Origin of the sequence: Microbacterium timonense (genome assembly GCF_900292075.1) — a bacterium.
Classification (GTDB): domain Bacteria; phylum Actinomycetota; class Actinomycetes; order Actinomycetales; family Microbacteriaceae; genus Microbacterium; species Microbacterium timonense.
In genome coordinates this window covers 169,892-284,276 of the sequence record NZ_OLMV01000002.1, presented here as the reverse complement: position 1 = coordinate 284,276, position 114,385 = coordinate 169,892, and the positions used below count along the sequence as shown (strand labels likewise).

Below are 114,385 nucleotides of genomic sequence, written 5' to 3'. Positions count from 1 at the left end.
ACGCGCATCCCGACGACACCGAGGTGCACATCATGAAGCGCCACTCGCACCTGTTCGACGAAGACGATCTCGCCAAGCTCATCGCCCACTGGACCCGGGTGCAGGCCGTGCGGGATGCCGACGGCCGGGGTGCGCGCGTCGCCGCCGATCATGTGCGGCTGGACAGCCCGCTGGTGAAGGGGTGGATCCCCGACCGGAAGGTGCGGTACCACCTCGCCGATCTCTCCCGCGACGGCTGGATCATCACCCTCGCGTACGCGCAGGCGCCCGCCTGAGTCCCACTCCGTCCGGTGCGCGGGGGACTACTCCTCGACGAGCTCGGGGAGGGCGGCCTTCAACTCGGCCAGCCATGCCCGCGCGTTCCCGTCCGACGGCGCACGCCAGTCGCCCCGCGGGGAGAGGGAGCCGGCGGGTGAGACCTTGGGTCCGTTGGGAATCGCCGAGCGCTTGAACTGCGCGAAGGCGAAGTAGCGCTGCAGGAAGACCTGCAGCCACTTCACGATGGTCGGCAGATCGTACGCGTAGCGGTCGTCCTCGGGGAATCCGGGCGGCCAGGCGCCGGCATCCTTGTCGCTCCACGCGTGTGCGGCGAGGTATGCGATCTTCGAGGGCCGGTAGCCGAACCGCAGCACGTGATACAGCGTGAAATCGTGGAGGGAGTAGGGTCCGATCCGGTCCTCCGTGGACTGCATCTTGCCGTCCTGCCCCGCCGGGACGAGCTCGGGAGAGATCTCGGTGTCGAGGACGGACTGCAGCACCTCGCGGGCGCGATCGCTGAGCTCGGTCGACCCGCCCTCGTCGCCGCGGTGCGAGATCACCCACCGGATGACGTGCTGGATGAGGGTCTTGGGCACGCCGGCGTTCACCGCGTAGTGGCTCATGTGGTCGCCGACCCCGTACGTGGCCCAGCCGAGCGCGAGCTCGGACAGGTCCGACGTGCCGATCACCATGCCACCGTGATGGTTCGCCAGCCGGAACAGGTAGTCGGTGCGCAGGCCCGCCTGCACGTTCTCGAACGTGATGTCGTGCACCGGATCGCCCTCGGCGAAGGGGTGGCCGAGCTGCTCGAGCATCTCGGTCGCGGCCGGCCGGATGTCGATGGTCTCGATCGACGCGCCGATCGCCTCGGCCAGCGCGATGGCGTTGGACTTGGTGTGGTCGCTGGTCGCGAACCCCGGCATCGTGTAGGCGAGGATGTCGCGGCGCGGCCGCCCCATGAGGTCCATGGCGCGCGCCACCACGAGCAGCGCGTGCGTGGAATCCAGCCCGCCGCTGACCCCGATCACCGGCTTCGGGCCGCCGATCGCGCGCATGCGCTGCACGAGCCCGGACACCTGGATGTTGAACGCCTCGTAGCAGTCCAGCGCAAGACGCTCGGGGTCGTCCGGCACGAACGGGAACCGGTCGAGGTTCCGTCGCAGCCCGATGTCGACGCGGGGAGGGTCGAGCTCGAAGTGGACGGTGCGGAAGCGGGCATCCGATCCCTCGGCGCGGCGGTTGTCGTCGAACGTCCCCTGGCGCAGGCGGTCCTGGCGGATCCTGTCGAGGTCGACATCGGCCACGGAGCGGCGCGGCCCGTCCGGGAAGCGCTCGGTCTCGACCAGCAGATTGCCGCCCTCGTAGATCATGGTCTGCCCGTCCCACGACACGTCGTTCGTGGACTCGCCCGCACCCGCCGCGGCATACGCGTACCCGGCCAGGCAGCGCAGCGACTGGGACTGGCACAGATCCTTGCGGTCCTCCGCACGCGCGATCGTGATGGGGCTGCCGCTGAGGTTCAGGAGCACCGTCGCCCCGGCGAGAGCGGCGTGCGACGACGGCGGGATCGGCACCCACACGTCCTCGCACACCTCGGCGTGCACCACGAGCCCCGGCACGTCGAGCGCCTCGAACAGCAGGTCCGGTCCGAACGGGGCCTCCAGGCCCCCGACGCGGATGTCCTGCCCTGCCTGGTCGTCGCCGGGCGCGTACCAGCGGCGCTCGTAGAACTCGCGGTAGGTCGGCAGATACGACTTGGGCGCCACGCCGAGCAGCTCGCCGCGGTGGATCACGACGGCGCAGTTGTACAGGCGGTTGCGGTGCCGCAGCGGGGCTCCGACCACCAGCATGGGCAGGAGATCGACGGATGCCTCGACCAGGTTCGCGACGGCGGCCTCGACGGCGTCCAGCACCGGGTCCTGCATCACGAGGTCATCGATCGCGTACCCGGTCAGGCACAGTTCCGGGAAGACCGCGACGGCGACCCCCTCGGCGTCGCACTCCCGCGCCGTCGCCAGCACCGCGTCGGCGTTGGTCGCCGGGTCGGCGATCGACAGCGGAATCGTGCAGGCCGCGACGCGGGCGAACCCGTGGCGGTACGCGCTCTCGAAGGGCAGGCTCATGCGCTCCAGTCTGGCAGGTGCGCCCGTTCGCGCGCCGGGGGTTGCGCTCACGCCCGAGTCCGTCGTCGGACCGCGCTCCTGCGTCGACCCGTCGCCCTCGGCCGCCGCCCGGCTCGGTTTGTGCGGAGAACACGCCGCTAACCCCGCACCGATAACGGCGTGTTCTCCGCACAAACCGCAGGGGGTGCCGACGCCGGGGCAGGGTCGGGGCGGCAGGGCATGCGATACATCGAGGACGAAGGCCGGATCGTCTGGAGCGCGAGCGACCTCAAGGCCGCCGCGGAATGCGAGTTCGCGTGGCTGCGCGCGATCGACGCCCGACTCGGCCGCGTCGCGGCGGTCGAAGAGCCCGAAGACCTCACCCTCGAGCGCGCCGGCCGGCTCGGCACCGTGCACGAGCGTCAGGTGCTCGCCGACTACGTCGCGCGGTTCGGCGACCGGGTGGTCCAGATTCCCGAGACGCGCTCGTCGGATGCCGTGGCGCTGGCCGATGCGGTCGCGCGCACGAACGCGGCGCTGGCCTCCGACGCCGAGGTGGTCTACCAGGCGGCCTTCGCCACCGACGAGTTCGTCGGGTTCGCGGACTTCCTCGTGCGCGATCCTTCGGCGGGTTCCGGGGCCGCCCGGCCCTGGCTCGTGCAAGACACGAAGCTGGCGCGCGGGTCACGGCCCTCATGCAGCTGGCGGCATACGTCGATCAGCTCGACCTGCTAGGCGTGCCGCGGTCACCGCGGGTGCAGCTGCTCTGGGCGACGGCAGCGTCAGCGAGCACGAGGTCGACGACCTCCTCCCTGTCTTCCAGCTGCGGCGCGCGCGCCTGGCCGCCCTCATCGCCGACCGGCGTCTGGACCTGGGCGCGGGAGACGATCGCCTGGGGCGACCCGCGCGGCGAACTCGGGGTCGTCGCGTGCGGACGCTGTGCGACCTGCGACGCCGAGGTGGTGGCATCCCGCGATCTGCTGCTCGTGGCCGGCATGCGCCCGGTGCAGCGCGAGCGGCTGCGCGCGGCGGGCGTCACGACGATAGAGCAGCCCGCCGACGCCCCCGCGGGCCCGCAGGCATGAACCTGACGTACGCTGTCGCTGGCACCCGCGCGGCTGCAGTTGAGAGCCCGGCACGCCGCCGTCAGGTTCCTGACCGCCCGCCGCCGTCGTGGCTGCCGCGGCGGTCGCCGTCGGCGCGTCGGCGACGACGACGGAGTCCGATGCCGCGCACCTCGGCTTCGCGCAGCTGGTCGAAGAAGCGGGTGCCGCGCCCGACACCGCGCCGCCGGTGCCGGTGTACGAGGTGGTGGCGCCCCAGGCGCTCGGGGCGCTGCCCCGCCCCGACCACGGCGACCTGTTCTTCGACTTCGAGGGCGACCCCCTGCACACCGAGCCGCCGCTGCCCGGCCAGCCGACGCAGTGGGGGATCGACTATCTGTTCGGCTGGGTCGACACACGGGAGCAGTACACGGCGCTGTGGGCGCACACGTTCGCCGACGAGAAGCGCGCGCTCGAGACCTTCCTCGACATCGTCAACCTGCGCCGGCAGCAGTACCCCGGCATGCACATCTACCACTACGCGCCCTACGAGCCCACGCATCTGCTGGCGATGGCCGCCCGGCACGGCGTGCGCGAAGCCGACGTCGACCGGCTGCTGCGCGACGGCGTCTTCGTCGATCTGTACCCGGTCGTCCGTCGCGCGCTGCGCGTGGGATCCCGCTCGTACTCGATCAAGAAGCTCGAGCCGCTGTACATGGGCCACGAGGTGCGCACCAGCGACGTCCAGAAGGGCGACGACTCGATCGTGCGGTATGTCGAGGCGCGCGCGCTGCAGGCGGAGGGCGCCGGCGCCGAGGCGGCGCTGGTCTTCGAAGACCTGGCCGACTACAACCGGTACGACTGCGTGTCGACGCGCCGGCTGCGGGACTGGCTCGTCGACCGTGCCCGCGAGGCGGCGCTCGTCCCCTCGCCCAACCCGGAGCCCGACGAGCGCGGGTACGAGCCGTCCCCGCGCGCCGCGACGCTGGATGCCCTGGCGTCGGAGCAGCCGGACGATTCCGTCGCCGCCCGCTCGCTGCATCTGGGAGCGGCGGCCATCGACTACTACCCCCGGGAGGCGAAGTCCTTCTGGGCGACGCACTTCCTGCGTCTTCGCGAGCCGGTCTCCCTGTGGGACGACACACGCGACGTCGTGGTCGTCGACGCCACGCGCAGTCGTGTACGCGAGGACTGGCACTTCCCTGAGAGCGGGCGAGGCGGCGAACGGCGCATCGTCGAGCTGCGCGGCGACGTCGCCCCCGGCACCCGGCTGAGCGAGGGCACCAACCCGTTCGCCCTGTACGAGCTGCCGGCACCGTACCCGTTCGAGGCGTCGCCGCGATGGATCCACTCTTACCGATCGGTGACCGTCGTGGAGGTGCTCGACGACGGAGCCGTCATCGAAGAGACCGCCGTCGACGGTGTCACCTGGAGCGGACTGCCGCTCGCCCTGACGCCCGCCGCACCGCCGGCCGCCGGCAACCAGCAGGCGGCGATCGACGCGTGGGCGGATGCGGTGATCGCGGCGGCCCCTGAGCTGCCCGCCGACCCCGCCACCGACATCCTCTGCCGGCGCCCGCCGCGCACCCTGGCCGGCTCCCTGCCGGCGGGCGAGGGTGACCTCGTGGATGCCATCACCCGCGCGGTGCGCGACCTCGACCGCAGCTATCTCGCCGTGCAGGGTCCGCCGGGAACCGGGAAGACCTACGTCGGCTCGCACGTCATCGCTCGGCTGGTGCACGAGCACGGCTACAAGGTGGGCGTCGTGGCGCAGGGTCACGCCACCATCGAGCAGCTGCTGGAGCGGGTCGTCGCCGCGGGCGTGCCCGCCGCCCACGTGGGGAAGGCGCCGAAAGACCCGGACGCCGGGCACGGGTTCACGGTGCTGCCGAAGAACGGCGTGGCCGCGTTCGTGGCCGAGCACGAGGCATCCGGCTATGTCATCGGCGGCACCGCGTGGGACTTCAGCCACGAGGGGCGTGTTCCGCGCGGCAGCCTGGACCTGCTCGTCGTCGACGAGGCGGGGCAGTTCTCGCTCGCCTCGACGATCGCCGTCTCGCTGGCCGCGCCGCGCCTCCTGCTGCTGGGCGACCCGCAGCAGCTTCCGCAGGTGAGCCAGGGGACCCATCCTGCCCCCGTGGACACGTCGGCGCTCGGCTGGGTGATGGACGGCGCCGACGTCATCCCGCCGGACTACGGGTACTTCCTGGCGCAGAGCCGCCGCATGCGGCCGGAGGTCGCCGCCCCCGTCTCGACGCTGTCGTATCGCGGCGAGCTGGAGTCCCACCCGTCGGCGGCGCTGCGCCGGCTCGAGGGTGTCGCGCCGGGGCTGATCCCGGTGCCGCTGCGACACCACGGCAACGCGACGCAGTCCCTCGAGGAGGCGGACGAGGTCGCGCGGATCGTCGCCGACCTCGTAGGCCGGGACTGGATCGACGTCGTCGCCGGCGACGGCGACGCATCGCAGCCCGCGGCCCCGCGCCCGCTCGCGCAACGCGACCTCATCGTCGTCACCCCGTACAACGCGCAGCAGGTGGCCGTCGAGGCGGCACTGGCGGCGGCAGGTTTCCCCGATGTGCCGGTCGGCACCGTCGACAAGTTCCAGGGCAGGGAGGCCGCGGTCGCCATCCTCTCGCTGGCGGCCTCGAGCGGCCGTGAGGCACCGCGGGGCCTGGAGTTCCTGCTGCTGCGCAATCGGCTCAACGTGGCGATCTCTCGCGCGATGCACACGGCGTATCTGGTGTATTCGCCGGGGCTGCTCGACGATCTGCCGCACACGCCCGAAGGCGTGGCGCGGCTGAGCGGATTCGCCCGGCTCGTCGGCGGGCAGCCGGGCCCCGCGTAGACTCGCGCTCACGCCGCATCCCCCGGCGGCGCCGACACCGCGCCGGCGATCCGCCCGACAGGAGCCCGCATGCCCGACGACGCAGCGCAGCAGTTCGAGATCGACCTCCCGCCCGAGCTCATCGGCGGCGCCTACGCCGACTTCGCCAACGTCTGGCACACGCCCACGGTGTTCGTGATGGACTTCCTCACGCTGGCGCAGCCGCCGCGGGAACAGGTCGACGCCGAGACGGGCCAGCGCCACACCGTCGTGCCGGCCCGGGTCGTCAGCCGCATCCGCATCCCTCCGGACCAGGTGTTCGAGCTGGCGAAGGCGCTCACCCAGCAGCTGGAGTTCTGGGAGCGCGAGACCGGTCGCCGCAATTCGCAGGAGCCGCCGCTGGGCGACTGACGGCCGCGCCTCCACGCGACCCGAGAGACGAGCGGCCGCTAAGCGCCCGTTCCCGGCCTGTCAACCCCTTTGGGAGGCCGATCGCCCGGCACGTAGCCTTGCCACGCGCCCCAGAGGCGCACAGGCGCGGCATCCGTTCGGCGAGGGGCGGATGCCGCGTCGCTGCGCGCGGCGCCGCTCGCCTCCGGAGTCAGACGGTGCCGTACAGGCGGTCGCCGGCGTCCCCGAGCCCAGGCACGATGTAGCCCTTCTCGTTGAGGCGCTCGTCGAGCGCACCGAGCACCAGGGTGACGTCGCGGCCGTCGACCTGCTTCTCGATCGCCGCGACGCCCTCGGGCGCGCCGAGCAGGCAGATCGCCGTGACATCCTGCGCACCGCGGCGGAAGAGGAACTCGATCGCGGCGCCCAGCGATCCGCCGGTGGCGAGCATGGGGTCCAGCACGAAGCACTGGCGGTCGCTCAGGTCGTCGGGCAGGCGCTCCGCGTAGGTGGAGGGGACGAGCGTCTCCTCGTTGCGCACCATGCCGAGGAACCCGACCTCTGCCGTCGGGATGAGCTTGACCATCCCCTCGAGCATGCCGAGTCCTGCGCGCAGGATCGGCACCACGATGGGTCGCGGATCGCCGATCCGCACGCCGGTCGTCGTGGTGACAGGTGTCTGGATCTCGACCTCTTCGACGCGCACGTTGCGTGTCGCCTCGTAGGCGAGCAGAGTCACCAGCTCCTCGGTGAGCTGGCGGAACACCGGTGACGACGTGCGCTGGTCGCGCAGCACCGTGAGCTTGTGCGTGATGAGCGGGTGGTCGGCGACGTGCAGGCGCATACGCCCAGGTTAGTGTCCGGCCGCCCTTCCCCAGGACAGGTGTTCCGGCGACGACAGGTCCGTTTCCGGGCCGGCGGCCCGTCTCCGCGAGGAGCACCCGTTGCGGGCAGCGGCAGGAGCGACGAGGAGCGCGGCTACGCTCGTGCTGTGATGTTCGACCCCGCCGACGTGGCCGCGATGGACCGCGCGCTGGTGCTCGCGGCGGCTGCGGGGCGCAGCGGCGACGTGCCCGTCGGGGCGGTGGTGACGGATGCCGCGGGCACCGCGATCGGGGGGGGGCGCAACCTGCGGGAGCTCCAGCACGACCCGACCGCCCATGCGGAGGTGGTGGCCCTGCGGGCGGCGGCGGCTGCGCTCGGCTCGTGGAACCTCGAAGGGTGCACGCTGGTGGTGACCCTCGAACCCTGCGTGATGTGCGCGGGTGCGGTGCTGCAGTCGCGGGTCTCGCGACTGGTCTTCGGGGCGTGGGATGCCAAGGCCGGAGCAGCCGGGTCCGTCTACGACGTGGTGCGCGATCGGCGCCTGCCTCATCGCGCCGAGGTCGTGGCGGGGGTGCGCGAGGCCGAGGCATCCGCCCTGTTGCGCGCGTTCTTCGACGCGCGCCGTTGACGGCGGAACCCTCCGCGGCTACCGGGGCAGGTGCGGGAGCACCTCGGTGCCGAGGTACTCCACGTGGGAGACGTCCTGCAGGTCCATCAGCTGGAAGTAGACGCGCTCTGCCCCCAAGGCCACGAGCCGCTCCACCTTCGCGACGATCTCGTCGCGGTCGCCGACGATGTTGACGTCGCCGCGGAGCTCCTCGACCGTGCGGCCGATGTTCGCCGCCCGGCGGTCGAGCTCGGCAGGTGTGGCGCCGGCGAGCGTCGGCAGCGCGATCGACAGCTTGAGGGAGCGCGGGTCACGGCCGATCCGCTCGCAGGCGGCCCGTACGCCGGCGAACTTCTCGGCCGACTCCCGCTCCGAGCGGAAGCCGATGTTGAACTCCGTCGCGAACCGCGCCGCCAGCTCGGGCGTGCGCCGGGGCCCCGCGCCGCCCACGATCACCGGCACGCGGTCCTGTACCGGCTTGGGCAGGGCCGGGGCATCCGACAGCCGATAGTGCTCGCCGTCGAAGCTGTAGGTGCCGCCGACCGGTGTGGACCACAGTCCGGTCACGATCTCGAGCTGCTCTTCGAGGATGCCGAACCGCTTGGCCGGGAAGGGGATGCCGTACGCCTCGTGCTCGCGCTGGAACCATCCCGTCCCGAGGCCGAGCTCGGCCCGTCCGCCCGACATGGCGTCGACCTGCGCGACCTGGATCGCGAGGAGTCCGGGCACCCGGTACGTCACCGACGAGACGAGCGTGCCGAGGCGGATGCGGGACGTCTCGCGCGCCAGGCCCGCCAGCGTCGTCCAGGCGTCGGTGGGTCCGGGCAGCCCGTCGCCGTCGCCCATGTGCAGATAGTGGTCCGAGCGGAAGTACCCGTCGAATCCCAGCCGCTCGGCCGTCTGGGCGAAGGCGAGCTGGTCGTCGTAGTCGGCACCCTGCTGGGGCTCGGTGAAGATGCAGTACTCCACGATGCGCGGCCTCCTGCGCTCAGTCCGCGGACTTGATGACGAACTCGGACGTCGGGGGAGTCGGATCGTCGCCGGGACGGTAGATGTCGGGCTCGAGGTAGATGACCCGGGCAGCGGGCACGGCCGCGCGCACGCGGGCCTCGACCCGGTCGATGTCGGCCGCGACGTGGGCCAGCGGCGCGTCCGAGGCGAAGCCGAGCTTGGCCGCGACCAGCAGCTCGTCGGGTCCGAGGTACAGCGTCTTGATGTGGATGATCTTCTCGATCTCGCCGCCGGAACGGATGGCGTCGACGATCCGCCGGTGGTCGGCCTCGGTCGCTCCTTCGCCGACCAGCAGGCTCTTCGTCTCGATGCCGAGGATGATCGCGATCACGACCAGCAGCGTTCCGATCATGAGGGTGCCGAGCGCGTCGAAGACGGGGTTCCCGGTGATGACCGTGAGGCCCACGCCGAAGAGCGCGAAGACCAGGCCGATCAGCGCGCCGACGTCTTCGAGCAGCACGACGGGCAGCTCGGGCGCCTTGGCGTGGCGCACGAACGACACCCACGACTGACCTCGCGCCCGCGTGTGGTTGCTCTCGCGGACGGCGGTGCGCAGCGAGAACGACTCCAGCGTGATGGCGACGACGAGCACCGCCAGCGGCACCCACGGCATCTCGAGCTCGTGGGGGTGCGTCAGCTTCTCGACGCCCTCGTAGATCGCGAAGAGGCCCCCGACGGAGAAGAGGATGATCGAGACGACGAACGCGTACACGTACCGCTCGCGGCCGTAGCCGAACGGGTGCTCCCGGTCGGCGGCCTTCCTCGCCCGGCGTCCGCCGAGCATCAGGAGGAGCTGGTTGCCGGAGTCGGCGACCGAGTGGATGCCCTCGGCGAGCATCGACGCCGACCCCGAGACGAACCACGCGATGAACTTCGCCAGGGCGATGCCGAGATTGGCCAGGAACGCCGCGAGGATCGCCTTGCCGCCGCCGGAAGCACTCATGCGGATGAGTCTACGGATGCCGCGCCCCTGGGTGCGGCTGCTTGCTCAGTCCGACGAGCGCAGGATGATGGCCTCGGTCGGCGGGGCCGGGTCGTGTGGCTGCCCGACGTATCCGATGACCGCGAGCAGCGCATGACGGAACTCGGCGGGCCGCTCCAGGTGCGGCGTATGGCCGGTGTCCTCGAGCTCGATCTCGGTCACCTGGCCCCCCGCGTCCGCATACCGCGCGAGGACGTCGCGCGTCTGCGACACCATCTCCTGAGGTGGTGCCACCTCCTCGCCCGGCCAGCCCGGGACGATGCCGAGCTTGCCGAGGTTGTTCAGGTCGTAGACCGACGCGTCGGACACGATCGGGTCGAGGGCCCCGTGGATCCAGAGGATCGGGAACTTGTCGGGCAGATCCACGATCGTCGACAAGTCGTGGTTACCCGGCGCCAGCGTGTTGAGCACGCCGATCTTGCCGGCGGCGAAGCCCGGCCAGTTCTCGCTCTTCTCCGCGTCGCCGGGATAGTTGCCGGTCGCGGTCGAGGTCGTGAGCATCGACTCGACCCAGACGTCCTCATGTTCGGTCTGGAAGCCTGGAGCCACATAGTGGGCGCGGAAGACGTTGCGGGGCGAGGTCGGCGCGTCGGTACCGGTGTCATGGTCGATCAGCCGCTGCACGAAGTCCGGGTTGGCGGCTCCGCCACCTGTTCCCGCGTCGTCGTCCGTCAGGCGCGTCCCGTCCCTGCGGGTGCCACCGAAACCGTACGGCGACACCGGCGCTTCGAGCGTGAGGCTGAGCACGGGATGGTCGAGCGCATACTGCAGCACGACGCTGCCGCCGAGGGACCAGCCGACGAGGTGCGCTGTCTGGACGCCCAGCGCCTCGAGCGTCGCGTGCACGTCGTCGCTGAAGTCGCGCACGCCGCGTGTGGCGTCGATCGGGGCGTGCTCGGTGCCGCCATAACCGCGCAGATCGATCGCGATCACGCGCAGATCGCGGGGGAGATCCTCCATCAGTTCTTGCCAGAACAGGGCCGACGAGACGTTCCCATGGACGAGAACCACTGTGCGATCAGGCGGTGTGCTCGGGTCGTCCGCCGTGCGCTCGAGCACGTTCACCGACAGGTCGGGCGTCTCGACGATGCGTGCGGCGATGCCGTCGAAGAGGGTCATTCGGGGTGCCTCCCACGTCCTGCGGAAGCTCCTGCGCCCCCGCCCACTCATGAGGATAGACCGGTCGCCAGACTTTGCGAATCACCTTTCATGTTGTGCATCCCGCGGACGGCGGCATCCATGTCATTCCTCAGCGGATGGCGGCGTCTGACCGGTGTAGAACGCGAAGGTGTTGTCGGCCGCGCGGGCGGCCGCGGCGGGATCGGCGCCGTCGGCGGCGTGGGCGGCACCCCACGCGTCGGCGGCGCCGCGGTAGAACGCCCGGCCCTCGTCGGTGAACGCCCACGCCTCCGCCTCTTCGGGCGATGGGCCGTTGCCTCCGCCGAGGTGCAGGGCGAGTCCGAGCAGGCCCCCGTCCCAGCCGACACCGGTCGCGCCGGGGCCGTACATCTCCCAGAACGCGGAGGGCACGTCGTCGACGTGCGCCACGTGCTCCAGCTCGAAGCGGGTGCTGTCGGCGCCGTCGGCGATCAGGCGCACGGTCAGCCACGTGACACCGCCGCCGTACTCCCACGTGACCTTGTAGTGCGCTGTCCCGTTCGCCGGGGGCACGCACTCTTGAATCTCGCCACCGGCGTTGTTCTCGATCTGATAGCGCCCGCCCAGGCGCAGGTCACCGGAGATCGGCAGGAACCATCGGGCGATCCGCGCGCCGGTCGTGACGGCGTCCCACACGTCGTCGAGGGGCGAGGGGTACGTCTGCGCGAGCGTCTGCACGCGCGACGGGAAGCCGTCGATGTCCTCGTCGGCGATCTCGCGCGTCACAGCGTCGAGCTGGCCCTGTACGTCGACCATGTCAATCCTCCTGAGTCTCGTTCTCGTTGTTGTTGTCGTCGTTGTCGTCGTCCTGGACGTTCGCACCGTCGCCGGCGGTCTGCGTGGCCGCAGGTGCGTCCCGCTCGCCCGCCAGCCGGCGCTCTCGTCGTCCGCGGGCGAGCTCTGTTCCCAGCGCGTCCAGGCGCGGTTGCCAGAACCGCCGGAACGGGTCGAACCACGCGGCCGCGTCCTCCAGCGGCTCCGGCGCGATGGCGTACAGGCGGCGGGTTCCCTCGGCGCGGACGCTCGCGAATCCCGACTCGCGCAGCACGCGGAGGTGCTGCGACACCGCGGGCTGCGAGATGCCGAACTCGCGCTGCACGTGGGCGCCGAGTTCGCCGGCGCTGCGCTCGCCCTCGGCGAGCAGCTCGAGCAGACGCCGGCGTACCGGGTCTCCGAGGATGTCGAGCGCGTGCATGCCAGTAATCATTGCGCGACAGCTTATATAAGTCAAGTCTGATACTACTCGGCCTCAGTCGTGCGCTCATAGGATGGCGCCATGGCACCAGAGACCCCGTCCCTCCCTCCCATCGAGCCGGCGCCGAGGATCGCGATGGGCGGGGCGATCGCGCGGGGACTGTCCCGGTCCGGTCTAGCATCCCGCGGCGTGGTCACCACGAACCGCTCGCGCGCGAAGGCCGCGGAGCTTCACGGACTCGACGACGTCACGAGCGTCGCGCTCGAGGACGCCCCGGCCGGCAACACGGATGCCGCGGCCGCCGCTGACGTCGTGCTCGTCGGGGTGAAGCCCGCCATGGTCCCCGACCTGCTGCGTGAGATCGCCCCGGTGCTGCGTCCGGGCACCGTCGTCGTGAGCCTCGCGGCGGGCGTCACGCTCGCGGCGTTCGAGCGGATCCTGGGTGAGGAGGTCGCCGTCCTGCGGTCGATGCCGAACACGCCCGCGCTCGTGGGCCGGGGCGTCACCGGACTGGCCGCGGGATCGACTGCCGGCGAGGCGGAGGTCGCGCTGGTGCGTCGCCTGTTCGAGACGGTGGGGGCGGTCGTCGAGGTGCCCGAGTCGCAGATCGATGCGCTGTCCACCATCTCCGGCTCGGGGCCGGCCTACTTCTTCCTGCTGGTCGAGGACTTCACTCGCGCGGCCGAGGCGAAGGGCTTCTCGCCCGCGCAGTCGCGGCTGCTCGCCGAGCAGACCTTCATCGGTACGGCGGCGCTGCTCGAGGCGTCGCAGGACGATCCGGCGGAGCTGCGGCGGCAGGTCACGAGCCCCAAGGGCACCACCGAGCGCGCCATCGCGGTTCTGCAGGACGCCCGTCTGGACGACGTCTTCACCGCGGCCACCGACGCGGCGCTCGCGCGTGCCAAGGAGCTGGCGGCAGGGGGCTGACCGTCGCCGCGCGTATCGCCCGCCCGGCCGTCAGCTCGGGTTCGCCCGGTCCATCCACCACTCGGTGAACGCGGTGGCACGGCCGTCGTCGGCCAGGGCGACGACCCACAGGTTGCTGTACGTGGTCCCGGAGGTGTAGCGGGTCTCGCCTTCGATGAAGACGAGGCGGCCGTCGGCGGCGATCACCCGCGCGTCGAAGGTCCAGGTGCCTGGCTCATCCCGTCGCTCCAGCCACGAGGCGACGATCGCCTCATGGCCCTGGATCGGTGCGGCCCACGGTTCGGCGCGATACTCCGCGTCGCCGGTGAAGACGGCGCGGATGTCGTCGGGATCGTTGGTCGTCCATGCCTGGCGGTACGCGCCGAGCCAGCGCTCGGCATCCGCGATGGTGCTCTCTCGATCGCTCATGCGGCCAGTGTCGCCCCGGGCTCCGACATCCCTGCTCGGCTCACCCCGCCGCGAGCTCACTGACGGAGGGCGAGCCGGTCAGCGCTCCAGCGACGCGAAGCGCTCGATGTCGGAGTTCGTGCCCGACACGATGATGAGGTCGTGGTTGGTGACGACGGTGTTCGCCTCGGCATAGCGGAACGGCTTGCCGGGGCTTTTCACCCCGACCACCGTCACGTTGTACTTCGTGCGCACGCCGGACTCGTTGAGCCCGACGCCGCGGATGAACTTCGGCGGGTAGAGCTTGGCGAGGGCGAAGTCGTCGTCGAAGCGGATGAAGTCGAGCATGCGCCCGCTGACGAGATGCGCGACGCGCTCGCCGGCCTCGCGCTCCGGGTAGATGACGTGGTTGGCACCCACGCGCGCCAGGATCTTCCCGTGCGACTGCGAGACCGCCTTCGCCCAGATCTGCGGCACCTTCAGGTCGACGAGGTTGGCGGTGATCAGGACGGATGCCTCGATGGACGAACCCACCGCCACCACGGCCACCTGGAAGTCCTGCGCGCCGATCTGCTTCAGGGCGTCGATGTTGCGCGCATCGGCCTGAACGGTGTGCGTCACCCGCTCCGACCACTTCTGCACCAGATCGAGGTTCTCGTCGATCGCGAGCACCTCGCGGTCCAGCCGATCCAGTTCGCCCGCACAGGCGGCTCCGAATCGGCCGAGGCCGATCACGAGAACGGGCGCGTCGCCCCTCATCCGCTCAACCAACGATGGGCCTTTCCACGGGCAGCGAATACAGCTGCGAACGGGATGTCGCGGCCACGGCCGCGGCGAGAGTCACTGTACCAACGCGGCCCATGACGATCGTGATCGCGAGCACGTAGATGGCCGGATTGGGAAGCTCGGCGGTGAGCCCCGTGGACAGGCCCACCGTGGCGAATCCGGAGATCACGTCGAACAGCACATCGCCGAGATCGGCCTTGGTGATCTGCGTGATGATGATGGTCGAGATCGCGACGATCGTCGCACCCCACGCCACGACCGACAGTGCCACGCGCAGCACGTCGCTCGGGATGCGGCGTCCGAAGACCTGGTTCGAGGCGCGTCCCTTCGCCTCCGACACGACAGCCAGAGCGATGACGGCGAGCGTGGTCACCTTGATCCCGCCGGCGGTCGAGGCCGAGCCGCCGCCGACGAACATCAGCATGCACGCCACGAGCAGGCTCGACTGGTTGAGTTCCCCGATGTCGAGGATCGCAAACCCGCCGGAGCGGGTCATCGCCGACAGGAAGAACGCCTGGAACGTGGTGTCCCAGGCGTCGTTGGTGCCGAGCGTCAGCAGGTTGTCGTACTCGAGCACGAGGAACGCGGCACCGCCCAGGAAGAACAGGGTCACCGTGGTGATGACGGTGAGCTTGGCGTGCAGCGACCACCGTCGCACATGCCACAGCTGCCTGCGCAGCGTGTAGATGACGGGGAATCCGATCGAGCCGAGGAACACCCCGGCCATGAGCACCGTCAGGAAGAAGTAGTCGTGGCGGAAAGGCAGCAGGCCGTCGGCATTGGGGGTGAAACCGGTGTTGGTGAACGCCATGGCGGCGTAGAACGGCGCCTCCCACAGCGCCACATGCCATGGCACCCCGGCGACGAGCAGACCGGGGTAGAGGAGGAGCGCCAGGCCCGCCTCGATGACGAGCGTCGAGAGGGCGACCGTGGCGAGCAGGCTGCCGATCTGGCCGAGTTGAACCGTCTGACTCTCGTTGACCGGGCCGCCATGGGTCCGCAGCGGATTGGTGTCGCTGGCGGCGATGAGCTTGGCCCGCAGACCGAGGCGGCGGGAGATGACCAGGCCCAGGATCGACGCGAGGGTCAGCACGCCGAGCGCGCCGATCTGGACCCCCACGAAGACGAGCACGTGTCCGAACGCGGACCAGTGGGTGGCCATGTCGACGGTCGCGAGGCCGGTGACGCAGATGGTGGACACCGCTGTGAAGAAGGCGTCGGCGAACGGTGTGGGCCGGCCGTCGGCGGCGGCGACGGGCAGGGAGAACAGCACCGTGAACACCAGGATCAGCGACAGGAAGATGATGATCGCGAAGCGCGCGGGCGAGCGCTGAGTCAGTTCGCGGAAGAACTCCATCACCGCATGGCCGAGGGTGCGCAGGACGCCCGCAAGGGAGACGGGGACGACACGCCTGCCATCCGTCATGCGGTGTCCTCCCCGGGATGCGAGCGCAGTACCTGCAGTGGATGAGCGGCGGTCGTGATCATGGTACTCCGCAGGGCTGCCGACTACTCTGAGCACATGGCGGACATCTTCGACGTGATCGCGGACGGTACGCGTCGCGACATCCTGCGACTGCTGCTGGATCGATCATCCGCCGGAGAGCGCGGCACGAGCGTGTCGCACATCGTCACCGAGCTGGGCGCCAGCCAGCCGACCGTCTCGAAGCACCTCAAGGTGCTGCGCGATGCGCATCTCGTCTCGGTCCGGGAGGAAGGGCAGCACCGCTACTACAGCCTTTCCGCCGCGCCCCTGGACGAGGTCGACGATTGGCTCGTGCCGTTCCTGGACGATCACGGCGCGGCAGCCGACGCCGCGCCGGCTGCGCTGCCGGATTCCGCGGCGCATGCTGCCGAGGTCGTGGGCCGCGCCGCGGCATCCGCCAAGCACGCCCTGGAGAACGCGCTGAAGCGCCTCCCCGGCCGCTGACGGCGACCGGGCAGGAGCGGATCAGCGCCGCCCGCTCTTGCGGCCGAACAGCCAGGCGCCCCACACCGCCGAGACGGCGAGGATGAGAAGGCACCAGCCGATCGCCCAGAGCGGCTCCGTCCCGAGCGGCGCGCCCATCAGGAGTCCCCGGATGGTCTCGATGATGGGTGTGATGGGCTGGTTGTCGGCCACCCACTGCAGCCACTCGGGCATGGTCTCGACGGGGACGAAGGCGCTGGACAGGTACGGGATGAACAGGATGATGAACCCGTAGCCGGACGCCGCCTCGGGGCTTCCCGCGGCCAGGCCGATGGAGGCGAACAGATAGGTGATCGCGAGGATGTACAGCGCGATGACGGCCGCGGCTGCGATCCATCCCACGAGGCCCGCGCTGGGGCGGAAGCCCACGAGGAGACCCACCGCGATCACGACTGCCGTCGCGACGAGGTTGCGGGCCAGGCTCGCCACGACGTGCCCGGTGAGAACGGCGCCGCTGCGCAGCGGCATGGTGCGGAAGCGGTCGATGATGCCGCTGGACATGTCGCGGGCGACGTAGGTCGCCGTGGTGGCGGCGCCGAAGCCCGCGCACAGCAGGATGATGCCCGGGACGACGTAGTCGACGTAGTCCCCGCCGGGCTCGATCGCGCCGCCGAACACGAAGGTGAACAGCAGCATCAGCATCACCGGGAGCAGGATCGCCAGGCTGAGCGACTCGCCGTCACGCAGGGACTGGGTGAGACTGCGGCGCACGAACACCGACTCGGCGGTAATTCCTCGCAGGTGCGGGCGGGGAGCGGGGGCGGTGGTGGTCATGCGTACTCCTTCGTGGTGTCGGCCGTCGCGGCCGACGCGGTTCCGGTGAGCGAGAGGAAGACGTCGTCGAGGGTGGGGCGGCGCAGTGTGAGCTCGGCACCGGGCTCGTCGTCGGCGCCCAGCTGGTCGATCGCCGCGCGGACGCTCGCGACGGAGCCGTCCGTGGGCACCTCGCGGAGCACCTCGCCGCCGGGGCTCGTGAGCACCACGGTGTCGGTGCCCACGAGGGCCTTGAGCTCGGCGGGAGTGCCGGTCGCGACGACGCGCCCCGCGTCCAGGAGCGCGACGCGGTCGGCGAGCTGATCGGCCTCCTCCAGATACTGGGTGGTGAGGAAGACCGTCGTCCCGGCTCCCGCCAGCGACCGGATGACGTCCCACAGGTCTCGCCGGCTGCGCGGGTCGACGCCCGTCGTCGGCTCGTCCAGGAACAGCACCTCGGGGACGACGACGAAGCTCAGGGCGAGATCGAGCCGGCGCCGCATGCCGCCGGAGTACGTCCGGACGGGTCGGGACGCGGCATCCGTCAGCGCGAAGCGCTCCAGCAGCTCGACCGCGCGCCTGCGGGCCGAGCGGGGTTTCAGGCCCGACAGTCGGCCCAGCATCACGAGGTTCTCGAGCCCCGTGAGCATGTCGTCGACGGCGGCGGACTGCCCGGTGAGGGCGATGCGGCGGCGTACCGCGTCGGGCTCGCGGGCCACGTCGAAGCCCGCGACGGTGGCCGTGCCCGCGTCGGGGCGCTGCAGCGTGGTCAGGATCGAGATGGTGGTGGTCTTGCCCGCGCCGTTCGCGCCGAGGAGCGCGAAGATCTCGCCGGGCTGCACGGCGAACTCGAGGTCGTCGAGGACGGGAGTGCGCCCGAAGCTCTTGCCGAGCCCGCGGACGCTGATCGCTGGTGCGCTCATGGCGGCATCCTTCCGTGTGAACTGTCTATTGAAGAAACTGTTTACGTCAGTAACTGTGTATGACCATAACACACTGTGTATTCGATAAACAGTCTTCCGCCGGTGCGGCATAGACTGGCGGCATGACGGATGCTGCCGAACTCGAGCTGCCCCGCGGAATCGCGCTCGCATGGGGCGTGGCGGCCAATCCGCAGCGCGGCCCGAAACGCGAGATGAGCGTGGAGCGCATCGTCGAGGCGGCGGTCGAGATCGCGGATGCCGAGGGACTGGGCGCCGTCTCGATGGCCGCGGTCGCGGCTCGGCTGGGGTTCACGCCCATGTCGCTGTACCGCTACGTCACCGCCAAGGACGACCTGATCCTGCTGATGCAGGAGGAGGCGACGGGACTCCCGTCGGAGGAGAGCCTCGCGGCGGGGGACTGGCGCACCCGGCTGATGGCGCTCTACCGGGAGCAGGTGGACCGTTACATGCGGCACCCCTGGGTGCTCGAGATCCCGATCACGGGGTCGCCGGCCACCCCCAACAGCGCGGCGTGGATGGATGCCGGACTCGCCGCGCTCGCCGACACACCGCTCTCGCACGAGGACCGGCTGGCCGTTCTGCTGCTGGTGACGGGAGCCGCGCGATGGACGGGGATGGTGCTGGCCGGGTACCAGCGCGTCGAACGGGAGGGCGCACTGCCGGACGCCGACATCACGGCCCGCGAGGACGCGCTGTACCGCACGCTGATCACGGCGGACGCCTACCCGCACCTGCGGGCGGCCATCGACGCCGGTGTGTTCCTGGACGAGAGGGACCCCTTCGCCTTCGGGCTCGAACGAGGCTTGGACGGCGTGGCGGCCTACATGGATGCCGTCGCCACGGGGGAGGGAGTGCCTCGCGCGGCCTGGGTGACACAGGATGACGCCGACATCGCCGACGACAAGAAGTACCGCGAAGCGCAGAAAGCCGTGCGGGTGGCCGAGAAGGCGCTGCGAGACGCCCGGAAGGTGCAGCGACAGGTCGCCCGTGAGGCGCGGGAGCGGCGAGGGCGCCAGCGCGCGGACTCCTGACAGCGACTTCCCACCGGTCCCAGGGGTCACACCGGTTTACACGCGTCCCCGCGGCGTTCTAGAGTGTGGGCAGAACTTCTGGGGAAGGGGATGGACATGGCGGAGCTGCCGGACGTGCGCTTCCTCACGGTGGCCGAGGTCGCCGAGATCATGCGGGTGTCGAAGATGACGGTGTACCGCCTCGTGCATGCGGGAGAACTGCCGGCCGTCCGCTTCGGCCGCAGCTACCGCGTTCCGGAGTCCGCGGTCACCGAAGCCCTGCAGCGGCCGATCGCAGACGTGGGCTGACCCGCCCCGCGCCGCCGCTCGAGGGGGTGTGCTCACGCACGCCCGCTCGTACAATGTGCGGCGTGGGCACGCTCGAGCCGGACGTCGTGCAGGACATCCGTTTCGCGCGCTCAGCCGACGGTGTGGGGATCGCCTACGCCGTCCACGGGCACGGGCCTCCGCTTCTGGTGGATGCCTGCTGGCTGAGCCACCTGCAGTTCGACTGGCAGAGCCCGGTATGGCGTCACTTCCTCGTCGACCTCGGCCGCGTCGCCACGGTCATCCGTTACGACGAGCGCGGTCACGGCCTCTCGGACCGGGGCGTGACCGACCACAGTCTGCAGGCGCGGGTGGCCGATCTCGAGGCGGTCGCCGACGACGCGGGCCTGGAGCGGTTCGCGCTCATGGCCATGGCGCAGGGCGGCCCGGTCGCGATCGAGTACGCGGCGAAGCATCCCGATCGGCTGACGCGGCTCATCTTCTACGGCAGCTACGCCGGAGCCACGGTGGGTGCCGGCCCCGAGGAGCTCGAGATGCTCGCGGCGTTCGAGTCGCTCATCCGCGTGGGGTGGGCCCGCCCGACGTCGGAGTTCCGGCGGGTGTTCAGCAGCATGATGATCCCCGGCGGCACCGAGGAGCAGATGCGCTGGCTCGACGATCTCCAGGTGATGGCGACGGATGCCGAGACCGCCGTCCTGTCGCGGGCCCAGCGGCAGGCGGCCGATTCCAGCGGGCGACTGCGTGAGCTTGCCCTTCCCACCCTGGTGCTGCACAGCCGCGGCGACCAGATGAACGAGTTCCATCACGCCCGGGAGCTGGCGGCGGGCATCCGCGGGGCGCGGCTCGTGCCGCTGGAGAGCAGCAACCACATCGTGCTCGCCGACGAGCCCGCGTGGCAGGTGCTCGTTGCAGAGGTGGCCGCTTTCCTCGCGCCCGACCGGGCGGAGCCCGCACCTGCGGGCGCTTCCGGCGACGGACTCGAGGCTTTGTCGCCGCGGGAGCGCGACATCCTGCGCCTGGCCGCGCACGGCCACGACAACGACCAGATAGCCCGTGAGCTCGTGCTGTCGGTGCGGACGGTCGAACGCCACCTGCAGAACGCGTACGCGAAGCTCGGCCTGCACGGTCGCACCGCTCGGACCGCGGCGGTCGCACTGCTCCTGTCGCGCACCTGACCCCTCGCCGCGTACGCGTCAGCCGCCATCGCGCCATGGCGAGCCTCCTGGTGATTGCGCGTCGGCGCCGATGCGGCGGCCCCGTCGGGATTCCTACCGTTGCGGTATCACTCACCGACAGGAGGAATCATGACCACTCCATCCACCACCGACACTCCCACGGACCAGGCCACCGCGGATGCCACGGCCGATCGCGCGCTCAAGGCGAAGCACGCCGCGATGTGGGCCAGCGGCAGCTACGCGACGGTCGCCGATGAGATCGTCGGCACGCTGGGCGCCACGCTCGTCGCCGCCGTCGACGTGCGCCCGGGCGACCGCGTGCTGGACGTCGCAGCGGGCACCGGCAGCTCGGCCATCCCCGCGGCACGCCGCGGCGCCGAGGTCACGGCCACCGATCTCACCCCCGAACTGCTCGAGGTCGGCCGCGCGGCCGCCGAGGCGCAAGGGGTCGAGCTGACATGGCGCACGGCGGACGCCGAGGCGCTGCCGTTCGGCGACGGAGCGTTCGACGCCGTCATCTCATGCATCGGCGTCATGTTCGCTCCCCACCACGAGCGCGCCGCCGACGAGCTCGTCCGCACCTCTCGCAGCGGAGGGCGCATCGGCGTGCTGAGCTGGACGCCTGCCGGTTTCATCGGGCAGATGTTCGCCACGATGAAGCCCTACGCGCCGCCGCCTCCTCCTGGGGCGTCGCCGGCACCGCTGTGGGGGCTCGCCGATCACGTGCGATCCCTCTTCGGGGACCGCGTCACCGACCTCACGGCCAGCCAGCAGCAGTTGCGGGTGGACCGCTTCGCCGACGGCGCCGCGTTCCGCGACTTCTTCAAGGCCAACTACGGACCGACGATCTCGGTCTACCGGTTCATCGCGGAGGACCCGGCGAAGGTGAAGGCCCTCGACGAGGATCTGGCCGCGCTCGGCGACCGTTTCGTCCACGACGGCGTCATGGAGTGGGAGTACCTGCTGGTGACCGGGCGACGGGTCTGAGAACCCATATGCGGCGCGGCCGGGCCCGGCACATCCGGGTCCGGCAGCGCCCGCGTCCGGTGCGCACCCCGGGGCAGCAGGGCGGGCTCAGCGGGCGGACGTGGGGCGATGCCGACGTCGGCTAGACTGGTCCGAGGCATTTTTCGTATCTGCTCGTTCCCGGGCGCCGCACACGCCGCGCCCAGACCCCGACATAGTGAGGTTTTCCGTGGGTTCTGTCATCAAGAAGCGCCGCAAGCGCATGGCGAAGAAGAAGCACCGCAAGCTGCTTCGCAAGACTCGCCACCAGCGCCGCAACAAGAAGTAAGCGGCATCCGCACCAAGCGCCCCCCGGGTCTCGAACCCGTCGAGGGGGCGCTTCGTGTCTGCGGGTGCGCCCGGAAAGGCTGACATGAAGTCCATCTCCGTTCACGAGCTCCGTGATCGTGTCGACGTCCCGCTGATCGACGTGCGCGAGGTCGACGAGTTCGCCGCCGGACATGTGCCCGGTGCCGTCAACATCCCGATGTCGGTCATCGGCGGGCGGCTGGGCGAGCTGCCCGACGGCGCCCTCGACGTCATCTGCGCGGGCGGCGGGCGCTCCGGGCGCGTGGCCGAGGCCCTCGAGGCCCGGGGCTACGACGTGACGAACGTCGACGGCGGGACCAACGGCTGGGTCGCCGCCGGATACCCCGTCGAGGCGTGAGCGCATGACGACGGTCACGCTCATCAGCAAGCCGGACTGTCACCTGTGCGACGTCGCGCGGGAGGTCGTCGAGACCGTCGTCGCCGAACTGCCGGAGGACACGATCGACGTCGAGGAGCTCTCGATCGCCGACGACCCCGCGCTGCATGCGCAGTGGTGGGAGAAGATCCCCGTCGTGCTCATCGACGGACAGTTGCACGGCCACTGGAGGGTCTCACCCGAACGCCTGCGCGCCGCGCTCGGCGGCTGAGCCGCGGCATCCGTTCTTCCCGCGCTGCGCGCCTACCGGAGCGTGATCGCGTGCACCTCACCTCCACCGGGGAGAACCGAGCCGACGCTGACGTACGCCGTGGTGCCCGAGATCGCGACGCCGTACGGCGCGAACAGGCCGGATACGACTGCCGGGTGCTGAGAGGCGCCGGCGACGACCCTGCGCAGCGAGCCGATCGGCGGGCCCTCGCTCAGCAGGCTGGTGTCGCTGATCTGCACGGCGTACAGGGTCTGGTGCTGCCATGCGAGGCTCGTCACGTTGCTCAGCCCTGTGGCGTACACCGTCGGCTGCTGGCCGGGAACGACACGCCAGATGCGGGATGCGCCGGCCGGGAACGGGTAGCCGACGAGCTGCGACACGTAGTAAGCGCCGTCGGGACCCACGACGACGTTCGTCGGCACGGCCTCCGCGGGAATCGGGTCGCCGCCCCCCGGCGGTACCGCGGGGGTTGGTGGCAGGACCGCCACCGTGGTGTCGGTGAGGTTGCCGCCGACGGTGACGATCGCGTTCGCGCCCGCATCCGCGACGGTCCAGCGCTTGCTGTTCACATCGACGAAGCCGCTCGGGTTGGAGTCGAGCTGAGCGCCGTCCGGGTTCGTCGCGTCCTCGTAGGCGGCGACGTCGGCCGCGACGGTGAGGGGCTGGCCGATCCTGCCCGTGAGGATGGTGCCGAGCGCCGCCCCGTCGGGACCGAGGAGGGCGCGCGCGTCGCCGTTGCCCCCGAGTCCGACGAGCACCGCGATGTTGTTGCCGCGCACGGTGACCGCGGACGGGCCGGTGGCACGGGATCCGTCGGCACCCGCGAGCGACGGCAGACCGGTCACCACGCGGGACTGCTCGCCCCGGCGGATCTGCGTCACCGCACCGGTGTCGCCGAGGCAGACCTGCGCCTCGGGATCTTCGGGGTTGGGCAGGCAGGGGCCGTCGCCGCCGCGCCCCGCCTCGGCCACGTAGACCGTCCCGCCGGCGCCGATAGAGACCTGGCGCGGATTGTCGAGTCCGGTCGCGACCGTGGACGTGGGTGGATCGGCGGCGACGGCGGGGCCGGTGGCCCAGACGACTCCCATCGCGGTCGCCGCCGCGGCGAGCAGGGCCAGTGCGGCCCGCGATCGATTGCTCCGATGACTCATTGGTGACCCCCCGAGGTCGCTCGCGAAAATGATGTGTCCCCGCCCTCGCGAACAGCTTCGCGACGACGGGGACACATCCGCATCGGGGTTCGCCCCCCAGCGAGTCGGACGGCGCTAGGGGGCCAGTCGCGTCGGCCCGCGGAAAAGGTAGGTGACCTCGCGGATCGAGTCCTGCCCGAGCAGCAGCATCAGCACTCGCGCAAGGCCCATGCCGAAGCCGCCGTGGGGCGGGGCGCCGTAGCGGAAGAAGTCGAAGTAGAAGTCGAGATGCTCCGGCTCCAGGCCCTTCTCCTTGGCCTGCTCGATGAGCACGTCGACGCGGTGCTCGCGCTGTGCACCGGTGGTGATCTCGACGCCCTTGAAGAGCAGGTCGTAGGACTTGGTGAGCCCGGTCTCCTCGTCGCGCATGTGGTAGAACGCGCGGATCTCGGGGTGGTAGTCGGTGATGAAGACGAACTGATGACCGTAGGTCTCCTCGACGTACGCCGAGATCTGCCGCTCGCCTTCGGGGTCGAGGTCGCCGTCGGTGCGCGGGATGTCGTAGCCGCGGCTCTTCACGATCTCACGGGCCTCGGCGAGCGGGATGCGCGGGAAGGGGATCGCCGGAACCTGCACCTCGATGCCGAACAGCTCCTCGATCTCGGCGCCGTGCTTGTCTTTCACGGCCTGGAACGCGGTCTGCAGCAGCTCCTCCTGCATGCGGGCGACGTCCTCGTGCGAGTCGATCCAGCTGATCTCGGCGTCGACCGAGGTGAACTCGGTGGCGTGACGCGAGGTGAACGACGGGTCCGCGCGGAAGGCGGGGGCGATCTCGAAGATCTTGCCGAATCCGGCGACCTGCGCCATCTGCTTGAAGAACTGCGGCGACTGCGCGAGATACGCGGTCTTCTCCTCGAAGTAGGGCACCTCGAACAGCTCGGCGTTGGACTCGGATGCCGAGGCCATGAGCTTGGGCGAGTGCACCTCGATGTAGTCGCGCTCGATCCAATACGTGCGGAACGCGTGCTCGAGCGTCGTCTGCACGCGGAAGATGAGGTTGTTGCGACGCTGCCGCAGGTCGAGGAAGCGCCAGTCCATGCGCTTGTCGAGTCCCGAGTCCGCGGCGATCGGCGTCTCGGGGAGCGCCGCTGCGGCGACATCCAGGGCGCCGATCTTGATCTCGACGCCGCCGAGCTTCACCCGCTCGTCGTGCTTCAGCTCGCCGTGCACCGTGAGGAATGTGCCTGTCGACAGGTTCGAGATGAGCTCGGTGAGGGCCAGAGCCGCGGCATCCTGGTCCGTGCCGTCTTCTGCGGGGCGCGTCGCCGGGTTGACCAGCTGCACGGCGCCGGTCTCATCGCGGAGGATGACGAACTGCACCTTCTTCTGATCGCGGACGGTCTCCACCCATCCGGACACCGAGACGGGTCCGTCGGCCAGACCCTGAAGTTGGTTGACAAGGATGCGTTCAGTCACGAGCGACAAGTCTAGTTTGACGCGGCACGGCTCAACGCGGCGTGTCCTCCCGGGGCCGGGCGGGCGGGGCGCATGGGATGAACAGGGTACCGAGCCGGAGGAGAAGGCATGACGCACGCGCGTCCGATGAGGGTCCTGGTGTGGGGCGAGAATCACCATGAGAAGCACGACGAGGTGCCACAGCGGCTCTACCCCGAGGGGATGCACGAGACCATCGCAGCGGGCCTGCGCGACCATCTGGGCGCCGCGGCGGTCGTCGAGACCGCGACCCTCGACGACCCCGAGCACGGGCTGACCGCCCAGCGCCTGGCCGAGACCGACGTCCTCTTCTGGTGGGGGCACATGCGGCACGACGCCGTCGATGATGCGGTCGTCGAACGCGTGCACCAGGCCGTGCTGGGCGGCATGGGGCTGGTGGTGCTGCACTCCGGCCACTTCTCGAAGATCTTCATCCGCCTCATGGGCACGACCTGCAGCCTGCGCTGGCGGCAGGGTGAGGATCGGGAACTGGTCTGGACGGTGGCGCCGACCCATCCGATCGCGGCAGGTGTGCCGCATCCCATCGTCATCCCGACGCAGGAGATGTACGGCGAGTTCTTCGACGTGCCGACGCCCGACGAGCTCGTCTTTGTCTCGAGCTTCAGCGGCGGCGAGGTGTTCCGCTCCGGCATGACGTACTCGCGCGGGCACGGCCGCATCTTCTACTTCTCACCCGGCGATCAGGACTACCCCGTGTACCACCAGCCGGAGATCCAGCGGGTGCTGGCGAATGCGGCGGGGTGGGCGTTCCAGGAGAGGCGCCGCGAGGTGCCGTCACTGACGATGCACCGTACCGGTCAGTTCGCGCTGCCGGGCTCGGACGGAGGGCGGTCGGCGTGAGGGAGGTCGTCCTGGTCGGGGCGGGTGCGATGGGTCGCGCCTGGATGGATGCCGTCGGCCGACGGCCCGACGTCAGGGTCAGTGCGCTCGTCGACGTGTCGGTGCCGGCTGCGCGCCAGGCCGCTCAGGAGCGCGGTTGGGACATCCCGTGCGTGGCCACGGTCGCGGAGGCGTTCGCCGCGGTGCGGCAGCCGGACATGCTCCTCAATGTCACGATCCCTGACGCGCACCGCGAGGTCAGCGAAGCGGCCCTGCGCGCCGGTGTGCCGGTGCTCAGCGAGAAGCCGGTGACGCCCACCGTCGCCGACGCCCTGGCGCTGGCAGCGGTCAGCGAACTTCACGGGACGCTGCTGGCGACCAGCCAATCACGCCGCCACGCGCCCGGGCTGCGTGTCTTCCGGGACACTGTGGCCGCGTACGGCGGTGCCGGTCAGCTGGACGCCGCCTTCTTCCAGAATCCCCGGTTCGGCGGCTTCCGCGACGAGATGGACTCGCCACTGCTCGTCGACATGGCGATCCACACTTTCGATCAGGCCCGATTCGTCCTGGAGAGCGAACCCGAGTCGGTGTACTGCGAGGAGTTCTCCCCCTCGTGGAGCTGGTACCGGGGCGGCGCGGCCGCCCAGGCGGTGTTCCGGTTCGGCAACGGCGCGCGGTTCGGGTACTCCGGCAGCTGGTGCGCCGACGGCCTCACCACATCGTGGAACGGCGCCTGGCGAGCCAGCTCCGCCGGGGGATCGGTGGAATGGGACGGCGAGGGCACGGTGCGCGCCCAGGGTCGCGAAGGACCGGTGCAGGCGCTGCCGCTTCCCGACGAGCCGGAGGGTCTGGATGCCGCGCTCGCGGAGTTCGTCGACGCGCTCGACGGCGGGCCCGCACCCTCGGGCGAGATCAGGACCAACATCTGGAGCCTCGCGATGGTGGAGGCGGCCGTCGCGTCGGCCCGAACCGGCGGCCCGGTGCGCTTCGACGACGTCTTCGCCGACGCCGCCGCGGCTTGCGTGGCGGCGGCCCGTGCTGCCGGAGACGACGCCGTCGCCGACCTCGTCGCATCGTGGGGCGGGGCACCGCCGCGGTGACCGGCCGCGGTGGCGCGGCGATGGATCGGTCGGACCGGCCGCCGTGGCCGCGGAGGAGCGGCGCCGCTACGATGCCGACATGACCACGCCCGAGCCCGAGCAGCCCGCGCCGACCTGGGCGCCGGCCGGCCCTGCGCCCGCCCCGGGCTTCGCCTACCCGCCGCCTCGAGACACACGTCCGGCGAAGCCGCCCGTCAAGACGCTCGACGTGATCATCACGATCGTGCTGCTCGTGGCCGACGGCGTGCTGGCGGCGCTGGCGTCGTTCATGGGGATGTTCCTCGTGATGGCATCCGATCCGTGCGGCGTGCGTTCCTGCAGCACGGAGCTCATCACGGTGGGGTGGCTCATGGGCATGATCCTGCCGTGGGTCGCGTTCGCCGCGACGGCCGTGGTCGCGATCGTCCTCATGGTCAAGCGGCGCCTGGCGTTCTGGGTGCCGCTGGTCGGTGCCGGCCTCATCGTGCTCGTGCTCGTGCTCGCGTTCTTCGTCACCTCGGCGGGAGTTCCGGGGTCCAGCATCTGACATCCGCCGCCGGCGCGGGGTGGCCTCCCAGGGATTACGGGGGTCAGCACCCGGGATTCGTCCATCCGCGTTCCGTAGCGTTGAGGAGTTGCCGCGCCCGCTCGCGGCCGCCAGATGCCACAGACGAACGGGATTCGACGAATGACGACTGCGACCGACGGGTCCTGGCTGACCGCGCTGGCCGACTGGGCCGTTTCTCTCATGGATGTCATCGGTCCCGCCGGCGCGGGCCTGGCGATCGCGATGGAGAACCTCTTCCCACCGCTGCCCAGCGAGGTGATCCTGCCGCTGGCGGGACTGGCCGCCAGCCGGGGATCGTTCTCGATCATCGAGGCGCTGCTGTGGACGACGGCCGGGTCGGTGATCGGCGCGCTGCTCCTGTACGGGCTCGGGGCGTGGCTGGGCGTGTCACGGCTGCGCGCGATCGCCGTGAAGGTGCCGCTGCTGAAAGCCGACGACATCGACCGCACGGTGGCATGGTTCGACCGCCACGGCGGCAAGGCGGTGTTCTTCGGCCGCATGATCCCCATCTTCCGCAGCCTCATCTCCATCCCGGCGGGCATCACCCGCATGCCGGTGTGGCGGTTCGCCCTCCTCACGGCGGCCGGCAGTCTGCTGTGGAACGCGATCTTCGTCTTCTCCGGCTTCTTCCTCGGGGAGTCGTGGCACATCGTCGAGCGCTACGCCGACATCCTGCAGTACCTGGTGATCGCCGTGGCCGCGGGCGCGGTCGCATGGTTCCTGTTCGTGCGCATCCGCGCCCTCCTGGCCGATCGCCGCGCCGGCGGGCGCGCGGAGCCCGAGGCGGACTGACCGCCCGACGCTCAGCCGCCCCACAGAGCACGCCACCGTAGACTGGTCTGGTGCCCGCCGAACGCCTCCACCTCGTGCGACATGGGGAGGTTCACAATCCCCGCCGCGTGCTGTACGGGCGACTCCCCGGCTACGGCCTGAGTGCCGACGGCCGCCGCATGGCGCGTCAGGCCGCCGAGTACGTGCACGGGCTCGAACGAGCCGTGTCGGCGCTGGTCTGCTCGCCGCTGCAGCGTGCGCGAGAGTCGGCCGAGCCGTTCACCGAGATCTTCGGCCTCGAGCCGCTCATCGACGAGCGGGTCATCGAACCCACGAACGTGTTCGAGGGCAAGCGCATGGCGCGCGCGCTCATCAACCCGTGGAACTGGCGGCATCTGCGCAAGCCCGCCCTGCCCAGCTGGGGAGAGCCGTACGCGGATGTCGTGGGGCGCATGAACGCGGCCATGACGCAGGCATGGGATGCCGCCGAGGCGGGCGACGTCGTCATCGTCTCGCATCAGCTCCCGATCTGGATCACGCATCTCGCGGTGGCCGGCCAGCCGCTGCGCCACGACCCGCGTGTGCGCAGGTGCGCGCTGTCCAGCGTGACGAGTTTCGAGATGGTCGACGGCACGTGGACCGAGATCGCGTACGCCGAGCCGGCGTCGACGGCCGGCGCGGTGGATGTGGGGGCGGTATGACCGGCCAGTCGGTCGCAGGGCGCACAGCACGGCCCTCGGGAGCGCGACGCGTGCGGGCTGCGGCATCCGCTCTCCTCGCGCTGGGATTGGTCGCCGGCCTCGCCGCCTGCACCGATGATCCGCTCGCCGAGCAGTACCGCGCAGGTGACAACAAGGGCTTCGTCGCCGCCGACGGCTTCACTGTCAACGAGATCCCGCCCGCGGAGCGCACCGATCCCGTCGAGTTCGAGGGTGTCCTCGACACCGGCGGGACGACATCCAGCGCCGACTACGCGGGCGAGGTGCTCGTCGTCAACTTCTGGTACGCGCAATGTGCGCCGTGCCGCGTGGAGGCGCCCGTGCTCGCGGCCGCGGACGAGGCCTTCGCGGGGCAGGATGTCGCGTTCCTGGGCGTCAACCTCTACGACGGCGCGGCGGCATCCCGCGCGTTCGCCGACAAGCACGGCGTGGCCTATCCCAGCGCGCTGGCCTCGGAGGACGGCGCCATCAAGCTCGCCTTCGCCGGCGAGACGCCGCTGAACGCCGTGCCCGTGACCCTCGTCCTCGACAAGGAGGGGCGTGTGGCGGCACGGCTCATCGGCCAGATCGAGGACGCCTCGATCCTCGAGACCCTGGTGCGCGAGACCCTGGAGGAGTCGTGAGCCTCGGCGCGCTCGTCGCCGACGGCTCGCTGCTGGTGGCCATCCCGATCGCGGTGCTCGCGGGGGCGATCTCGTTCCTCTCGCCCTGCGTGCTGCCGCTCGTCCCGGGCTACCTGGGGTTCATCGGCGGCGCCGTCGCGCCGCGGCCGGCCGATACCGCCGCCCGCCCGTCAAAGCGCCGGGCTGAATCGGCTGTTTCGGGCGCCCGCGGCACGAAATCGGCGATTGAGCCCGGTGCTTTGACCCCGACGCCGGTTGCCACCGTCGCGGCGGATGCCGCGCCGGCGCGCGGGCGCCTGGTTGTGGGCGTGCTCCTGTTCATCGCCGGCTTCACGGTGGTCTTCGTCAGCATGGCGATGCTCGGCGGCACGCTCGGGCGGTTCCTGCTGGAGTACCAGGACCTCATCACGCGCATCCTCGGCGTCCTCATCATCGCGATGGGGCTCGTCTTCATCGGCTGGTTCGGAATCGCCCAGCGCATCGCCCGGCCGCAGGTCCGCGGCAACCTGGGCCTGATCGGGGCGCCCCTGCTCGGCATCGCACTCGGCATCGGCTGGGCGCCGTGCATCGGCCCGACGCTTGCGGTCATCCTGGCGATGTCGTTCGACGCCGGGTCCGCCGGTCGGGCGGCGCTGCTCGGCGTGGCCTACTCGCTGGGCCTCGGCATCCCGTTCCTCCTGCTCACGCTGGGATTCGGGTGGGCGACGCGCTCCGTCTCGTTCGTGCGCCGCCACATCCGCGTGGTGAACCTCATCGGCGGCGCGTTGCTCATCGTCCTCGGACTCCTCATGGTCACCGGGGTGTGGACGGCGGCCATGGCTCAGCTCCAGGGGGTGTTCAGCAGTGTCCCGGCACCGCTCTGACTCGAAGGCCGGCTCCGTGACAGGCGAATCTCCAGGCGAGGGGCCGCTGCGTCCCTCCGATCACGCGGACGCTGCGGACGCGGCATCCTCGCGTGAGGGCATCACCCAGCCGACGCTCGGCGTGGTCGGATGGCTGCGGTGGGGATGGCGCCAGCTCACCTCGATGCGCACGGCGCTCGTGCTGCTGCTTCTGCTCGCCATCGCGGCCGTGCCCGGATCGCTCGTGCCGCAGCGCAGCGCGGACCCGAACGGGGTGCGTCAGTACTTCGTCGACAATCCCGACCTCGCCCCGGTGCTCGACAAGCTGAGCCTGTTCGACGTGTACACGTCGCCGTGGTTCTCGGCGATCTACATCCTGCTGTTCATCTCGCTGGTGGGCTGCGTCATCCCGCGCACCAAGCATCACTTCACGGCGATGCGCGCCCAGCCGCCGCGCACGCCCGCGCGTCTGTCGCGACTGGACGCGCACCACACCGAGATCCTCGAGTACGCGGATGCGGAGGATGCCGCGGCCGCCGCGGCGTCGTCGGTCGATGTGGCCCGGCAGCAGCTGCGCAAGGCGGGGTATCGCGTCGAGCGCTACGACACCGCCACCACGCTGTCGGTGTCGGCGGAGCGCGGCTACCTCCGCGAGACGGGCAACCTCGTCTTCCACGCCTCCCTGGTGGGTGTGCTCCTGGCCGTCGGCATCGGGGGCGGCTTCACCTACACGGGGCAGACCGTGATCATCGAGGGCCGCACGTGGGTCAACACGATGCTCGACTACACGTCGTTCAACCCGGGCCGCTTCGTCGATGAGGACGCGCTCCAGCCGTACGCGCTCACCCTCGACGACTTCTCGGTGTCGTACGTCACGCCGGGGCAGCAGGGCGCAGGTCAGGCCGGCGACTTCGTCGCCCACCTGAGCACGCAGTTCCCCGACGCCGCCCCGGCGGACGGCGAGGTGCGTGTCAACCACCCGCTCGAGATCGCCGGTGACCGGGTCTACCTCATGGGCAACGGCTATGCGCCGAAGATCACGATCCGCAACGACGACGGCGACGTCGTGTTCTCCGAGCCGGTGCCCTTCCTGCCGCAGGACAACAACATGACTTCGCAAGGCGTCGTGAAGGTCCCGGACGGGCTGCGTGAGCAGGTCGGGCTCGTCGGCTTCTTCTACCCCACGGCTCAGGAGCTCACCAACGGCGCGTACACCTCGGTGTACGGCGACCTCGAGTACCCGCTGCTGACGTTCTGGGTGTACGCGGGCGACCTCGGCATCGACGGGGGAGTGCCCAAGTCGGTGTACACGCTCGACCCGAGCGAGATGACCCAGCTCGCCGGCGGCGACTCGGGGACGGACGCCCTGGAGCTGAAGCCCGGCGAGACCGTCGATCTTCCCGAGGGCCTCGGGACCGTCACGTTCGAGAACGAGGCGCCGGAGAACACGAACAGCTTCGAGGACTCGGTCAAGCGCTACGTGTCCCTGTCGATCCACCGGGATGCCGCGGCGACGTGGGTGCTGCTGTTCGCGGTGCTCGCGACCGCGGGGCTCCTCGCCGCGCTGTTCGTGCCGCGGCGGCGCATGTGGGTCAAGGCGACCGCACAGGGCCACACGGTCCACCTGGAGTACGCGGGGCTCGCGCGTGGCGAGGACCCGGCGCTGGACGCCGCGGTGTCCCAGTTCGCGCAACGCCACCTGGCCTCGCTCGCCGGCGAGCCGGTCACGCCCGCCCACTCATCCACCGGGCCGGCTCCGGCCCCCGACGTAGACTGAGGATCATGCCCGACGCGTCCCCTCTCACCCTCGACTCCGTCTCGGTGCTGCTGGTCTGGACGGCCATCGCGATCTACGCGCTGGCCTTCATCGCGTACGCCGTCGACCTGGCTCGGCGGGGCGCCGTGGCCGTGGACGCGCGGGATGCCGCGGCCAAGACGGCCCGCGAGCGAGAGCTCGTCGCGGCGGTGCCCGGCTACGCGGGCCCCGGAGCTGGACGCACCGGCATCGTCGAGCAGATGCGTGCCGAGGAGGCCTCCTCGGAAGAGGCGCTCAACGCCCCGGTCGGCCGGCGGCCGCGTCTGGTGTGGGCGCGCATCGGCACCTCGCTGACGGTCCTGGCCTTCCTGTTCCACCTCGGCGGCGACGTGACACGCGGCATCGCGGCAGGGCGCGTGCCGTGGTCGAACATGTACGAGTTCGCCCTCACCGGCACACTGCTCATCGTCGCGGTGTACCTCGGTGTGCTCTTCCGCTACGACCTTCGCTTCCTCGGCACCTTCATCGCCGGGCTGGTCGTGGTGCTGCTGGGCGGCACCGCGATCTGGTTCTACACCGACATCGTGCCGCTCATGGACCCGCTGAAGTCCGTGTGGCTGGTCATCCACGTGTTCGTCGCGTCGCTGGCGACCGCCCTGTTCGCGCTGGCGTTCGGACTGTCGGTGCTGCAGCTCATGCAGGCGCGACGCGAGCGCAGGCTGACCGCCGCTGCGCGTGCCGACACCGCGGGCGAGTCGGCCGGTCAGGGGACCGGCACGACCAAGACGGGCCCCCGGTTCCTGAGGACCCTCCCCAGCGCCGATGTGCTGGAGTCGCTGGCCTACCGGTTCGCGATCCTCGGGTTCATCTTCTGGACCTTCACGCTCATCGCCGGGTCGATCTGGGCCAACGACGCGTGGGGCCGGTACTGGGGCTTCGACACGAAGGAAGTGTGGACCTTCGTGATCTGGGTGCTGTACGCCGGCTACATCCATGCCCGTGCCACGCGCGGGTGGCGCGGCTCGCGCTCGGCGTGGCTGTCGATCATCGGGTTCGGGGCGGTGCTGTTCAACTTCACGATCGTCAACATGTTCTTCAAGGGCCTGCACGCCTACTCCGGCCTGAGCTGACGGCCACTCGCGTCAGCGTCGCCGTACGGCCTGGCTCAGCGCGGCGCGGGTTCGAGTACGACCACCGGCGTCTCGCGGCTGCGCAGCGCTGCCTGCGCGTCGAGGTTCTCGCCGTTCTGCAGCGTGCGCCACACGTTCCACAGCCGATCTCGCTCTGCGCCTGTCGCGGCGCGTGCGACCACGTCGCGAGGGCCATCCGGGAGATCGACGGATGCCGCGGGGCGAGCCTGCAGGTTGAGCCACCACGCCGGCGGAGGATCACCCCAGCCGTTCATTGCGAGCGTCACGAGGTTCGGGCCGTCCTCGAAGTAGCCGAGGATCGCGACCCGCGGCTGGCCGGAGCGGCGCCCGACAGTGTGCAGACGCATCATTCCCCACACCCGAGGTGTCGCCGGTCGCAGGCCCAGACGCCCGCCACTCACGTTGTAGATCGCGCGGTGCACCACCCAGGCCGTGCGGATGAACCAGCGCGGCGGAAGGCGCGCGGAGCCGGTGGGGTCTGCAGGCGACTCGGAGGGCACGGGACCATGGTGGCGTCCCCGCCCGGCAGGGGCAACCCTCTCGCCCGGAGGGGTGCCGGCGCCCGACCGGGCACCCCCACCGCAGGGGCCTACGCGGCGGCCGGTGCCGTCTTCAGCAGCGCACGGGCCGACGTGAAGCGTCGCCGCGCGACGACGATCATCGTGGCCGCGAGCGAGAGCACGGTCCAGATCACCAGACCGGCCAGCGCCGCCCCGATGCCGGATGCCGACGTCAGCGCCGCCACCATGCCGTTGTACGCGGGCGAGGTCGGCATGAGACCGGCGATGCTCGACAGCACCCCCGGCACCGTCGACACCACACCCGTCGCGACGGTCAGGACGCCGACGAGAGCCGAGACCCAGCGACCGGCGCCGCCGAGGACGGCTACCAGCGCCTGGTTGACCGCGGCGAAGGCGACGCCCGCCCCCACGCACATCGCGGCGAACACCCACCAATCGCCCCACGCGTACGACGCCGCCAGCTGCACCACGCCCGCCACCAGCAGACCCTGCAGGGCGCCGAGGCCGGCGGCCGGAGCGAACGACCGCAGCGCCAGCAGCGCGGACGGGGAGCGCGAGGTCAGGGCGCGGCGCGAGACGGCCTGCAGGGCGATGAACGTCCCCAGACCGCCGAACCACAGGGCCAGCGTCGCCAGCAGCGGGACGGCGGACGCCCCGAACAGGGACGTGCCCGCGCCCTCGGCCTCGACCGGGTCGGCCACGACCGAGGCGAGATCGGTCGCCTCCTGGTCGGTGTACGACGGCAGGGAATCGGATGCCGTGGCAAGGCCGCTCGCGAGATCCTCGGTGCCGTCGGCGAGCTGCGTCACGCCGTCGGCGAGGCTCGTGGCGCCGGTCGCTGCCTGGTCGATTCCGGCGGCGAGCTGTGATGCACCGGAGGACAGCTGACCGGCGCCGACAGCCGATTGGGAGGCGCCGTCCGCGAGCTGATCGAGGCCGCTGCCGAGTGCGGCGACATTCGTGCCGATCGTGCGGAACTGACGGGCGAACTCCGCGGTCACGCCGGTGTTGACCTGAGCGATCGCGTCCGCGGTGAGCTTCGTGAGGCTCGCCGCGCCGGGGTTCTCGGGGCCGGTTCCGTTGAGGATCGCCGAGGTGGTGCCGACCGATGTCGCGGCGGCGATGAGGCTGTCACAGAATCCCTCCGGGTTCGCGGCGGGGTTGCACTGGGCCGCGAGACCCGGAAGAGTCGCCGCGGCCTTCTTCACTTCGGCTGCCGCGGCGGCGGTCGCCGTCTGCGCCCCTGCCGCCAGTGTGGTCACGTCGGCCGGGACGACACCCGTCTGCTCGAGCGCTGCCGCCCCGGCATTCACACCGGCCGCGAGCTGGTCCGCGCCGTCCGCGGCGCCCGAGATCCCGCTCGCGATCTGCCCGAGCCCGCTCTGCAGCTCACCCGCGCCGGACGCCAAGCCGCTCGCGCCCGACGCGAGCTGCGGCATCCCGTCGGCCAGCTGCGCCGCCCCGTCCGCGGCGGACCGCGCCCCGTCGGCCAGCTGCGTGGCTCCGTCGGCCGCCGTGCCGAGCTGGTCGCCGAGGGTGGTGAAGCCGAGGAACACGTTCTCGAGGTACACGCTCGACAGCTGCGTGCCCATGCTCGTGGCGGCGGCGTTGGCCACCTGTGCGGTGATGGCGTCGTCGACCACGAGGCTGTCGGGAGGAGTGGTGACCTCGATCGTCGCACGCTCCGGCGTCTCGCCAGGCTGCGTCGACGTGGCCGCCGCCGAGAAGTTGGCGGGGATCGTGATGACCGCCGCGTACGTGCCGTCGGCGAGCCCCGCCTCGGCGTCGTCCGCGTTCGAGATGGTCCAGGTGAGGTTGCTGTCGAGGTCATCGGAGCCCTCGACGAGTCCCGCGGTCAGCTGACGGCCGAGCGGAACGGTCTGCCCGTCGATGGTGACCGGCTCATCCTCGTTCACGATCGCCGCCGTCAGGCCGTCCAGCCGCTCGGCCGGGTTGTACAGGGCCGCCACGAGGATGCCGCCGATGACGACGGGCAGCAGCAGCACGCCCACGAGTGTCAGCCAGGTCACGGGGCGGCGGGAGCGTGCGCGCTCGACGGCGGTCGTGATCCAGGTGGGGGTCATGCGTTCACCTCTGCAGGGGGAGTGGTCTGATGAGCACCGCTGCGCAGCGGCAGCGACGACACTTCGTCGCGATGCGCCTCGGCAAGAAGTGCCAGGGCGGCGCTCTCGGTGCGGGCGGTCACGACGACGGTGAGCCTCGCGCTCTCATCTGCCGCGCGCAGAGCGGTTGCGGCATCCCGCAGCAGCGCGCCGGCCTGGTCCCGCTCGGCCGGGTCGAGGGCGTCGACGTCGTCGATGACCACGAGCGCCGTCCTTCCGGAGAGGGCCCGCCGCAGGGCCGGCAGGCGTTCGTCGTCATCGCCGAGGAGGGCCAGCCCGACGTGGGCTCGCACCCAGGCAGCGCGTTCGGGAAGGAGGTGCCCGGCGACCCGCAACCTGCCGTCGGTGGGCGCGAGCCGTCCCGCGACGGTGAGCGCGAATGCTTGCGTCGCGCGCGGGTCCCCGGTCACGATGAGCGTCCCACCGCGCTCGACGCGGAAGCCCGCGTCCTGGAACAGCACCACTTCTCCCGCGGCACCGCCCGCGTCGGCACGCACCGCGACGCCGTCGCCGACGACGGCGGCCGTGGTGTTCGGCTCCGGCCAGTCCTCCAGCGAGAGCTCGCGCTCCACCGCCTCGCCCTCGATATCGAAGTGCGGGAGGATCCGCTCGAGCCACCGCGGCATCCACCACGCCTTGTCGCCCAGCAGCGCCATGACCGCCGGTACGAGGGTCATGCGCACCAGGAAGGCGTCCACGGCGATGCCGACCGCCAGGCCCAACGCGATGGGCTTGATGGACGAGTCGCCCTCGGGGACGAACGCAGCGAAGACGGCGAACATGATGACCGCCGCAGCGGTGACGACGCGGGCCGAGGCCGTGAACCCGGAGCGGACCGCACCGACCGCGATCTCGCGGTCGCCCGGCACGTCGATCGGCCCGGTGTCCGCCGGGGCGCGGCGCCGACGCGCGGCGGCGGCGCGCCGGGCGTGCACGAAGTCCTCGCGCATGCGGCTGACGAGGAACACCTCGTAGTCCATCGCGAGGCCGAAGAGCACGCCCATGAGGATGATCGGCATGAAGCTGATCACCGGGCCGGTGCGGGTGACGTGCAGCACGTCGGCCCCCCACCCCCACTCGAAGACCGCGGCGACCACGCCGAAGGCGGCGAGCACCGACAGCAGGTAGCCGAGCGCCGCTTTGATGGGCACCCAGATCGAGCGGAACACGATCATGAGCAGCACCAGCGACAGGCCGACCACGAAGATCCCGAACGGGAGGAGCGCGGCGCCCAGGCGATCCGAGATGTCGATGCCCACCGCGGTGAAGCCGGTCACCTTGAGGTCGACGCCGTACTCGTCCTGCAGCTCGGGCGCGAGGTCGCGCAGCGCCCGGACGAGGTCGGCGGTGGCCGGGTCGTCGGGCGCCGTCTCGGGCACGATCTGGATGAGACCGGTGTCGGCGGTCTGGTTGGGGGTCGCCAGCGCGACCTCCTTCACGCCCGGCACCTGTTCGATCTCGTCCGCGAGATCCGCCATGAGACCCAGCGGATCCGTCGAGGTGACGATGGTGCCCGTCATGATCAACGGGCCGTTGGCGCCCGGCCCGAAGTGCTCGGCGGTGAGATCGTACGCCTGCCGCGCTTGGCTGGACTCGGGCTGCACGCCGGCGTTCGGCAGAGCGAGCGCGAGGCTCGCCGCGGGGATCGCGAGCACACCGAGCGTGACCACGACGGCGATCGTCGTGACCCACGGGTGCTTCGTGACGAGCATCACCCAGCGGTTCGGCTTCTTGACCGCCGGCGTGCCCTCACCCGCGCCCCTGGCGGCTGCACGTTCCCTGCCGGACTGGTCGCCGCCGGACTCGTCGGCGCCGGCTCTGCGGCGGCGGCCGGGGAGCGGCATCCCCCGACGCGGGCGACCGTGGCCCCACCCGGCGACGCGGCCCTTGGCGAAGCCGAGCAGCGCGGGCGTGAGGGTCACGGCGACGACGACCGCGATCGCGACGGCGACGGCGGCGGCGATGCCCATGGTGGTCAGGAACGGGATGCCGGCGAAGCCGAGCCCGATGAGGGCGATGAGCACCGTCACGCCGGCGAAGACGACGGCCGAGCCCGCCGTGCCGGTCGCGCGGGCGGCCGACTCCTCCGGTTCCACGCCGGCGCGGACCTGGTCCTGATGTCGGGCCACGATGAACAGCGCATAGTCGATGCCGACGGCGAGCCCCAGCATGATCGCGAGCATCGGGGTCGTGGACGAGATCGACGCGAAGGCCGTGGAGAGGTAGATGAGCGCGATCGCCAGGCCCACGCCGATGAGGGCGGACACCAGCGGGAACCACGCCACCGCGAACGAGCGGAACGTGACGATGAGCACGAACAGCGCGATCAGCACGCCCACCGCCTCGATGAGGGAGAGGGCGGGGACCGAGGTGGAGAACAGGTCCCCACCCATCGCGACCTGGGATCCGTCCGGAAGGGACTCGCGGAGGTCATCGGCGACCTCTTCGAGCCCCGCCTTCGTCTCGTCCGAGACGTCGGTGGCCTGCCCGTCGAACTGCAGGCGGATGATGGCGGCGGACTCGTCGTCCGACACCATGCCGGTGACCATCTCGTCGAACGGGTCGGTGACGGCGATCACCCCGTCGAGATCCTCCAACGCCGACACGGTGTCATCGATGGCGCCGGAGTAGGGGGCCTCGTCGATGCTGCCGCCGTCGGCGGCGACGACCACGAGCTGCGCGCTCGTGCCGCTGGCCTGGGGGAAGCTGCGGTCGAGGAGCTCGATGCCCTCCTGCGCCTCGGTCCCGGGGATGGAGAACGAGTTGTCCGTGCCCTTCATGAACACCAGCGCGCCCCCGCCGGCGATGCCCAGAAGCAGCACCCACGCGATCAGCACCCGCCACGGGTGGCGGTACGACCATCGTCCGAGCGCATACAGAAGAGTCGACACAGCGCCTCCGGTTCACGGGTGAGGGGTTCGGAACGTGTCGATACAGCGCTGTATCGGATACATGAGTGTATCGTAAAGCGGGTTGCCGGCCCGAAGCTGAGTAGTCCGTGTGAGACTGGCGGGATGGAGGAGCGATGAGCGAGACGCCCGTGGCCGAGGCGGCAGCGCCCGAGAGCGCCGGCACGTCCCGCCGGCGGGAGGCGACACGCCAGAAGCTCCTGGATGCCGCCGCCCTGGTGTTCGCCGAAGTCGGTGTGGACGCGGCATCCGTCGAGGCGATCTGCGAACGCGCGGGATTCACGCGCGGAGCGTTCTACTCCAACTTCGAGACCAAGGACGAGCTGATGCTCGCTCTCACCGAGCGCGTGGCGGGGGAGAAGATCGACGAGGTCGCCGAGCGCGTCGCCCAGCTGCAGGAGCGGGGTGAGGACCTCGAGCCTGGTGCGCTCGTCCGGCAGTTGCTGGATGTCGCGTTCGACAAGAAGGAGGGAATCCTCCTCACCAGCGAGATCCGCACGCGCGCGATGCGCGATCCGCGCCTGGCGACGACGTATCTGGCCTGGCAGGAGGGGATGGTCGAGCGCGTCGGCTCGTTCATCGAGGAGCTCGCCGGTGCCTACGGGTTCCGGCTGCGGGTGCCGGCGACCGAGTTCGCCGGGGTGATCCTGCAGACCTGGGAGGATGCGTCGGCCTTCGGCATCATGACCGGGCTGAGCGCCGCCGAGACGCAGGCGATGGTGAACGAGCGCACCGCACGACTGGCGACGGCTCTGGTCGACCCCGTCTGAACCGGCTCAGCGCCCGCCCTGCAGCACCGCGTGGCAGCGGGCGAGCCGCTCCCGCCACCAGTGCACGCGATCAGTGGATGCCGCGTGCTCGTCGAGCAGCGCGCGAACCGGGGTGATGCGGCCGACGGGCAGTGAGCCGGCGTCGGGTTCGAGCGGCGGGTCGGCGACGTCGGCGGTGAACAGCGAGGCCGTGCCGAGTCCGCAGTCGTAGTCGAGGTCCGCAAGGGCCGCGGCCAGTGCCACTCCCATCGAGAGGCCGACGGAGGTGTCGAGCGCGCTCGAGACCACCGCCGGAAGACCGGCCTCAGCCACGGTCTCCAGAGCCCGGCGTACCCCGCCGAGGGGCTGGGCCTTGATCACGAGCAGATCGGCGGCGCCGGCTCGCGCGACCGCCAGCGGGTCGGCCGCCTTGCGCACGCTCTCGTCGGCGGCGATCGGGATGCCCATGTACTTCACCCGTCGCCGCAGCTCGGCGAGCTCCTCGACCGTCGTGCACGGCTGCTCGGCGTACTCGAGGTCGAACTCGGCGAGCGCGTGCAGGGCGCGCTCGGCCTCGTCCACGTTCCAGCCGCCGTTGGCGTCGATGCGCACCCGGCCTTCCGGCCCCATCGCCTCGCGCACAGCGCGCACGCGCGCGATGTCGTCCGCCAGTGTCTGGCCGGCTTCGGCGACCTTCACCTTCGCGGTGCGACAGCCGTCGAACCTCTCGAGCACACGGGGGACGGATGCCGCGGCCACCGCCGGCACCGTGGCGTTGACCGGAATGCGCTCGCGCAACGGCGCCGGTCGCGGCATCCAGGCGTCCTCGATGGCGGCGGCGAGCCACGTCGCTGCCTCGGCGTCGCCGTACTCCGTGAACGGCGAGAACTCGGCCCACCCCTCCGGGCCTTCGAAGAGCAGGGCTTCGCGGACGTCGATGCCGCGGAAGCGCGTCGCCAGCGGAAGGGCGACGACGCGCGCGGTGCCGAGGAGGTCGTCGAGGGCCGGAAGGGGGAGCGGTGTCACCGCTTCAGTCTGCCCGGTCGCGTTCGCCCCAGCGCGACAACGTTGGCTGGTCACGTCATAGTGCGCTTGACGATAGTGTGTGACACACAGTATGGTGTGACGCATGAGCGAATCCGAGATCCTCGAGACGCACCTGCAGGAGCTGCGTCGCGGCACCGTCGTGCTCGCCTGCCTGCGGCTGCTCGCACAGCCGGGGTACGGGTACGGCCTGCTCGAAGAGCTCGGCCGGCGCGGCTTCGCCACCGACGCCAACACGCTGTACCCGCTGCTGCGGCGGCTCGAGAAGCAGGGGTTCCTCACCAGCGAGTGGAACACCGACGAGTCCCGCCCGCGCAAGTTCTACCGCACCAGTGCTGCCGGCGCACGCCTGGCGCGCGCCCTCACCGACGACTTCCGCGCGATCGCCGCCGCGATCGACGACCTTCCCCAGGAGGACTGACATGAACACGAGCACCACCCTCACCGACCGATACGTCGACGCTGCGATGCGGACCGTCCCCGAGAGCCAGCGCAGCGACCTCGCTGCCGAGCTGCGGGCCTCCATCGACGACCAGATCGACGCGCGCCTGGAGGCAGGTGAAGAGCATCAGGCCGCCGAGTGGGCCGTGCTCACCGACCTCGGAGACCCCGACAAGCTCGCCGCCCAGTACACCGACCGCCCGCTGTGGCTCGTCGGCCCGCGTTACTTCCTCGACTGGTGGCGGCTGCTGAAGCTGCTGCTGTGGATCGTGCCGCTGTGCACGGTGTTCGGGGTGTCGCTGGCGATGGTGCTCGACGGCGCATCGTTCGGCGAGATCGTCGGGGCGCTCGTGCCGATCCTCCTCAGCGTGGTGGTGCACATCGCGTTCTGGACCACGCTCGTGTTCGTCATCCTGGAGCGCACCGGCCACGAGACGATGGATGCCGGGCCGTGGACGCCCGACCGTCTGCCGGAGCCGCGACAGCGCGGCGCGGGCATGGGTGACATGATCGCCTCGCTCGGCTTCCTCGCCATCATGGTCGGCGTCGTGCTGTGGGACCGCTTCGTCGGCCTCGTGCCCACCGAACCGGGGCTGCCGTTCCTCGACCCGGGTCTGTGGCCCTGGTGGATCACCGGCCTGTTCCTGGTCATGGCGCTCGAGGCGGCGCTCGCCGTCGTGGTGTACGCCGTCGGACGCTGGACCGTCGGGCTCGCCGTGGTCAACGGCATCCTCAATCTCGTCGTCGCGGTGCCCGCGCTGTGGCTGCTCTTCGAGGGACGCCTGATCAACCCGGAGTTCTTCCCCACGATCATCCCCGACGGCGGCGCCGAGGTCGGTGCGATCCTGTCGATCATCGTCGGCTTCGTGATCGCGGGTGTCGCCGTCTGGGATACGACGGATGCCGCCATCAAGGCGGGCCGGGCGCGCCGGGGCGACTCGCGGCGGCCATAGTCTTTCCCCATGCCCCTTCTCGATACTCCTGTGCGCCTCGGCGTACAGCTGCAGCCCCAGCACGCCCCGTACGCCGCCTTCCGCGACGCCGTCCTCCGCCTGGAGGAGATGGGAGTGGACGTACTCTTCAACTGGGACCACTTCTTCCCGCTGTCAGGCGACCCCGACGGCATGCACTTCGAGTCGTGGACGATGCTGGCGGCCTGGGCGGAGCAGACCGAGCGGGTCGAGTTCGGCGCCCTGGTGAACTGCAACAGCTACCGCAACCCCGACCTGCAGGCCGATATGGCGCGCACCGTCGACCACATCTCGGCCAAGAACGGGGTCGGGCGCTTCATCTTCGCGACCGGCTCGGGCTGGTTCGCCCGCGACTACGAGGAGTACGGCTACGAGTTCGGCACTGCGGGCTCGCGCCTGGACGACCTCGCCGCCGGCCTCGAGCGCATCGAGGCGCGGTGGCAGAAGCTGAACCCGGCGCCGACGCGCGAGATCCCGGTGATGATCGGCGGCAAGGGTGAGCAGAAGACGCTGCGCCTGGTGGCCCGTCACGCCGACATCTGGCACAGCTTCGTGCGACCCGACGAGCTGCCTCACAAGCTCGACGTCATCGAGCGCTGGGCCGAGCGCGAGGAGCGCGACACGAGCGACCTGGTGATCTCCAACGAGCTGCACCAGCGCGGCGAGGACTTCGCCGACGAGCTCTACGACGCCGGCGTGCGCCTCTACACCCTCGCCTTCCAGGGCCCGGACTGGGACTACGACCGCGTCCGCGCCTGGCTGCGTTGGCGCGACGCCAAGAACGCCTGACCCCGGCATCCCGCTGGGCGCGGCGGGCGGTTGGCGGGCGGGCCCGGGCGGGCGGATCCGCGAGACTTCATCGGAGCGCCGAAACAGCGGTCGGCGGATGAAGTCTCGGCGCCCGCATGAAGTCTCGCGGTACCTGACTGCGGTATGCCGCCCCGCGGCCGGTTCCGCGAGACTTCATCGGAGCGCCGAAACAGCGGTCGCCGGACGAAGTCTGGGCGCCCGGATGAAGTCTCGCGGTACTTGGGGGTGCCGCAGGGCGTCACGAACGGAAAGACACGGGGATGCCGCGGCTAAAATCGCGCGGGTGACTTCCGCGCCGCCCGCACCCCGGTTCGCTCTCGACATCGAGGGTGTGCCGCGGCCTGAGCGGTCGCAGCGGCTGCTGGACACCCTGCGCGAGCGCGTCGTCATCGCCGACGGTGCGATGGGCACGATGCTGCAGCGGCACGACCTGTCGATCGACACCGATTTCGCCGGCCTCGAGGGCTGCAACGAGATCCTCAACGTCACGCGCCCCGACGTCGTCGCGGCCATCCACGACGCCTACCTCGAGGTGGGGGTCGATGCCGTGGAGACGAACACCTTCGGGGCGAACTGGTCGAACCTCGGGGACTACGGCATCGACGACCGCATCGCCGAGCTCGCCGCCGCCGGCGCCGGCATCGCCCGTGAGCGCGTCGAAGCCGCCGAGCGCTCGGACGGCCGGGTGCGCTGGGTGCTGGGTTCGATGGGACCGGGCACCAAGCTCCCCAGCCTCGGCCATACCACGTACGACCACCTCAAGCAGACGTTCGCGCTGCAGGCCGAGGGGCTGATCGACGGCGGCGCCGACGCTTTCTTGGTCGAGACCTCGCAGGATCTGCTTCAGACGAAGGCGGCGATCAACGGGTGCCGCCAGGCGATCGTGAGCCGAGGCATCCGTCTGCCCATCTTCGTCGAGGTGACCGTCGAGACCACCGGCACCATGCTCATGGGCTCGGAGATCGGCGCCGCACTGACGGCGATCGAGCCGCTCGGCGTCGACGCGATCGGTCTGAACTGCGCCACCGGCCCCACCGAGATGAGCGAGCACCTGCGCCACCTGTCCAAGCACGCCACGGTCCCGATCGCGTGCATGCCCAACGCCGGCCTGCCGGTGCTCACCGCCGACGGCGCGCACTATCCGCTCAGCCCCGCAGAGCTGGCGACCGCGCACGAGCAGTTCGTCCGCGAGTTCGGGCTCGCACTCGTGGGTGGATGCTGCGGCACGACGCCCGAACACCTCGCCGCGGTCGTCGAGCGGCTGGCCGAGCTCCGAGCTGTGCCCTCCTCCCGGTCGTTGAGCGAGGGAGCGCCGGCGACCGAGACGAAACGGGACGAGCGCTCCGCAGGGCCTCGGGGCGTTTCGTCTCGCTTCGCTCGCTCAACGACCGAGGATCCGGGTGTCGCGTCGCTGTATCAGCACGTGTCTTTCCAGCAGGATGCCTCGTACCTGGCGATCGGCGAGCGCACCAACGCGAACGGCTCCAGGGCGTTCCGCGAGGCGATGCTCGAGGAGCGCTGGGACGACTGCGTCGAGATCGCCCGCGACCAGATCCGGGTCGGCGCCCACCTGCTGGACGTGTGCGTCGACTACGTCGGACGCGACGGCGTCGCCGACATCCGCGAGGTGGTCTCTCGCCTGGCGTCCGCCTCGACCCTCCCCCTGGTCGTCGACTCCACGGAGCCCGCCGTGATCCGGGCGGGGCTCGAACTCATCGGCGGCCGGCCGGTCGTGAACTCCGTGAACTACGAGGACGGCGACGGTCCGACGTCGCGCTTCGGCCGCATCATGCCCCTCGTCAAGGAGCACGGCACCGCGGTGGTGGCGCTCACCATCGACGAGCAGGGCCAGGCGCGCACGGCCGACGGCAAGGTCGAGATCGCGTCGCGGCTGGTCGACGAGCTCGTCGGTCAGTGGGGGCTGCGTGTCAGCGACATCATCGTGGACTGCCTGACGTTCCCGATCGCGACCGGGCAGGAGGAGACCAGGCGCGACGCCATCGAGACGATCGAGGCGATCCGCCGCATCACCGCGAAGTACCCGGGGATCAACACGACGCTCGGCGTCTCGAACGTCTCGTTCGGACTCAACCCGGCAGCACGCAGCGTGCTCAACTCGGCCTTCCTGCACGAGGCGGTCGAGGCCGGCCTCACATCCGGCATCATCGACGCCGCGAAGATCGTGCCGCTGGCCTCCCTGTCCGAGGAGCAGCGCAAGGTGGCTCTCGACCTGGTGTGGGATCGCCGCGAGTACGACGCCGACGGCAACGTCACGTACGACCCGCTGGCGCGCATGCTCGACCTCTTCGCCGGCGTCGACACCGCAGCCCTGCGGAACCAGCGCGCCGCCGAGCTCGCTGCGCTCCCCATCGGCGAGCGTCTCGAGCGCCGCATCATCGACGGCGAGGGCAAGGGCCTGGAGACCGACCTGGATCTCGCGCGCGAGGGTGGGCTCACGCCGCTGCAGATCATCAACGACCATCTCCTGGAAGGCATGAAGGTCGTCGGCGAGCGGTTCGGTGCCGGCGAGATGCAACTGCCGTTCGTGCTGCAGTCGGCGGAGGTCATGAAGACCGCCGTGGCACTGCTGGAGCCTCACATGGAGAAGTCGGATGCCTCCGGCAAGGGCCGCATCGTGCTGGCGACGGTGCGCGGCGACGTGCACGACATCGGCAAGAACCTCGTCGACATCATCCTCACCAACAACGGCTACGACGTCATCAACCTGGGGATCAAGCAGCCGATCGCCGACATCATCGCCGCCGCCGAGGAGCACGACGCCGACGTCATCGGGATGTCGGGACTGCTCGTGAAGTCCACGGTCGTGATGAAGGAGAACCTCGAGGAGCTGCAGGCGCGTGGCCTGGCCAAGAAGTGGCCGGTGATTCTCGGTGGCGCCGCGCTGACGCGCGCGTACGTGGAGGACGACCTCGCGGGTCTGTTCGACGGCGAGGTGCGCTACGCGCGCGACGCGTTCGAGGGCCTGGCGCTCATGGAGCCGCTCGTGAAGATCGCCCGCGGCGCCGATCCCGCCGCTGTCGGACTGCCCGCACTCAAGAAGCGACGGCACGCGGCCGGATCCAAGCTCACGCTCACCGAGCCCGAAGCCATGCCGGCACGTTCGGATGTGGCATCCGACAATCCCGTGCCGGCACCGCCGTTCTGGGGCACGCGCATCGTCCGCGGCATCGCGCTGCACGACTACGCGGCGTTCCTCGATGAGCGGGCGACGTTCATGGGGCAGTGGGGCTTGAAGCCGGGGCGCGGCGAGGACGGCGCGTCGTACGAGCAGCTGGTGGAGACGGAGGGACGGCCGCGCCTGCGCTACTGGCTCGACCGCATCCTCGCCGAGGGCATGCTGGACGCCTCGGTCGCATACGGGTACTTCCCGGTCGTGTCGGAGGGCGACGACGTCGTCGTGCTGCATCACGGCGACGATCCGGCCGGCGTGCTCGGCGCTGCCGGGCTCCTTGCTCCCGACCGCGGCTCGGGCGGGGAGGTCGGGGCGGATCGTCTGCGCTTCCACTTCCCTCGGCAGCGCCGCGACCGGCACCTGTGCCTGGCCGACTTCGTCCGGGGGCGGGACTCCGGCCAGGTCGACGTGCTGCCGGTGCAGCTCGTGACCGCCGGCGCGCACATCGACTCCGTCACCGCCCAGCTCTTCGCCGAGGACAAGTACCGCGACTACTACGAGCTCAACGGCCTCGTGATGCAGCTGACTGAGGCGCTCGCCGAGTTCTGGCACGCGCGGATCCGCTCCGAGCTCGGATTCTCGGCCGAGGACCCGACCGAGACGGCGGGCCTGTTCAAGCTCGAGTATCGGGGCGCCCGCTTCTCGCTCGGCTACCCGGCATGCCCCGACATGGAGGATCGCCGGAAGGTCGTCGAGCTGCTCCGGCCCGAGCGGATGGGCGTGGAGCTCAGCGAGGAGCTGCAGCTGCATCCCGAGCAGTCCACCGACGCGTTCGTGTTCCACCACCCCGAGGCCAAGTACTTCTCGGTCTGAGCCGGAGTGCTCGTCGCCGTCGCGGCCGCCGCCGAGGCCGCCGCCCGCGCCCTGAACGCACGACTTACCGTCGAGTGCACGGCTTCTTGTCGAGTGCACGACTTTCGGCCGTCAGCATCCCGTGCGTTGGGCGGGAAGTCGTGCACTCGATCGGCGCGGGACTCCCGCCAGATGACCGTCACGAGAGGGCAGGTGCGTGCTTTCGCGGCGCGGCGCTCGGCTGCGCGCGCGATGCCAGCGGCTTGGCCCGCCGCAGCGCGGCCAGGATCGGCCGGCCCACGACGACGAGCCCGAGGACCGTCGTGATCGCGCGCAGGGTGTCCCATGTGAGCGTCGAGGTCACCAGCGAGTACATCAGGAAGCTCGCGAGGTTGACCGGCAGCGGCGCGCTGCCGTCGTAGGAGATCCCGGTGCCGGAGCCGACGGCGAACGGCCAGAACCACAGGTTCATGAGCAGGCCGAAGGCGTACGACGCGAGGATGCCGTAGGCGCTGAGCAGTGCGATCTCTCCGGCCGGGAGGGGCCGGCCGCCACGCTGCGGTTCACGGCCCGGCAACAGCCCGGCGACCGCGCCCACCCATGCGCACGCGAACATCTGGAACGGCGTCCAGGGCCCGATCGTGCCGGTGATGACGGTGGAGAGGGCGATGGTGGCCATGCCCAGCAGCATCCCGAATCGCGCGCCGTAGGCGCGCCCGGCGAGGATCAGCAGGATGAACACCGCCTCCACGCCGCCCACCCCGGTGCCGGCGATGCGCACCGCCGCGCCGATGGCGGCGAGCGTTCCGAGGAGGGCCAGCATGTGGGCCGACCGGACGCTGCCGTCGAGCGTCGCGATCACCACGAGCGCTGCGAGCGGAACGAGCGCGAGCGCGGCGACCGGCACGGCGGCGTGCGCCTGGGCCGGCACCGCGGTGGCGACCAGCGGCCAGCAGAACGCCCCGAGGGCGACGAGGTTCGCGGCGGCCAGTCCAGCGGGCGCCCACAGCCGTGACCTGGCCGGTGCGCGCCGGAGATCCTGCCGGGCGCCGGATCCCCGACGGGGCGGGCTTCCTCCTGCTGCCCACAACTCAGGCAGATCCGACGCCGCCGCCGGTACGCCCCCGGTATTCCGGCGCGGGATGCCGGGCGCCGGTGGCTCTGCCTGCGTCATGGTCCCGCGCGCCACTGCGCCGACGGTCGCAGAGACCGACTCCGACATGACTCCGCCGCGCATCCCGAGGACCGCGTCGGCCTGGCGGGCCACGTCGGGCTCGTGCGAGGCGACCAGCACAGCGCCTCCCGCCGCGGCGAAGCCGCCCAGGGCGCGCCGCACCAGTTCCCGCGCGGCGGGATCCAGGCCGCGCGTCGGCTCATCGACGAGCAGCGCCCGCGGAGCGCCCGCGAGCTGGATCGCGAGGGCGAGACACCGGCGCTCTCCGGCGGACAGATCACGCGGATGCCGAGCCAGGCGCGCCGTGAACTCGGCGCCGCCCGGATCCAGGCCCAGGAACCCCGCGAACCGCTCGGCCGTCCCCCGAACCGCGGGCCGCTGGGTCGTCGCCCGCCCCGCGTTCGGATCGGAACGCTGTCGCGACGGGTGCCGGCGAGCTGCCATCCGGTCGGCGCGGCGGCATTCGGCCACGACGGTGTCGGAGACGAACAGGTCGTCCGAGGCATCCGGCACCAGGGCGATCCGCCCGGTCGTCTCGACCTCCATGCCCCGTCGGGGCAGCGCGAGCGCGCCGAGCAGACTCGACTTGCCCGCGCCGTTCGGCCCGATCAGCGCCACGATGCGCCCTGCGCGCAGGTCGACATCGGCGCTCGCCACGGCGACCGTGTCGCCGTGTCGCACCGTGATGTCCCGGGCGCGCAGGACGACTTCAGCGTCTTCGAGCGCGGCGGCGTGCAACCTGAGCGGCGGCGGCTTCGGAGCACCGGAACCGTCCCCGCTCGCCGGCTGCGCCACCCGGCTCACGACGCCGTCCTCGATGCGCAGCACGGTGTCGGCCACGTCGGTGAGCGCCTGGACGCGGTGCTCCGCGACGACGACGCACATCCCCGCCTCGTGTGACAGTGCGTCCAGCAGTCGCACGATCCGCCGCCGCGCGTCGGCGTCCAGGTCTGCCAGCGGCTCGTCGACCAGCAGCAGGATCGGGCGCTCCACGACGGCCGCGGCGATCGCCACGAGCGTCGCCTGGCCGGCCGAGAGGCCGCGCGTCGGCCGGTCGAGAAGCTCCGTCACCCCGACTCGATCGGCGATCTCGGTCACGCGCGCGGCCACGATCACCGGCGCCACGCCGCGCAGCTCCAGTGCCAGGCCGATCTCATCCCGCACGCGCTCGGTCAGGAACGCCTCGCGCGGATGCTGCAGCACGACGCCCACCCGCTGCGCGACATCGCGCGGCGGCACGGCGGCGCGGTCGTGACCTGCCACGCGCAGCGAGCCCCGGATCCAGCCCCCGTCGGCGTGCGTGTGCAGCCCGGAGAGCGCGCGCAGCAGGGTGGTCTTGCCCGCGCCGGTGGCTCCCGCCAGGAGGGTGAGAGTGCCCGTCTCGAGCGTGAGCGAGGCCGGCAGGCGCATGCCGCGGAGCGAGTCCGCGCCGGACCCCCATCCGATCTCGACGTCCTCGGCGCGAACCGGCGCCAGGCAATCCCCGTCGAGGCCGCGGCCGGCGAATCCCCGCAGTTCGAGCGCCGCGGCGAGGGTCCCGGCGCGCTCGAGCGTGCGTTCCAGCAGGGGCAGCAGCATCCGGGCGCCGCCGCGCTCGCCGCGCAGCCGCTGAGCGAAGCGCACCGCCCGGGCGCCCTCCGCGAGCGACGGCAGCGTCGCCCACGCGATCGTCAGCGCTCGGGCGATGCCCCTCAGCGGTCCGCGCCGCGACAAGCGCGCGAGCGCGCGGTGTACGTCGACCACAGCGCTGAGCACCCCGAAAGCGAGGATCGTCAAAGCGATCGGGAGAGCACTGGCGGCGGCATCCCACAGGCCGTCGAGGGTGACGGGCCCGAGCATGACGACGTGCGAGAACGGCGCGGGCAGGCGGATCGCGGGCAGCGGCAGCAGCACGACCCCCTCACCGCCGGCGCCGGAGAAGAGGACGCGGTAGACGACGCGAGCCACCACGAACCCGGCGGCGAGAGCCGCCGCGGCACGGAGGGGCCCGGGCCGGAACGTCATGACGCCGGCGCGGCCGGCTCGCCGTTGAGGGTGAACAGCAGCTCGAGCGCGTCGCCCGGTGCCAGCTGCAGGGTCGACAAGCCCTCCTGCGCGTATCCCCACTCGCCCCCGGCCGGCTTGGTCCAGATCGACCAGTACGCGAACGCGGCGGGCATGGACTGGCACGTCTCGAAGTAGTCCGAGCCGTCCTCGGCGGGAATCGCCACGTCCTCGGCCGGCACGCCGTTGACGCGGCACACCACCTGGTCGCCGTACTCGTCGGTGCCTTCCGTGGTCACGTTCACCAGCGTGAGCGCGTCAGCGGCGGCGAGGTTCTCGTCGGTGCCGATGCACCAGGCCTTGCTGTCGCCGTCTTCGAGGGCCGAAGCGTCGATGGCCACCGTGACGCCGGAATCATCGGCGCAGGCCCTGTCGAGCACGACGACCGACTTCGTCTCAGTGGCGCTCGGGGTGGGTTCGGGTGCGGGCGACGAACAGGCGGCGAGGGTCAGCAGCAGGGCAGCGGATGCCGTGGCGGCGGCCGCGGCGCGAAGAGTCGAGGTCACCGGTCCAGGCTAGTTCGCGGGCGCCGGTGTCCGATTCGAGATGACGATGCGTGGCATGCGCCGGCGTGACGCGCCCGCCGGACCGGGTCGTAGGCTGGCCGGGTGAGCGTTTCGGAACTCTTCGACGAAGCCGAGTGGATGCCCGCGCCCGGTGCCCCCGACGGCGGCTACACCGACATCACCGCCCACGTCTCGCGCGACGGCCGCATCGCGCGCATCGCGTTCGACCGCCCGGAAGTGCGCAACGCCTTCCGGCCTCACACCGTCGACGAGCTGTACCGCGCGCTCGACGTGGCCCGTCAGGATCCGAGGATCGGCGTAGTGCTCCTCACCGGGAACGGGCCGAGCGCCAAGGACGGCGGCTGGGCGTTCTGCTCGGGCGGCGATCAGCGCATCCGCGGACGCGACGGCTACAAGTACTCCGACGACGAGGCGGCTGTGCCCGCCGAAGCGGCGGCCCGCGCCGGACGCCTGCACATCCTCGAGGTGCAGCGGCTCATCCGGTTCATGCCCAAGGTGGTCATCGCCGTGATCCCGGGCTGGGCTGCCGGTGGCGGCCACTCCCTGCACGTGGTGTGCGACCTGTCCATCGCCTCGGCCGAGCACGGCCGGTTCAAGCAGACCGACGCCGACGTCGGATCCTTCGATGCCGGCTACGGCTCGGCGTACTTCGCCCGCCAGATCGGGCAGAAGTTCGCCCGCGAGGTCTTCTTCCTGGCCGAGGAGTACTCCGCCCAGCGCGCGTACGAGATGGGGGCGGTCAACCGCGTCGTGCCTCACGCGGACCTGGAGCGGGAGGCGATCGCGATGGCCCGCACCATCCTCACCAAATCCCCGACCGCGATCCGCATGCTGAAGTTCGCGTTCAACGCCGTCGATGACGGCCTGGTCGGCCAGCAGGTGTTCGCGGGAGAGGCGACGCGTCTGGCGTACGGCACCGACGAAGCCGTCGAGGGCCGCGATGCCTTCCTCCAGAAGCGCGAGCCCGACTGGTCGCCCTACCCCTGGCACTTCTGATGAAGCTCGAACCGGTCATCGGCGACGATCCCCGTGACATCCTGCGCGCCCTGCGCGGCGCGCTCCATGGTGCCGGTCCCGCCCTCGGCCTGGGCCTGGTGACCGGTCTTCCCGGCGACGTGCCCGCCGGAACAGCGGTCGTCGTGACGACGTCGGGCTCCACCGGCATCCCGAAGAGCGTCCTGCTCGGCCGCGACGCGCTCACCGCGAGCGCGCTGGCCACCGCCGACCGCATCGGCGACGGCGCGTGGCTGCTCGCCCTCCCCGCCGGCTACGTCGCCGGACTCCAGGTGCTGGTGCGTTCGATCATCGCCGACCGCGAGCCCGCCCTTCTCTCCGGCGCCTTCACCCCGCAGGCCTTCGCCGCCGCCGCGCTCATGATGGCCTCGACCGAGCACGGTGAGCGCATCCCGACCTTCACCTCACTCGTGCCCGCGCAGCTGTCGAAGCTCCTCGACGCGGCGGAGCACGATGCCGCGGTGCTGTCGGCGCTGCGATCGTTCCGCACCATCCTCATCGGCGGCCAGGCTCTTCCGGCAGCGACGCTCGAGCGCGCGCAAGCGGCCGGGGTCAGCATCGTCCGCACGTACGGCTCCACCGAGACCAGCGGCGGCTGCGTGTACGACGGCATCCCGCTGCGAGGCGTGCAGGTGCGCATCGAGCACGGCGAGGTGCAGATCGCGGGTCCGACGCTCGCGCAGGGGTATCTCGGCGACGACGCACTGACCTCCGCCGCCTTCCCGCGCGAACCCGATGGCACGCGGTGGTACCGCACGGGAGATGCCGGGCTCTTCGAGGACGGGGTGCTGCGCGTGCGAGGCCGCATCGACAACGTCATCGTGTCGGGCGGCATCAACGTGTCGCTCGACCGCGTCGAGCGGATCGTCCGGAGCATCCCGGGCCTGGACACCGCCGTCGTGGTCGGGGTTCCCGATGAGCGCTGGGGTGAGGCATCCGTCGTCGTCGCCTCCCGCGGCGAGGCGCTGCGCCGCAGCGAAGCGGTGCAACTGGAAGAGGCGCGAGCGGCCGTGCAGGCCGAGATCGGCGCGCACGCCCGGCCGGCCCGGCTGGTGCTCGTCGACGAGCTCGCCACACTGCCGTCGGGCAAGCCCGACCGCGAGACGATCCGGCGCGCCGTCCGCGCGTTGCACTGACCGGCGGCCGTGCCGGCGCTGCATTGACCGGCGGCCGTGCCCGCGCTGCACTGACCGGCGGCCGTCCTCGCGCTGCGCTGACCGAGCGGGGCCGGATGCCGCGGCGCGTGGTTCGCCGGCGTGCCGGTCAGGCGCGGTCGGGGTCGTCGGAAGGACCGCCGGTGTCCACGACGCAGAACCGGTTGCCCTCGGTGTCTTCGAGCACGACCCAGTCGGCGTCCGCGGGGTAGTCGTGCCAGTCGACCTCTCGCGCGCCCAGCGCGAGCAGGCGGGCGATCTCGGCCTGCTGGTCGTCGGCGTAGAGGTCCAGGTGGATCCGGGGCGGATAGTGCTGCGGGTATCCCGTCACCGAGAGCGCGAGGCTGGCTCCCGGCGCGCTCCAGTGCTTCTTGCCGGGAGGGTCGAGGATGACCCAGTCCTCGCTCGGCTCGTTGCGGTTGACGTAGCCCAGCGCGGCCCGCCAGAAGTCGCCGGCGCGCTGGATGTCTTCCACGGTGAGGACGGTCGATCCGATGCTCAGCATGGGCTCATCCTGCGTGGCGCCGCCCCTCGCGCGCCAGGGGTTGCGCGCGAGGGGAAGGGATGCCATCGGAGGGCGCTCTAAGATGTGCATTCGTGGCACGAACCCCGAGCAAGAAGCGCAAGACCGCCGCCCGCAAGAAGCAGCACCCGCGCGGGAACCCTCAGAAGGCGCGCGTCTCGCGCGACCCCGCACGCGTCCCCCGGGCGACGGCGCGCGACTGGGTCGGCGCGGCACGCCTGCGGACCCTGCCGTTGGCGATCACCCCGGTCCTCATCGGCACGGGCGCCGCCATCCTCGTCTCGGACGTCTTCCACTGGGTGATCGCGCTGTTCTGCCTCATCGTCTCGGTGTCGCTGCAGATCGGCGTGAACTACGCGAACGACTACAGCGATGGCATCCGCGGCACCGACGACTACCGCGTCGGGCCCGCGCGTCTGACCGCCGGCCGCCGCGCGAAGCCGCGGACCGTGCTGATCGTCGCCCTCGCGTTCTTCGCGATCGCCGCCCTGGCGGGGCTTGCGATCACCATCCGCACGCAGCAGTGGTGGCTCATCGCCGCCGGCGCCGTCTGCATCCTCGCCGCCTGGTTCTACACCGGCGGCAAGCGCCCCTACGGCTACTACGGCCTGGGGGAGCTGTTCGTGTTCGTCTTCTTCGGCCTCGTCGCCACCCTCGGCACGACGTGGGTGCAGGCGCTCGCGCTGCCGCAGGAGGCGTGGTTCGGCGCCGTCGGCGCCGGGCTCATCGCGTGCGCGGTGCTGTCGGCCAACAACCTCCGCGACATCGACCAGGACCGCGCCGCGGGCAAGAAGACGCTCACCGTGCTGATCGGCCGCACCGCGACGCGCTGGCTGTTCTCGGTGTTCCTGCTGATCGCCTTCCTCATCGCGGTCTTCCTCGCGTGGGTGGGCTACCCGATCGCGTGGCTCACGCTGCTGGCGCTGCTGGCAGGGCTGCCCGCGATCCTCATCGTGTGGACCTACCGGGAGCCCCGCGAGCTCGTGGTCGCACTCGGCCTGACCTCGCTCACCTCCGTCGCCTACGGCGCGTTCCTCATGTGGGCGTTCATCGGCTGACGACGGATGCCGCCGCGCGCGGCTACGCGCGGTCGCCGCGGACGGCGGCGCGGATCCGGTCGACCGGGAACTTGGGGGAGCGGTCGGCGTAGAGCAGGCCGTTGGTCTCCTGTCCGGTGTCGGTGAGCTGGGTGTAGCAGAACCCCGCCAGTGGCGCGGCATCCCGCACGGCAGCGAGGATCGCGGTGACCTGCGCTTCGAAGGCCGCCGGGTCGCTGGCAGAGGAGTAGCCCCAGTCGTCGGCGCCGTCGGTCTCCAGGCTCACGCCGCCGAATTCCGAGAGGATCACCGGCGCGCCCGGGGCCGTCCCTCCCACCGACATGCGCCTTCCGGCCGGACCGAACCCGGCCAGCATCTCGCGCAGCCGCGCGGCGTCTCCGTACCGCGCCGCCAGCACACCCGGATCGGGCTCGTAGTCGTGGACCGTCCAGATGTCCGACGAGGTGTGCTCCCATCCGTCGTTGGAGATCACGGGGCGGGTGCCGTCGAGGGCGCGTGTGAGGTCGGCCATCGACCGGCTCAGCGCGGCCTGTCGCGGGTCGTGTGAGATGTGCTGGACACCCCAGCTCTCGTTCAACGGCACCCACGCGACGACAGCGGGATGCGACTGATCGCGCCGGACCAGCGCCGTCCACTCTCCGACGAGGTTCGCGATCGCGCGCTCGTCGAACGCGTAGGCGTTGGCGGTCTCGGCCCACACCATCAGCCCCAGGCGGTCCGCCCAGTACAGGAACCGAGGATCCTCGGCCTTCTGGTGCACGCGGGCGGTGTTGAAGCCCAGCGCGAGGATCAGCTCGACCTCGCGCCGCAGCATCTCCGCCGTGGCCGCCAGGTGCGTCTCGGGCCAGTAGTTCTGGGCGAGCACCGCCCGCACCGAGAGCGGCCGGTCGTTGAGGAGGACCTTCCCGGCGGCGACCTCGACCGAGCGGAGGCCGACGTAGCTGCCCACCGTGTCGAGGGGCGTGCCCGCCGCGTCCTCGAGGATCACGGATGCCGAGAGCAGCGTGGGACGCGACGGGCTCCACAGCAGCTCTTCATACGCCTGGCCGTTGCGCTGCCGGGCGATCACCAGGCGCACGGCGACGTGGCGGCTCCCGCCGGTGCGGACCAGGACCTCGGACAGAGACTCTACCTCGTGTGCGAGCTCGACGCGGAGCCGGCTGTCGGCGGGGACGGGGCCCGCCAGGTCCACCTCGAGCTCGACGGTCGAGGCGGGCAGGTCGGTGCGCCAGGTGAGGGCCTCGATCGCCGCCGCGGGCACGCACTCCAGCCACACCGGCTGCCAGATCCCGGTGGTGCGGTGGTACCAGATCGCGTGGGGACGCTCGCGCCAGTCCTGCTTTCCCCGCAGCATCGACACGTCGTCGGGCGCATCGACGGCGCGGACGACCAGCACGTTCTCCCCGTCGGGCTCGACGGCGTCGGTGATGTCGGCCGAGAACGGCGACTGGCCGCCCGAGTGCGTCGCCACCAGCCGGCCGTTGACCCAGACCGACGCGTCGTGGTCCACGGCGCTGAAGTGCAGCAGGATGCGGGCGCGGGTCTCGTCCAGCCCCGCGGCGGTCAGCTCCGCGCGCCCGAAGGTGCGCCGGTACCAGACGCACGGTGTGAACCCGGTCTCGTGGATCCCCGAGGCCGGCGACTCGGGCGGGAACGGGACGGTGATGCGCCGGTCGAACGTCACATCGTCGATCCGCGACGTCTGCGGGTCGTCGCGCGTGTAATCCCATTCCCCCGACAGGTCGTGCCAGCGCCGCCGCACGAGTTGGGGACGAGGATACGTTCCGTCCTGCGCGGCCGCCTCGACTGCTTCGTCGCTCGTCATCGGTCGGGTCCTTTCGTGCTCGCACGGTGTGCGACGGTGAATCCCACGGTGTGGATGCCGGGTCTCGGCTGCTGCGCATAGATCAGGTCGATTGCGAGCCGGGCCAGTGCCGGCGTGTCGGGTGAGATCGAGCTGAGGGCGGGGGTGCTGTAGCGCCCCTCTTCGATGTCGTCGAAGCCGATGACGGCGACGTCGTCCGGCACCCGCACCCCCGCAGTGACGAGGACATGCATCGCGCCGAGGGCGAGCAGGTCGTTGAAGGCGAAGATTCCGTCGGGTCGGATGCCGGAGTCCAGGATGCGCCGAGCCGCGGCCGCCCCGTCGGCCCGGTGGAACTCGTCGACCTCGAACACCAGCCGCTCGTCGTAGCCGATACCGGCCGCTTCCAGCGCGGCACGGTAGCCGGCAAGGCGCAGCACTGCCGTCTCATTGGGACCGGTGCTCTGAGCGCCGATGGCAGCGATGCGGCGGCAGCCGAGAGAGAGCAGATGCTCCGTCGCGTGCGCGGCGGCCGCGGTGTTGTCGACCGTGACGTGGGCGAACCCGCCGTCGCCGATGTGCTCGCCCAGCAGGACGAGCGGCGTCGGATCGATGCGGCTGTTCAGGTCCTTCGCTCCGAGGGCCAGCGGGCTCATGATGAGGCCGTCCATGACGGGGGCGTCGATGCCGTCGCTGATGCGCCGCTCCGTGTCGGCACGCCCGTCGGTCTGGTGAACGAGGACGGTGATGGAGCGCTCCTGGGCGGCGCGGACGAGTTCCGAGGCGAGCTCGGCGAAGTACGGCTGGCTGAGCTCCGGCAGCGCGAGCGCGATCATGCGGCTGCGCCCGCTGCGCAGCTGCCGGGCCGCGACGTTGGGGCGATAGCCGAGCTCGTCGATGGCCGCGCGGACCCGGGCCGCCAACTCGTCGGTGACCCAGCCTGTGCCGTTGACGACATTCGACACCGTCTTGGCCGAGACGCCGACGCGCGCGGCGACGTCTTTGAGCGTCGTCCGAGTCATTCGTCCGCCCTTCTCGTTATCCGGCGATCACACTCTCACAAGCTCGATGCCTTGTTCAACGATTACCGGTCATGTATAACAGTCTTCGACCCCATCGTTCAACGTTGAACGGCACTCGAAGGAGAAAGATCGATGAAGACACAGCATGGACACCGCTTCACCGGCCGCGGGCGAGCACGCAGCGTCGTCGCCGTCGGCGCGACCCTGGCACTGTCGGGCCTGGTCCTCGCCGGATGTGCGGGGCAGGGCAGCGGCGGAAGCGACGACACCACGAGCGACGGCAAGATCGTCCTGGACTTCTGGAACGGCTTCACAGGGCCCGACGGGCCTGCGCTCCAGCAGGTGGTCGACGACTTCAACGCCTCGCAGGACGAGATCGAGGTGAAGACCAACATCATGCCGTGGGACACCCTCTACCAGAAGGTGCTCACCTCGGTCGCCGGCAGCAACGGACCCGACATCATCGCGATGTCGGCGACCCGCATGCCCCAGTTCGCCGACGAGGGCATGTTCATGCCCGTGGACGACTGGTACGACGACTCGGCGAACGACGCCGGCGCGCTCACGCAGGCCGCGGTCGAGGCATCCATGTACGACGGCAAGAACTACGGCGTCCCGGTGAACTACGCCACGATGATGATGTACTACAACAAGGACCTGTTCACGGCGGCGGGCCTGGACCCCGAGGCCCCGCCGACGACATGGGACGAGTTCGCCGCGATGGTGCCGAAGCTCTCCACCGACGGCAACGGCGACGGCAAGCCCGACGTCTACGCGATCGCGCTCGCCGACCACGAGACCGTGCCCATCTTCCCCTCGCTGCTGTGGGGGACCGGCGGCGGGATCGTCTCGGAGGACGGCAAGACGTCGACGCTCGGCGATCCGGAGTCGATCGAGGCGCTCGACTTCTGGGTCAACCTCGTGAAGGACCAGAAGGCGGCGCCGATCGGCCTCTCGGGCGCTGACGCCGACAAGCTGTTCCAGACCGGCAAGGCCGCGATCGAGATCGTCGGACCCTGGATGACGACCGGATTCGACGACGCCGGGCTCAACTACGGCCTCGCCAAGCCGTTCGCCGGGCCCTCGGACGACGCGGTGCTCGCCGACGTCGTCTCGATGGGCATCCCGTCCAACGCGAGCGACGAGGTCAAGGACGCCGCGTACAAGTTCTTCGCGTACTGGAACTCTCCCGACGGGCAGATCACGTGGGCCAACGGCTCCGGCTTCCCGCCCACGCGCTCGGACGTCTCGGGCGACATCACGGAGAGCCCGTACCCGGCGATCTTCGGTGCCCCCGACGTCGCCGACAGCGCGCGCGTGCTCATGCCGGGCATCGCCGCCGGTGGTCCCATCCTCGAGACCGTGTTCACTCCGGCCCTCCAGCGCGCCCTGAACGGGGAGGGCACCGTGGAGGAGATCTTCACGAAGGCCTCCGACGACGTCCAGGCCGAGCTCGACAAGTAACCGGATGCGCGGGCGGGCGGTCTGCGGACCGTCCGCCCGCGGGAGGACTTCCCATGACCACGACGACCGTCGTCGCCGCCGCGGCCGACACGGGGCCCGCTCCGCACCGCCGCCGTCTGCGCTCAGGAGGACGCCGCGCCCTCACCGCCTGGCTGTTCCTCACCCCGTCGCTGATCATCCTGATCGCGTTCACGCTGTACCCGATGATCCAGGCCGTGTACCTGTCGTTCACCGACTACAACCTCATCCGGGCGGCGGAGTTCATCGGGCTGTCGAACTACGTGGAGCTGTTCCAGGCCGCGCCCTTCTGGAACGCCTTCACGAACACCGTGGTGTACGCGTTGGTGGTGACGCCGGTCACCGTCATCCTGGCCCTGCTGTTCGCGATCATGCTGAACCAGGCCTTCCGGGGCCGAGCATTCGCCCGCACCGCCATCTTCCTGCCGTTCATCGTCTCGCTCGGGATCATCGCGATCGCCTGGTCGTTCCTGCTCGACCCCAACATCGGGCTGCTGTCGTACTGGCTGAGCTTCGTAGGCATCGTGCCCGAGCAGGGCTGGCTGAGCGACCCGCGCTACGCGATGGCGGCCGTGATGCTGGTCGGCGTGTGGAAGAACGTCGGCTTCTACATGGTCATCTATCTCGCCGGCCTGCAGTCGATCCCCGTCGACATGTACGAAGCCGCACGGCTCGACGGTGCCGGACCCTGGCAGCGGTTCCGCAGCATCACGCTGCCCCTGCTGTCGAACCAGACGCTCCTGGTGATGGTGCTGGCGCTCATCGCCACGTTGCAGGCGTTCGACCAGATCTACGTCATGACCCGTGGCGGCCCGTTCTTCAAGACCGAGACGCTCGTGATGCTCATCTACCGCGAGGGCTTCCAGGAGCTGCGCTTCGGGTACGCGTCCGCCATCTCGTTCGTGCTGCTGATCTTCGTGTTCATCCTCTCGATGATTCAGTTCGGCTACCTCCGCCGGAAGCAGGTGACCTACTGATGACCGCCACCGCCCTTCCCACCGTCGAAGACGATCAGGCCGCTGCCCGGCGACGCCCCGGCTCCCGCCGGAGCCGCGCCCAGCGCGCGCATCGCGCCGCGAGCTGGCTGCTCGGGATCACGTCCGTCCTCATCGGGCTGCTGATGCTGCTGCCGATCATCTGGATGGTGTTCACCGCGTTCAAGCCCGAAGTGGACATCGTGACCTACCCGCCCACGTTGTGGCCGCGGGAGCTCACCATCGACCACTTCATCGAGGTCTGGAACCGGATTCCGTTCGCGCAGCTCTACGTGAACACCATCATCTTCGCCGGCGGCGTCACCCTCATCTCGCTGCTGTTCGACTCGATGGCCGCGTACGCCCTCGCGCGCATCCCGTTCAAGGGACGCGGAATCGTCTTCGTCGGCATCCTGCTCCTGCTGATGCTGCCGTTCCAGGTCACCCTGATCCCGCTGTACGACATGCTCAACGGCATGGGGCTGACGAACACGCTGCCGGGCCTCATCATCCCGCGCATGACGAACGCGTTCGGCATCTTCTTCCTCACGCAGTTCTTCCTGTCGCTGCCGAAGGATCTGGAAGAGGCCGCGCGGGTGGACGGGGCATCCGAATGGCGTATCTATTCGGGCATCATCATGCCGCTCGCCAAGCCCGCACTGCTGACGCTCGGGCTCTTCCACTTCCAATACAACTGGAACGACCTGCTGTGGCCGCTGGTCATGTCGTCCGAGGTGCAGACATCCACGCTGCCCGCAGGACTGGCGCTGTTCATGGGGCAGCACGTGGTGGAGTACGGACTCCTGATGGCCGGGTCGCTGCTGGCCCTCCTTCCCGTGATCGTGTTCTTCCTCCTCATCCAGAAGAGCTTCGTCGCCGGCATCGCCACGACCGGGCTCAAGTGACCTCCGCGTTGGACGCGAGAAAGGATGCCGAATGAGCGGCGCCCGCTGGTACCACGACGACCGCCTGCGCTACGGCGTGGGCATCGAAGACACCTTCATCCCGCAGGAGAAGCCCGGGCACCGCAAGCTCGACGAATACGAGCTCACCCAGCACTACGCGCGGTGGGAGGCCGACCTCGAGCTCGTCGCCGCCAGCGGCGCGGAGTTCCTCCGGTGGGGAGTCCCGTGGTACCTGGTCGAACCGGCGCCGGGGCGGTTCGATTGGACGTGGCTGGACCGTGTGGCCGAGAAGATGCAGCAGCTCGGGCTCCGGTGCATCGTCGACCTCATGCACTACGGCACACCGCCCTGGCTCGACAACTCGTTCCTCAACGCGCACTACCCCGAGCGCGTGGCAGCGTACGCGCGCGCCGTCGCCGAGCGGTATCAGGACGTCTGGTCGGATTTCACACCGCTGAACGAGCCGGTGGTCAACGCCGAGTGGTGTGGTCAGAACGCTGCCTGGCCGCCGTACATGTCGGGCGAAGACGGCTTCGTGAAGGTGACGATGCAGCTGGCGCGGGGCATGGTGCGCACCCAGCAGGAGATCGCCGCGGTGCATCCCGAGGCCGTGTTCGTGCACGTGGACGCAGGCTTCCGCTACGAGGGGGAGACGTCCCCGGTGTCTCGGGAGTTCCTCGAGGAGCGACGCTTCGTCGCCCTCGACCTCATCACAGGTCGGGTGGCGGACGAGTCGGTGCTGGGCGCGTGGCTCCGTTCGCACGGCGTATCGCCGGCGGAGCTGCAATGGTTCCGCGACAACGCCGTCACCCCGGACGTCATCGGCATCAACTACTACCCGCATTTCACGACCGCCCGCCTCGAGAAGGGCGTGATGACGCCGGTGCGATCGGGCGCCGCGGGACTGCGCGACCTCGTCGAGCTCTATTCCGCCCGGTACGGCGGCCCGCTCGCCATCACCGAGACCTCGCTCGTGGGAACGCCCGACGAGAAGCTCGAATGGCTGCGCGACTCGGTCGCCGAGCTGACAGCGCTCCGGACCGAGGGGCACGACCTGGTCGGTTACACCTGGTTCCCGTTCTTCACCCTCGTGGACTGGCTGTACCGCTTCGACCACAAGCAGCCGGATGAGTGGTTCCGGGAGTTCGGGCTCGTGGACCTCGTCCGTGGCGCCGATCAGGGGCTTGAGCGGGTGCCGAACGCCGCCTTCGCCGCATTCCGGGAGCTGGCCGCCGGCCGCTGACCCCGTCCGCTGCGGGGTGGCAGCCGCCCGTCCCTGATCCGTCCTGCAGGACGACGGGCGTTCTGCAGGACGCTTGATCGTTCCGATCTCCTGTGGGGGCGCGGTTGACCTGTTGAGCACATGCCCGAGGGTCGGCGGCGTGGCAGGGAGAGGATGTCGCGGGGTGGGGATGCCGACGTCAGGGGCGCGCGTGGGGCGTGTCGGTGCGGGTGCCGCCAGCGTCGGTGTTGGGGCCGGCGGCGTCGCTGCGGGGCCGCCCGTCCCTGACGCGTCTGCAGGACGACCGGCGTTCTGCAGGACGCTTGATCGTTCCGATCTCCTGTGGAGGCGCGGTTGACCTGTTAAGCGCGTGCGGAAGGGCCGAGGTGTGGCAGGGAGAGCGGATGCTGCGGGGTGGGATGCCGACGTCAGGGGCGCGTCGGGCCTGTCGGTGCGGGCGCCGGCGGCGTCGGTGCGGCGGCCGGCGGCGTCGCTGCGGGGCCGCCCGTCCCTGACGCGTCCTGCAGGACGACCGGCGTTCTGCAGGACGCGTGATCGTTCCGATCTCCTGTGGAAGTGCGGTTGACCTGTTGAGCGCATGCGGAAGGGCCCGGGTGTGGCAGCGAGAGGATGCTGCCGGGTGGGGATGCCGACGTCAGGGGCGCGCGTCGGGCGTGTCGGTGCGGGTGCCGCCTGTCCTTGATGCGTCCGCAGGACGAGGGGCGTTCTGCAGGACGCTTGATCGTTCCGATCTCCTGTGGAGGCGCGGTTGACCTGTTGAGCGCATGCGGAAAGGGCCGGGACATGGCGGAGGAGAGAGGATGCCGCCGGGCGGGGATGCCGATGTCAGGGGCGCGCGTCGGGCCTGTCGGTGCCCCTGGCGTCGGTGCTCGCGGCGCCGTCGCCGTCGGTGCCGGCGGCGTCGGTCGCGGCATCCTCGGCGGCTTCGTCGCTGGCCTCGGCGCGCACCCGCGCGCGGCGCTCTGCCAGACCCGATGTGGCCTCCTCGAGCGGCTTGCGCAGGAACAGCACCGACAGACTCAGGCCGATGAGCGCGGCGAAGATCGCCGCCAGCCAGTAGTACTCCCGCAGCACCGGGAACAGCATCATGATGCCGAACGGGACGAGGAACGCCAGCAGCCGCAGCACCGAGTAGACGATCGCCGAGCGCGCTTTCACCCGTCCATCCTACGTTCGGGCGGCAGCGGCTCCGGCGACGGTCTGATCACGGTGGGGCGACGAAGACCCAACGCGGGCGCCGCCGACCTAGGATAGGAAGATGCCTCGGGTGCTGCTGATTCTGGCCCTGGTGGCGACCGCGTTCTGGGTCTTCACCATCGTCGATTGCGCAGTCCAGCCCCCGGTCCGGCACCGCGGTGTGAGCAAGCCGGTGTGGATCCTCATCGTCGTGCTGCTGCCCGTCCTGGGCGGCATCCTGTGGCTCGCCGTCGGCCGCGCGAGGGCGTCGACCGTGGCCGCTCGACGCGCACCCGACGACGATCCCGAGTTCCTCGGCCGCATCGGCACGATCAGCGACCAGGACGAGCGCATCCGCCGCCTCGAGGAGGAGCTCGCCCAGCTCGATGCCGAGGAGCACGACCCGCGCTTCCACCCGCCGACAGGCCCCGCGGCATCCGACGACCCCGCCGCATCGGCCGCCTCAGCAGGCGGAACGGCCGCACCGGGCAGCACGCCGACACCGCCGACGCCACCGGTCCGCCCGACCGAGGGCGACGACGACGCCCGGGGTCAGCGCGGAGCGCGCGGCTGACGTGACCACGCCCGCCGGCGCCGCAGGCGCGACCCACGCCGTGCCCGGGCCCGATCCCTCGCCCGCCGCCGACGCGGCCGCGGCGCTGCTGGGCCGGTTGGTGGAGCGGGGCGTGCGACATGTCGTGCTCAGCCCGGGCTCGCGGTCGCAGAGCCTCGCGCTCGTGGCCGCCGAGCTGGAGCGGCGCGGCGCGATCCGGTTGCACGTGCGCATCGACGAGCGCGTGGCGGGTTTCACCGCCCTCGGCATCGGCAGGGAGACCCGGATGCCGGCGGCCGTGGTGTGCACGTCGGGCACGGCGGTCGCCAACCTGTTGCCGGCAGCGCTCGAGGCGCATCATGCCGGCGTCCCGTTGCTGCTGCTGACCGCCGACCGGCCGCCGGAGCTGCGCGGCGTCGGCGCCAACCAGACGACACGCCAGCCCGGGATGTTCTCCCAGGCAGTGCGATTCGAGGCGGATCTGCCGGTGCCCGAGGCGACCGATGCCGACGGCGGCCATGAGCAGAGCCGGGCGCTGCGGGCCGTGGCCGATGAGGCCCTTGCGGCGGCCCTGGGCGCGGGCACGCGCTCGCCGGGTCCTGTTCATCTGAACCTGCCGTACCGGGATCCGCTGTCGGGTGCCCTGCCCCGGTGGCTCGGGCTGCCCGCGGTCGAGCTGGATGCCGGAATCTCGGCGGATCCCGATGGGCCACCGGTGCCGACCGACCTCGAGGACGAGATCTCCGGTGCCCTCTACCAGGGCGGCGGCGGGATCGGCGAGTCCGACGTGGCGCCCGACCCGCAGGACGGCCCCCTCGTGCTGGTCCGCGGACCGCGGACGGTCGTGCTGGCCGGGGCGGACGCCGGGCCCGACGCGGAGGAGATCGCCCACCGAGGCGGCTGGCCTCTCGTGGCCGAGATCGTGAGCGGTGCGAGGTTCGGCCGGCTGCTCGTGCACGGCTACCGCGAGCTGCTGCGCGATCCGCACCTCGGTGGCCGGGTCGAGCGCGTGGTGGTGGTCGGCCATCCGACCCTGAGCCGAGAGGCGGCTTCCCTGCTGTCGCGACCCGATGTCGAGGTCATCGCGGTGCGCGGTCCCGGGGAGCCGCTCAACCTCAACGGCGCGACCGTGGCAGCCGACCGGGTCGCCGTTGCGGACGGCGAGGTCGATCGCGCCTGGCTCGCGGAATGGATGCACGCCTCGCGCGAGGCATCCGTCGATCTCACGCCGCCGGCGCCTGACGCCGACGGGCTGTCGTCGGCGGTGCCGGGGGAGCGGCTGGGCGCGATCGCGGCCGAGCTCGAGGTCATCCGGGCTCCGCTGGACCGGGCGAGTCTCGTCGACGCGGTGTGGCGCGCGACCTGGCCCCACGATCGGCTCGTGTTCGGCTCTTCTCGACTGGTGCGAGTGGCCGACCAGGTGCTGCCGGGCAAGAAGGTGCCGGTGCACTCCAATCGCGGTCTGGCCGGCATCGACGGCACCGTCGCGACCGCGACCGGCATCGCGCTGGCCAGTCAGACGGCCGGGGCGCCAGGCGTCACCCGCGTGCTGCTGGGGGACCTCGCCGTGCTCCACGACGTCGGTGCGCTGCTGCTGCCCCCGCACGAGGCGGAGCCCCGCCTGCAGGTCATCGTCGGCAACGACGGAGGCGGCACGATCTTCGACGGGCTCGAGGTCGCCGCGGTGGCCGGCGCCGAGATCATGGATCGCGTGCTCTACACACCGCACGCCGTGCGCCTGGAGCAGTTGGCCCTCGCCTACGGCTGGGAGTATCACCGCATCACCACGCGTTCGGCGCTCGACCAGGCGCTCACCTCGCCGGTCGGCGGGCGGCAGCTGATCGAGGTGCCGCTCGCGCGCTGAGTCTCCGGCATCCTCTCCCGGGCGATGCGCACCTTCGCGCGTGGAGGAGCTCCATCTCACGCGGCGTGCACCATGATGGCTGCATGATCGCCTCGAGTCAGAAGCACTGGAGCGGCGATGTCGCCGAGCTCCTCCGCGTGGGTGAGGGGTTCTCGCTCGCCGACGTCGACCCGCGCTCGACCCCCGGCTACGAGAAGGACAAAGTCCACGCCGCCGAGGACCTGAAGGCCGGCGCCCACGAACTGGACGAGTATCAGGAGCGCCTGTACGCGCGCAGCCGGGTGGATGCCACGGATGCTGCGGTGCTGCTCGTGCTGCAGGCCATGGACTCCGCCGGCAAGGGCGGCATCATCCGGCACGTCGTCGGGTCCGTCGACCCGCAAGGTGTGCTTCTGGCCGCGTTCAAGAAGCCCACGCCCGAGGAGCTGGAGCACGACTTCCTGTGGCGGGGGGGGAAGCGGCTCCCGGAGTCGGGCATCATCGGGGTCTTCGACAGGTCGCACTACGAGGATGTGCTGATCGGACGTGTGCGTGAGCTCGCGCCGGCCGCGGAGATCGAACGACGGTACGGCGCGATCAACGAGTTCGAGAAGCGCGTCGCCGACAGCGGAACGCGGATCGTCAAGGTCATGCTCCACATCTCGCGCGACGAGCAGAAGTCCCGCCTGATGGAGCGACTGGAGCGCCCCGACAAGCACTGGAAGTACAACCCCGGCGACGTCGACGAGCGGGAGCTGTGGCCGTCGTACATGGAGGCGTATCAGACCGTGTTCGACCGTACCTCGACCGAGCACGCCCCGTGGTACGTGGTGCCGGCGGACCGCAAGTGGTACGCCCGACTCGCGGTCCAGAACCTCCTGCTCGAGGCCCTGGAAGACATCGACCCCCATTGGCCTGCGGCCACCTTCGACGTCGCCGCGGAGAAGAAGCGCCTCGCCGCCAGCTGACGCACCCGCCGGGCCCAGGCTCGCCGCGTGGTCGCGACGACGGAAGGTCTGTCTTGTGAGGTACTTGATGTGATACAGTACTGGACATGACACAAGACGACGCGTTCGCGGCTGACCTGCTGCGCGGTCATACCGACACGATCGTGCTCGGCGTGCTCCGGCGTGGCGACGCGTACGGCTTCGAGATCTACAAGGCGATCCGTGACGCGACCGGCGGCGAGCACGAGATCAAGGAGGCGACCCTCTACGCCACCTACCGGCGCCTCGAGAAGGACGGACTCGTCGAGTCCTACTGGGGTGACGAGTCACAGGGGGGTCGCCGCAAGTACTACCGGATCACCGACGCCGGCCGCGCCGTCTTCCGCGGCAACGTCGCGGCCTGGACCGCGACCCGGCGCATCATCGACGCACTGCTCGACGTGAAGGACGGCCAGCAATGAACACCGACATCCACCGCCTCCTGGACGAGGCCTTCCAGGGCGTCGAGATGACGCCCGACGCGCAGGACCTGAAGGAGGAGATCCGCGCCAACCTCGTCGCCCGTGCCGACGAGCTCGAGGCGCGCGGGCTCGCTCCGGCAGAGGCCGCACGGCAGGCGGTCGCCGAGCTCGGCGACGTGCGCGCGCTGCTGGAGGAGACGACGGATGCCTCACCTCGCGCCCGCGCCAACGACTACGCGGCCCTGCAACAGCGTCACCGGGTGCGGCCCCGCCCGGCGTTCGTCGTGAGGATCGTCGTGTGGTCGGCCGTGGCGGTGGCCGCCATCGCGCTCGGCGTCCTCGGCGCCGTCGGTGTGCTGCCGCTGCCGATCGGCGCGGAGATCGGGATCTTCGGCCTGGCGTCGACGGCGCTCGCGCTCATCGTGGGCGACTCGCTCTCGCAGGAGACGACGACGAACCACCCGATGCCGCAGACCCGGGCCGCGTCGTTCGCGCTGGCGACGTTCCTCGGCGCGTACGGGCTCGGGTTCGCCGGGCTCGTCGCGTCGGGGGCGCTCCCGGTGTGGGGCGTCGTGTTCGCCGCCCTCGGGGTCATCGCCTCCATCGTGCTGTTCGCGTTCCTCGGCGCGACCCAGACCAATCGCCACAAGGCCTGGACCCGCGAGGCGCTGCGCAACGAGCCGCCCAACCGGTTCGAGCGCGAGCCGGAGACCGCGGCCCGCTTCGGCGTGTACACCGCCGTGATCTGGCTGGTGACGTTCGCCGTGATCGCGGTGCTCGTGTTCACGGTCGGCTGGTGGTGGGCGCCCGTCGCCTTCGTCGCGGGCTTCGCGCTGATGATGCTCGTGCTCGCCCGAATGCTCTTCACCCCCGATAAGACCTCCGGTCGTTGAGCGAGCGAAGCGGGACGAAACGCGCCTGACTCTGTGCAGGCCTCCCGCGCTTCGTCTCTCTCGCTCCTCCCTCGCTCGACGACCGGGGCATTCACACCCACCCATTCGAAGGAAGGGATGCTTCGCCATGCCTGAAAACACCACCGCGGCGGCGGCCATCGTCGCCGCGGACCTCGTCAAGGTCTATCCGGGACGGGGCCGACGACCCGCCGTGCGGGCGCTCGACGGGCTGAGCTTCTCGGTCGCCGCCGGTCGTGTGTTCGGCCTCCTCGGACCCAACGGCGCCGGCAAGTCGACCACCACCAAGATCCTCACGACACTCTCTCGGCCGACGAGCGGATCGGCGGTCGTGGCCGGCCACGACGTCGCCCGCGACCCGGCGGCCGTCCGCGCGGCCATCGGGTACGTGTCGCAGGGCGCCAGCACCGATCCTCTCCTCACGGCTCGCGAGAACCTCGAGATCGCCGCACGCCTGCGCGGTGTCGCCCCGGCCGAGGCTCAGGCTCGCGCGCTGCGGCTGCTGGACGAGTTCGGCCTCGCCGAGGCATCCCATCGCCCCGTCGGCAGCTTCTCGGGCGGAATGCGTCGGCGCCTCGACGTCGCCGCGGCGCTCGTGCACCGTCCGCGTGTGCTGTTCCTCGACGAGCCCACGACCGGACTCGACCCCGAGGCTCGAGCGGCGATGTGGGCCGAGATCCGGCGCCTGTCGGCGCAGGAGGCACTCACCGTCGTCCTCACCACGCACTACATGGAAGAGGCCGATCGGCTCGCCGACGAGCTGCTGCTCGTGAACGGCGGGCGGGCGGTCGTGCAGGGGACGCCGGCCGAGCTCAAGGCGGCCTTGCACGGCGACTCGGTGCGGGTCTCCCTCCTGGAACCCGACGCGGCCGCGGTACGGCGTGCCGTCGCCCCGGTGCCGGGCCTCCGAGACGTCGTGGTCGAAGCGTCCGGCGTCGACGGTGTCCTGGCCGCGCGCACCGACGACGCGTCAGCGGCCGTCGGTGCGGTGATCGCCGCACTGGATGCCGCGGGCATCCGCTTCGGGCAGGTCGCGGCCTCCCACCCCACCCTCGACGACGTGTACCTCCACTTCGTCGGCCACACCTTCGACACGTCCGGCAGCGCCGGATCCGGCGCCTCGACGGACGCCTCGACGACGGGAGTCGCAGCATGATGACCACGATCGCCCTCGCTGCCCGCACCGGCCGTGCGGGATGGTTCACGCAGGCCGGGCAGGTGCTGCGTCGTTGGCTGATCGCGACGCTCCGACAGGTGTGGGGCCCGGTGATGTCGCTCATCCAGCCCGTCATCTGGATCGTCCTGTTCGGCCAGGTCTTCTCGTCCCTGGGCGCGCTTCCCGCGTTCCAGGCGCAGGCCGGCGCCGGGGGCTACATCGCCTACCTCGTGCCCGGCATCCTGATGATGACGGTGCTCTACTCGGGTGCCTGGGCGGGAACGGGATACATCGACGACATCAACTCGGGCGTCATGGACCAGTACCTCACCTCCCCGGTGTCGCGGTCGGCGATCATCACCGGACAGCTCGTGCAGCAGCTCGTCATCAACCTCACGCAGTCGCTCGTGGTGCTGGGCATCGGCTGGCTGGCCGGCGCACGCTACCCGGGCGGCGTCGGCGGGATGCTCGCGGCCCTGGGAGTGGCCACGCTCCTGGCCACGATCTTCTGCTGCGCGTCGACGGCGGTGGCACTCATCTCGCGGAGCCAGATCGCGCTGATCAGCCTCTCGCAGCTCATCGTGCTCCCTGCGACGTTCCTGTCGACGACCATGATGCCCGCCGATCTCATGCCGCAGTGGGTGCAGGACGTCGCCCGCTGGAACCCCATGAACTGGGCGGTCGAGCTCGGACGAGGCGGTCTCACAGGGGAGTACCCGGCGAATGGGTGGTGGCAGGCCGGGGGCCTGGCGGTCCTCGGTGCGCTGGCGTTCTTCTGGGCGGTCCGGTCGATCCGCGCGTACCAGCGCTCGATCTGAGCCGCCGCGGAAGCGCCGCACGGATTTGTTGGGAAAAACCACGAACCGCTTGCGGCGCTTCCGCACGTGTGCTTATCATCTCTGTCGAAGCGTTTCCGCGAAGCGCTTCGACTCCTCAACCGGTGAGGAGTCGTCGCGGCCAGGCAGGGCAGCCGCCGCGAGCAGGAGAGCGACATGGTGAAGATCAACGAGGTGGCCGAGGCCGCTGGCGTGTCGATCAGCACGGTGTCGTACGCGCTCAGTGGCAAGCGCCCCGTCTCGCCCGCCACTCGCCAGCGCATCGAACGCGCGGTGGCCGAGCTGGGATACAGCCCGAACGCCGGGGCTCGCATGCTCGCGGGAAGCCGCACCCATATCTTCGCGCTCACCGAACCGCTGCGTCGCGACACCCACGCCCCCACGCACATGTCGTTCGTGCTGGCCACGGCCGTCGCCGCCCGCCGGAACGAGTACGACATCCTGCTGCTGACCGAGGAGGAGGCGTCGGCCGGCATGGCCCGCGTCGCCTCGAGTGGGCTGGTCGACGCGATCCTGGTGCTGGATGTCGCGCCCGACGACGAGCGCGTCGCGCTCGCGCGATCGATCCCGACACCCACAGTCTTCATCGGCGTGCCCGACGACCATGAGGGCCTGCTGTGCGTCGACCTGGACTTCGACGCGGCCGCCGTCCTGGCCGTCGACCGTGTCGCCGACGCCGGTCACCGCTTGATCGGCCTCATCGGCCAGTCGCAGGTCTCGTACGAGAAGTCGAACTTCCCGCCACGCGTGCGCCGCGCTTTCGAGCGCCGTGCGACCGAGCGCGGAGTGGCGCACCATTTCCACGTGTCGGGCGATCGCGCCACGAGCATCCAGGCCACGCGGGAGGCCACCGCATCCCTCGTCGAGGCGGGCGTCACGGCGATCCTGGTCCACGCTGCCGACGACGTCCACAATGCGGTGCTCGCGGAGCTGACCGACCGCGGCCTCTCGGTGCCCGGCGACATCTCCGTCGTGTCGGTCGCGGCCTCGTTCGACACGGGCGCGCTCGCCCTGCCGGTGGACGTCATCCCGCTCCTCCCCGAGCCCTCTTGCGACCCCGCCGTCGACCTCGCCGTGCGCAGCCTCAGCCCGGATCGCCCCGAGCCCGGACTGCACCTGATCCCTCCCGTCTACTACGACCGCGGCTCGGTCGCGCCCCCGCGAGACCGCCGCTGATCAGCGCGTCGCCCGCGCGGCGGCACGCAGAACCCCTTCCAACTCAACACCGCACCTGCATCACCGATATCGAAGCGCTTCGACAGCGTTTCGCACACAACCGCCCCGCCCCAGGGGACCAAGAAAGGAGTGCCGAAGATGGCACGAATCACCCACAGAAGGACCTTCGCGGTCGTCGGCGCCCTCGCCGTCGCCGGGCTCGCCCTGGCCGGCTGCTCCGCCTCCGGCGGTGGCTCCGGCGAAGACGGCGACACCCTCAAGCTCTGGCACTACGAGGGTGAGGACAGCGCCATGGCGAAGGCCTGGAACGAGGCCATCAAGGTCTTCGAAGACGAGACCGGCGCGAAGGTCGAGTTCGAGCAGAAGTCGTTCGAGCAGATCCAGAAGACGGCGAGCCAGGTGCTCGACTCGGATGCCGCGCCCGACCTCATGGAGTTCAACAAGGGCAACGCGACCGCGGGCTTCCTCGCCTCGACCGGTCTCATCTCGGACATCTCCGACGCCGTCGACGAGTACGGCTGGGCCGACAAGCTCGCCCCGTCGCTGCAGACGACCGCCAAGTACGACGAGAACGGCGTCATGGGCGGCGACACCTGGTACGGCATCCCGAACTACGGCGAGTTCGTCGGCGTCTACTACAACAAGGACGCCTTCGCGGCCGCGGGTCTTCAGATCCCGACGACGTACGACGAGTTCGTGAACGTGCTCGACGCCTTCGTCGCCCAGGGCATCACGCCGCTGGCCGAGGCGGGCGCCGAGTACCCGCTCGGACAGCTCTGGTACCAGCTCGCGCTGTCGCAGGCCGACCGCTCCTTCGTCGACGACTACCAGCTCTACAAGAACCCGGTCGACTGGCAGGGGCCCGAGCTGACGTACGCGACCGAGACGCTCAAGGACTACGTCGACAAGGGCTACATCGCCAGCGACGTCTCGTCGGTCAAGGCCGAGGATGCCGGTGTCTCGTTCATCAACGGCACCGCACCGATCTTCGTGTCGGGGTCGTGGTGGTACGGCCGCTTCGTCGAGCAGGCCGGCTTCGACTGGACCTACCAGGCCTTCCCCGACTCCCAGCTCTCGCTCGGCTCGTCGGGCAACCTGTGGGTCGTGCCCGAGAACGCCGCGAACAAGGAGCTCGCGTACAAGTTCATCGACATCACCATGCGTCCCGAGATCCAGGCGATCATCGGCAACAACGGCGGTCTTCCGGTCGCCGCCGACCCCGATGACATCACCGACCCGAAGAGCCAGGAGCTCATCGCGACGTTCAACGGCATCCTCGACAACGATGGACTCTCGTTCTACCCCGACTGGCCTGCCGCGGGCTTCTACGACGTGATCGTCCAGGAGCTGCAGGGTCTCGTCACCGGCGCGCAGGACGCGAAGACGACGAACACCAACCTCGGCGAGCAGTACGAAGAAGGAACAGCGGACTACCGCTGACCCGACCGCGGGGGCGGCGGCTTTGTCGCCGCCCCCGCACCACTGGGAGTCCCACATGTCTGTTCACACCCACGCCGGCCACGATGCCGCGGCCGCCGATCACGCGGACCTCACACCTCGCGAGGCGACGCGAGCCCGGCGCCCGCGACGCGCGAAGCTGCCCCCTGAGGAGCCGTCGATCCCTCAGCGCAAGGGCGGGACGGCCGGCTACTGGCTCTACCTGCTGCCCGGGTTCGTCCTGCTGCTGGTGATCATCGTCATCCCGTTGATCTTCAACGTCTATCTGACGTTCACGAAGTGGCGCGGCGTTCGCGAGCCGGAGTTCATCGGCTTCGACAACTGGGTCAAGATCTTCTCCGACGAGGACTTCTGGACCTCCTTCGCCAACTCGGTGTGGATGGTCCTGGCGATGGTCGTCCTTCCGACCGTCATCGGCCTCATCGTCGCCGCCCTGCTGTTCGATGTCGTCGGGCGCAAGTACGGCGGCAAGGCCGGCAGCTTCCTGCGGGCCACCTACTACCTGCCGCAGATCCTCCCCATCGCCGTCGCCGGCATCGTGATCGGCTGGATCTTCCGGCCCGGTCAGACGGGCGCCATGAACCAGCTGCTCGGCGTCTTCGGCATCCCCGCCGTCGACTGGCTCGGGCAGATGCCCTCTGCGCTGCTCGTGCTCATGGGCGTGCTGGTCTGGGTGCAGATCGGCTACCCGGTCGTGGTCTTCATGGCCGCACTGCAGCGCGTGGACCCCGAACTCTACGAGGCCGCCGAACTCGACGGGGCCAACTGGTTCCAGCGCTTCTCGGCGATCACCCTCAGCATCATCCGGCCCGAGGTCTTCGTGGTCACCCTCACCTGCACGATCGCCGCGCTCAAGGTGTTCGGGCCGGTGTACGTCATCACGCAGGGCGGACCGGCCGGCGCGACCCTCGTGCCCGCCTACTACGCCTACACCGAGTTCTTCACGAAGCGGAACATCGGCTACGGCGCGACCATCGCGACGGTGCTGACGATCCTCGTCGTGATCGTCTCGATCATCTTCATCCGCGTGCAGAACTCGCTGGAGCGCAAGGAAAGGGCGGGGCTCTGATGGCCGCCACCACCGCAATCGTCACTCCCGGTAAGCCCGGTCGCGCCCGCGGCGGCATGACCAAGAAGCGTCCGCTGGACTGGGTGCTCCTGACGGTCGTGATCCTCGGCGCGATCGTCATCGTCGTGCCCTTCTACCTGATCGTCGTGAACGCCTTCAAGTCGCCGGTGGACTATGCGACGTCGGGACCGTTCGCGCTCCCTCAGGCGATCGACCTGAGCGGTCTGGAGAAGTTCTGGAACCGGGTCAACTTCCCCGAGAAGGTCTGGAACTCCGTCTTCATCTCGGGTGTCGTCGCGATCCTCGCGGTGCTGATCTCGGTGCTCAACGCGTTCGCCATCGGCATCGGCCGCGTTCGCGGTCGCACCTGGATCGTGCTGCTGTTCCTCCTGGCGAACCTGCTGCCGCAGGAGGCGCTGCTGTACCCGCTGTACTACATGTTCAAGTCGATAGACCTGTACGACAACGTGTGGTCGGTCATCATCGTGTTCACGGTGGTGCAGGCGGCGTTCGGCACGTATCTCCTGGCCTCGGTCTACGGCACCTTCCCGAAGGAGGTGCTCGAAGCGGCATCCCTCGACGGCGCGTCCCGCTGGCAGATCCTCTGGCGCGTCGTCTTCCCGATCAGCCGCCCGACGCTGTCGGTGCTGCTCATCTTCTTCTTCATCTGGACGTGGAACGAGTTCCTCATCCCGCTGACGTTCCTCGCGTCGAACTCGAACCAGACGGTGCCCGTGGCGATCAGCGTGCTGCAGGGCGACCGGCTCATGGACGTCACGACCACGGCGGGATCGGCCCTGCTGGGCATCATCCCGACGATCATCTTCTTCCTCATCTTCCAGCGCACCCTCACTCGCGGCATCACGGCAGGAGCAGTCAAGTAATGAAGTTCACCGACGGGTTCTGGCAGCTGCGTCCCGGTGTCACGGCGCTGTACGCGCAGGAGGCGTACGACATCTGGAAGACGGATGCCGCAGCCGACGGCGACGGTCTCGTCATCACCGCCCCGACCACCGTCATCACGCGCCGCGGCGACACGCTCAACCGTCCCGTGCTCACGGTGACCCTCTCGTCGCCCCTCGAAGGCGTCGTGCGCGTGCGCGTCTCGCACCACGTCGGCCGGCCCTGGCACGGCGGGTTCGAGCTTCCCGGCGCCGTCGACGGCGGGGCCGGCGCGGTCTCCCTCACCGAGGGTGGCGGAGCGTTGAGCACCGGACCGCTCACGGCCCGTATCGCCTCGGGTGCACCGTGGTCGCTCTCATTCGAGCTCGACGGCAAGCGTGTCACGGGCTCGAGCCACAAGGCGCAGGGCTACATCCAGCTGGCCGACGCCGCCGACGTGGCACACGGCGTGGCCGGCAACGCGCGCACCGGCCTGGGTGCGCCGCACTCCGCGACGTATCTGCACGAACAGCTGGACCTCGGCGTCGGCGAGCTCATCTACGGGCTCGGTGAGCGGTTCGGTCCGCTCGTCAAGAACGGGCAGACCGTCGACATCTGGAACGCCGACGGCGGCACGTCGAGCGAGCAGGCGTACAAGAACGTGCCGTTCTACCTGTCCAACCGCGGGTACGGGGTGCTCGTCAACGACCCCGGTCATGTGTCGTTCGAGATCGGCTCCGAGGCGGTGGAGCGTGTGCAGTTCTCGGTGGCGGGCGAGGAGCTGGAGTACTTCCTCATCGCCGGCCCGACCCCGAAGGACGTGCTGACCAGGTACACCGCCCTGACGGGCCGGCCGCCGATCGTGCCGGCGTGGTCGTACGGGCTGTGGCTGTCGACCTCGTTCACCACCGACTACGAAGAGGCGACGGTCACGTCGTTCATCGACCAGATGGCGGCCAACGAGCTGCCCGTCTCGGTGTTCCACTTCGACTGCTTCTGGATGCGCGAGTTCAACTGGTGCGACTTCGAGTGGGACCCGCGCACGTTCCCCGACCCCGACGGCATGCTCGCGCGCCTTCACGAGAAGGACCTGCGCGTCTGCGTCTGGATCAACCCCTACATCGGGCAGCGCTCGCCGCTGTTCGCCGAGGCCGCGGCGCAGGGCTTCCTCGTCAAGCGCCCTGACGGATCGGTGTGGCAGTGGGACCTGTGGCAGGCGGGCATGGGCCTCGTCGACTTCACCAACCCCGAGGCGACGGCGTGGTACCAGGGCCACCTGCGGCGGCTGATCGACCAGGGGGTCGACTGCTTCAAGACGGACTTCGGGGAGCGGATCCCGCTCGAGGTCGAGTACTTCGACGGCTCGGACCCGTCGCGCATGCACAACCTCTACACGCAGCTGTACAACCAGGCGGTCCACGACGTGCTCGTCGAGAAGCGCGGCGAGGGCGAGGCGGTGGTGTTCGCCCGCTCGGCGACGGCAGGCGGGCAGTCGATGCCCGTGCACTGGGGTGGAGACAACACGTCGACATTCGAGTCGATGGCGGAGACGCTGCGCGGCGGCCTGTCGCTCGCCTTCAGCGGCTTCGCGTTCTGGAGCCACGACATCGGCGGCTTCGAGGGCACCCCGGATCCCGCGGTCTACAAGCGCTGGACCGCCTTCGGCCTGCTCAGCTCGCACTCGCGATTCCACGGCTCGAACTCGTACCGCGTCCCGTGGGCGTTCGACGACGAGGCCGTGGAGGTCACCAGGACCTTCACGCACCTGAAGATGCAGCTGATGCCCTACCTGTTCCAGGCGGGGGTGGATGCCGCGACCACAGGTGTGCCGCTGGCCCGGCCGATGCAGCTCGAGTTCCCCGACGACCCCGCCGTCGCCTACCTCGACCGGCAGTACATGCTCGGCCGCGACATCCTGGTGGCACCCGTGTTCTCGGCTACCGGGGAAGTGGAGTTCTACCTCCCCGCCGGCACGTGGACGAACCTGCTGACGGGCGAGGAGGTGCCGGGCGGGTCGTGGCGCCGCGAGCAGCACGGCTTCACGTCGCTGCCCCTGTACGTCCGGTCCGGCGCCGTGATCCCGTGGGGTGCGCGCACCGACCGGCCCGATTACGACTACCTCGACGGACTGCGCCTTCGGGTGTTCCCCGGCGGCGAAGGCTCGCGCGAGGTGGTCGTCACCACGCCGGAGGGTCGCTCCGAGACCTTCACCGTCGACCTCACGGAGGTGACCGAGTGACCTCCCGGTCGTTGAGCGAGTCCGGTGATTCGCGGTCGTTGAGCGAGCGAAGCGAGACGAAACGCCCCGAGCCCCACGGCAACCCCGACTACCGCGACTCCGGCCTCGAGTTCCCCCAGGGATTCACCTTCGGGTCGGCGACGGCGTCGTATCAGGTCGAGGGTGCGTTCGACGAGGACGGCCGGGGCGCGTCGATCTGGGACACGTTCTCCAAGACCCCCGGCAAGGTGTGGAACGGCGACACCGGCGACGTGGCGTGCGACCACTACCACCGGTGGGAGAGCGATCTGGACCTCATGGCCGAGCTGGGCCTGGGCGCGTATCGCTTCTCGATCGCGTGGCCGCGCATCCAGCCGGCCGGCACGGGCAAGGTCAACCAGGCCGGCATCGACTTCTACTCGCGTCTGGTGGACGGGCTGCTCGAGCGCGGCATCAAGCCCGTCGCGACGCTCTACCACTGGGACCTTCCGCAGCCGCTGGAGGATGCCGGGGGCTGGCCCGCGCGCGAGACGGCCGACGCGTTCGCGGAGTATGCCGCCACCATGGGCACAGCCCTGGGCGACCGCGTGCACACCTGGACGACGCTCAACGAGCCGTGGTGCTCGGCCTACCTCGGGTACGGTCAGGGCGGCCACGCGCCGGGTCGCCACGAACCGGCGGCCGCTCTCGCCGCCGTGCATCACCTCAACCTCGCCCACGGGCGTGCGCTGCAGGCGCTGCGCGCGACATCGACCGGAGACCCGCAGTACTCGGTCACGCTGAACTTCCACGTGCTGCGCGGGGCAGGCGACGGGGCATCCGAGGCCATGCGCCGGATCGACGCCCTCGCCAACCGCGCGTTCACGGGGCCGATGCTGCGCGGGCAGTACCCGGCCGACCTGCTGGAGGACACGGCATCCGTCACCGACTGGTCGTTCGTCCACGACGGTGACCTGGAGACCATCCACCAGCCGATCGACGTGCTGGGTGTCAACTACTACTCCACCGCCACCGTGCGACTGTGGGACGGCGTCTCGCCGAAACAGCAGAACGACGGTCACAAGGGCGCCGCCGGCGGTACGGCGTGGCCCGGCAGCGACCAGGTCGTGGAGTTCGTGGAGCAGCCCGGCCCGTACACCGCGATGGGATGGAACATCGCGCCGGAGGGGCTCGAAGAGCTGCTCGTGTCGCTGTCGGAGCAGTTCCCCGGCCAGCCGCTCATGGTGACCGAGAACGGTGCGGCGTTCGACGACGTCGTCGCCGCCGACGGCTCGGTGCCAGACCCGGAGCGGCTGGACTACCTGCGCCGGCACTTCACCGCCGCGCACCGCGCCCTCCAGCGCGGCGTCGACCTGCGGGGGTACTTCGTGTGGTCGCTGCTGGACAACTTCGAGTGGGGCTACGGCTACGCCAAGCGGTTCGGCATCGTTCGCGTCGACTTCGACACGCTCGAGCGCACGGTGAAGGCGAGCGGCTCCTGGTACGCGCAGCTCGCGCGGACCGGCACGATCCCGGCCTGACGCTCCCCGATCCACACACCCGCGGGAGGTGCACGGGGGAGTCAGGGCCGGCGTCAGGCGAGGGCGTCGACGATCGGGCGGAACTTGACGCGCGTCTCGAGCAGCTCCGTCTCGGGGTTGCTCTGCGCCACGATGCCGGCGCCCGCGTGGGCCACGACCGGGATCGTGTCGCGGTACTCCGCGTACTGCCGCACCGGCTCGGCCCCGATCTGCGCACAGCGCAGCGCGATCGCCCATTCGCCGTTGCCGTCCCCGTCGACCCAGCCGACGGGGCCCGCATACCGGCCGCGGTCGAAGGGCTCGAGGCGCCGGATGAGCTCCAGCGCGGCATCCCGCGGCGTGCCCGCCACCGCCGCGGTCGGATGGAGCGCGGCCACGAGGTCCAGCGACGACGCGCTGTCGGCGAGGTCGCCGGCGACGTCTGTGGCCAGGTGCCACAGGTTCGGCAGCTTGAGCGTGAAGGGCTCCGGGTCGGCGCGGAGATGCCGCACGTGGGGGCCGAGCGTGTCGAGCACGCTGTGCACGGCGTAGCGGTGCTCCTGCAGGTCCTTCGCGCTGTGCGCGAGGGTGCTGGATGCCCCGTCGTCATCGTGCGCGTCGGTGCCGCGCGGAATCGTGCCGGCGAGCACCCGCGCGGTCACGACCCCGCGTGAGACGGTCACCAGGGTCTCGGGGCTGGCCCCGATGAGACCGTCGACGGCGAAGGTCCAGGTGTCGGGGTAGTCGTCGGCGAGCGCGCGCACCAGACGGCGCAGATCAGCGCCGACGGGGATCGTGCCCACGAGGTCGCGCGCGATGACGACCTTCTCGAGGTCACCGGCGGCGATCGCATCGACTGCCTGCCGGACGGCGGCCTGGTAGCCCGCGGGGTCCAGCGAGCCCGGGCCGAGAGTGGCCGACCAGTACGGCCCGTACGGCCGCGGTGCCGCGGCCGGCTCCGGCAGCTCGGCGTATGTGGGCCGGATCCGCGTCACCCACGAGCGACCCCGGTGCCGGCCGACGACGAGCTGCGGGATGATGAGCCGGCTGGACATCGCGGAATCGGGGTCGAAGGTGAGGGTGCCGAAGGCGACAAGACCGGTGCCCGGAAGGCCGACCGGGTCGTCGACATCCGCCGTCTCGGCGATGTGCCGCCAGGTGTCGGCCGGTGACGGCACCTGGCTCATGTCCACACCAGGCGGGAGGAGCCGCCCCTTCTCGTACCCGCCCACCGCGCCGATGCCGACGATGCCGTCGCCACGGCGGAGCCACGCCAGCGGCTCATCGGGGGAGGCGTAAGCGAGGAGGTCTTCGACGTGCTCGACCTCGCGAGTCTCGACCACCAGCTGAGCCGGGTGGTGCGAAGATGTCACGCTCCCAGCCTAGACTCGCGGAGTGACCGACGACGCCGCCGCCCCGCACCTCTTCCCGGGCACAGGCCGCCCCGTTCCCGGGGCCGCCCTGCAGTTCCGGTGGCGCAAATGGGACGGCGGTCGGCACTGGGTCAACGACTGCATCTACCTGGGCAGCGACCGCTGGGGCGACTGGCTGGGTCAGCCCGACGGCTGGCGCAACGTGCGTCCCGGGCTGGAGCTCATGGCGGACGGGCCGAACGTCACGCTGCTGCCGCCGAGCGGCGACTACGCGATGACGGTGCACGGCTCGCCGCGTCGCGTGCGCATCTACATCGACATCGCGTGGGACATCCGCTGGGAGGACCGCGAGCCCCAGGGCATCGACATGGATCTGGATGTCGTCAAGGCGATCGACGGCCGCGGCCTCTTCATCGACGACCGCGACGAGTGGGACGAGCATCGCGTCGCCTACGGCTACCCCCTCGACATCGTCGAGAAGCTCGAGGCGCTCGCCGTGGACCTCGAGGCACGCGTCGCGGCCGCCGACGCGCCGTTCGACGATGCGACAGCGGATGCCTGGCTCGCCCGCCTGGCGCAGTTCGACGCCGTCGCGCCGCCCCCGTCGGTGGACGTCACCGGGCCCGACGGCTCCGGCCACGGCGCGCCGGGAAGCGCGGCCTAGACTCGAAGCCGTGGCATCCCGCGATCCCGAGGCGAACCGCGCCGACCTGCACAAGGACCCGTCGCGCGTGAGCGGCATGTTCGATCAGGTCGCCGCCGGGTACGACCGCACGAACACCGTGCTCAGCATGGGCAACGACCGGTTCTGGCGCGCCGCCACGACCCGCGCGATCGATCCGCGGCCGGGTCAGCGCATCCTCGACCTCGCAGCGGGGACCGGTGCCTCCAGCGTCGCCCTCGCGCGCCGCGGCGCCGACGTCGTCGCAGCGGACTTCTCGCCCGGCATGATCGCCGAGGGGGAGCGTCGTCACGGCCGTACGGCGCCGGGCGGAGGCATCCGGAACCTCTCCTTCGTGCAGGCCGATGCCACCGCGCTGCCGTTCGGCGATGACGAGTTCGACACGGTGACGATGTCGTTCGGGCTGCGGAACGTGAACGACCCGAAGAAGGCGCTGCGGGAGCTGCTGCGGGTGACCAAGCCGGGTGGACGCCTGGTGATCTGCGAGTTCTCGCACCCGCCGTCGAAGGCCTTCAACGGGCTCTACCGCTTCTACAACGACCGCGTCCTGCCGGTCGTGGCGAAGGCGGTGAGCTCGAACGCCGACGCGTACGACTACCTCAACGAGTCGATCCGGGACTGGCCGGACCAGCGCACGCTGTCAGCCTGGATCCGCGAAGCCGGGTGGTCGAAGGTCGCGTACCGCAACCTGTCGCTCGGGATCGTGGCCCTCCATCGCGCCACGAAACCGGCATAGCGCGACGCGGAGCCGTTGTCCGGCCGGCGAGTTCCTGGGCGCCCCGCCGGTGGAACGGCGCCGAACGCGCCGCCGGTAGGCTGAGAGGGTGACACCGACAGCGCCGGGCTCGCACATCGCGGGCAAGCTGGGCCTGACCGACCGCATCTTCGCGGGCGCGCGCTCGCGCACGCTGCTGAAGACCGTGGAGGCCGGGCTCAAGCGTGTCGACAGCGCCCTCGAACAGGAGCTGCGGGTGGCCGACGCCCTCGCCGACGCCACCAGCCGCTACCTGTACGACGCCGGCGGCAAGCGCGTGCGCCCGATGCTGGCGCTGCTGACCGCGCAGCTGGGCGACGGCGCCACCGACGAGGTGATCGAAGCCGCGACCGCGTTGGAGATGACCCACCTCGGCTCGCTGTACCACGACGATGTGATGGATGCCGCCGACAAACGTCGCGGCGTGCCCAGTGCCCACGCGGTCTGGGGCAACAGCGTCGCGATCCTCACCGGGGACCTGCTCTTCTCGCGAGCCAGCCAGATCATGGCGCGCCACGGCGACCGGGCCATCCGTCTGCAGGCCGACACGTTCGAGCGCCTCGTGCTCGGGCAGATGCACGAGACCGTCGGGCCGTCCGAGGGCGACGACCGCGTGGCGTTCTACCTGCAGGTGCTCTCCGACAAGACCGGGTCACTCATCGCGGCAGCCGCGCAGTCCGGCGTGATCTTCTCCAACGGCCCCGAGGAGTTCGAGCAGCCGATGGTGACGTTCGGCGAGAAGGCCGGTGTCGCCTTTCAGCTGCTCGACGACGTCATCGACCTGTCGGCCGATCCCGACGAGACGGGAAAGGTGCCGGGCACCGACCTGCGCGCGGGGGTGCCGACCATGCCGTACCTCGTGCTCGGACAGCGCTCGGATGCCGCCTCCGCCGACCTGCGCGCCCGCATCGACGACGGGGTCGCGCGCATCGCCGACGGCGCCGACCCGGCACTGCTGGACGAGCCCCTCGCCGAGTTGCGCGAGCACGAAGCGACCGAGGCCACCCTCGAGCTGGCGCACGCGTGGTCGCAGGAAGCGATCGACGCCCTCGCACCGCTGCCGGACGGCGCGGTGCGCGAGGCACTGACCCGCTTCGCCCAGGCGGTCGCAGACCGTTCCAGTTAGCTTCCCGAGCTGTTGCGGGGCCGGGACGCGGACCCCTCGACACTCCGGCCAGATGTGACGCCTCCCGAAAGGACCACCATGACCAAGCTCCGGCTGGCGATCGTCGGCGCAGGACCGGCAGGCATCTACGCCGCTGACATCCTGCTGAAGGCCGAGCGCAAGTTCGACGTGTCGATCGACCTGTTCGAGCAGTTGCCGGCGCCATACGGCCTTGTCCGCTACGGCGTGGCGCCCGACCACCCCCGGATCAAGGGCATCATCACCGCCCTTCGCGAGGTGCTGGACCGCGGCGACATCCGCTTGTTCGGCAACGTGCGGTTCGGTCAGGACATCACCCTCGACGACCTGAAGCACCACTACAACGCCGTGATCTTCGCCACCGGGGCGGTACGCGACACCTCGCTCGACATCCCGGGCATCGACGCCGTCGGCTCCTACGGTGCGGCCGATTTCGTGAGCTGGTTCGACGGGCACCCCGACGTGCCTCGTGAGTGGCCGCTGGATGCCGCCTCCGTCGCCGTCATCGGCAACGGCAACGTCGCGCTGGACGTCTCGCGCATGCTCGCCAAGCACGCCGAGGACCTGCTGCCCACGGAGATCCCCGACAACGTGCACCGGGGATTGGCCGCCTCTCAGGTCACCGACGTGCATGTCTTCGGCCGTCGCGGGCCGGCGAACGTCAAGTTCACCCCGCTCGAGCTGCGGGAGCTCGGCGAGCTGCGGGACGTCGACATGGTGGTCTACGACGAGGACTTCGATTACGACGACGCCTCGCGCGCGGCGATCGCGAGCAACAAGCAGGTCATGGTGATCGACCGCGTGCTGCAGTCGTGGCGCAAGCGGGACTCCGTCAACAACGCCGGCGGCAGCGCGTCGCGCCGGCTGCACCTGCACTTCTACGCCAAGCCGGTCGAAGTGAAGACGGATGCCGACGGCCGCGTTTCCGCACTCGTCTACGAGCGCACCCGACCCGACGGTGAAGGCGGCGTCGTCGGCACCGGCGAGCTGCGCGAGGTGCCCATCCAGGCGCTGTACCGGGCGGTCGGGTACTTCGGCTCACCGCTTCCGGGTGTGCCGTTCGACAAGAAGCACGGCGTCATCCCGAACCGGGAGGGCCAGGTGCTGAGCAAGGATTCGAACGAGCGCGTCAACGGCGTGTATGCGACCGGCTGGATCAAGCGCGGCCCGGTCGGCCTCATCGGCCACACCAAGTCGGACGCCATGGAGACGATCCGCCACCTCATCAACGATCAGGGCACGTGGTGGCAGCCGGCGGATCCGTCGGAGGAGGCGATCCCCGCGCTGCTCGCATCGCGCGGAGTCCGCTGGACCGACCTCGACGGCTGGCACCGTCTGGACGAGCACGAGGTGGCGCTCGGCGCACCGCACGAGCGCGCGCGCATCAAGGTCGTGCCGCGCGAGGAGATGGTCGCCATCTCCCGCGGCGAGTAGCTCTGGGAGGAGCCCTGACCGCCCCCTAGGCTGGGCCCATGGCAGGCCCCTCGCCGACCTGGACCCCCGACATCCTCGGGCGCCCGTTCCAGCAGACGACGCTGCCACTCGGAGTCGAGGGACTGCACGGCCCGCTCGTCGCCACGCTGGTCCGCAGCATCCCGAATCCCGTCAGATCGCTGTTCGCTCCGCTGCGCGACATCGACGTGCTGTACGTGCACGGCTGGTCCGACTACTTCTTCCAGCGGGAGCTCGCGCGGTTCTGGACACGTCGGGGTGCGCGGTTCTACGCGCTGGACCTGCGGCGCTACGGGCGCAGCCTTCGGGAGGGCGACACCCCGGGGTACATCGACTCGCTCGACGACTACGACGTCGACATCGCCGCTGCCCTGACGGCGATGGAGCACGAGGAGCACTCCACGTCGGGGCGGCCCGGTCGAAGCGCCGGCCGCCGGCTGGTGCTCATGGGTCATTCGACGGGCGGGCTCACCCTGTGTCTGTGGGCAGCCAGGCACCCCGGGCGCGTCGCCGCACTGGTCATGAACAGCCCGTGGCTCGAACTGCAGCTCGGTGCGCTCGGCCGCCAGGCGCTTGCTCCGCTGGTGGACATACGGGCGCGGCTGGATCCTCGCGGCGCGCAGCCGGGTGTGGACTTCGGCTTCTACACGCGCGCGCAAGAGGAGATCGGAAGCCTTCCCGACGGGGACCAACGCCTCAGATGGCGCCCGGACCGGGGCTTCCCCATCGCTCCCGGCTGGCTCTCCGCGGTGATGCAGGGCCACCGCCGTGTGGCCGCGGGCATCGACGTCGGCTGTCCCGCGCTGGTGCTGCTGTCGACCCGTTCCACGCCGCCGCTGTCGTGGAAGGAGTCGATGACCTCCAGCGACTCCGTGCTCGTCGTCGACGACATCGCACGCGCCGCGATTCGGCTCGGCGACCTGGTGACGATCGCCCGCATCGACGGGGCGATCCATGACGTGTTCCTCTCCCTCCCGCATGCGCGCGAGCAGGCGTACCATGAACTGGACCGCTGGCTCGACGGCTACCTCGCCCCAAGCGTCTGACGTCGCCGCCAGTCCCCCTGATCCGCCTCCAGAGCCGAAATGTCTCCCGCAAGGGAGCCCCGAGCGCCGGTTTGTCCCCCGAAGAGGGGACAGCGGTTGCCGCGTTGCGCAAGTTAGGATCTAAGGGAGATGTCCCCAGCATCTCAGGGAAGGGCCCTCCCCAAGATTCCTTCCCAGCCGTCATCCGACGCCGCCAGCCGGGGGGTTGGCAGGGCGAGAGACGATGACGACAGGCCCCGAGTGTCCCCAGCACTCGGGGCCTTTGACGTGTGCGGGGCGCGTACCGACGCCCTGCACGGGTTCGGTCAGTGACGCCGCCGTGCGCGCCTGATCCACTTCTCGAGCTCGACGGCGACGGGGACGATGAGGGCGAGCCCCAGCGACACGAGCCACTCGTTGCCGGTCAGACCCGTCGTGCCGATGAGTCGCTGCAGGAACCCCAGCTCCACCGCCGCCACCGTGAGCGCCAGGGGGATGGCGAGCCATTTCACCGCGACGAGGATCGGCGGCGCGAGACCCGATTCCGGGTCGCGACGCATGACGAGGCCGCCGAAGATGGAACCGAGAGCCGCGATGACGAAGGTCATGGTCACCGGCGCGCTCGGCTCGGTCGAGCTGGCCTCATCCGGGTACAGCAGCAGCGGGACGAGCGAGGTGACGAAGATGAGCGCGCCGTAGAAGAACCACTGCGCCACCGCGCCGCGGTTGGCGATCGTCTTCTTCGGGTCCCGCGGCGGCTGCTGCATGATGCCGTCGGGGACCGGATCGAGCATGATGACGATGACCGGGAAGATCGTGATGAAGAAGTTCAGGAACAGCACCATGATCGGGGTGAGCGGCACGCCGTCGTTGATGTCGAAGATGCTCGCGACCAGGAACAGCAGCACGAGCGAGAAGAGCTGCGCCATCTGATAGCGCACGTAGCTCACGATCTTCTCGTAGATCGACCGCCCGAGTCGCACCGCGGTGACCAGCGTGCCGAAGTTGTCGTCGACGAGGATCATCTTCCCCGCCTGCTTCGTGACATCGCTGCCCGAACCCATGGCCACGCCGATGTCGGCCTGCTTGAGCGCGGCGGCATCGTTCACGGCATCGCCGGTCATCGCCACGACCGCGCCCTGCTCCTGCATGAGCCGGGCCAGCCGCAGCTTGTCTTCCGGTGTGACGCGGCCGAACATGTGCAGCCGGGGCAACGCCGCCTTCAGCTCGTCGTCCGACATCGCCTGGATCTCGGCCCCGCTGGCGGCACCCTCACCCAGTCCGAGCTTCGCCCCGATCGCCGCGGCCGTGATCGCGTGGTCGCCGGTGATCATGCGCACCTCGATGCCGGCTTCCCGAGCGATGCGGACGGCCTCCTTCGACGAGGGCCGCAGCGGGTCGATGATGCCGACCAGGCCCACGAAGACGAGGTCGGAGACAGCGGACATCGGGTCCGCCGGCACGGCCGCGCCGGCTTCGTAGCGGCGGAACGCGAACGCCAGCACTCGCAGGCCCTGCTCCGACAGCGACCGGTTGGCCTCGAGGATCTGCTCACGGCGGTCGGCGATCGGAACGACCCCGTCCATGGTCGCCGCCCGGCTGCAGCGGTCCAGCACGACGTCGGGCCCGCCTTTGACGTACGTCACGAGTGTCTCGGCCCCTTCGACCGGGATCCGGTGGAAGGTGGCCATGAACTTGTATGCCGAATCGAACGGCACCTCGGCCAGACGGGGGAACGTCGTGCGGGTGAGGCCGGCGTCGGCACCGAGCTTTGCGGCAAGTACGACGAGAGCCGCTTCGGTGGGGTCGCCGATGACCGCCCCGTCGTCCGAGACCGTGGCATCGCTGCACAGGGTCAGCCCGAGGGCGAGCTGATTGAACTGGGGCAGAGGCAGCCCGGCGGTGTGACGGATCTCGCCGGTCTTGTCGTAGCCGCTGCCGGCGACGGTGAACCACTCGCCGCGGTAGTAGAGGGACTCGACCGTCATCTCGTTCATCGTGAGCGTGCCGGTCTTGTCGGAGTTGATGGCGCTGGTGGCCCCGAGCGTCTCGACATCCGTCAGGTTCTTCACGACGGCCTTGTGCTCGGCGAGCTGCCGCGAGCCGTACGAGAGCATCGCCTGCACGAAGGAGGGCATGCCCGTGGGGATGGCGGAGATCGCCATCGAGATGCCCAGGAGGATGACCGAGGCGATCTCCTGCCCGCGCAGCAGTCCGGTGACGACGATGACGGCGACCGCGCCCCACGCGATCCAGCCGAGGACGCCGGTCAGCGAGTCCAGCTCGCGCTGGAGGGGCGACTTGGCGGGCTTGACCGCGGAGAGCATCGAGGCGATCCGCCCCATCTCGGTCTGCATGCCGGTCTCGGTCACCACGATGGTAGCCGTGCCCCGTGTCACCTGCGTGTTCTGGAACACCATGTCGGTGCGATCGCCCAGGGTCGTGTCCGGATCGACGAGGGTCGCGGCATCCTTCGCGATCGGGGCGCTCTCACCGGTCAGCGCCGCCTCCTGCGTCTCGAGCGTCGCCGAGCGGAGGATGCGCCCGTCGGCGGGGACGATGTCGCCCGCTTCCAGCGCCACGATGTCGCCGGGTACCAGGGCGGTCGCGTCGAGCTGGACGAGGGCCCCGTCGCGCACTACCTTCGCCTGCGGGATCTGCATCTTGGCCAGCGCGTCGACGGATGCCTTCGCCTTGAGCTCTTGCCGCGCGCCCAGGACGACGTTGAGGATGACCAGCGCGCCGACCAGGATGCCGACGCTCACCTGGTTGATGAACAGACTGATCACCGCGACGGCCACGAGCATGACGTTCATCGGATCGGCCAGCTGCCGCAGCGAAACCTGCCAGACCGACGGCGGCGGCTCGGCCGCGATCGCATTCGGGCCGTGTTCGGCCAGGCGGCGTTGCGCTTCTGCCGCGGTCAGGCCGCGATCTCGATCGCTGCCTGCCGCAGCGAGGACCTGATCCGGATCCTGCGCGAACCAGGGACGAGCCGAGACCGAGTCCGTGACCGTCATGGACAGACAGTAGCGCCGCGCGGGCTCTGTGCACAGTGCCCGGTTCTCCGGCGCGGTCAGCTCACCTTGAGGTTCTGCCGCGGCACGACGACCTCCCGGATGATCAGGAGGATTGATGCCGTGACCGGGAGTGCCACGAGCACGCCGATCACCCCGCCGAGGGTTCCACCCACGAGTGCGGCGATCAGCACGAGAGCAGCCGGAATGGCGACGGCCCGGTTCATCACGCGAGGGCTCAGAACGTACGACTCCAGCTGGATGTAGATCAGGTAGCAGATCGCGAAGATCAGCGCCTGGGTGGGACTGGAGAACAGCGCGACGCCGGTGCCGATGATGAGGAAGATCACCGAGCCGAAGAGGGGGATCAACGTGATGACGAATGCGATCACCGCCATGAGCGCGGGAAACGGCAGCCCGATCGCCAGGTGCAGCAGGAAGACGGCCGCGGCGTTCAGAGCCGACAATGTCACCGACCCGACCAGGGCGCTGCCGACCGACGCCGTGATGCGCTCGGTCAGATCTGCCAGCCGAGCGCGGCTGCGGGCTGGGGCCAGGGCGTAGAAGGCCCGCTTGGTGCCTTCGAGCGACGCGAGGAAGTACAGCGTCAGGGCCACGACGATGAAGCTGGCGGTGATGCCGCCCACGAACGCCACGGCCACGCCCAACAGCCCGCCGCTCAGCGCCGCGAGCGTGGATGGCGCGGAGACCCATGCCGCGAGCTGGTCGAGCGCGGCCAAAAGCGCAGCCTGGGTGTCGGGCGCCAGCCGGGTGAACCATTCCGCCTCGGGCACGCCCGCGATGGCCCGGGGGATGGCCTCGATGAATTCGCCGACCTGCGCGAGCACGGGTGGCAGCACCCAGATCAGGAATGCCGCGCACAGCAGTGCGAAGCAACCGAAGACGATCGCGATGCCTGCGGGGCGCTTGACGCGGCGGCGCTCGAGGAGCCGCACGATCGGGTCGAGCGCAAGCGCCAGGAACATGGCCAGGACGATGTAGAGGAGGATCGTGGCGATAGAGGCGACGGCGCTGCCCAGCAGCAGTGCTCCGAGCACGCCGACGGTCGCGAGGAAGCCCGACACCAGGGGCCGCTCGAAGACGGCGCGCACGCCCAGGATGCTGCGGCGCGGAGCAGCGGGCTCTGGGCTGACTTCCGCGTCGTCGGACATGGCGTCAGTCCTTCGTGACTGTGCCGGCGGCGCCGAGGAAGCGGATGAACACCGCGATCCAGCCGAAGATCAGCGCGAAGACGAGGATCTCGAACGCGGTCAGTGAGAAATAGCCGACCACGAACAGCACGACGGACGCGACAGTCGCCCCGAGGAACGCCCACGAGGCGACGAAGTAGGTCCGCGGCATCCCGCGCAGCAGCCGTGGACCGGCGATGAGCAGCGCGAGGAACATCGCGGCCATCCCTGATGCCGAGACGTTGTGGAGCAGGAGGTTCACGTCGACGGGGAAGATCCCGACGCAGGCGAGCATGATCCCCATCACGACGAACAGTGCCGGGACGGTGCGGCTCGCCGCGCGGTTGAGGAGCGTGCCGGTCGCGACCAGCGCGTTCAGATCGTTGGCGATGTAGACGGCGAACGTCGTCACCAGGAGACCCGCCGCGATGAGCGTGCCGTTGAAGACCCAGCTCGAGAGGTCGTCGAAGGTGCCGAGCTGGCTGAAGTGCACTGTCCACCATTGCGGATCGGGTGTCGTGACCATTGCGGTCAGCGTCCCGATGACGATGAACGCCATGAGCAGGGTCGACATGCGCTGGGTGGTCATGGTGCTCGAAGACAGGTAGACGACGTACGTCGACAGGCCCAACGTCACCGCCATGAGCACGGTCGCCCAGAACGTGATGACCGGCAATCCGATGAAGCCGAGCGCAAGCAGGCGGTAGAGGGCATACGTGGCGAGGAAGGCCAGCGCGGTGTGGGCGATGACGACCGAGATCGTGTTGATGATGAACTTCCACCGGGGAAGGACGCGGCGCCACTGCTGGCCCTCGTCTCCTCGCGCACGCCAGTACGCCACCGTCGACGAAACCGCCGCGACGACCGCCGAGCCGAAGGCGGCCCACAGGGCGAAGGGGTCCTCGCCGGCGATCGTCAGGGTTCCCGCCAGCGATACCAGCAGCCCGTACAGCGCACCGACGATGCCCGCCGAGAGCGCCGCGTAGACCGCCGCGGACTCGGTCCGAGGCCGTGTGGTCCCGACGATGAGATGCGGTGGCGGGGCCGCATCCGACGTGGTCATGGCGTCAGTGTACGACCGACGAAGCGGCGCCGGTCAGCAAGAATCTCCACCGTTCTCACCACGGAGCCTCGCGGTGTGCTTTGCTGTGCTCATGAGCGGCGACGGCGACGCGGCTGCGCGCTTCAACGGGCGGTTGGCCTTGCTCCTGGCGATGGCGATGTTCGTCCTCGTGGTGGACACGTCGCTGATGAACGTCTCCATCTCGGCGGTGGTGCACGATCTCGGCGCGACGGCCAGTCAGGTGCAGGGAGCCATCGCCCTCGAAGCGCTCGTCTCGGCGGCGTTCATCCTCATCGGCGGCAAGACGGGCGACCTCATCGGACGCAAGCTCGCCTACATCCTGGGCCTGGTCGGCTATGCCATCGGGGCGGTCGCGATGACCCTCGCGCAGAGCATCACCGCCGTGGTCATCTTCTGGGCGCTGATCGGCGGGCTCGGCGCGTCGCTGCTGCTGCCCGCGATGCAGTCCCTCATCCACGGCAACTTCGCCGGCGCGCACCAGAAGCGGGTGTACGCGCTGGTGGGCGCATCGGCCGCGATCGCGGCCGCGGTGGGACCGCTGCTGGGCGGCGCGATCACCACCTTCCTCTCCTGGCGGGTCGGCTTTCTGCTCGAAGCCCTGATCATCGCGGTGGTGCTGATCGGTGCGCCCCTCGTGAAGGACGTACCGTTCACGGGCGAGCGCGCGATCGACCTCGTCGGCGCAGCGCTGTCGATCGTGGGAATGGGCGGCGTCGTGCTCGGCATCCTGCTCTGGCAGGAGGGCGCCGGCTATGTCGGACTCACGATCGCCGTCGGGATCGTGAGCCTCGTCGGTCTCACCTTCTGGCTGCGTATGCGCAAGAGACGGGCACGGCCGACGCTCCTGGATCCCGACCTGTTGAGGTCCAAGCCGTTCCGCACCGGGGCGAGCGGGCAGCTGCTGCAGCAGATCACGCTGGGTGGGACGATGATCGTGCTGCCGCTGTACCTGCAGATGGTGCTGGAGTACGACGCATTCCTCGCCGGGCTGTCGATCGCGCCGCTGTCGCTCAGCATGTTCGTCGTTGCCCTCATCGCCGGGCGGCGGGCGAAGCGCCGCCCCGCCAACCTCATCCTCGTCGGCTTCGTGCTCGCGGCCGTCGGTCTCATCGTGCTCGTGCCGCTCGTGCCCATCGCCGACAGCGGCTGGTATCTCACCGTGCCGCTGATCATCACCGGGTGCGGCCTCGGGCTGCTGGTGTCGCAGCTGAACAACTTCACGCTCGCCCCGATCTCAGAGGAGCGGGTCAGCGAGGCCGCCGGGGTGAACTCCGCCGCAGGTTCGTTCGGCCTGTCTTTCGGGCTCGCCTTCGCCGGCGCCATCCTGCTCGCGACGCTCGCGTCGGCGTTCTCGACCTTGGCGGATTCGAGCACCGTGCTCTCGGCCGAGCAGAAGGCCCAGGTGTCGACCGTTCTCGAAGACGATGCCGAGCTCATGTCGAACACAGGCCTGGAGCAGCTGCTCGCCGATGAACCGCCCGAGGTGTCGGCAGAGATCGTGCGCATCAACACCGAGGCGTCGCCGTTCGCACTGCAGGTGGCGCTGCTCGTACCGATTCTGGCCGCACTCGGCGGCGTCGCGAACGCGATGCGGATGCGCCGGCTCCCCGATCCCGGCCCGGTGACGGGTCAGGAGACGCTGCTCGCCTGAGCACCGGCGCGTGCACGTTCGCGGCGCGGATGCTCCCACAGCGCCGGGTCGTTGTCCAGAGGCTTCAGCGCTGCGCGCATAGCCGCGCAGACTCCTCGGCGGGAGGCATCGACATGGTGGACAGGATCGCGGAGATCTGGGGCACGCGCACGCCGTACGCGCGTGGAGAGCGGTGGCCGACACGGGTCGACATGAAGCTGGCTGACGGCATCGACCCCGACGAGGTGGACAGGTGGGTCCAGTCCGCGTGCGTGCTGTGCAGCAACGGGTGCGCGACCGACATCGCCGTCAAGGACGGCCGGATGGTCGGGGTGCGCGGCAGACCCATGGACATCGTCAACCATGGCCGACTCGGGCCGAAGGGGCTCTTCGGCAGCTGGCAGGGCATGGCCGGCGCCGACCGGTTGACCCGTCCGCTCATCCGCGAGGGCGGGGAACTGATCGAGACGGACTGGGACACCGCCATGTCGAGGATCGTGGAGCGAAGCAGCCGGCTGCTCCAGGAGAAAGGACCGTTGAGCCTCGGCTTCTACACGTCCGGGCAACTCTTCCTCGAGGAGTACTACGCGCTGGCGATCATCGGGAAAGCGGGGCTGGGCACCCCGCACATGGACGGCAACACGCGGCTGTGCACGGCGACCGCTGCCGCGGCGATGAAGGAGAGCTTCGGCTCCGACGGGCAGCCGGGCAGTTACGCCGACATCGACGAGTGCGACGCGATCTTCCTCTTCGGTCACAACATGGCCGAGACCCAGACCGTGCTGTGGGCGCGGGTACTGGATCGTCTGGCCGGCCCCGAACCGCCTCGGGTGGTGTGCGTGGATCCCCGGCGAACCGAGGTCGCCCAGCGTGCCGACGTCCACCTCGCCGTCCGCCCCGGCACGAACCTCGCGCTCATGAACGGCCTCGTCCGCGAGCTCTTCGTCGGCGGCTGGATCGACGAGGAGTACGTCGCCGCCCACACGGTGGGCGTGGACGAGCTGCGGGAGACGGTCGACATGTGGACGCCGGAGGCGGTCGCCGAGGTCTGCGGTGTGGACGCGGATGACGTCCGTGCGGCCGCTCGGATCTTCGGAACCTCACCGCGAGTGCTGTCGACCGTCCTGCAGGGCTTCTACCAGGCGTCCGACGCCACGGCGGCGTCGTGCCAGGTGAACAACCTGCATCTGCTCACCGGGAAGATCGGGCATCCGGGGTCCGGCATCCTTCAGATGAACGGTCAGCCCACGGCGCAGAACACACGCGAGACCGGGGCCGACGGCGACCTCCCCGGCTTTCGCAACTGGGAGAACCCGGATCACATCGGCGAGCTCGCCGAACTGTGGGGCGTGCACGTCGACAAGATCCCGCATTGGGCACCGCCCACGCACGCGATGCAGATCTTCCGATACGTGGAGCAGGGAAGCATCGGCTTCCTGTGGGTGCAGGCGACGAATCCCGCAGTGTCGATGCCCCAGGCCGAGCGCATCCGGCGCATCCTGGCCCAGCCCGAGCTCTTCCTCGTCGTGCAGGACCTCTACCTCACAGAGACCGCTCTCCTGGCCGACGTCGTGCTCCCGGCGGCCGGCTGGGGTGAGAAGCAGGGCACGTTCACCAACGTCAACCGGACCGTCCATCTCTCGGAGAAGGCAGTCGATCCACCGGGTGAGGCCCGCAGCGACCTCGACATCTTCCTCGACTATGCGCGGCGGATGGACTTCCGGCGTGACGACGGGGCGCCCCTGCTGGACTGGTCGGGACCGGAGGACGGGTTCCGTGCGTGGCAGGAATGCAGTCGCGGCCGCCTGTGCGACTACACCGGCCTCAGCTACGAAAAGCTACGAGGAGGCAGCGGTGTGCCGTGGCCGTGCAACGACGAGCACCCCGACGGCACCGTGAGACTCTACGGGGACGGGGTCTTCCCCACCGAGGTGGATCGTGCCGAGACCTACGGTCACGACCTGCTCACCGGCGCGACCGTCGGGCCTGTCGCCTACAAGGCCATGCGCGTCGACGGCCGGGCGATCCTCAAGGCGGCGGCGTTCAACCCGCCGCACGAGACGCCCAGTGAGGAGTACCCGCTGCAGTACTCCACCGGCCGGACCGTGTATCACTTCCACACCCGCACCAAGACGGCACGTGCACCGCAGTTGCAGCACGCCGCTCCGTCGGCGTGGGTCGAGTTGTCACGGACGGATGCCGCTGCCCTCGGCATCCGTGAAGGCGACATCGTGCGCGTCACGTCGGCGCGCGGCGAGATCGTGGTGCCGGCGCGCGTCGGCGACGTCCGGGAGGGGTGCGTGTTCGCGCCGTTCCACTACGGGTACTGGGAGCACGGGCGGCCGGGGCCGGACGGGTCGCCGACGGCCGCGAACGAGCTGACGATGACGGAGTGGGATCCGGTCTCGAAGCAGCCGATCTACAAGGTCGCCGCCGTGCGAGTCGAGAAGGTCGCCGACCGCGTCGGCCCGGCTCCGGCGCCGACCACCACCGCATCGCGGCCGGTCGACGCCTCCGCGGTGCCGGCGACCGTCGGGGGACCTGCGGGCCAGGCACAGGAATCGCTGCGCCCGGTGGAGCCGCCACAGATCGCCACGGGGGAGGAGTCGTGATGAAGCTCCCGGTGTACATCGGTCTGCTGCACGTCGGCGAGCGGACGCTCGCGCAGTCGTTCCGACAGCTGGCCGACGGCCACGGCGACGAGCCGGACGTCTACCACCTGTGTCACACCCTCGCCCAGCAATGCGACGAACACGAGCGCAGACTCGCGCCCATCGTGCAGCGGTACGGCGAGCAGCCGGATGACGAACCCGAGCGCTTTCACACCGAAGCGATGACGCAGAGCCGCTCGGGACCGCTGGGCCTGCTGCGCGACCTCCAGGACATGCACACACTGGTCGCCTTCGTCGACACCACCTGGACGGTTGTGAAGCAGGCGGCCCTCGCGCTGCGGGACGAAGAACTGCTCGAGGTGACGAAGCAGTGCGAGTCGCAGACGAAGCTGCAGCAGGACTGGCTCTCCACCCGGCTGAAGCAGGCCGCACCGCAAGCACTGCTGGTCGCGTCATGAGCAGCCGCGCCGTCGTCCGGCTGCGCGGCGGCCGTGCCGGGTCGGCCGTGTACGCCGCCGGGTTGAGCCTCGTCGTGCTCGCGCTCGCGGGCGCCGTCGGGCTCGCGCTGAAGCAGCCGTGGCTCTTCCCGAGTCTCGGGCCGACCGTCATGCTGTTCTTCGAGTCGCCCGAGAATCCCTCATCGCACCCGCGCAACGCCTTGATCGGCCACGGGGTCGGGCTGGTCGCCGGCGTCGTCTGCTTCTACGGCCTGGGCCTGGCCGGACAGCCCCCCGCGCCCGTCGGAGGTCTGACAGTTCCGTACGTCGCGGCGGGCGTTCTTTCGGTGGCCATCACGACCGCCGTGCTCACGCTGCTGAAGGCGCCGCACCCTCCCGCGGGAGCGACGACGCTGATCGTGAGCCTCGGCATCCTGACGCAGCCGGTCCAGCTCCTCGCGATGGCCGGCGCGATCGTGCTGATCACGATCGCCGGCTGGGGCATCAACGCGCTGCTTCTCGGAAGGCAGCGGTGATCGCCCGACGGCCTGCGAGGAGGGCTTGACGGTGAGTGATCCCAGCGTGTGATCTCCCGCCCTCCCGGACGTCACGCCGCCGGACGGAGGAGGACCTTGGTCCAGCCGTCGTCCCGCTGATCGAACCGCCGATACGCGTCGGGCGCCTGCGCGAGGGGCAACTCGTGGGACACGATCTTCGACGGCTGCGCACGCCCCTGAATGATGAGGTCGCGCAGTTCCCGGTTGTACTTCTTCACCGGGCACTGTCCGGTGCCGAACTTCAGCCCCTTCTCGAAGGCGGCGCCGAAGTTGAAGGCGTACCGGCCCTTCTTCGCCTCGTCGTTGACGGCATCCGGATCCTCGGAGACGTAGACACCGACGACGCCCACGGCGCCGGTGGCCCGGACCACCTTCACCAGGTTGTCGAGCACCATCTCGGGGTGCTCCTGACCGGAGTGGTCGTGTGCCTGGTAGCCGACGGCCTCGATGCCGCAGTCCACGCCCTGTCCGCCCGTGGCGTCGAGGATGGTCTGCTCGATGTCTTCTCCGGAGAAGTCGATGGGAACCGCTCCGAACTGTTCAGCCAGGCGCAGCCGGTCGGGCTCCTTGTCGACGACGAAGACCATGGCCGCACCCCTGAGCATGGCGCTGTGCGCAGCCATCAGCCCGACGGGCCCAGCCCCGAAGACCGCCACCGAGCTGCCGGGACGGACATGGGCCATCTCGGTGCCGTGGTAGCCGGTCGGGAAGATGTCGGAGAGCATCGTGAAGTCGTTCTCGAAGTCATCCCCCTGGGGCAGCTCGAGCAGGTTGAAGTCGGCCCACGGCACGCGAAGCAGCTCCGCCTGACCGCCCTGATAGGGGCCCATCTTGGGGTAGCCGTAGCCCGCGCCGGGCATGCCAGAGGGATTCGCGCGCTGGCACGCGGAGGTGTACCCCTCGTTGCAGTTCCGGCACGTCCCGCAGGCGATGTTGAAAGGCACGGACACACGGTCGCCGACGCGGATACGATCCACCCCGGGGCCGACCTCGACGACCGTGCCCATGTTCTCGTGGCCGAGGATCATTCCCGACTCCATCGGCGCACGGCCGTCATACGGATGCAGATCCGATCCGCAGATGTTCGTCGTCGTGATCTGCACGATCGCGTCGAGCGGCTGCTCGATCCGCGGATCGTCCACCTCCTCCACGCTCACCTCGAACGGTCCCCGGAATACCACTGCCTTCATCGGATGCTCCTCACCTCGTCGCGAGAGGCCAGTGCACCCACCGGCTGCCCTGTCCGCCCACGGGGTTGACATCGGGACGTCGACGCGCATAGCCCGGGCCGCGGGTCCGTCGGCCGGCCGCCTGTGCGTCACGCCGTCGGCGGGACGACCACGACCTTCCCGTGGACCTCTCCGGCGTCGGCGCGCCGGTGCAGCTCGGGCAGCTCCTCCAGCGGCACGCGCTCGGCGATGTCGACGCGGAGGTCGCCGCTGTCGATGAGTCCGACGAGCTCGGCGAGCACGGCGGCATCCGGGTGCACGTAGATCGTCGCGGCTCTGACGCTCCGCTGCTCGTCGCCCGGTGTCGTCACGCGCGGGGTCGTGGAGACGACGACTCCACCGTCGCCCACGAGCGCCACCATCTCCGCGAAGTCTTCGGCGGTGATGGGAGCGAGGTTGAGCAGGATGTCGACGGGTTCGGTGACCGCCTCGAGCACGCTGGTCGTCGTGTGGTCGACGATCTCGTCCGCGCCGTTCGACTGCACCGTCCGCATGCTGCGAGGGCTCGCGGTGGCGATGACGTAGGCGCCGGCACGGGTGGCGAGCTGCACCGCATATCCTCCGACCGGGCCGCCGGCCCCGTTGATGAGCACTCGCTGACCCGGCTGAAGGCCCCCGGCCTCGAAGAGCGCCTGCCACGCGGTGAGTGCGACGGACGGAAGCCCCGCCGCATCGGCGAGCGAGATGCTGCTGGGCGCGGTGACGAGGGCATCCGCGGGGGCGACGACGTACTCCGCCGCGCCGCCGTCGGCCGTCATCGGAAGGAAACCGACCACCGGCTGTCCCACCTTCACTCCGTGCACGCCGTCACCGAGCTGGACGATCGTCCCGGCCACGTCGTACCCCGGTGTATGGGGGAGCGAGATCGGGATCGGGAGGAACCCTCCGCGCATGCCGCCGTCGGCCGGGTTGTACGCCGAGCCCGCAACGCGCACCAGCACCTCGCCTGCACCGGGAACCGGTTGCTCGACGTCCTCGTAGCGCAGCACGTCGGCGCTGCCCGTCTCGTGGAACCGCACTGCCTTCATGATGTCCTGCCTCTCATCAAGAGCTTCGAATTCGAAGCAACGACACGAATCTAGCACTGCTTCGAAGTTGAAGCAACTGTTTCGAATCAGAAGTACTTGCTAGGTTCAGGACATGACCTCGTCGCCGCCGTCGCTGGATGCCACGCAGCTGGGCGCGTACTTCGCCCTCATCGAGGCGAGCAGCTTGCTGCGCCACGCGGTCGAGCAGCAGCTGCAGGATGCCGGTGATCTGAGCTATGTCCAGTTCCAGCTGCTGGCGACCCTCGGCGACGCGCCGGACGGCAGCGCGCGCATGACCGATCTCGCCGACGGGGTCGTCTACAGCCGCAGCGGTCTCACCTATCAGGCGCAGACCCTGGAGAAGCGGGGCCTGGTCACCCGCACGCCATCGCCCGAGGATGAGCGCAGCACCGTCGCCACCATCACCGAAGACGGACGCGCCGTGCTGGCGCGGGTCTTTCCAGGGCACATCGCGATCCTCGAGGACCTGCTTTTCGCTCCGCTGACCCGCGCAGACATCGATGCTCTCGCCGACATCCTCACCCGCGTCCGAGATCACATGCGTCAGACGCCGCCTCGATCGGCCGCACCGCGCGGCCGCCGGCGCACGTCGGGGTGACCCAGCCCCGAGCGCAGCGGCTCAGGCGCGAAGCAGGCGTTCGAGCCACCGAGCGCGGGCGTTGCGGGCATCCTCCGACAGGGGCGCGTCCGGTGCCAGCGCGTCGAAACCGTGCACTCCGCCGGGCCACACGTGGAGTTCGGCGTCACCGCCGGCAGCCCAGATCCGGGTTGCGTACGCGACATCCTCGTCTCGGAACGTCTCCGCCGATCCCACGTCGATGAAGGTCGGAGGAAGTCCCGAGAGGTCGGTCGCGCGTCCAGGAGATGCGTAGATCGGAACATCCTCCCGCGGCAGGTCGCCCAGATATGCCGCCCAGCCGGTTGCGTTGGCTGTCCGGTCCCATGCGCCGCTGCCGGCCATCTGGTAGCCCGAGGCGGAGTCGTTCCGATCATCGAGCATCGGGCAGACGAGCATCTGTCCGATGAGACGGGGTCCTCGTCTGTCTCGTGCGAGCAGCGCTGTCGCCGCAGCCAGACCTCCGCCGGCGCTGACGCCGTCGATGATGATCCTCGCCGGATCCATGCCCAGGTCCGCGGCACTCTGCGCGACCCACTCCAGGCCCGCATAGACGTCCTCCACGGCGGCGGGGTAGCGGTTCTCGGGGGCGAGGCGATACTCGACTGCGACGATGGCAGCGCCCACTCGCGCTGCGAGCGGCGCGAGCGCCGGCAGAACGTCCGTCGCGGTGCCTACCACCATCCCGCCTCCGTGCACGTGGTAGATGACCGGCGGTGAGGAGACCTCCCGGGGTCGAAGGACGATCAGTGGCACACCGTTGTCGTCGGGGCCGGTTGTCACGTGCCGGCTGAGCTCGAACCGGCCGTCGAACGTGAGATCTGCATCCGCGGGCACGATCGCCTGTGCGCGCAGTGCGGGAATCTGCTCTTCCGTGAGAGTGGTGACGATGTCAGAGCGCGTCGCCATCGCCCGTGCGATGTCCGGATCGAGAGGGGGGCGACCGCTCGTTGCGGGCGCGGATGGGACGGACGCATCGGGTACGTGCAGCACGTGCGGTCTCCTGGAGATGCTAAATCGGGTTAGCAGACATGCTCGACCACACCGCGGATGGTGTCAAGCCGGTTTCGCGATCGGGACGCCTCAGCTCTGACCGAGGGTCCGGACGGAGTTGCGCAGCCGAACCGGCAGGTGCAGGCGCTCGATGGCCGGCGCCTCGGCGGTCGCGCCATCCAGCAGCATGTCGATGGCGCGCAGACCGAGCTCGCGATGCGGGATGGCGAATGTCGTGAGGCCTGGATGCAGCCAGCCGGCGAGCTGATGATCGTCGAAGGAGACGATGGAGAAGTCCCTGGGCACCGAAAGACCGTTCTCGGAGATGGCCTGGTACGCCCCGAATGCGAGCCGGTCGTTGAAGGTGATGAGTGCGCCCTGCCTCACGCCGGAGGAGATCAGGTGCTGGGTCGCCTGCCAGCCGTCCAAGGGGAGCCAGATGGGAGATCTGTGACCGCTCGCCGGCGTGAGCCCGGCCGAAGCGAGTTCTTCCAGGATGCCCGCCAGGCGCTCGCGCCCGGCGATGGTGTCGGCGGCGACGTCGGTGGGGCCGGGGCCCGCGCCGATGAGGTGGATGTCATGGTGACCCGCCTCCAGCAGCAGCCGGACGGCGTCGCGTCCTGCGGTGAACTCGTCCGGGATGACCGCCGGCGCCCTCTCTCCGTCTGGACTCGGGACGGTATTGAGCAGGACGACTCTCTTGTCCGCCAGAGAGCGGGGAAGTGTGCGCTCACGCGTGAACATGGAGGCGATGACCAGTCCGTCCACTTGACGGTCGAGCATCGCTTCGGCCAGGAGCGCCTGCTGATCCTCATCCCCCTCGGACTCACCGATGAACAGCATGTATCCGTGCCGACGGGCGCCCTCTAGGGCGCCTTTGATCATGTCGCCGGCCAGTTGCGAGGTGGCGACGGTGTCGGAGATGAAGCCGATCGTCCGGCTCGTTCCGCTGCGGAGGCTGGCGGAAAGCATGTTGGGTCGATACCCGAGTTCGGACGCCACCCTGCGCACGCGCTCCTGGGAGGCTTCGGAGATCCGCAATTCCGTGCCGCGATCGGAGAGCACGAGTGAAGCGGTCGTTCGTGAGACGCCGGCCGCCGCGGCGACATCTGCGAGGGTCACACGTCTGGTGCTCACAGCGACCTCCTCCCCGTGATCCTAACGACGGGCGGCCGACCGCCACTCATTCGTTATCCCGCGCAGTTGACATCAAGGGCGCACGTGGCGCATCATGACCATGCTAACCCGATTTAGCATGCGTCCGCTGCACCGGCTGTCGCATCCACACATGCGGTTTCGAAAGGAGACACAGGTGTCTCGCATTCAGGATTTTCGCCGTCCGCTGGTCCTGCTCGGCGCGGCCTCGGTCGCGCTCGGTCTGGCAGCGTGCGCTCCCCCCGGCGGGTCGGCAGCGCCCACGTCCTCTGGCGGTGGAACCAGTGGGGAGGCTGCCTCGTGCGGTGAGGAGGACGTCGTCCTCAGCGGGTATTTCGAGACCGGGTTCCCCCTTCCCTCCGCGCTCGCCGAGGAGTTCACCAAGCAGTACCCGAACGTGACATTCGACATCCGTGAGGACCAGTTCGCCGTCATCACCCAAAACGCACCTCGCGTGCTGCAGGACTCGCCACCTGACTTGATGCGTCTGCCGCAGATGTCCGAGCTGGCCACAGACGGTCTGCTGCTCAACCTCGACCCGTACGCCGAGAGCTTCGGATGGACCGACTGGCCGGCTTCGCAGCTGTCGCAGCTTCGTGTGGATGAAGACGGACGACGCGGTTCGGGTCCGCTCTACGCGCAGGGCCTGAACTACTCGATGACCGGTGTGTTCTACAACAAGGAGCTGGCCGAGCAGATCGGCATGGATGAGCCCCCGAAGACGCTCGATGAGTTCGATGCCGTGCTCCAAGCGGCCAAAGACGCCGGGATCGTTCCCATCGCCCAGTTCAACGGCGGCGCGACCGGTGGCCTGGCCTTCCCGCTGCAGGGGCTGATGGCTTCGTACGGCGATCCGGAAGCCATCAACGAGTGGATCTTCCAGCAGCCGGGCGCGACCATCGACACGCCGGAGAACCTGGCCGCAGCTGAGCACCTGCAGAAGTGGATCGATGCCGGGTACTTCGCGTCGGACATCAATTCGATGGACTACGCCCAGATGATGAGCCGGTTCATCGGCGGGGAGTCCCTCTTCATGTTCAACGGGGACTGGGAATCCGGAAACCTCGACAAGCAGATGCCGGGCAACGCCGGCTTCTTCCTGGTCCCGCCCCTCGAGGAGGGCGGTCAGATCGGCGCGATGTCGGCGCCGCTCACGTTCGGGATCGCCGCGACGGCCGAGAACGCGGATTGCGCCGCCTTCTTCCTCGACTGGACGGCGACCAACGACGACGCTCGTGCGCTGACCGTCGAGGTCGGCGGCTCCCACCCGATGGGCCCGGCCGACGCGTTCATGCCCTCCATCGAGCCCGGCTCTACGACGGAGGCGACTCTGGCTGCCGGCGCGACGATGAGTGAGGCGAATGGGGCCATGGACTTCATCGCCAACGCCACGGGAGCGATCTACGCCCAGAGCTGGACGCCGAACCTTCAGAAGATGGTTGCAGGAGAGCAGACGCCGGCTGGCTTGCTCGAGTCGGTACAGGCTGACTACGAGAGCCAGGTCGGGAACTGATCTCAATGACCGAGGTTCACCCAGCTGCTGCGCCGGTGCACGTCACCGGCGCAGCAGCGCCCGCAGGCAGAGATCCTCTTCGTCGGCGTCGCCGGCTTCGTGCGATACGCAACCTCAGCGCGTATGGACTCGTCCTTCCCGCGGCCGGCTTCTACATCTTCTTCGTGGTCCGACCGGTCATCCTTTCCGCCCAGTACTCCTTCTACAAGTGGAACGGGATCGGACTGGCGGAGTGGGTCGGCATCGACAACTACGTCGCCGTCTTCAGCAATCCGAAGCTTGTCGGCGCCATCCTCAACGCGTTCGAACTCATCATCTATTTCAGCTTCATCCCGGTGGCGATCGCGCTGCTGGCTGCCAACCTCATCCGCGCCATCGCGGCGAGCAAGCTGGCAGGTGTCGCCCGCACGGTGCTCTTCCTTCCCCAGGTGATCCCGCTCGTCGCAGCCGGCATCATGTGGAGCTGGCAATTGTCGATCGACGGGCTTGTCAACCAGTTCCTCAGGCTCATCGGACTCGGCGGGATCACCCGCGCATGGCTCGGGGACTTCAACACCGCATTGCCCGCCGTCGGCGTGATCGGCGCGTGGGTTCTGGTCGGGCTGTGTCTGGTGCTCATCCTCGCCGGCATGACGAAGATCGACCCCGCGCTCTACGAAGCGGCACGGATCGATGGCGCGGGAGCCGTGCGGGAGTTCTTCACCATCACGCTCCCCGGCGTACGACAGGAGGTCGCAGTGTGCGTCACCGTGACGGTGATCGCGGCGCTTGCGAGCTTCGACATCATCTACATCTCCACCCAGGGCGGCCCCGGCGACAGCACGCTGGTGCCGGGCCTCCAGATCTTCTACCTGGCGTTCTATCAGCGGGAGATCGGCACGGCCTCGGCGTTCGCGATCGTGCTCATGGCTCTCGTGCTCGTCGTGGTGCTTCCTCTTCAGCGACTTCTCCGAGGCAGGGAATCATGATCGTCCACGCCCGCGAGAAGTGGACCGGCCGCGTCGTGCTGGTGGTTCTGATGCTGGTCACGATCCTGCCCTTCATCAGTCTGTTCGTGACTGCTCTCCATGAGCCCGGCACGTATCCTCGGGGGCTGGAGTGGCCGGAGACTCCCCACTGGGACAACTTCGCGCTGGCATTCCAGTCCGCCAACATGCCTGCGCTGCTCGCCTCGAGCTTCCTCATCGAGCTCGGCGTCGTCCCCATCGCCGTCCTGATCGCGACCCTGGCGGGATTCGCGCTCGGTCACTTGAAGCCCTGGGGCAGCGCGGCGATGTTCATCTTCTTCCTCCTGGGGCTGACGCTGCCGTTCGAGGGCATCATCACGCCGCTCTACTTCCAGGTGAGGGAGCTCGGCCTGCTGAACACGCGATGGGCCATCATTCTGCCGCTCATCGGCTTGTTCATGCCGTTCGCCGTCACCTGGATGCGCGCCCACTTCGTCACGATGCCTCACGACCTGTCCGAAGCGGCACGCGTGGACGGTGCGACGACGTGGCAGCTCTTCTGGCGGATCCACGTGCCCTTATCGGTGCCCGCGATCTCGTCCCTGGCGATCCTGCTGTTCCTGTGGACGTGGAATCAGTTCCTGCTGGCGATCGTCCTGGTCAACGACCCCGAGAAGAGGACCATGGCAGGTGCGCTGGGGGCCTTCCAGGGACGCTATGGCACGGACATCCCGCTGCTGTGTGCGGGATCGCTGCTGATCCTCACTCCCACGCTGATCATCTTCCTGATCTTCCAGCGTCACTTCGTGTCCGCGCTGATGCAGGGTTCGCTCAAGGGTTAGAACGGTGCACCGCCGCGCAGATTCTTGCGGCTCGCCACATCAAGATGGGAGGTTCTGATGGCGTTCAGCCTCGACAGCCATTGGGTCTGGGACTTCTGGATGGCCGACGACGGCGAGATGTACCACCTGTTCTACCTCCACGCACCCAAGGTGCTGGGCGATCCGGATCGGCGACACCGCTTCGCGCGTATCGGACATGCGACCTCGACGGACCTTCACCGGTGGACCGACCATGGGGAAGTGCTCGGCCCGGGCCCTGCGGGAAGCGCCGATGAGACAGCGACCTGGACGGGGTCGGTGGTGCGCGGCGATGACGGGATGTGGCGCATGTTCTACACCGGCGCGTCGTTTCCCGCCGCCGACAGTGATGCCAACGTCGAGACCATCTGCGTCGCCACGTCAGCGGACCTGTTCACGTGGACGAAGGATGCCTCGTTCACCTTGAACGCTGACCCGAGATACTACGAGAAGCTGGGTGAGAGCGCCTGGATGGACGAGGCCTGGCGTGATCCGTGGGTCTACCGCGACCCTTCCGGAAACGGCTGGCAGATGCTGATCACCGCGCGGGCCAAGTCCAGCGACACGCGAAGCGGCGGGGTGGTCGGCCGCGCATGGTCGTCCGATCTGGAGGAGTGGTCCGTCCTGCCCCCGTGGGGGCCTCCGGCCGAGAGTTTCCCTCATCTCGAAGTGACCCAGCTCGCGCAGATCGACGGCCGACCGGTGCTGCTCTTCTGCGGCCCGCGCAGTGCGCGCGCCGTCGGAGAGGCGCCCACGGCCGGCGTGTGGGTCGTGGACACGCCAGGTCCGCCTGCACCACTGCGGGTGGAAGACGCACAGCTTCTTGCGCCGGCGCCCCACTACGCCGGCCGAATCGTCCGGGATCGCAGCGGAGCGGCCGTGCTGCTGGCGTTCATCGGCTCGCCGGGATCAGAGTTCCTCGGCGCGATCTCCGACCCGATCGCGCTGGAGTCGGCCGGATCCGCGACGGGCGGGAGATGAGCAAGCAGACGCTGACGCTCGGATTCCGTGACCGGCATCACCGATCCGTGACGGAACCGCGGCGGAAGGCTCTTCTCGGTGCGCGTCCAGCGGCCTGAGCCGAGGTCATCCGTCTCGAAGAGCACGTAGCCCGTCCCGCCGCCGTACGGCGGCCAGTCCAGCAGCAGGAACCAGCGGTCGTCGGTGTTGGAGGGCACCACGATAGGGCCTTCCCCATGAGTGACGTGCTCCGAACCGATGCGCTCGGCAACCAGGTCCCATGCCGACCCGACGGCGCCCGTCGTGACCCGAAACAAGTCGGGACTGGTCTCATGGAAGACGTGCATGACGTCCGGGTGCTCGTCCTTCGTGAAGCGGTGGTACACCCCGCGGTGGCGTACGACCGTCGAATCGATCGTCCCGTATCCCGCGGCCCGACGGACGTCGATCCACACACGCGGCGCGCCGAAGGTGACGAAGTCCTCGGTCGTCGCGATCATCATGCGGTTGTAGCTGTCGGCGTTGCGACGTGGGGCGCTGTCGTCGTCGTACAGGTTGGATGCCCAGTAGACGGCGTAGGTCTGTGCCTCCTCGCACCAGACGGCCTCCGGCGCCCACGCATTGCCCGCCCGCTCGGGCGGCATCACCTCGACACGCCGGGGCCCGTCCCAGCTCACCAGATCGCGGGAGTGCCAGACGAGCAGGGCGGTGCTGCCGTGCTCTTGCGCATCTCGGAAGTGCCCGATGCCGTACACCTGCAGGTCTGTGGCGAGCAGCACGAATCCTTCATCGTCCTGCAGCCGCAGGAGGAACGGGTCGCGGATCCCACCCGTTCCGATCGTCGAGCGCAGTACCGGCCGGCCGCCGGCGAGCATGTCCCATTCGGTGAGGGTGTTGCCACGGCTGACGGCGAAATGCACCTGCTCCGCGTCGGGCCCGTCCTCGCCGACGAAGTGGGCGAACAGGTAGGCCTGGAATGTGTGCCGTGCGGTGCCGCTCATCGCGATCCCTCCATTGCTTGCTCGCTCCTCGTCCATGCCCCACCCGCCGTCCGTCGCGCGATCGCCGTGAACGTGTCGGCGACGGCTGTGCGACGGCGTTCCATGCCGTGCGGGGATTCGACCAACTCGTACAGTCCCATGGCCAACCGGTGACCCGATCTCGGCCCCGTGCTGTGGCGGTACGTCCATTCGTACATGTCGAAGAGCGGCCACCAGGTATATCCGACAACGGCGAGCCCGTCGCTGCGAAGGCGCTCGACTTCGGCGACGGAGGCATGGAGCCACCCGATCCGCTCCGCAGGGCTCCCGGTGACGCAGGTCTCGGTCACCATGACCGGCGCCTGGTAGCGCCGCGCGTACTCGAGGAGCATCTCGGAGAGTCCGGCAACCCCGTCGTCGCGCGTCGGTCGAGGATCGGCGAAGCCGCCCCCGTGATGGACGCCCGGTTCGAAGACCTCGGTCGAGTGCCGCGGGTAGTAGTTCACACCCATGATGTCGGGAAGGGCCGGGTGCCGCGCGAAGTCGGCGAGGGTCTCTTCCGGGACGCCATGACGCAACAGGAGATCCAGCAGGGGGTGTGCTGCATCCACTCGGCCGGTGACGAGATCCTCCACCAGGAAAGCCTGATGGCGAAGCCGCTGCGCTGTCTCACGGTGCTCGGGCGCATCCACCGCGCCGACGTACCGCATCGAGGCATCCACGTGCACGAAAGTCGCTCGCTCGCCGAGCACCTCTCGGATCCCGTGCTGTGTCGCCTGGAATCCTCTCGCTATCGCCATCGCAAGCTGCACCGCGCCCGCCTCGCCCCGCAGGTACGGCGGCCAGTATCCGTACTCGCCGCAGAACAGCACGTGGATCATCGGCTCGTTCACCGGTGTGTAGTCGGTGACGACGTCGGAGTAGCGCTCGGCCGCAGCCACCGCGTATTCGGCCACGCGCTCCGGATAGTCCCGCGCGGCGAACTGCCCCTCCAGCCACAGCGGGGTGCCGTAGTGGAGGAGGTCGATGATCGGGCGGATGCCGAGCTCTGCCATGCGGCCGATCACGCGGTCGGTCCACCCCCAGTCCCAACGGCCGGGCTCCGGGTTCACCCGATGCCACGGGATGCCCCAGCGAAGGAACTCCGCGCCGACGCCGGAGGCGAGGTCGAGGTCGGTGCGCCACTGCGTGTAGTGCTCGGTGAGCTCGTACTCATCGATCGGCCGAAGACCGGGTCCTCCCTGCGGGACGAACGTGTTCTCGATGCCGAGCCCGAACCGCAGCGGACCTTCGGTGTACCAGTCGGTCAATGGATGTCTCATTTCAGGCCGGTCGAGGCGACGCTCTCGATGAAGCGCCGCTGCACGAGGAGGAACATGATCGCCAGTGGAAGCACGGCGATGAGGGAGCCGGCCATCATGACGCCTTGCGGGATGATCCCCCCAGGCCCGGTCAGGAGCGTGAGTCCGGAGGTGATGGTTCCCATCTCGGCATCGGTCGTGAACACGAGCGGCCACAGGAGGTCGTTCCAGTTGTTCACGAAGGTGAAGATGGCCAGTGTCAGCAGTGCGGGCCTGGCGTTCGGCAGCACGACGCTCCAGAAGATCCGCCATTCCGACGCACCGTCCAGGCGTGCCGCGTTGTCGAGGTCGCGCGGCAGCGAGAGGAAGAACTGCCGGAGGAAGAAGATGCCGAACGCGTCGGCCGCGCGGGGTGCGATGAGTCCGGCGTAGGTGTTGACCCAGCCGAGGTCGCTGACCAGTTGGTAGATCGGGATCAACGTCGCCTGGAAAGGGATCATGAGGCTGGCGATGATCGCAATGAGCAGCACGCGACTCCCGCGGAAGTCGAGTCTCGCGAGCGCGTACGCGGCCAGCGAGTCGAACAGCAGTGCGAGGGCGGTCACGCCGCCCGCGAAGATGAAGCTGTTCGCGATCAGCCGTGCGAACGGCAGTTCCTGGAAGATCTGGGTGAAGTTGTCGAGGGTCCATGCCTCGGGCAGGAGGGTGGGCGGGTAGGCGTTCACCTCGGCGACCGGCTTGAAGGCGGTGAACGCGATGATCGCGATCGGCAGCAGCACCAGCGCGGACGCGGCCAGCGCGACGGCGAAGAGGAGGATGCTGGTCACCCGTCCTGTCCTGCGTCGACGGGGCGGCGCGGTCGGTGCGGGAGTGAACGCGGTCGGCCGGGTCGTGAGGGAGGTCATTGCGCGTCCTTCTCTCGACGGCTGAAGAATCGGAACTGCACGAGGCTGAGCACGAGGGTGATGAGCAGCAGCACGTACGACAGCGCGGAGGCGAAGCCCAGTTCGAGCTTCTTGAACCCGGAGGTGTAGATCTCCATCACGACGGTCTGGGTCGTGCCGTAGGGGCCGCCGCCGGTCATGACGTAGATCTGGTCGAAGGCCTGCAGGGCGGCGATGAGAGCGACGATCATGACGAACGTCAGGGTGTTGCTGAGCATGGGGAGGGTGATGTGCCGGAACCGCTGCCACGCGGTTGCACCGTCTACCCGGGCAGCCTCGTAGAGCGATCCAGGGATCTCCTGGAGACCTGCGATGAAGATGACGAGATAGAAGCCGAAGCTCTTCCATACCGCGACGAGCGCGACCGTCGGCATGGCCAGCGACGGATCCTGGAGCACATTCCCGAGCTGGATGCCGAAGATCCGGAGCCAGTGGTTCAGCAGGCCGATCTGCGGATCCAGCAAGTAGGACCAGGCGAATGCGGCCACGGCCAGGGAGACGATGAACGGCAGGAACAGCGCCGTGCGGAACGCGCCGCGCCCCGGAAGCCTGCGGTGATTCACGAGAAGGGCGAGCAGCAGCGCCGCGATGATCGCGGTCGGTGTGAACAGCAAGGCGTAGTACGCCGTGTTGCCCATCGCCTGCAGCACGTCGGGGTCCGTGAAGACGCGCACGTAGTTCTCCAGACCGACGTATTCTTCGCGGCCGAAGCCCGAGGCGTCGGTGAACGAGAGCCGCAGTGCCGACAGCATCGGCCACGCCACGAAGACGGTGAGGATGACGAGGGCCGGCGCCAGGAACGCCAGCGCGATCAGGGACGTGCGCCTCGTCGATCCGACGGGGGTCCGGCCGCCCAGCTGGGGCGCCGGGCGGTACCGGCGCTGCGTGATGGTCGACATGCTTCTCCAAGGGCCGCGACGCGACGTGCGCGCCGCGGCCCGATCGATATCGGGAGCGGTCAGGATTGCGCTACTGCAGGGCCGCCTGAACCTCGTCCTGCGCGGTGGACAGCAGCGCGTCGAGGTCCTCGCCCGCGACGGCGCGCTGGGTGAGGTCGTCGACGGCGTCGAGCACGTCGACGCTGTTGACGACGCCAGGCAGGAGGGCGCGGCTTGTCGGCGCGATCTCCGTGAGCGAGACGACGACCGGGTTCTCCGCCACGGCATCGGCCGGTACATCCGTTCGCAGCGGAGGCCACCCTGACCCGAGCGACCACTGCGTCGCGACGTCGGGGTCGAAGAAGTACGAGAAGAACGCCTCGGCACCGGCCGTCTGGTCCTGCCCTGCTTGCGCGGTGATGCCCATCGCGACGCCGATGGCGGACGCCGCCTGGTCTTCGGGCCCGGCGGGGACCGCCGCGATGCCGTAGTCGATCCCGCTGTCCGCGGCGATCGACGCCATCCACGGGCCGCCGACGTGCATCGCCGCCTTTCCGGAACTGAAGAGCTCATCGGCACCGATCCCGTCCAGCCCTGTCGGCGAGATCTTGTCATCGCGGATGGCCGAGACCCAGTACTCGAGCGCCTCGCGGTTCGCGTCGGATTCGATGACGGCGTCCTCGGCGTCCTCCACGACGTCACCGCCGGCGCCGTAGAAGAGCGTCGGCCACAGGCCGTTCGCCACGGTGTCGTGGTCGGGCAACGCGAGTCCGTACTGCTCGGGAGTCCCGTCAGCGTCCGCGTCCACCGTGAGCTGCTTCGCCGCGGCCCGCCACTCGTCCCAGGTCTGCGGGAAGTCTGTGATTCCGGCGGCGGAGAACAGGGCCTTGTTGTAGAACACCGAGAGCGGCACGAAGCCGGTGGGCACGCCATAGGGTGCCCCGTTGACCGTGACCATCTCGACCGCCTGCGGGTTCAGCGCGTCGGTGTTGCTTCCCTCGCTGCTGTACCAGTCGCTGAGGTCCACGAATGCGCCGCGGTCGGCGTACACCGGCAGCCGCTCGGCGGGCATCGCGACGATGTCAGGACCTTCGTCGGCCGACAGCGCCGGCAGCAGTGTGTCGTCGATGACGGCCCAGGTCTTCACCTCGGTCCTGATCTCGACCTCGTCTTGCGAGGCGTTGAAGTCGTCGACGATCTGCTGCAGCACATCGCCATCGGCTTCCGTGTAGCCGTGCCAGAACGTCAGTTCCACGGGGCCGGCTGATGCTTCGGGTGCACCGGCGGTGCAGCCCGCCAGCGCGAGGGCGGCGATGGCGCCGACGCCCGCGAGGGCGAGAGGTCGTTTCATGGGGCACTCCTTCGTGACGACCGGAGACGGCGTCGCCGGCTCGATCCATGGTGTAGGTAATCGATGTCGGTAATCGATGTAAGAGCAGTATGGGGGTCCGCGGAGCCGACGTCAAGTTCCCGGGGGCGGGTGTTACATCGATGTACGCTGAGGTGCCGGAAGGGGGCCCACGATGAGCGTCAGGATGCAGGATGTGGCGCGTCTGGCCGGTGTGTCGACGAAAACCGTCTCCAATGTCATCAACGCACGCCCGTACGTCTCGGCCGAGACTCGCCAAAAGGTCGAGGCTGCGATCGACGCGCTGGACTACAAGCTCAACCTCGCCGCGCGCAACCTCCGTTCTGGGCGCAGCGGGGTGATCGGCCTTGCGGTGCCCAGCCTGTCCGTGGCGTACTTCGCGGAACTCGCCGAGGCCACCATCGCCGCCGCCGAGGAGCACGGCCTTGTGGTGCAGATCGAGCGCACCGGCAGCATCGCTCGCGAGCGGGCGCTGCTCGACAGCCCTCGCCTCCAGCACATCGACGGCCTCATCCTCAATCCGATGGACCACGGCGCCGAGGAGCTCGAGAGCGTGCAGCTCTCTGTGCCGACCGTCGTCCTCGGTGATCACCCCGTCGGCGGGGCCGCCGTGCACGTGAGCACCGACCAGCGTGCGGCGGCCGCCCTTGCCACTGAGCACCTGCTTCTCACCGGCCGGCGGCGGATCGCCGTCATCGGTGCTCGGAGCGCCGACAGCCGGGGGTCGGCGGCCCTACGGTTCGATGGCTACCGGACCGTGCTCGAGCGAGCCGGAATTGCGATCGACCCTGACCTCATCGCCGAGGCCGACCCGTGGATCCAGGTCAACGGCGCCAACGCGATGCGTGAGCTGCTCGAGCGCGGTGCCGCGTTCGATGCCGTATTCGCGTTCAACGACAGCCTCGCGCTCGGAGCGATGCGCGCACTGGACGATGCGGGCCTGCAGGTGCCCGGCGACGTCGCCGTCATCGGCATCGACAACACCGCTGAGGCCGCGTACTCCATCCCGAGCCTCAGCACCGTCGACCTCGGCAGACAGCGAATCGCCGACACGGCGGTCGCTGCGCTCACCGAGCAGATGAGCTCCGGTGAACGCCCCTCACCGCGTCGCGTGCTCGTCGACTTCACCCTCCTGGAGCGGGAGTCGACGGGGCGGTGACCTCCGTCATGACGAGTTCGCATCGCCGTGGACTCGCGGCCGACCGCACGCCCAGGTCAACGGCTCGCGTCAGCGGTAGTTGACGAACTGCAGGTCGACCTCGAGGTCGGCGGCCTTCAGCAGGCGCTGCACCTCCTGAAGGTCGTCGCGGGACTTCGACTGCACGCGCAGCTCGTCGCCCTGGATCTGCGCCTTGACCGACTTCGGCCCCTCGTCGCGGATCAGCTTGGAGATCTTCTTGGCGTTCTCGGACGAGATGCCGTCCTTGATCGTCGAGGTGATCCGGTACTCCTTGCCGCTGGCGACGGGCTCGCCCGACTCCAGGCTCTTGAGTGAGATGCCCCGCTTGATGAGCTTGGACTGGAAGACGTCGAGGACCGCCTTGGCGCGCTCCTCGGTGTTCGCCTTGATGAGCACGGCTTCGCCGCTCCACTCGATCGAGGCGCCGGTGCCCTTGAAGTCGTAGCGCTGCTCGACCTCTTTGCGAGCCTGGTTGAGCGCGTTGTCGGCCTCCTGGTGGTCGACTTTGCTGACGATGTCGAAGGAGGAATCTGCCATGCGGGGCAGTCTATCGGCGGGCGCCCCGCAACGGCGGTGACGGATGCCGCGACCGGCAGCGGCATCCCATGCAAGCGATTCCACGCGACCCGGAAGGTCACGGCCCGATATCGATTGGATCTCGCCGTGTTGCCCGATTCCGCGCCGTCATGCACAATGTAAGCGCTTGCAGTAATGCGAGTTGTCCACGATGGTCTTCCGGCACTGCGCGAAGATCCGCAAGACACCAGCACTCAAGAGAGGCAACCCACCAATGAAGGTGAACAAGAGGAGCATCGCGGCTTTCGGCGCGATCGCCGCTGTTTCCGCCCTGACCCTCGCCGGTTGCGCGAGCGGAGGCGACTCGAACTCGGGCGATGACAGCACGTCGTCGGGCGAGATCACGGTCTGGGTCGACGCCGACCGTGCCTCGGTGCTCGAGGACGCGGCGAAGGACTTCACGGACGAGACCGGCGTGAAGGTCAAGCTCGTCCAGAAGGAGTTCGGCGAGATCCGCGACCAGTTCGTCCAGCAGGTCCCGACCGGGAAGGGCCCCGACATCGCGGTGGGCGCGCACGACTGGCTCGGCGTTCTCGTGACCAACGGCACCGTCGCCCCCGTCGAGCTCGGCGACACCGCCGGCGACTACGAGGAGGTCGCGATCGACGCCTGGACCTACGAGGGCAAGGTCTACGGCGTCCCCTACGCCATCGAGAACATCGGCCTGCTGCGCAACACGGACCTCGCCCCCGAGGCTCCCACCTCCTACGACGACATGATCGCCAAGGGCCAGGCGGCCGGCACGGAGTACCCGTTCCTCGTCGGGCTCGACCCCGAGGCGGCAGACCCGTATCACCTGTACCCGTTCCAGACCTCGTTCGGCGCCCCGGTGTTCGGCACCGGCTCCGACGGCGGCTACAACCCTGACGACCTCCAGATCGGCAACGCCGGCGGCCAGGCCTTCGCAACGTGGCTCGCCTCGCAGGGCGCAACCGGCACCGGCGTGCTCAACACGAACATCAACGGCGACCTCGCGCGTGAGAACTTCGTCGCCGGCAAGGCGCCGTTCTTCCTCACCGGGCCGTGGAACGTCCCCGCCGCCGAAGACGCCGGCCTGAACCTCGCGGTCGACCCCATCCCGTCGGCCGGCGGGCAGGCCGCCCAGCCGTTCGCGGGCGTGCAGGGCTTCTTCCTGAGCGCCGAGAGCAAGAACAAGCTCGCCGCGACCGACTTCCTCGTGAACTACATCGGCAGCGAAGAGGTCCAGACCGCCCTCTACCAGGCCGGCGGTCGCACGCCGGCGCTGACCGCCGCGTACGAGGCGGCTGTTGCCGACGACCCGATCACGGCAGGCTTCGGCGCCGTGGGCGCTGACGCCGTTCCCATGCCGAGCATCCCCGAGATGGGTGCCGTGTGGGAGTACTGGGGTGTGACCGAAACCGCCATCATCAACGGCACCGGCGACCCCGTCGAGCTGTGGAACAAGATGGCGTCTGACATCCAGGCCGCCATCCAGTAACCGGCACGGTCGGGGCGGCGTTCCGCGTGGACGCCGCCCCGGCCACCGCATTCCCGCAGTTTCGGAAAGAGGAGCCGATGACGACCCCGACCATGGACCGCGACGCCGCGGTCGAGACCCCGCCGAGCAAGAGATCCCAGCGCGCGGCCCGCATCGCGGAACAGGCCGGGGCGGGCTGGAAACTGCTGATCTTCAAGGTCGTCGCGCTCGGCATCATCGACGCCCTCGCACTGTACGCCGCGCTCGTCCTCTTCCAGTCCGACCAGTGGATCACCGCCATCGCGGTCCTGATCGTCACAGGGATCGCGAACTGGGTCTACTTCGGTCGCGGAAACCTGCCCGCCAAGTACTTGATCCCGGGCCTCATCTTCCTGCTGATCTTCCAGATCTTCGTCGCCGGGTACACCGCGTACATCGCGTTCACCAACTACGGCACAGGGCACAACAGCACGAAGGAGAGCGCGATCAACGCGCTCATGCTCTCCGCACAGGAGCGTGTGCCCGACTCGCCCGCATACGACCTCACGATCGTCGAGCAGCTCGGCGAGTACTCGTTCCTCGTCACCGACCCCGACGGTGAGGTGGAGATCGGCGGGGTCGAGCGTCCCCTCGAACCGGTCGACAACGCCGAGATGGACGGCGGCAAGGCCGTCGGCCTCCCCGGCTTCAACACCCTGACCTTCCAGCAGATCGTCGCGAACCAGGAGGCGATCGCCGAGATGGCGGTGCCGATCAGCGACGACCCCAACGACGGATCGCTGCGGACGCCGGACGGCTCCGCTGCATACGTGTACCTCTCGAGCCTCGAATACGACGAGGCCGCGGGAACGATGACCGACACCCGGACGGGCACGGTCTACTCCGACGTCGGCACGGGCGCCTTCACCGCCCCCGACGGAGCGGAACTCATGCCGGGCTGGCAGATCAATGTCGGTTTCGACAACTTCGTGCGCGCCTTCACCGAGGAGTCCATCCGCGCGCCGTTCTTCTCCGTGCTGGTGTGGACCTTCGTCTTCGCGTTCCTGTCGGTGTTCACGTGCTTCGCGCTGGGGCTGTTCCTCGCGATCGTGTTCAACGATCCCCGCATGAAGTCCAAGAAGTACTACCGGCTCATCATGATCCTCCCGTACGCGTTCCCGGGGTTCCTGTCGGCGCTGGTGTGGGCGGGCATGATGAACCAGGAGTTCGGCTTCCTGAACGTCGTGCTCTTCGGCGGCGCCGACATCCCG

103 protein-coding genes (2 of these 103 cut by a window edge) are annotated in these 114,385 nt (G+C 69.8%); 66 read left to right on the top strand and 37 right to left on the bottom strand.

The features are described from left to right. Positions 1–275: the 3' portion of a hypothetical protein gene (locus tag C9992_RS07130; RefSeq protein WP_106814898.1), read on the top strand. Its footprint begins 304 nt before the window's first position; only the last 275 of its 579 coding nucleotides appear in the window; its start codon lies off the left edge, out of view; it ends in the stop codon at positions 273–275. 27 nt (positions 276–302) lie between these two features. Here the strand turns inward: C9992_RS07130 and C9992_RS07125 are convergent, their stop codons facing one another. Then, a complete protein-coding gene (locus tag C9992_RS07125; RefSeq protein ID WP_106814897.1) occupies positions 303–2,381 on the bottom strand; it encodes an NAD(+) synthase in 2,079 nt (692 codons plus the stop codon). 219 nt (positions 2,382–2,600) lie between these two features. On the opposite strand from C9992_RS07125, the gene C9992_RS18345 reads away from it, so the two are divergent. The 4 genes from C9992_RS18345 (at position 2,601) to C9992_RS07110 (ending at position 6,638) form a co-directional block, all read left to right on the top strand. Then, positions 2,601–3,095 (top strand): hypothetical protein, encoded by a 495-nt coding sequence (locus C9992_RS18345; RefSeq protein WP_235008096.1) that lies wholly within the window; start codon positions 2,601–2,603, stop codon positions 3,093–3,095. Next, positions 3,056–3,445 carry a hypothetical protein gene (locus C9992_RS18340; RefSeq protein ID WP_235008094.1) on the top strand — a complete coding sequence of 130 codons (390 nt, stop codon included), beginning with the start codon at positions 3,056–3,058 and terminating at the stop codon, positions 3,443–3,445. Before C9992_RS18345 ends, C9992_RS18340 begins: the two co-directional genes overlap by 40 nt. A gap of 88 nt (positions 3,446–3,533) precedes the next feature. After that, entirely contained in the window at positions 3,534–6,248 is a 2,715-nt protein-coding gene (locus C9992_RS07115) for a TM0106 family RecB-like putative nuclease (RefSeq protein WP_235008092.1), read from the top strand. Between the two features lie 69 nt (positions 6,249–6,317). Next, the gene (locus C9992_RS07110) at positions 6,318–6,638 is read left to right on the top strand and encodes a DUF3467 domain-containing protein (RefSeq protein WP_106814896.1); all 321 of its coding nucleotides are present in this window, start codon (positions 6,318–6,320) and stop codon (positions 6,636–6,638) included. A 190-nt stretch (positions 6,639–6,828) separates the two neighbouring features. Here C9992_RS07110 and upp read toward each other — a convergent pair whose 3' ends face one another. Further along, the gene (gene upp / locus C9992_RS07105; RefSeq protein ID WP_106814895.1) at positions 6,829–7,461 is read right to left on the bottom strand and encodes a uracil phosphoribosyltransferase; all 633 of its coding nucleotides are present in this window, start codon (positions 7,459–7,461) and stop codon (positions 6,829–6,831) included. Positions 7,462–7,638: 177 nt separating this feature from the next. Between upp and C9992_RS07100 the strand changes: the two genes are divergently transcribed. After that, positions 7,639–8,070 carry a nucleoside deaminase gene (locus C9992_RS07100; protein ID WP_106815306.1) on the top strand — a complete coding sequence of 144 codons (432 nt, stop codon included), beginning with the start codon at positions 7,639–7,641 and terminating at the stop codon, positions 8,068–8,070. A gap of 18 nt (positions 8,071–8,088) precedes the next feature. Here the strand turns inward: C9992_RS07100 and C9992_RS07095 are convergent, their stop codons facing one another. The 5 genes from C9992_RS07095 to C9992_RS07075 form a co-directional block, all read right to left on the bottom strand. Further along, positions 8,089–9,018, bottom strand: a complete 930-nt coding sequence (locus tag C9992_RS07095; protein WP_106814894.1) for an LLM class F420-dependent oxidoreductase — start codon at positions 9,016–9,018, stop codon at positions 8,089–8,091. Between the two features lie 19 nt (positions 9,019–9,037). Further along, positions 9,038–10,003, bottom strand: coding sequence for a cation diffusion facilitator family transporter (locus tag C9992_RS07090; protein WP_106814893.1), 966 nt, complete (start codon positions 10,001–10,003; stop codon positions 9,038–9,040). Positions 10,004–10,048: 45 nt separating this feature from the next. Then, the gene (locus C9992_RS07085; RefSeq protein ID WP_106814892.1) at positions 10,049–11,161 is read right to left on the bottom strand and encodes an alpha/beta hydrolase; all 1,113 of its coding nucleotides are present in this window, start codon (positions 11,159–11,161) and stop codon (positions 10,049–10,051) included. Positions 11,162–11,284: 123 nt separating this feature from the next. Next, positions 11,285–11,956 (bottom strand): SRPBCC domain-containing protein, encoded by a 672-nt coding sequence (locus tag C9992_RS07080; protein ID WP_106814891.1) that lies wholly within the window; start codon positions 11,954–11,956, stop codon positions 11,285–11,287. 1 nt (position 11,957) lies between these two features. Further along, positions 11,958–12,395, bottom strand: a complete 438-nt coding sequence (locus C9992_RS07075) for an ArsR/SmtB family transcription factor (RefSeq protein ID WP_106814890.1) — start codon at positions 12,393–12,395, stop codon at positions 11,958–11,960. 81 nt (positions 12,396–12,476) lie between these two features. Here C9992_RS07075 and proC point away from each other — a divergent pair, with 81 nt between their 5' ends. Beyond that, a complete protein-coding gene (proC, locus tag C9992_RS07070) occupies positions 12,477–13,322 on the top strand; it encodes a pyrroline-5-carboxylate reductase (protein ID WP_106814889.1) in 846 nt (281 codons plus the stop codon). Between the two features lie 30 nt (positions 13,323–13,352). On the opposite strand, the gene C9992_RS07065 is transcribed toward proC, so the two are convergent. The 3 genes from C9992_RS07065 to C9992_RS07055 all read right to left on the bottom strand — a co-directional run bounded on the left by C9992_RS07065 (position 13,353) and on the right by C9992_RS07055 (position 15,852). Beyond that, positions 13,353–13,730 (bottom strand): nuclear transport factor 2 family protein, encoded by a 378-nt coding sequence (locus C9992_RS07065; RefSeq protein WP_106814888.1) that lies wholly within the window; start codon positions 13,728–13,730, stop codon positions 13,353–13,355. A gap of 78 nt (positions 13,731–13,808) precedes the next feature. Next, positions 13,809–14,468: a potassium channel family protein gene (locus tag C9992_RS07060; protein ID WP_407662223.1), complete on the bottom strand. Its 660-nt coding sequence runs from the start codon at positions 14,466–14,468 to the stop codon at positions 13,809–13,811. Between the two features lie 4 nt (positions 14,469–14,472). Beyond that, positions 14,473–15,852 (bottom strand): TrkH family potassium uptake protein, encoded by a 1,380-nt coding sequence (locus C9992_RS07055; protein WP_106815305.1) that lies wholly within the window; start codon positions 15,850–15,852, stop codon positions 14,473–14,475. 165 nt (positions 15,853–16,017) lie between these two features. On the opposite strand from C9992_RS07055, the gene C9992_RS07050 reads away from it, so the two are divergent. Beyond that, complete coding sequence (locus C9992_RS07050) at positions 16,018–16,425, top strand: ArsR/SmtB family transcription factor (protein WP_106815304.1); 408 nt, start codon at positions 16,018–16,020, stop codon at positions 16,423–16,425. Between the two features lie 21 nt (positions 16,426–16,446). Here the strand turns inward: C9992_RS07050 and C9992_RS07045 are convergent, their stop codons facing one another. Next, a complete protein-coding gene (locus C9992_RS07045; RefSeq protein WP_106814886.1) occupies positions 16,447–17,238 on the bottom strand; it encodes an ABC transporter permease in 792 nt (263 codons plus the stop codon). After that, entirely contained in the window at positions 17,235–18,140 is a 906-nt protein-coding gene (locus C9992_RS07040) for an ATP-binding cassette domain-containing protein (protein ID WP_106814885.1), read from the bottom strand. The genes C9992_RS07045 and C9992_RS07040 overlap by 4 nt, the downstream gene beginning before the upstream one ends. 122 nt (positions 18,141–18,262) lie before the next feature. On the opposite strand from C9992_RS07040, the gene C9992_RS07035 reads away from it, so the two are divergent. The 7 genes from C9992_RS07035 (at position 18,263) to C9992_RS07005 (ending at position 22,556) form a co-directional block, all read left to right on the top strand. Then, positions 18,263–19,192, top strand: coding sequence for a TetR/AcrR family transcriptional regulator (locus tag C9992_RS07035; protein ID WP_106814884.1), 930 nt, complete (start codon positions 18,263–18,265; stop codon positions 19,190–19,192). A 96-nt stretch (positions 19,193–19,288) separates the two neighbouring features. Further along, complete coding sequence (locus tag C9992_RS07030) at positions 19,289–19,480, top strand: helix-turn-helix domain-containing protein (protein ID WP_106815303.1); 192 nt, start codon at positions 19,289–19,291, stop codon at positions 19,478–19,480. 53 nt (positions 19,481–19,533) lie between these two features. Beyond that, positions 19,534–20,634: an alpha/beta fold hydrolase gene (locus C9992_RS07025; protein ID WP_106814883.1), complete on the top strand. Its 1,101-nt coding sequence runs from the start codon at positions 19,534–19,536 to the stop codon at positions 20,632–20,634. Between the two features lie 129 nt (positions 20,635–20,763). Continuing rightward, entirely contained in the window at positions 20,764–21,621 is an 858-nt protein-coding gene (locus tag C9992_RS07020) for a class I SAM-dependent methyltransferase (protein WP_106814882.1), read from the top strand. Between the two features lie 208 nt (positions 21,622–21,829). Beyond that, on the top strand, positions 21,830–21,928 hold the full coding sequence (locus C9992_RS07015) for a 30S ribosomal protein bS22 (RefSeq protein WP_003792170.1): 99 nt from the start codon (positions 21,830–21,832) through the stop codon (positions 21,926–21,928). An 84-nt stretch (positions 21,929–22,012) separates the two neighbouring features. Then, the gene (locus C9992_RS07010) at positions 22,013–22,306 is read left to right on the top strand and encodes a rhodanese-like domain-containing protein (RefSeq protein ID WP_106814881.1); all 294 of its coding nucleotides are present in this window, start codon (positions 22,013–22,015) and stop codon (positions 22,304–22,306) included. A gap of 4 nt (positions 22,307–22,310) precedes the next feature. Further along, positions 22,311–22,556 carry a glutaredoxin family protein gene (locus tag C9992_RS07005; RefSeq protein ID WP_106814880.1) on the top strand — a complete coding sequence of 82 codons (246 nt, stop codon included), beginning with the start codon at positions 22,311–22,313 and terminating at the stop codon, positions 22,554–22,556. Between the two features lie 32 nt (positions 22,557–22,588). Here C9992_RS07005 and C9992_RS07000 read toward each other — a convergent pair whose 3' ends face one another. Together C9992_RS07000 and aspS are read right to left on the bottom strand one after the other, a co-directional pair. Beyond that, positions 22,589–23,707 carry a ScyD/ScyE family protein gene (locus C9992_RS07000; protein ID WP_106814879.1) on the bottom strand — a complete coding sequence of 373 codons (1,119 nt, stop codon included), beginning with the start codon at positions 23,705–23,707 and terminating at the stop codon, positions 22,589–22,591. Between the two features lie 114 nt (positions 23,708–23,821). Further along, positions 23,822–25,162, bottom strand: a complete 1,341-nt coding sequence (gene aspS / locus C9992_RS06995; RefSeq protein WP_106814878.1) for an aspartate--tRNA(Asn) ligase — start codon at positions 25,160–25,162, stop codon at positions 23,822–23,824. A gap of 108 nt (positions 25,163–25,270) precedes the next feature. Between aspS and C9992_RS06990 the strand changes: the two genes are divergently transcribed. The 9 genes from C9992_RS06990 (at position 25,271) to ccsB (ending at position 33,508) form a co-directional block, all read left to right on the top strand. Further along, positions 25,271–26,041, top strand: a complete 771-nt coding sequence (locus C9992_RS06990; RefSeq protein WP_106814877.1) for a ThuA domain-containing protein — start codon at positions 25,271–25,273, stop codon at positions 26,039–26,041. Further along, positions 26,038–27,120, top strand: coding sequence for a Gfo/Idh/MocA family protein (locus C9992_RS06985; protein ID WP_106814876.1), 1,083 nt, complete (start codon positions 26,038–26,040; stop codon positions 27,118–27,120). The genes C9992_RS06990 and C9992_RS06985 overlap by 4 nt, the downstream gene beginning before the upstream one ends. After that, positions 27,056–27,646 (top strand): DUF6264 family protein, encoded by a 591-nt coding sequence (locus tag C9992_RS06980; RefSeq protein ID WP_106814875.1) that lies wholly within the window; start codon positions 27,056–27,058, stop codon positions 27,644–27,646. Before C9992_RS06985 ends, C9992_RS06980 begins: the two co-directional genes overlap by 65 nt. A gap of 141 nt (positions 27,647–27,787) precedes the next feature. Next, the gene (locus C9992_RS06975) at positions 27,788–28,459 is read left to right on the top strand and encodes a DedA family protein (RefSeq protein ID WP_106814874.1); all 672 of its coding nucleotides are present in this window, start codon (positions 27,788–27,790) and stop codon (positions 28,457–28,459) included. Positions 28,460–28,509: 50 nt separating this feature from the next. Beyond that, positions 28,510–29,139, top strand: coding sequence for a histidine phosphatase family protein (locus tag C9992_RS06970; RefSeq protein WP_106814873.1), 630 nt, complete (start codon positions 28,510–28,512; stop codon positions 29,137–29,139). Further along, entirely contained in the window at positions 29,136–29,780 is a 645-nt protein-coding gene (locus C9992_RS06965) for a TlpA family protein disulfide reductase (protein WP_106814872.1), read from the top strand. The genes C9992_RS06970 and C9992_RS06965 overlap by 4 nt, the downstream gene beginning before the upstream one ends. Beyond that, positions 29,777–30,643 (top strand): cytochrome c biogenesis CcdA family protein, encoded by an 867-nt coding sequence (locus C9992_RS06960; RefSeq protein ID WP_106814871.1) that lies wholly within the window; start codon positions 29,777–29,779, stop codon positions 30,641–30,643. Before C9992_RS06965 ends, C9992_RS06960 begins: the two co-directional genes overlap by 4 nt. A gap of 16 nt (positions 30,644–30,659) precedes the next feature. Then, positions 30,660–32,399, top strand: a complete 1,740-nt coding sequence (gene resB / locus C9992_RS06955) for a cytochrome c biogenesis protein ResB (RefSeq protein WP_106815302.1) — start codon at positions 30,660–30,662, stop codon at positions 32,397–32,399. A gap of 5 nt (positions 32,400–32,404) precedes the next feature. Next, positions 32,405–33,508, top strand: coding sequence for a c-type cytochrome biogenesis protein CcsB (ccsB, locus tag C9992_RS06950; RefSeq protein WP_106814870.1), 1,104 nt, complete (start codon positions 32,405–32,407; stop codon positions 33,506–33,508). A gap of 35 nt (positions 33,509–33,543) precedes the next feature. On the opposite strand, the gene C9992_RS06945 is transcribed toward ccsB, so the two are convergent. From C9992_RS06945 to C9992_RS06935, 3 genes are all read right to left on the bottom strand, one after another. After that, entirely contained in the window at positions 33,544–34,029 is a 486-nt protein-coding gene (locus C9992_RS06945; protein WP_106814869.1) for a nitroreductase family deazaflavin-dependent oxidoreductase, read from the bottom strand. Positions 34,030–34,118: 89 nt separating this feature from the next. Further along, positions 34,119–36,134 carry a YhgE/Pip family protein gene (locus C9992_RS06940; RefSeq protein ID WP_200826245.1) on the bottom strand — a complete coding sequence of 672 codons (2,016 nt, stop codon included), beginning with the start codon at positions 36,132–36,134 and terminating at the stop codon, positions 34,119–34,121. Continuing rightward, positions 36,131–39,064: an MMPL family transporter gene (locus C9992_RS06935; protein ID WP_106814868.1), complete on the bottom strand. Its 2,934-nt coding sequence runs from the start codon at positions 39,062–39,064 to the stop codon at positions 36,131–36,133. Before C9992_RS06935 ends, C9992_RS06940 begins: the two co-directional genes overlap by 4 nt. A gap of 134 nt (positions 39,065–39,198) precedes the next feature. On the opposite strand from C9992_RS06935, the gene C9992_RS06930 reads away from it, so the two are divergent. Then, a complete protein-coding gene (locus C9992_RS06930) occupies positions 39,199–39,852 on the top strand; it encodes a TetR/AcrR family transcriptional regulator (RefSeq protein WP_106814867.1) in 654 nt (217 codons plus the stop codon). A 6-nt stretch (positions 39,853–39,858) separates the two neighbouring features. Here C9992_RS06930 and C9992_RS06925 read toward each other — a convergent pair whose 3' ends face one another. Next, positions 39,859–40,857 carry an o-succinylbenzoate synthase gene (locus C9992_RS06925; RefSeq protein WP_235008088.1) on the bottom strand — a complete coding sequence of 333 codons (999 nt, stop codon included), beginning with the start codon at positions 40,855–40,857 and terminating at the stop codon, positions 39,859–39,861. Positions 40,858–40,960: 103 nt separating this feature from the next. Here C9992_RS06925 and C9992_RS06920 point away from each other — a divergent pair, with 103 nt between their 5' ends. From C9992_RS06920 to C9992_RS06905, 4 genes are all read left to right on the top strand, one after another. Further along, positions 40,961–41,296, top strand: coding sequence for a PadR family transcriptional regulator (locus C9992_RS06920; protein WP_106814865.1), 336 nt, complete (start codon positions 40,961–40,963; stop codon positions 41,294–41,296). A gap of 1 nt (position 41,297) precedes the next feature. Continuing rightward, a complete protein-coding gene (locus C9992_RS06915) occupies positions 41,298–42,269 on the top strand; it encodes a permease prefix domain 1-containing protein (RefSeq protein ID WP_106814864.1) in 972 nt (323 codons plus the stop codon). Positions 42,270–42,278: 9 nt separating this feature from the next. Continuing rightward, on the top strand, positions 42,279–43,076 hold the full coding sequence (locus C9992_RS06910) for an LLM class F420-dependent oxidoreductase (protein WP_106814863.1): 798 nt from the start codon (positions 42,279–42,281) through the stop codon (positions 43,074–43,076). 304 nt (positions 43,077–43,380) lie between these two features. Continuing rightward, complete coding sequence (locus C9992_RS06905; RefSeq protein WP_106814862.1) at positions 43,381–47,103, top strand: methionine synthase; 3,723 nt, start codon at positions 43,381–43,383, stop codon at positions 47,101–47,103. A 178-nt stretch (positions 47,104–47,281) separates the two neighbouring features. On the opposite strand, the gene C9992_RS06900 is transcribed toward C9992_RS06905, so the two are convergent. Together C9992_RS06900 and C9992_RS06895 are read right to left on the bottom strand one after the other, a co-directional pair. After that, positions 47,282–50,260 carry an ATP-binding cassette domain-containing protein gene (locus C9992_RS06900; protein WP_106814861.1) on the bottom strand — a complete coding sequence of 993 codons (2,979 nt, stop codon included), beginning with the start codon at positions 50,258–50,260 and terminating at the stop codon, positions 47,282–47,284. Next, on the bottom strand, positions 50,257–50,805 hold the full coding sequence (locus tag C9992_RS06895; RefSeq protein WP_106814860.1) for a hypothetical protein: 549 nt from the start codon (positions 50,803–50,805) through the stop codon (positions 50,257–50,259). The genes C9992_RS06900 and C9992_RS06895 overlap by 4 nt, the downstream gene beginning before the upstream one ends. A 138-nt stretch (positions 50,806–50,943) precedes the next feature. Between C9992_RS06895 and C9992_RS06890 the strand changes: the two genes are divergently transcribed. Then, complete coding sequence (locus C9992_RS06890) at positions 50,944–51,822, top strand: 1,4-dihydroxy-2-naphthoyl-CoA synthase (protein WP_235008154.1); 879 nt, start codon at positions 50,944–50,946, stop codon at positions 51,820–51,822. Further along, the gene (locus C9992_RS06885; protein WP_106814858.1) at positions 51,822–52,976 is read left to right on the top strand and encodes an AMP-binding protein; all 1,155 of its coding nucleotides are present in this window, start codon (positions 51,822–51,824) and stop codon (positions 52,974–52,976) included. Before C9992_RS06890 ends, C9992_RS06885 begins: the two co-directional genes overlap by 1 nt. A gap of 127 nt (positions 52,977–53,103) precedes the next feature. Here C9992_RS06885 and C9992_RS06880 read toward each other — a convergent pair whose 3' ends face one another. After that, on the bottom strand, positions 53,104–53,499 hold the full coding sequence (locus C9992_RS06880) for a VOC family protein (protein WP_106814857.1): 396 nt from the start codon (positions 53,497–53,499) through the stop codon (positions 53,104–53,106). Between the two features lie 92 nt (positions 53,500–53,591). Here C9992_RS06880 and C9992_RS06875 point away from each other — a divergent pair, with 92 nt between their 5' ends. Next, complete coding sequence (locus C9992_RS06875) at positions 53,592–54,575, top strand: 1,4-dihydroxy-2-naphthoate polyprenyltransferase (RefSeq protein ID WP_235008086.1); 984 nt, start codon at positions 53,592–53,594, stop codon at positions 54,573–54,575. A 22-nt stretch (positions 54,576–54,597) separates the two neighbouring features. Here the strand turns inward: C9992_RS06875 and C9992_RS06870 are convergent, their stop codons facing one another. Further along, positions 54,598–56,400 (bottom strand): glycoside hydrolase family 2 protein, encoded by a 1,803-nt coding sequence (locus C9992_RS06870; protein ID WP_106814855.1) that lies wholly within the window; start codon positions 56,398–56,400, stop codon positions 54,598–54,600. Further along, positions 56,397–57,401, bottom strand: a complete 1,005-nt coding sequence (locus tag C9992_RS06865) for a LacI family DNA-binding transcriptional regulator (RefSeq protein ID WP_106814854.1) — start codon at positions 57,399–57,401, stop codon at positions 56,397–56,399. Before C9992_RS06865 ends, C9992_RS06870 begins: the two co-directional genes overlap by 4 nt. 132 nt (positions 57,402–57,533) lie before the next feature. Between C9992_RS06865 and C9992_RS06860 the strand changes: the two genes are divergently transcribed. From C9992_RS06860 to C9992_RS06845, 4 genes are read left to right on the top strand one after another with little or no spacing between them, the layout of a single operon-like run. Continuing rightward, a complete protein-coding gene (locus tag C9992_RS06860) occupies positions 57,534–58,865 on the top strand; it encodes an ABC transporter substrate-binding protein (RefSeq protein WP_106814853.1) in 1,332 nt (443 codons plus the stop codon). A gap of 53 nt (positions 58,866–58,918) precedes the next feature. Next, on the top strand, positions 58,919–59,860 hold the full coding sequence (locus C9992_RS06855) for a carbohydrate ABC transporter permease (protein WP_106814852.1): 942 nt from the start codon (positions 58,919–58,921) through the stop codon (positions 59,858–59,860). Further along, complete coding sequence (locus tag C9992_RS06850; protein WP_235008084.1) at positions 59,860–60,762, top strand: carbohydrate ABC transporter permease; 903 nt, start codon at positions 59,860–59,862, stop codon at positions 60,760–60,762. Before C9992_RS06855 ends, C9992_RS06850 begins: the two co-directional genes overlap by 1 nt. Before the next feature lie 31 nt (positions 60,763–60,793). Next, positions 60,794–62,005 (top strand): family 1 glycosylhydrolase, encoded by a 1,212-nt coding sequence (locus C9992_RS06845; protein ID WP_106814851.1) that lies wholly within the window; start codon positions 60,794–60,796, stop codon positions 62,003–62,005. 825 nt (positions 62,006–62,830) lie between these two features. Here C9992_RS06845 and C9992_RS06840 read toward each other — a convergent pair. Next, positions 62,831–63,163 (bottom strand): DUF4229 domain-containing protein, encoded by a 333-nt coding sequence (locus C9992_RS06840; RefSeq protein ID WP_106814850.1) that lies wholly within the window; start codon positions 63,161–63,163, stop codon positions 62,831–62,833. A gap of 100 nt (positions 63,164–63,263) precedes the next feature. On the opposite strand from C9992_RS06840, the gene C9992_RS06835 reads away from it, so the two are divergent. From C9992_RS06835 to C9992_RS06775, 13 genes are all read left to right on the top strand, one after another. Beyond that, positions 63,264–63,755 carry a PLD nuclease N-terminal domain-containing protein gene (locus tag C9992_RS06835; RefSeq protein WP_106814849.1) on the top strand — a complete coding sequence of 164 codons (492 nt, stop codon included), beginning with the start codon at positions 63,264–63,266 and terminating at the stop codon, positions 63,753–63,755. 1 nt (position 63,756) lies between these two features. After that, positions 63,757–65,598 (top strand): 2-succinyl-5-enolpyruvyl-6-hydroxy-3-cyclohexene-1-carboxylic-acid synthase, encoded by a 1,842-nt coding sequence (gene menD / locus C9992_RS06830; protein ID WP_235008082.1) that lies wholly within the window; start codon positions 63,757–63,759, stop codon positions 65,596–65,598. 83 nt (positions 65,599–65,681) lie between these two features. Then, complete coding sequence (locus C9992_RS06825; RefSeq protein ID WP_106814848.1) at positions 65,682–66,545, top strand: polyphosphate kinase 2 family protein; 864 nt, start codon at positions 65,682–65,684, stop codon at positions 66,543–66,545. 86 nt (positions 66,546–66,631) lie between these two features. Next, positions 66,632–66,985 (top strand): PadR family transcriptional regulator, encoded by a 354-nt coding sequence (locus tag C9992_RS06820; protein WP_106814847.1) that lies wholly within the window; start codon positions 66,632–66,634, stop codon positions 66,983–66,985. After that, positions 66,982–67,878 (top strand): permease prefix domain 1-containing protein, encoded by an 897-nt coding sequence (locus C9992_RS06815; protein WP_106814846.1) that lies wholly within the window; start codon positions 66,982–66,984, stop codon positions 67,876–67,878. Before C9992_RS06820 ends, C9992_RS06815 begins: the two co-directional genes overlap by 4 nt. Before the next feature lie 127 nt (positions 67,879–68,005). Continuing rightward, positions 68,006–69,052 (top strand): ABC transporter ATP-binding protein, encoded by a 1,047-nt coding sequence (locus C9992_RS06810; protein WP_106814845.1) that lies wholly within the window; start codon positions 68,006–68,008, stop codon positions 69,050–69,052. After that, positions 69,052–69,870 (top strand): ABC transporter permease, encoded by an 819-nt coding sequence (locus C9992_RS06805; RefSeq protein WP_106814844.1) that lies wholly within the window; start codon positions 69,052–69,054, stop codon positions 69,868–69,870. Before C9992_RS06810 ends, C9992_RS06805 begins: the two co-directional genes overlap by 1 nt. 174 nt (positions 69,871–70,044) lie before the next feature. Next, a complete protein-coding gene (locus tag C9992_RS06800) occupies positions 70,045–71,064 on the top strand; it encodes a LacI family DNA-binding transcriptional regulator (RefSeq protein WP_106814843.1) in 1,020 nt (339 codons plus the stop codon). 138 nt (positions 71,065–71,202) lie between these two features. Beyond that, positions 71,203–72,504: an ABC transporter substrate-binding protein gene (locus tag C9992_RS06795; protein ID WP_106814842.1), complete on the top strand. Its 1,302-nt coding sequence runs from the start codon at positions 71,203–71,205 to the stop codon at positions 72,502–72,504. Positions 72,505–72,559: 55 nt separating this feature from the next. Continuing rightward, positions 72,560–73,591, top strand: coding sequence for a carbohydrate ABC transporter permease (locus C9992_RS06790; protein WP_106814841.1), 1,032 nt, complete (start codon positions 72,560–72,562; stop codon positions 73,589–73,591). Continuing rightward, complete coding sequence (locus C9992_RS06785; protein ID WP_106814840.1) at positions 73,591–74,475, top strand: carbohydrate ABC transporter permease; 885 nt, start codon at positions 73,591–73,593, stop codon at positions 74,473–74,475. The genes C9992_RS06790 and C9992_RS06785 overlap by 1 nt, the downstream gene beginning before the upstream one ends. Next, complete coding sequence (yicI, locus tag C9992_RS06780) at positions 74,475–76,712, top strand: alpha-xylosidase (protein WP_106814839.1); 2,238 nt, start codon at positions 74,475–74,477, stop codon at positions 76,710–76,712. Before C9992_RS06785 ends, yicI begins: the two co-directional genes overlap by 1 nt. A 38-nt stretch (positions 76,713–76,750) precedes the next feature. Next, entirely contained in the window at positions 76,751–78,211 is a 1,461-nt protein-coding gene (locus C9992_RS06775) for a GH1 family beta-glucosidase (protein WP_106815298.1), read from the top strand. A 53-nt stretch (positions 78,212–78,264) separates the two neighbouring features. On the opposite strand, the gene C9992_RS06770 is transcribed toward C9992_RS06775, so the two are convergent. Further along, entirely contained in the window at positions 78,265–79,563 is a 1,299-nt protein-coding gene (locus tag C9992_RS06770) for an isochorismate synthase (protein ID WP_106814838.1), read from the bottom strand. Positions 79,564–79,585: 22 nt separating this feature from the next. Here C9992_RS06770 and C9992_RS06765 point away from each other — a divergent pair, with 22 nt between their 5' ends. The 5 genes from C9992_RS06765 (at position 79,586) to C9992_RS06745 (ending at position 84,641) form a co-directional block, all read left to right on the top strand. Next, positions 79,586–80,227 carry a DUF402 domain-containing protein gene (locus C9992_RS06765; RefSeq protein ID WP_106814837.1) on the top strand — a complete coding sequence of 214 codons (642 nt, stop codon included), beginning with the start codon at positions 79,586–79,588 and terminating at the stop codon, positions 80,225–80,227. A gap of 10 nt (positions 80,228–80,237) precedes the next feature. Continuing rightward, positions 80,238–80,981, top strand: coding sequence for a demethylmenaquinone methyltransferase (locus C9992_RS06760; RefSeq protein ID WP_268807167.1), 744 nt, complete (start codon positions 80,238–80,240; stop codon positions 80,979–80,981). Between the two features lie 88 nt (positions 80,982–81,069). Further along, positions 81,070–82,125: a polyprenyl synthetase family protein gene (locus tag C9992_RS06755; protein WP_106814835.1), complete on the top strand. Its 1,056-nt coding sequence runs from the start codon at positions 81,070–81,072 to the stop codon at positions 82,123–82,125. Between the two features lie 78 nt (positions 82,126–82,203). After that, the gene (locus C9992_RS06750; protein ID WP_106814834.1) at positions 82,204–83,577 is read left to right on the top strand and encodes an FAD-dependent oxidoreductase; all 1,374 of its coding nucleotides are present in this window, start codon (positions 82,204–82,206) and stop codon (positions 83,575–83,577) included. A gap of 38 nt (positions 83,578–83,615) precedes the next feature. Further along, positions 83,616–84,641, top strand: a complete 1,026-nt coding sequence (locus C9992_RS06745) for an alpha/beta hydrolase (RefSeq protein WP_106814833.1) — start codon at positions 83,616–83,618, stop codon at positions 84,639–84,641. A 305-nt stretch (positions 84,642–84,946) separates the two neighbouring features. Here C9992_RS06745 and C9992_RS06740 read toward each other — a convergent pair whose 3' ends face one another. From C9992_RS06740 to C9992_RS06730, 3 genes are read right to left on the bottom strand one after another with little or no spacing between them, the layout of a single operon-like run. After that, positions 84,947–87,640: a cation-translocating P-type ATPase gene (locus tag C9992_RS06740; RefSeq protein ID WP_106814832.1), complete on the bottom strand. Its 2,694-nt coding sequence runs from the start codon at positions 87,638–87,640 to the stop codon at positions 84,947–84,949. A 56-nt stretch (positions 87,641–87,696) separates the two neighbouring features. Then, the gene (locus C9992_RS06735) at positions 87,697–88,809 is read right to left on the bottom strand and encodes an AI-2E family transporter (RefSeq protein WP_106814831.1); all 1,113 of its coding nucleotides are present in this window, start codon (positions 88,807–88,809) and stop codon (positions 87,697–87,699) included. Positions 88,810–88,813: 4 nt separating this feature from the next. Continuing rightward, entirely contained in the window at positions 88,814–89,890 is a 1,077-nt protein-coding gene (locus tag C9992_RS06730) for a DUF998 domain-containing protein (protein ID WP_106814830.1), read from the bottom strand. Between the two features lie 91 nt (positions 89,891–89,981). Here C9992_RS06730 and C9992_RS06725 point away from each other — a divergent pair, with 91 nt between their 5' ends. The 4 genes from C9992_RS06725 (at position 89,982) to C9992_RS06710 (ending at position 95,126) form a co-directional block, all read left to right on the top strand. Beyond that, the gene (locus C9992_RS06725; protein WP_106814829.1) at positions 89,982–91,562 is read left to right on the top strand and encodes an MFS transporter; all 1,581 of its coding nucleotides are present in this window, start codon (positions 89,982–89,984) and stop codon (positions 91,560–91,562) included. Positions 91,563–91,675: 113 nt separating this feature from the next. Continuing rightward, entirely contained in the window at positions 91,676–94,153 is a 2,478-nt protein-coding gene (locus C9992_RS06720; RefSeq protein WP_106814828.1) for a molybdopterin oxidoreductase family protein, read from the top strand. After that, positions 94,153–94,611 carry a ferritin family protein gene (locus C9992_RS06715; RefSeq protein WP_106814827.1) on the top strand — a complete coding sequence of 153 codons (459 nt, stop codon included), beginning with the start codon at positions 94,153–94,155 and terminating at the stop codon, positions 94,609–94,611. Before C9992_RS06720 ends, C9992_RS06715 begins: the two co-directional genes overlap by 1 nt. Then, complete coding sequence (locus tag C9992_RS06710; RefSeq protein ID WP_106814826.1) at positions 94,608–95,126, top strand: HPP family protein; 519 nt, start codon at positions 94,608–94,610, stop codon at positions 95,124–95,126. Before C9992_RS06715 ends, C9992_RS06710 begins: the two co-directional genes overlap by 4 nt. Before the next feature lie 71 nt (positions 95,127–95,197). On the opposite strand, the gene C9992_RS06705 is transcribed toward C9992_RS06710, so the two are convergent. Together C9992_RS06705 and C9992_RS06700 are read right to left on the bottom strand one after the other, a co-directional pair. Next, positions 95,198–96,337, bottom strand: coding sequence for a glutathione-independent formaldehyde dehydrogenase (locus C9992_RS06705; RefSeq protein ID WP_106814825.1), 1,140 nt, complete (start codon positions 96,335–96,337; stop codon positions 95,198–95,200). A gap of 128 nt (positions 96,338–96,465) precedes the next feature. After that, the gene (locus C9992_RS06700) at positions 96,466–97,404 is read right to left on the bottom strand and encodes an NADP-dependent oxidoreductase (RefSeq protein WP_106814824.1); all 939 of its coding nucleotides are present in this window, start codon (positions 97,402–97,404) and stop codon (positions 96,466–96,468) included. A 112-nt stretch (positions 97,405–97,516) separates the two neighbouring features. Here C9992_RS06700 and C9992_RS06695 point away from each other — a divergent pair, with 112 nt between their 5' ends. Beyond that, positions 97,517–98,023 (top strand): MarR family winged helix-turn-helix transcriptional regulator, encoded by a 507-nt coding sequence (locus C9992_RS06695; RefSeq protein WP_106814823.1) that lies wholly within the window; start codon positions 97,517–97,519, stop codon positions 98,021–98,023. A 21-nt stretch (positions 98,024–98,044) separates the two neighbouring features. On the opposite strand, the gene C9992_RS06690 is transcribed toward C9992_RS06695, so the two are convergent. Together C9992_RS06690 and C9992_RS06685 are read right to left on the bottom strand one after the other, a co-directional pair. Next, positions 98,045–98,950, bottom strand: coding sequence for an alpha/beta hydrolase (locus tag C9992_RS06690; protein ID WP_106815297.1), 906 nt, complete (start codon positions 98,948–98,950; stop codon positions 98,045–98,047). A 174-nt stretch (positions 98,951–99,124) separates the two neighbouring features. Beyond that, a complete protein-coding gene (locus tag C9992_RS06685; protein WP_235008080.1) occupies positions 99,125–100,171 on the bottom strand; it encodes a LacI family DNA-binding transcriptional regulator in 1,047 nt (348 codons plus the stop codon). 175 nt (positions 100,172–100,346) lie between these two features. On the opposite strand from C9992_RS06685, the gene C9992_RS06680 reads away from it, so the two are divergent. From C9992_RS06680 to C9992_RS06665, 4 genes are read left to right on the top strand one after another with little or no spacing between them, the layout of a single operon-like run. Continuing rightward, positions 100,347–101,702, top strand: coding sequence for an ABC transporter substrate-binding protein (locus C9992_RS06680; RefSeq protein ID WP_106814821.1), 1,356 nt, complete (start codon positions 100,347–100,349; stop codon positions 101,700–101,702). A 5-nt stretch (positions 101,703–101,707) separates the two neighbouring features. After that, positions 101,708–102,670, top strand: a complete 963-nt coding sequence (locus C9992_RS06675) for a carbohydrate ABC transporter permease (protein ID WP_106814820.1) — start codon at positions 101,708–101,710, stop codon at positions 102,668–102,670. Then, on the top strand, positions 102,667–103,491 hold the full coding sequence (locus C9992_RS06670) for a carbohydrate ABC transporter permease (RefSeq protein ID WP_106814819.1): 825 nt from the start codon (positions 102,667–102,669) through the stop codon (positions 103,489–103,491). Before C9992_RS06675 ends, C9992_RS06670 begins: the two co-directional genes overlap by 4 nt. A 57-nt stretch (positions 103,492–103,548) precedes the next feature. Then, complete coding sequence (locus C9992_RS06665; RefSeq protein ID WP_106814818.1) at positions 103,549–104,490, top strand: glycoside hydrolase family protein; 942 nt, start codon at positions 103,549–103,551, stop codon at positions 104,488–104,490. 976 nt (positions 104,491–105,466) lie between these two features. Here C9992_RS06665 and C9992_RS06660 read toward each other — a convergent pair. From C9992_RS06660 to C9992_RS06645, 4 genes are all read right to left on the bottom strand, one after another. After that, complete coding sequence (locus C9992_RS06660; RefSeq protein WP_235008078.1) at positions 105,467–106,759, bottom strand: family 1 glycosylhydrolase; 1,293 nt, start codon at positions 106,757–106,759, stop codon at positions 105,467–105,469. 8 nt (positions 106,760–106,767) lie between these two features. Next, positions 106,768–107,577 carry a carbohydrate ABC transporter permease gene (locus tag C9992_RS06655; protein WP_235008076.1) on the bottom strand — a complete coding sequence of 270 codons (810 nt, stop codon included), beginning with the start codon at positions 107,575–107,577 and terminating at the stop codon, positions 106,768–106,770. A gap of 74 nt (positions 107,578–107,651) precedes the next feature. Beyond that, on the bottom strand, positions 107,652–108,593 hold the full coding sequence (locus C9992_RS06650; RefSeq protein WP_106814815.1) for a carbohydrate ABC transporter permease: 942 nt from the start codon (positions 108,591–108,593) through the stop codon (positions 107,652–107,654). 70 nt (positions 108,594–108,663) lie between these two features. Continuing rightward, positions 108,664–109,923, bottom strand: a complete 1,260-nt coding sequence (locus C9992_RS06645) for an ABC transporter substrate-binding protein (RefSeq protein ID WP_106814814.1) — start codon at positions 109,921–109,923, stop codon at positions 108,664–108,666. Positions 109,924–110,095: 172 nt separating this feature from the next. On the opposite strand from C9992_RS06645, the gene C9992_RS06640 reads away from it, so the two are divergent. Further along, positions 110,096–111,100 carry a LacI family DNA-binding transcriptional regulator gene (locus C9992_RS06640; protein WP_106814813.1) on the top strand — a complete coding sequence of 335 codons (1,005 nt, stop codon included), beginning with the start codon at positions 110,096–110,098 and terminating at the stop codon, positions 111,098–111,100. A gap of 69 nt (positions 111,101–111,169) precedes the next feature. Here the strand turns inward: C9992_RS06640 and C9992_RS06635 are convergent, their stop codons facing one another. Next, positions 111,170–111,658: a YajQ family cyclic di-GMP-binding protein gene (locus C9992_RS06635; RefSeq protein ID WP_106814812.1), complete on the bottom strand. Its 489-nt coding sequence runs from the start codon at positions 111,656–111,658 to the stop codon at positions 111,170–111,172. A gap of 253 nt (positions 111,659–111,911) precedes the next feature. Between C9992_RS06635 and C9992_RS06630 the strand changes: the two genes are divergently transcribed. Beyond that, positions 111,912–113,156: a sugar ABC transporter substrate-binding protein gene (locus C9992_RS06630; RefSeq protein ID WP_106814811.1), complete on the top strand. Its 1,245-nt coding sequence runs from the start codon at positions 111,912–111,914 to the stop codon at positions 113,154–113,156. A gap of 77 nt (positions 113,157–113,233) precedes the next feature. Next, positions 113,234–114,385, top strand: partial view of an ABC transporter permease subunit gene (locus tag C9992_RS06625; RefSeq protein ID WP_235008075.1) — the 5' portion only. 468 nt of this gene lie beyond the right edge of the window; the window shows 1,152 of its 1,620 coding nt (coding positions 1–1,152); it begins with the start codon at positions 113,234–113,236; its stop codon lies beyond the right edge, outside the window.

Excerpts from the sequence above, each read along its gene's own strand:
- C9992_RS06640 (WP_106814813.1), top strand. The coding sequence starts at position 110,096 with ATGAGCGTCAGGATGCAGGATGTGGCGCGTCTGGCCGGTGTGTCGACG.
- C9992_RS07125 (WP_106814897.1), bottom strand. The coding sequence starts at position 2,381 with ATGAGCCTGCCCTTCGAGAGCGCGTACCGCCACGGGTTCGCCCGCGTC.
- C9992_RS18340 (WP_235008094.1), top strand. The coding sequence starts at position 3,056 with ATGCAGCTGGCGGCATACGTCGATCAGCTCGACCTGCTAGGCGTGCCG.
- C9992_RS06650 (WP_106814815.1), bottom strand. The coding sequence starts at position 108,593 with ATGTCGACCATCACGCAGCGCCGGTACCGCCCGGCGCCCCAGCTGGGC.
- C9992_RS06865 (WP_106814854.1), bottom strand. The coding sequence starts at position 57,401 with ATGACTCGGACGACGCTCAAAGACGTCGCCGCGCGCGTCGGCGTCTCG.
- C9992_RS06900 (WP_106814861.1), bottom strand. The coding sequence starts at position 50,260 with ATGACGTTCCGGCCCGGGCCCCTCCGTGCCGCGGCGGCTCTCGCCGCC.
- C9992_RS06940 (WP_200826245.1), bottom strand. The coding sequence starts at position 36,134 with ATGACCCCCACCTGGATCACGACCGCCGTCGAGCGCGCACGCTCCCGC.
- C9992_RS06920 (WP_106814865.1), top strand. The coding sequence starts at position 40,961 with ATGAGCGAATCCGAGATCCTCGAGACGCACCTGCAGGAGCTGCGTCGC.
- C9992_RS06800 (WP_106814843.1), top strand. The coding sequence starts at position 70,045 with ATGGTGAAGATCAACGAGGTGGCCGAGGCCGCTGGCGTGTCGATCAGC.
- C9992_RS06690 (WP_106815297.1), bottom strand. The coding sequence starts at position 98,950 with ATGGCGACGCGCTCTGACATCGTCACCACTCTCACGGAAGAGCAGATT.
- C9992_RS07005 (WP_106814880.1), top strand. The coding sequence starts at position 22,311 with ATGACGACGGTCACGCTCATCAGCAAGCCGGACTGTCACCTGTGCGAC.
- C9992_RS06930 (WP_106814867.1), top strand. The coding sequence starts at position 39,199 with ATGAGCGAGACGCCCGTGGCCGAGGCGGCAGCGCCCGAGAGCGCCGGC.
- C9992_RS06790 (WP_106814841.1), top strand. The coding sequence starts at position 72,560 with ATGTCTGTTCACACCCACGCCGGCCACGATGCCGCGGCCGCCGATCAC.
- C9992_RS07110 (WP_106814896.1), top strand. The coding sequence starts at position 6,318 with ATGCCCGACGACGCAGCGCAGCAGTTCGAGATCGACCTCCCGCCCGAG.
- C9992_RS07050 (WP_106815304.1), top strand. The coding sequence starts at position 16,018 with ATGGCGGACATCTTCGACGTGATCGCGGACGGTACGCGTCGCGACATC.
- C9992_RS06870 (WP_106814855.1), bottom strand. The coding sequence starts at position 56,400 with ATGACGAGCGACGAAGCAGTCGAGGCGGCCGCGCAGGACGGAACGTAT.
- C9992_RS06675 (WP_106814820.1), top strand. The coding sequence starts at position 101,708 with ATGACCGAGGTTCACCCAGCTGCTGCGCCGGTGCACGTCACCGGCGCA.
- C9992_RS06635 (WP_106814812.1), bottom strand. The coding sequence starts at position 111,658 with ATGGCAGATTCCTCCTTCGACATCGTCAGCAAAGTCGACCACCAGGAG.
- C9992_RS06965 (WP_106814872.1), top strand. The coding sequence starts at position 29,136 with ATGACCGGCCAGTCGGTCGCAGGGCGCACAGCACGGCCCTCGGGAGCG.
- C9992_RS06665 (WP_106814818.1), top strand. The coding sequence starts at position 103,549 with ATGGCGTTCAGCCTCGACAGCCATTGGGTCTGGGACTTCTGGATGGCC.
- C9992_RS07030 (WP_106815303.1), top strand. The coding sequence starts at position 19,289 with ATGGCGGAGCTGCCGGACGTGCGCTTCCTCACGGTGGCCGAGGTCGCC.
- C9992_RS07080 (WP_106814891.1), bottom strand. The coding sequence starts at position 11,956 with ATGGTCGACGTACAGGGCCAGCTCGACGCTGTGACGCGCGAGATCGCC.
- C9992_RS07010 (WP_106814881.1), top strand. The coding sequence starts at position 22,013 with ATGAAGTCCATCTCCGTTCACGAGCTCCGTGATCGTGTCGACGTCCCG.
- C9992_RS06880 (WP_106814857.1), bottom strand. The coding sequence starts at position 53,499 with ATGCTGAGCATCGGATCGACCGTCCTCACCGTGGAAGACATCCAGCGC.
- C9992_RS06735 (WP_106814831.1), bottom strand. The coding sequence starts at position 88,809 with ATGTCCGACGACGCGGAAGTCAGCCCAGAGCCCGCTGCTCCGCGCCGC.
- C9992_RS07025 (WP_106814883.1), top strand. The coding sequence starts at position 19,534 with ATGTGCGGCGTGGGCACGCTCGAGCCGGACGTCGTGCAGGACATCCGT.
- C9992_RS06700 (WP_106814824.1), bottom strand. The coding sequence starts at position 97,404 with ATGAAGGCAGTGCGGTTCCACGAGACGGGCAGCGCCGACGTGCTGCGC.
- C9992_RS07040 (WP_106814885.1), bottom strand. The coding sequence starts at position 18,140 with ATGAGCGCACCAGCGATCAGCGTCCGCGGGCTCGGCAAGAGCTTCGGG.
- C9992_RS18345 (WP_235008096.1), top strand. The coding sequence starts at position 2,601 with ATGCGATACATCGAGGACGAAGGCCGGATCGTCTGGAGCGCGAGCGAC.
- C9992_RS06630 (WP_106814811.1), top strand. The coding sequence starts at position 111,912 with ATGAAGGTGAACAAGAGGAGCATCGCGGCTTTCGGCGCGATCGCCGCT.
- C9992_RS07085 (WP_106814892.1), bottom strand. The coding sequence starts at position 11,161 with ATGACCCTCTTCGACGGCATCGCCGCACGCATCGTCGAGACGCCCGAC.
- C9992_RS06730 (WP_106814830.1), bottom strand. The coding sequence starts at position 89,890 with ATGACCACGTCGGATGCGGCCCCGCCACCGCATCTCATCGTCGGGACC.
- C9992_RS06810 (WP_106814845.1), top strand. The coding sequence starts at position 68,006 with ATGCCTGAAAACACCACCGCGGCGGCGGCCATCGTCGCCGCGGACCTC.
- C9992_RS06885 (WP_106814858.1), top strand. The coding sequence starts at position 51,822 with ATGAAGCTCGAACCGGTCATCGGCGACGATCCCCGTGACATCCTGCGC.
- C9992_RS06825 (WP_106814848.1), top strand. The coding sequence starts at position 65,682 with ATGATCGCCTCGAGTCAGAAGCACTGGAGCGGCGATGTCGCCGAGCTC.
- C9992_RS07065 (WP_106814888.1), bottom strand. The coding sequence starts at position 13,730 with ATGAGCGATCGAGAGAGCACCATCGCGGATGCCGAGCGCTGGCTCGGC.
- C9992_RS07060 (WP_407662223.1), bottom strand. The coding sequence starts at position 14,468 with ATGAGGGGCGACGCGCCCGTTCTCGTGATCGGCCTCGGCCGATTCGGA.
- C9992_RS06670 (WP_106814819.1), top strand. The coding sequence starts at position 102,667 with ATGATCGTCCACGCCCGCGAGAAGTGGACCGGCCGCGTCGTGCTGGTG.
- C9992_RS07020 (WP_106814882.1), top strand. The coding sequence starts at position 20,764 with ATGACCACTCCATCCACCACCGACACTCCCACGGACCAGGCCACCGCG.
- C9992_RS07045 (WP_106814886.1), bottom strand. The coding sequence starts at position 17,238 with ATGACCACCACCGCCCCCGCTCCCCGCCCGCACCTGCGAGGAATTACC.
- C9992_RS06795 (WP_106814842.1), top strand. The coding sequence starts at position 71,203 with ATGGCACGAATCACCCACAGAAGGACCTTCGCGGTCGTCGGCGCCCTC.
- C9992_RS06990 (WP_106814877.1), top strand. The coding sequence starts at position 25,271 with ATGACGCACGCGCGTCCGATGAGGGTCCTGGTGTGGGGCGAGAATCAC.
- C9992_RS06850 (WP_235008084.1), top strand. The coding sequence starts at position 59,860 with ATGACCGCCACCGCCCTTCCCACCGTCGAAGACGATCAGGCCGCTGCC.
- C9992_RS06705 (WP_106814825.1), bottom strand. The coding sequence starts at position 96,337 with ATGAAGGCAGTGGTATTCCGGGGACCGTTCGAGGTGAGCGTGGAGGAG.
- C9992_RS06725 (WP_106814829.1), top strand. The coding sequence starts at position 89,982 with ATGAGCGGCGACGGCGACGCGGCTGCGCGCTTCAACGGGCGGTTGGCC.
- C9992_RS06645 (WP_106814814.1), bottom strand. The coding sequence starts at position 109,923 with ATGAAACGACCTCTCGCCCTCGCGGGCGTCGGCGCCATCGCCGCCCTC.
- C9992_RS06815 (WP_106814846.1), top strand. The coding sequence starts at position 66,982 with ATGAACACCGACATCCACCGCCTCCTGGACGAGGCCTTCCAGGGCGTC.
- C9992_RS06845 (WP_106814851.1), top strand. The coding sequence starts at position 60,794 with ATGAGCGGCGCCCGCTGGTACCACGACGACCGCCTGCGCTACGGCGTG.
- C9992_RS06975 (WP_106814874.1), top strand. The coding sequence starts at position 27,788 with ATGACGACTGCGACCGACGGGTCCTGGCTGACCGCGCTGGCCGACTGG.
- C9992_RS06855 (WP_106814852.1), top strand. The coding sequence starts at position 58,919 with ATGACCACGACGACCGTCGTCGCCGCCGCGGCCGACACGGGGCCCGCT.
- C9992_RS06715 (WP_106814827.1), top strand. The coding sequence starts at position 94,153 with ATGAAGCTCCCGGTGTACATCGGTCTGCTGCACGTCGGCGAGCGGACG.
- C9992_RS06740 (WP_106814832.1), bottom strand. The coding sequence starts at position 87,640 with ATGACGGTCACGGACTCGGTCTCGGCTCGTCCCTGGTTCGCGCAGGAT.
- yicI (WP_106814839.1), top strand. The coding sequence starts at position 74,475 with ATGAAGTTCACCGACGGGTTCTGGCAGCTGCGTCCCGGTGTCACGGCG.
- C9992_RS07000 (WP_106814879.1), bottom strand. The coding sequence starts at position 23,707 with ATGAGTCATCGGAGCAATCGATCGCGGGCCGCACTGGCCCTGCTCGCC.
- C9992_RS06915 (WP_106814864.1), top strand. The coding sequence starts at position 41,298 with ATGAACACGAGCACCACCCTCACCGACCGATACGTCGACGCTGCGATG.
- C9992_RS06750 (WP_106814834.1), top strand. The coding sequence starts at position 82,204 with ATGACCAAGCTCCGGCTGGCGATCGTCGGCGCAGGACCGGCAGGCATC.
- C9992_RS06860 (WP_106814853.1), top strand. The coding sequence starts at position 57,534 with ATGAAGACACAGCATGGACACCGCTTCACCGGCCGCGGGCGAGCACGC.
- C9992_RS07090 (WP_106814893.1), bottom strand. The coding sequence starts at position 10,003 with ATGAGTGCTTCCGGCGGCGGCAAGGCGATCCTCGCGGCGTTCCTGGCC.
- upp (WP_106814895.1), bottom strand. The coding sequence starts at position 7,461 with ATGCGCCTGCACGTCGCCGACCACCCGCTCATCACGCACAAGCTCACG.
- C9992_RS07100 (WP_106815306.1), top strand. The coding sequence starts at position 7,639 with ATGGACCGCGCGCTGGTGCTCGCGGCGGCTGCGGGGCGCAGCGGCGAC.
- C9992_RS06910 (WP_106814863.1), top strand. The coding sequence starts at position 42,279 with ATGCCCCTTCTCGATACTCCTGTGCGCCTCGGCGTACAGCTGCAGCCC.
- C9992_RS07075 (WP_106814890.1), bottom strand. The coding sequence starts at position 12,395 with ATGCACGCGCTCGACATCCTCGGAGACCCGGTACGCCGGCGTCTGCTC.
- C9992_RS06745 (WP_106814833.1), top strand. The coding sequence starts at position 83,616 with ATGGCAGGCCCCTCGCCGACCTGGACCCCCGACATCCTCGGGCGCCCG.
- C9992_RS06890 (WP_235008154.1), top strand. The coding sequence starts at position 50,944 with ATGCCCGCGCCCGGTGCCCCCGACGGCGGCTACACCGACATCACCGCC.
- C9992_RS06820 (WP_106814847.1), top strand. The coding sequence starts at position 66,632 with ATGACACAAGACGACGCGTTCGCGGCTGACCTGCTGCGCGGTCATACC.
- C9992_RS06710 (WP_106814826.1), top strand. The coding sequence starts at position 94,608 with ATGAGCAGCCGCGCCGTCGTCCGGCTGCGCGGCGGCCGTGCCGGGTCG.
- C9992_RS07035 (WP_106814884.1), top strand. The coding sequence starts at position 18,263 with ATGACGGATGCTGCCGAACTCGAGCTGCCCCGCGGAATCGCGCTCGCA.
- C9992_RS06835 (WP_106814849.1), top strand. The coding sequence starts at position 63,264 with ATGCCTCGGGTGCTGCTGATTCTGGCCCTGGTGGCGACCGCGTTCTGG.
- C9992_RS06805 (WP_106814844.1), top strand. The coding sequence starts at position 69,052 with ATGACCACGATCGCCCTCGCTGCCCGCACCGGCCGTGCGGGATGGTTC.
- C9992_RS06785 (WP_106814840.1), top strand. The coding sequence starts at position 73,591 with ATGGCCGCCACCACCGCAATCGTCACTCCCGGTAAGCCCGGTCGCGCC.
- C9992_RS06695 (WP_106814823.1), top strand. The coding sequence starts at position 97,517 with ATGACCTCGTCGCCGCCGTCGCTGGATGCCACGCAGCTGGGCGCGTAC.
- C9992_RS06720 (WP_106814828.1), top strand. The coding sequence starts at position 91,676 with ATGGTGGACAGGATCGCGGAGATCTGGGGCACGCGCACGCCGTACGCG.
- ccsB (WP_106814870.1), top strand. The coding sequence starts at position 32,405 with ATGCCCGACGCGTCCCCTCTCACCCTCGACTCCGTCTCGGTGCTGCTG.
- C9992_RS07055 (WP_106815305.1), bottom strand. The coding sequence starts at position 15,852 with ATGGAGTTCTTCCGCGAACTGACTCAGCGCTCGCCCGCGCGCTTCGCG.
- proC (WP_106814889.1), top strand. The coding sequence starts at position 12,477 with ATGGCACCAGAGACCCCGTCCCTCCCTCCCATCGAGCCGGCGCCGAGG.